The sequence below is a fragment of the Pseudomonas sp. SK genome (genome assembly GCF_012975065.1).
Classification (GTDB): Bacteria; Pseudomonadota; Gammaproteobacteria; order Pseudomonadales; family Pseudomonadaceae; genus Aquipseudomonas; species Aquipseudomonas anuradhapurensis.
This window is the reverse complement of record NZ_CP051857.1, coordinates 2000171-2113894: the sequence shown is the minus strand read 5'-3', so window position 1 is coordinate 2113894 and position 113724 is coordinate 2000171. Positions and strand designations below refer to the sequence as shown.

Below are 113724 nucleotides of genomic sequence, written 5' to 3'. Positions count from 1 at the left end.
AGCAACCGCCTGATCAGCCTGGCCTCGGGCGTCGCCCTGCTACTGATCGCTGCCGGCGGCCTGCTGTACAACCTCAGGGAACTGGCAGCCTGACCGGGCTGCAGGTGCCCGTTGCAACAGAAGGAGAACCCATGACAGCGACAGACCCGAACCGGGCGCCTTCAGCGTTGCAACAGGACTACCAGCGCTTCCTGCTGCTGGGCAGCCGGCGTGCCCCGCACATTGCGCGTATCCATGAGACCGGCTACCGCTCTGGCACCATCAACACCGATGCCGTGGGCCTGCGCTACAGCCATTGCGCCGGCAAGCGCTTTTCCGCAGCCGAGCGCGGTGGCGCGACGCGCATCAACCTGCTGGTCGGTGGCTCCACCGCCCTGGGCATCGGCGCGAGTTCCGATGAACACACGGTCGCTTCGCAGCTGTCGATGCTTACCGGCGAAGTCTGGCTGAGCCTGGCCGGTTGCGGGCTCAACGCCAGCCACGAGCTGCTGCTGTTTCTCACCCACCAGCATCGCCTTGGCCAGCTGGGGCATGTGGTGGTGCTCAGCGGCGTCAACAGCCTGGCCCACGAAGCCCTCTGCGAAGTCCTCGACAACCCGCACGATCCGCAGCACGCCAAGGCCTACCAGGACTTTCTCAACAGCTTCAGCGAAGGCGTGCAGCCTGCCGCTACGCCCCGCCGGCCGTCACTCTGGCGGCGCATCAGCCAGGCCTTGGTTGCGCCGCCTGCGGCCGAAGCGCCAGCCAGCTGGCCGCTGTCGCCCCCGGAAAAACGCATGGCCCGCGCCGCCGACCACATTGGCCGGACCCTGCTGCAATGGGACCGTCTGCTGGCGGACAGCCACTCCACGCTCACCTTCATCCTGCAGCCGTTGCTGCCCTGGTGCCGGGATAGCCTTCCCGCTGGCGAGCAGACCATGCTGGGTGCGCTGGAGCGGCAACCGGCAAATTTCGACCGGCTGCTGGACGGCGCCTTCGACAGCCAGTTGCACTCGGCCTTCTTCCGCCGTATCAAGCAACAGGCCGACCCGGTCCCCTGCTACGACATGAACTGCATGCTCAGCAGCTCACCGGTGTTCGGCGCCGACCTGTTCATCGATCGCCTGCATTTGAACGACCTGGGCAACAATGCACTGGCCAAGGTGATCACCGCCAAGCTTGGCCTGGCCCAGGAAAAACACGCGCAACGCAAGGGCGCGCCCGTCAAGCTCGTCTGACAGTTGCCGGGTGCTCTTCCGGCCAGGCCCCTTGGGTGGCTAGAATAGGCCGTCGTTCCGATCTGCGCGAGGCGCACGCTTGACCGCCATGAACATCGAAGCCGTCCATCAGTACCTGGCATCCCGTGGAGCCTGCCTGTGAGCCGCATGCTTCGCTTGCCCCCCCTGTTGATCGCCCTGATACCGCTGGCCACGCAGGCCCATGAGGTACGCATCGACCCGCACGCCGACCTGCTCTACCGCCAGGCACTGCCACTGCTGGAGCAGGCCGACAGCCGCGATGACAGTGCCAGCACGCTGCGTACGGCCATGGACGCTGACCCGGAACTCAGCCGCCAGGGCCAGGCCATGGCCCACACGCTGCCCACCGCGGTGGCCTTGCTGAAGAAGTCGGTGGAGCTGGGCCACCCGGTCGCACAGTACCGCCTGGCGCTGTACTACATGACCTACCTGCCCGCTGCGCAAATCCCGGATGCCGCCTGCCCGCTGCTTGAAGCCAGCCTCAAGCAGGGCTTTGCTGCTCCAGCACCGGCCATTGCCACCTGGTGCCCGCCCTACAACGCCAGCAGCGAATACCGTGCCGCGCTGGAAGCCATCCCCAACATGGCCACCGTGTATGCCGCCTACTACCCGCAGCCAGCCACGCGCCTGGCCTGCAACCGCAGCAGGCCACAGGGGCTGGAAATGCAGTGGGGACGCCAGCGCGACTACCAGGCCGAGGTGTACCGCCTGCTTGGCGACCTCGACCCGCAACAGCGCCAGAGCCTGCTGCAGAAGGCCGTCGAGATAAACGGCTGCGTGACGGCGCAACAGCACCTGACCAGTCATCCCTGAGCGCGCCCTTGTAGGAGCGGCCTTGTGTCGCGATGGGGCGCGCAGCGGCCCTGGCAATCTCAGCGGCGACGCCGAAATCCTGGGGCCGCTGCGCGCCCCATCGCGACACAAGGCCGCTCCTACAAGGAACCCATCGACCGGCAAACAGGAAGCCGCATCGACCAGCAAGATCGTTCAAGCCATTGCCCCGCACCTTCTGGCATGCTGGCCTACCTTGTACATGCACTGCAGCCATCATGCCCCACATTGCACGCCAAGCTTACCTCCACGGTGCCATCGCCAGCCTGCCGCTGTCGTTGGCCGTCGCCCCTTGGGGCCTGCTGGCCGGCTCCATGGCCATCGAGGCCAACCTCAGCGCCTGGCAGGGGCAAGGGCTGTCGGCCATTGTCTTCGCCGGGGCTGCGCAACTGGTCGCCATCGGCATGCTCAAGGGCGGCGCCAACCTGGCGTCGATCCTGCTGACCACGCTGCTGCTGACCTCGCAACACCTGCTGTATGGCCTGTCGATGCGCCCGCAGCTGTCGCGCCAACCGTTGCGCTGGCGGCTGGGCCTGGGCTTCCTGTTGACCGACGAGTTCTTTGCCCTGACCAGCCAGTACGACCAGCAGCAATTCAACCGCTGGTATGCCCTGGGCGTCGGCCTGACGTTCTATATCGCCTGGAACCTGTTTACCCTGGCCGGCATCCTGTTGGGCCAGAACATTCCCCATCTGGACCAGTTCGGCCTGGACTTTTCCATCGTCGCTACCTTCGTCGCCCTGATCGCGCCATTGGTGCGCAACCTGGCAACGGTGGTATGCGTGGCCGTGTCACTGTTCTGCTCGGTACTGTTCAGCCACTGGCACTGGGAAACCGCCCTGGTAGCCGCAGGCCTGTTGGGCATGAGTGCCGGTTTCATCTGCCAGAAATTCGCCGGAGCCCGAGCATGATCTGGATCCTTATTTTCGCCATGGGCGCCATCGTGTTCCTCAACCGCTATGCGTTCCTGGAGCCACGCCTGCCGTTGCGCCTGAGCTCCAACGCCCGGCAATTCCTCGGCTTTGCCGTTCCGGGCATGCTTACCGCAATCTGTGCCCCGATCATCTTCATGCCCGGGCAGCAACTCAACCTGAGCCTGCTCAACCCCTACCTGCTGGGCTCGCTGGTGGCCATCGCCCTGGTGTTGTTGACCCGCAGCGTGTTGCTGAGCATGCTGGCAAGCATGTTGATCTTCTACCTCCTGCGCAGCTGGCTGGCATGAGCACGCCCCTGCGCGAACAGACACACCTGTGGCAGGCGCCGGCACTGGGCGACGTGGAAATGCTGCACGCACGCTATTTCCAGCAACGCTTCGCCCCGCATGTGCATGAAGGCTATGTGTTTACCGTGATCGAGTCGGGCGCCCAGCGTTTCTGGCACCGTGGCAGCGAGCACCTGGCACCGGTCGGCAGCATGGTGCTGATCAACCCGGACGAGCTGCACACCGGTGCCACCGCCCACGAAGCGGGCTGGCGCTACCGCGGCTTCTACCCGGAGCACGAGCGGGTAACCGGGGTGCTCGACGAACTGGAACTGGGCCGCCACGGCATGCCCCGCTTCAAGGACAGCGTGATCCACGACCCGGCCCTGGCCAGTGCCTTCAGCCAACTGCACCAGCTGTCCGAAGCAGGCGCCAGTGCCCTGCAGCAACAGACCGCCTGGCGCCAGGCGGTACTGGCCCTGGTGCAGCGCCACGGGCAATGCGCCGAACCTGCGGCCCCCGGCCAGGAACCGCTGGCAGTGGCCCGCGCCCGCGAACTGCTGGAAAGCCAGTTGGCCGACCCGCCCTCGCTGGAAGCGCTCGCCGCGGCAGTCAACCTGTCACCGTTCCATTTCGCCCGGGTGTTCCGCCAGGCCACCGGCCTGCCACCCCATGCCTGGCTGAAGCAGCGCCGCCTGGCCCGGGCACGGGAATTGCTCAAGCGTGGCTGGGCAGCCTCGGAGGTGGCATTCGACCTGGGCTATGCCGACCAAAGCCATCTGAGCCGGCAGTTCAAGCAGGCCTATGGGGTAACCCCCGGGGCCTACCGCAGCGCCTGCCTGCCGGACTGAACTGCGACAGCCGGCCACAGGTGTTCCCGCCAGTCACTGCTACACTGACAGGGCTGAACGGAGGATCCTGCCATGTCCGAAAGAGAGCTCACCACCCTGCTGTCGCTGATGAACCAGCGCCAAGCCTGCCTGAGCAGCGCCTGCAAGGAGATTGCCGACTGGATCGACCGGCAGGGCGATGTGCCCGCCGCCGGCAAGATCCGCGCGAGCCTCAAGGCCCTGGAGGCTGACGAGGCCCAGGTACGCAAGACCTTGACCTCGTTGACACTCGACAGGCCGCTGCCCAAGTTTCGCAGCTAGAAAAGATCAGGGCCGCTGTGCGGCCCTGTTTCACATCTGTCAGTGGTTCATGTGCATGTGCTCATGCCCTGCACCCGCCTCGGCGCTGAGCGCTCGCACTTCAGCCTGCACGCCCACGGTTTCCCTGGCGCCCTTGGCATCCTCGATGGTCAAGGTCAGCGGCACCTTGTCACCTTCCTTCACCTGATCGTGCAGCCCCATCAGCATCACGTGCAGGCCATTCGGATCCAGCGTCACGGCTTTGCCGGCTGGCAACTCGACGGTTTTCACCTCACGCATGCCCATCACGTCGCCGTTCATGGTCATCTCGTGCACCTGAACGCTCTTGGCCACCTTGGACGCCACGCCCACCAACTTGCTGTCGCTGCTGGCGGTCAGGGTCATGAAGGCGCCGGTTGATTGCTGGTGCGGCACACTGGCACGCACCCAGGCATCGCTCACGGTGGTCTGGGCCAGGGCTGGCAGGGCCAGGCCCAGCAGGACCAGGGCGGCCAGGCCGCGCTTGAACGGTTGCATCGACATTCAGCAGATCTCCATCAGGGTAACCAGGTCTTCGGCGCATTCCTGGGCGGTCAGGGAATGGCCCAGGCTCAGGCGCAGCGTGCCGCGGGTATCGTAGACATAGCTGGTGGACGAGTGCGAGACGGTATAGGTATCCCCGGCCGGGACCTTCTCGTAGAACACCTTGAATTCCTTCGCTACCGCGGCGATTTCCTCGGGGGTACCGGTAAGCGCGGTGAACGACGGGTCGAACGCCTTGACGTAGGCATCGAGTACTTCCGGCGTGTCGCGCTCCGGGTCCAGGGTAATCAGCACCACCTGGAACAGGTCGCGATCGCGGCCCCTGAGCAGTTTGCGGATCTGGGCCGCGCGCGCCAGCGTGGTCGGGCAGACCGCCGGGCACTGGGTAAAGCCGAAGAAGATCATCGGCATGCTGCCGTAGAAACTCGACAGGGTGCGCACGTTGCCCTGGGTGTCCTTGAGGCTGAACTTGCGCCCAAGGATTTCGTTGCTCATGTTCTTGCCGTACTTGAACTCGAGCCCCCGGGCCGGGCTGCAGCCTGCCAGCAGGCCAAGCCCGAGAACGCCCATCCCGGCGACAACGGCGCGCCGGGTATATAGATCATTCATGAAACCGTCCTTTAAAGGGAAGGTGCCGACCCTCGGGACGGGCCGGACGAAAAGCCGGGGCATTCTGGCATGACACCCCGAGGGGTTCTACCCGGGCAAGACGATGGTCGGCTGCAGCCCTTTGAATACGGGCTGCGGCCTGTTGTCGCAGGGCTTGAAACCGTAACACTTTGTTGCTAGGAGCGCGGTTTTGTAGGAGCGGCCTTGTGTCGCGATGGGGCGCGTAGCGGCCCCTGCAATCTCAGCGGCGATGCCAAGATCCTGGGGCCGCTTCGCGCCCCATCGCGACACAAGGCCGCTCCTACAAGCAGACCAGCCAGCCTTAGTAGTAGGCGTTTTCTTTCTGGCTGTGGTCAGTCACGTCGCGTACGCCCTTCAGCTCGGGAATGCGCTCGAGCAGCGTGCGCTCGATGCCTTCCTTCAGGGTTACGTCGGCCTGGCCACAACCTTGGCAACCGCCCCCGAACTGCAGCACGGCGATGCCGTCGTCGACCACATCCACCAGGCTCACCTGGCCGCCATGGCTGGCCAGCCCAGGGTTGATCTCGGTCTGCAGGTAGTAGTTGATGCGCTCGTTGATCGGGCTGTCTTCGTTGACCATCGGCACCTTGGCGTTCGGCGCCTTGATGGTCAGCTGGCCACCCATGCGGTCAGTGGCGTAGTCGACCAGCGCGTCTTCCAGGAACGGCACGCTGACGGCATCCAGGTAAGCGGTGAAACTCTTCAGGCCCACGGCGGTGTCGTCAGGCTTTTCTTCGCCCGGCTTGCAGTAGGCGATGCAGGTTTCGGCGTACTGGGTGCCTGGCTGGGTAATGAAAATGCGAATGCCGATGCCAGGCGTATTCTGCTTGGAAAGCAGATCGGCCAGGTAGTCATGGGCGGCGTCGGTAATGGTTATAGCGCTCATGTAGGTTCCTCACAGACTTGCGGCCAAGTGTACGCCAACCCGGCCTTCGAACAAAGTCCTAGTATTTGACTCGGGAAAGCGCATATTCAGGGGCTGGCTCCCGTGGCGCCGCCAGCCAGGCCTGCAGGCGCCGGTACAGGCCGCGCTCCAGCCAGCGGTAGCTGAACCACGACATTAGTCCAATGGACGGCACGCACAGGGCGAATACCAGGTACGGGTTCAGTTGCAGGCGCTGGCTGGCGAACCAGCCGGCGTACAGCACCAGCACATGGACCAGGTACACCGAATACGAACAGTCGCCCAGGGCCTTGAGCAGCCGGTTGCCACGGAACTGCGGCTCCAGGGCGACGAAGGCCAGCACGATCATTGCGCTCGGCACGCCCCAGTTGAGCAGCCGCCGCGAAGCGTCCAGGTAATAGATGGCCAGGCTCGCCAACGCCAACAACACCAACGGCAACCAGCGGGCATGGCGGATCAGCCCGCTGCGGTGCAGCACGCCCAGGCCGATGCCGAGCAGGAATTCGTAGATGATGGGGTTGTTGTAGAAACGGCTGAGCACGCCCAGCCGGCCCAGCACTTCACTGGCCAGCAGCAGCGCGGCGGTAGCCAGCAGTTGGTGATGACGCTGGCGTACCAGGAAGGCCAGGCCGAACAGCAAGTAGAAGAACATCTCGAAGTTCAGCGTCCAGCCCACGTTCAGGGTCGGGTACAAGCCGTAGCCGCCAGGGTTTTCCGCCGGGATGAACAACAGCGACAGCCACAGGTGCTGCCAGGTGAACGCCTGGTGCGGCATCCATTGACTGAAAGCGAGCAGCAGCGTGGCCATCAGCGCCGTGTAGAACCAATAGGCCGGGACGATGCGCAACACCCGGTTGAGCAGGAACTGGCGCGGTTCGATGGTTTTGTCACGGGTCGACAGGTAGATGACCAGCCCGCTGATGACGAAGAAGATGTCGACGCCAACAGCACCACGGTCAGTGAGCAGTTGGCCAATGGGGCCGGTGGCATGGAAGTCGAAGAAGATCTGCATGAAATGGTGGCAGACCACCACCCAGGCGGCGAACGCCCGCAGTGCCTGAAGCGAATACAGCATGAAATACCCTGCGATTGCCGGTGCATTGAGGCCCTTGGGAGCGCGTTGCGCTCCAACGCCGGCAAGCCAGCGCCACCGGTACTGTGCAGCCCTCAGGCATGTGTAGCACCGGTGGCAGTTGGCTTGCCGGCGACAGGGCTGCACAGCAGGCCCCGGACCACCCAGCATTTCCGACCGCAGGGTATGCGGAAAGGTCAGCTCGCCCGATCAGAGGTTCTCGTAGCGGTTCATGTCCAGCACGCCCGCCTCGACCGGCTCGGTTTCCTTGATGAAGCTGTTCAGGTCATGGAAGTAGCGCCAGAACTCGGGGTGGCTGCGGCGCACACCCCAGCGCATGACGATACGCTCGAAGCGCGCGGCATCATCCTTGGCGTATTCCATGTCCTCGACGAACTCCGGCACATCGCCGGCCGGGATGTTGAAGATGAAGTTCGGGTAGCTGCTGAGCACGCCCGGGTACAGGGTCAGGGTATCCAGCCCTGGCTGGTAGCGGTATGCCTCTCCCAGCAGGAAAGCCACGTTGCTGTGCGCGCGGTTGCGCAGCAGGCTGTACACCTGACGCTGGCCACCCGCCCCTTCGATGCGCAGCATGGTCGCCTCGGGCAGCTGGTTGATCGCCTTCAGCCCAGCAGCCGGGCGCGACACCAGGCGGCTGAGCGACTGCTCGACATCACGGAACTCTGCGCTCATCTGCGGCCGCGAGCAGTACGCGCCCTGGCAGCGGTTGATCGGGTCGGGCGCGGCATTCAGGCTGCCGGTGCGCTGCAGCAGTTTCAGGCCGAAGTCACGCTTGGGGTCGCGCGGGTCGAGCTTGATGCCGCTTGGGGTGTCGGTGTCGATGTCCTCGTAGTCCATCCACATCTTCACCTTGCCACTGGTCTGGTACCAATCGCCGAGGATCGCCTTGCGCTGGTCGGCCGGCATCAGGCGCAGGAAGTTGACTTCGGCACCGTTACGGATCAGGTCGAAGTACAGGCGCGTCTGCAACTGGTGCGAAACATTGCCGAACACGTCGAAGTTGACCGCCAACTGGTAATAGGTACGCTCGAACAGTGGGTAGTCGAACAGCCACACGGTCAGCGGTACATCGCCGACCAGGCCCTTGGTCACCGAGGCGCTGTCGAAGTGGCGGAAGATACTCAGCAGCGCATTGTCGTTGCCGGCCCACAACGTCGCCCAGCCCGGCGCCGGCATGTCGGCATAGGCTTCGCGGCGCAGCTTCTCGTACTCGTTGCGCTTGTCGCGGTAGGCGTGCCACAGGCTCAGCACACTGCCCACGTCATCGATCTGCCCAGGCATGGCCAGTAGCGGCGTGGCCTCGCCCCGGTACTGGGCATCGGTGATGTAGCGGTCATGGGCCGGCTCCTGGAACAACGCCCAGAAGTTGTCGCGGATCACATCGGTGGCGATCTGGCCACGGCATACCGGGCCGCGGATGAAGGTCCGCACGAAATACTCGGCGTTATCCAGCATGAACTGGTAGCGCGCCACTGCCGGGATCGCCTCGAAGGTTTCGAACGGGTTGGCCCGGTGGCGCGGCCCGTAGCCTGGCAGCGCGGTGGCATGCCAGTCGCCGGCGTAGAACAGTTGCTTGACCCGCTTGAGCTTCTGCGGCCCCATCGGGTAGGTGATGTGGGTCTTGTGCACGATTACGCCCTGCACCGGGATCAGGCGGTAATAGAAGTCGGTGCCCGGCGGGTCGTTGGGGCGGCGCGTGGCGATCAGGTCGACCGGCTGCCCGCTCGGCGTGCGCGAGCGCACCCACTGGAAGAAGTGGCCCTGCTCGCCGCCGGCGAAGTAGATATGGGCCAGGAACAGGTGCTCGTAGAGCCAACGGCCGACCAGCGCCTCGGTGGAACCGGGGCGGTTGAGCAGCTCTTCCCATTCGGCGATCTGCGTGGCTTCGATCGCGCTTGGCCTAATTGGCTGGTACTCGACCGGCGCACCGGCGGCCAGCCAGCGGCGCAGGGTGTCGTACTCCTTGTCGGTCAGCCCGGTTACCGCCAGGGGCATGCCCTCCCTGGGGTGGGCGCCGGCATAGGCGTCGAACTCGTGGGGCAAGGGGCACATGTTCTCGCGGTTCAGGCCCAGGACGATGTCCTCGGGCAGCTTGGCATTGGGCGTAAGCGGGGTCTTGTGGCCCAGTTCGAGCATGCGCGCCATCAGCGCGGCCTGGCTGCCCTGGCTGTCGAGCACCGAGTAGAAACCCTTCTTGCGCCACTCGCCCTCGCTGTGGGCATCGTAGAACAGCCGCGTGGTGGGCACCGCCTTGCTGCGGTCGCCCTGGTACACCGGGACCTTGCTCGCCCCGCGCACCGCGCCTTCGGGGCTTTCCAGCTTGAGCTGGCAGGCGGCATCGTTGCAGGCGTGGCAGGCCACGCATTTCTCGGTGAAGATCGGTTGAATATCCCGGGTATAGGAGATAGCCGGGCTCGATTGGGGGGCTTGCCCGAACGCCACGCTGCTGATCAACAGCGCGCAAGCGGCGGCAAGGATACGATGCACCATGTGCGGAAAGTCCTGGGTGTAGAAAGCCATCACGTTTTGCCTGGTCGTCCTTGGATGCACCGCTTGCAGACGCCCGCCAACATGAGCAGTTTTCATGCAAATGGGCGACATGCCTAAAAACCGCGCAGCTTTGTTATGATTCGGCACCTTCTGAAATTTGCCCGACCAGGTAGTTCCTATGTCCGACCGTAGCGCTCGTCTCCAAGCACTCCAGAACGCACTCCAGCAGCGCATCCTGATCCTCGACGGCGGCATGGGTACTATGATCCAAAGCTACCGGCTCGAGGAACACGACTATCGTGGCACGCGCTTCGCCGATTGGCCAAGCGATGTCAAAGGCAACAACGACCTGCTGCTGCTCAGCCGCCCCGATGTGATTGCGGCCATCGAGAAGGCCTACCTGGATGCCGGGGCCGATATCCTCGAAACCAACACCTTCAACGCCACGCAGATTTCCCAGGCCGATTACGGCATGGAGGCGCTGGTCTACGAACTGAACGTCGAGGGCGCGCGCATCGCCCGCCAGGTGGCCGACGCCAAGACCCTGGAAACCCCGGACAAGCCGCGCTTCGTCGCCGGGGTGCTCGGCCCGACCAGCCGCACCTGCTCGATTTCCCCGGACGTCAACGACCCTGGCTACCGCAACGTCACCTTCGACGAACTGGTCGCCAACTACATCGAGGCCACCCGCGGCCTGATCGAGGGTGGCGCCGACCTGCTGCTGATCGAGACCATCTTCGACACCCTCAACGCCAAGGCAGCGATCTTCGCCGTGCAGCAGGTGTTCGAAGAAGACGGCATCGAACTGCCGATCATGATTTCCGGCACCATCACCGACGCCTCCGGCCGCACGCTGTCGGGGCAGACCACCGAGGCGTTCTGGAACTCGGTTCGCCATGCCAAGCCGATTTCCGTGGGCCTGAACTGCGCGCTCGGCGCCAAGGACCTGCGCCCGTACCTGGAAGAGCTGGCGACCAAGGCCGACACCCACGTCTCGGCCCACCCCAATGCCGGCCTGCCGAACGCCTTCGGCGAGTACGACGAGACCCCGGCAGAAATGGCCGCCGTGGTCGAGGAATTCGCCGCCAGCGGCTTCCTCAATATCATCGGCGGTTGCTGCGGCACCACCCCGGGGCACATCCAGGCCATCGCCGAGGCGGTGGCCAAGTACCCGCCGCGCAAGATTCCGCAAATCGCCAAGGCCTGCCGCCTGTCGGGCCTGGAACCGTTCACCATCGACCGCCAGTCGCTGTTCGTCAACGTCGGCGAGCGCACCAACATCACCGGCTCCGCCAAGTTTGCCCGGCTGATCCGTGAGGAGAACTACACCGAAGCCCTGGAAGTCGCCCTGCAGCAGGTCGAGGCCGGCGCCCAGGTGATCGACATCAACATGGACGAAGGGATGCTCGATTCCCAGGCCGCCATGGTCCGCTTCCTCAACCTGATCGCTGGCGAGCCGGATATCTCGCGCGTGCCGATCATGATCGACTCGTCCAAGTGGGAAGTGATCGAAGCCGGCCTGAAGTGCATCCAGGGCAAGGGCATCGTCAACTCGATTTCCATGAAGGAAGGCGTCGAGCAGTTCAAGCACCATGCCCGCCTGTGCAAGCGCTATGGCGCCGCCGTGGTGGTGATGGCGTTCGACGAGGTCGGCCAGGCCGACACCGCCGCACGCAAGAAGGAAATCTGCCAGCGCAGCTATGACATCCTGGTCAACGAAGTGGGCTTCCCGCCGGAAGACATCATCTTCGACCCGAACATCTTCGCCGTGGCCACCGGTATCGAGGAGCACAACAACTACGCCGTCGATTTCATCGAGGCCTGTGCCTACATCCGCGACCACCTGCCGTACGCACTGAGTTCGGGCGGCGTGTCCAACGTGTCGTTCTCGTTCCGTGGCAACAACCCGGTGCGCGAAGCGATCCACTCGGTGTTCCTGTACCACGCGATCCAGAACGGCCTGACCATGGGTATCGTCAACGCCGGCCAGCTGGAGATCTACGACGAGATCCCTGCCGAGCTGCGGGAAAAGGTCGAGGACGTCGTGCTCAACCGCACCGCGCATGGCACCGACGCACTGCTGGCCATCGCCGATGACTACAAGGGCGGCGGCGCCACCCGTGAAGTGGAAAACGAAGAGTGGCGCTCGCTGCCGGTGGAAAAACGCCTGGAGCACGCGCTGGTGAAGGGCATCACGGCGTTCATCGTCGAAGACACCGAAGAATGCCGCCAGCAGTGCGCGCGCCCCATCGAAGTGATCGAAGGCCCGCTGATGAGCGGCATGAACGTGGTCGGCGACCTGTTCGGTGCGGGCAAGATGTTCCTGCCGCAGGTGGTCAAGTCGGCTCGCGTGATGAAGCAGGCGGTAGCCCACCTGATTCCGTTCATCGAAGCCGAGAAAGGCGACAAGCCGGAAGCCAAGGGCAAGATCCTGATGGCCACGGTAAAAGGCGACGTGCACGACATCGGCAAGAACATCGTCGGCGTGGTGCTGGGCTGCAACGGCTACGACATCGTCGACCTGGGCGTGATGGTGCCGGCCGAGAAGATCCTGCAAACCGCCCGCGACGAGAAGTGCGACATCATCGGCCTGTCCGGCCTGATCACGCCGTCACTCGACGAGATGGTCCACGTCGCCCGCGAGATGCAGCGCCAGGGCTTCAACCTGCCGTTGATGATCGGTGGCGCCACCACCTCCAAGGCGCACACCGCCGTCAAGATCGAACCCAAGTACAGCAACGACGCCGTGGTCTATGTCACCGACGCCTCGCGTGCCGTGGGCGTGGCCACCCAGTTGCTGTCCAAGGAGCTGAAAGCGGGCTTCGTCGAGAAGACCCGCGAGGAATACGAGCAAGTGCGCGAGCGCACGGCCAACCGCAGTGCCCGCACCGAACGCCTGAGCTACGCCCAGGCCATTGCAGCCAAGCCGCAGTACGACTGGGCCAGCTACCAACCGGCAGTGCCCTCCTTCACCGGCGTCAAGGTGCTGGAGAACATCGACCTGCGCACCCTGGCCGAATACATCGACTGGACGCCGTTCTTCATTTCCTGGGACCTGGCCGGCAAGTTCCCGCGCATCCTCACCGACGAGGTGGTGGGCGAGGCTGCCACGGCGCTGTACCAGGATGCGCGCGAGATGCTCGACAAGCTGATCGACGAAAAGCTCATCAGCGCCCGCGCGGTATTCGGCTTCTGGCCGGCCAACCAGGTGGCCGATGACGATATCGAGGTGTACGGCGACAATGGCCAGGCCCTGGCCACCCTGCATCACCTGCGCCAGCAGACCATCAAGCCGGACGGCAAGCCCAACTGGTCGCTGGCCGACTTCGTCGCGCCGAAGGCCAGCGGCATCACCGATTATGTCGGTGGTTTCATCACCACCGCCGGCATCGGTGCCGAGGAAGTGGCCAAGGCCTATCAGGACAAGGGTGACGACTACAGCTCGATCATGGTCAAGGCCCTGGCTGACCGCCTGGCCGAAGCCTGCGCCGAATGGCTGCACGAGCAGGTGCGCAAGCAACACTGGGGCTATGCCCGCGACGAGCACCTCGACAACGAGGCGCTGATCAAGGAGCAGTACCGCGGCATTCGCCCGGCGCCAGGCTACCCGGCCTGCCCGGACCACACCGAGAAGGAAACCCTGTTCCGCCTGCTCGATGGCACCGCCATCGGCGAGACCGGGCCGAGCGGCGTGTTCCTTACCGATCACTTCGCGATGTTCCCGGCGGCGGCGGTCAGTGGCTGGTACTTTGCCCATCCGCAGGCGCAGTACTTTGCCGTGGGCAAGGTCGACCGGGACCAGATCGAGAACTACAGCGCGCGCAAGGGCCAGGACGTCAGCGTGAGCGAGCGCTGGTTGGCGCCCAACCTCGGCTACGACAGCTAAGGCCTTTGGGCCGCCTTGCGGCCCATCGCGCGACACAAGGCCGCGCCTACAGGAAATTTGCAATCCTTGTAGAAGCGGCCTTGTGTCGCGATGGGCTGCGCAGCAGCCCCAATAGCTACCTACACTGTCCCTGATTGCCTCTGATTTCCCCAGGAGCCACCATGGACGATTCCAGCCAGGGCAAACCCCCAACTTTCTGGCAGATGCTGCACAGCATCCTCGCCGCCGCCTTCGGCGTACAAAGCGGCAAGAACCGCGCCCGCGACTTCACCCACGGCAAGGCCAGCCATTTCATTGTGCTGGGGACGCTGTTCACCCTGGTGTTCGTCGCCGTATTGATCGGCCTGGTGCAACTGGCCCTGCACCTGGCCCGCTAGCCGCTGGCGGTCTTTCGCCGGCACGATAAAGCGCCTGCGGGATTCCCTCCCGCAGGCGCCTGGCTGCATCACGGTCTTGAAGACAAGTCTACTGGTGGCTGACCCAATACACGGCGGTGACCACCACCAGCACGATCAGGCAGAGGATCGCCCAGGCATCGACGCTACTGTCAGCTTTGCGGACCTTGGTTGAGTTTCCCATTGCATTGCCTCTTGTAGTGGTTATGGGAATGCACTTCACCCCCAGCAGTTAAGACGAGCAATGCCCTTCGCTCAAGCAGGGTCTTTCAATAATTGATCGGTGAGGTCAGAAACGGGTACTGGTAACTGGCCGGCCGCCCTTCGGCACTGTAATGCTGGAAATCGACGCCATAGTCGGCGCGTTCCAGCAGTTCCAGCCAGCGCTTGGCCTTGGCCTGGTCGATCACCTGCAACACCGGCACGCGGTGCTCGCGCAGGCCGTCGCGGTTCACCGCCAGCCCCAGGGCATCATCATGCAGCATCACCATGGCCCAGCCGCCGAGGCTGAAATGCCCGCCCAGCAGGACGCTCAGGCGCCCGTCGATACGCGCGCGCAGCGCCTCGGGCGAGCCGTTCACAGTACCGAACAGCACGTCATGCCCCGGCCGGTGCCCTGCCTCTTCGAATGCCTGCATGGCGCCGAACGCCATCTCGTCATTGGCCGACCACACCAGGCGAGTGTCCGGATAGCGTTCCAGCAGTTGCTGCGCCTGTTCGTAGGCGCGCTGACGGTTCCAGCCACCGTATACCACCTGGCGCAGGCGCACCTGAGGGTAGTCGGCCAAGGCACGGCGCATGCCCTCGACGCGCAGTTGCGAGGCCGGGGTGGTCTTGACCCCGGCAAAGGCCAGCAGGTCCACCGGCCCACTGTCGCGGGGCAGTTGCGCAACCATCTGGTGCAACATCTGGAAGCCTGCCTCCTCGTCGTTGCTGACCAAGGTGCCCAGGGGCTCGGCATACTTGTCGGGCTGGGCCTCGATGCTCAGCGCCTGGCTGGCGGTCAGGCCGTTGTTGACCAGGAACAGCTTGACCCCGGTGCCACGCGACAGGCGCATGATTTCCGGGGCCACATACTGCTCGTTGACCAGCACCAGGTAATCCGGCCGCTGCGGCCCGTTCAGGATCGCCCTGGCATGGCTCAGCGCCAGGTCGGCGCGGCGCTCGCTGTATTCCACGCGCAGGGTCATGCCCAGCTCGTCCGCCGCCGCTTCCATGAAACGGGTATAGGTGGTCCAGAACGTCTCGGTAGACAACCCTGGGTTGAGGAAGACCACCGAAGCCGGTTGCGCGCTTGCCGCCAGCGGCAGGATCAGACACAAGCTTTGGCACAACGCCTTGAGCATGGGGAATCCCTGCAAAACAAACCAGGGATTATAAACGCCGCGGCGCAGCCAGCGCACAAATGGCAGTCAGTCTCACATAGTTCGTTTGGTTCTTTTCATATGCAAAAACATCACTTTAGCGCATAAACGCAACCTGCTATCGTTCCCCGGCTCCGAACCGGAGTGCGCGGCCGTGCGCGCGAATAGCTGCATGCCTGAGACAGGACTTTTATGTACGTATACGACGAGTACGATCAGCGGATCATCGAGGACCGCGTCAAGCAGTTCCGTGATCAGACCCGCCGCTACCTGGCCGGGGAACTGAGCGAAGAAGAATTCCGCCCTCTGCGCCTGCAGAACGGCCTTTACATCCAACGTTTCGCACCGATGCTGCGTGTCGCCGTGCCGTACGGCCAGTTGAACGCCCGCCAGGTCCGCACCCTGGCCAAGATCGCCCGCGACTACGACAAGGGCTACGCCCACATCTCCACCCGCCAGAACGTGCAGTTCAACTGGCCGGCGCTGGAAGACGTCCCGGACATCCTCGCCGAGCTGGCCACCGTGCAGATGCACGCGATCCAGACCAGCGGCAACTGCCTGCGCAACACCACCACCGACCAGTTCGCCGGTGTCGCAGCAGACGAAATCATCGACCCGCGCCCGTGGTGCGAAATCGTCCGCCAGTGGACCACCTTCCACCCGGAATTCGCCTACCTGCCGCGCAAGTTCAAGATTGCCATCAACGGCTCGCAGGAAGACCGCGCCGCCATCGAAGTGCATGACATCGGCCTGGAGCCGGTGCGCAATGCCGCTGGCGAACTGGGCTTCCGCGTGCTGGTCGGCGGCGGCCTGGGCCGTACGCCGGTAGTCGGCTCGTTCATCAACGAGTTCCTGCCCTGGCAGGACCTGATCAGCTACCTCGATGCCATCCTGCGCGTGTACAACCGTTACGGCCGCCGTGACAACAAGTACAAGGCGCGGATCAAGATCCTGGTCAAGGCCCTTACCCCGGAAGTGTTCGCCGAGAAGGTCGAGGCCGAGATGGTCCACCTGCGCGGCGGCAGCAGCACCCTGACCGAAGCCGAAGTGCAGCGCGTTTCGCGCCACTTCGTCGACCCGGACTACCTGGCCCTCGACAACGTCGACTACAGCGCCCTGGACGCCGAATACCCAGGCTTTGCCCGCTGGCGTTCGCGCAATACCCGCGCCCACAAGCGTCCCGGCTACGTGGCCGTGACCCTGTCGCTGAAGCCCACCGGCGTCGCCCCGGGCGACCTGACCGACAAGCAGCTGGATGCCGTGGCCGACCTGGCCGAGCGCTACAGCTTCGGCTTCCTGCGCACCTCCCACGAGCAGAACATCATTCTCGCCGACGTCGAGCAGCGCCAGCTGCATGCGCTGTGGCTGGAGCTGCGCGAAGCCGGCTTCGCCACCCCGAACATCGGCCTGCTGACCGACATCATCTGCTGCCCGGGTGGTGACTACTGCTCGCTGGCCAACGCCAAGTCGATCCCGATCGCCGAATCCATCCAGCGCCGCTTCGACGACCTGGACTACCTGTTCGACATCGGCGAGATCGACCTGAACATTTCCGGCTGCATGAACGCCTGCGGCCACCACCACGTGGGCCACATCGGCATTCTCGGCGTGGACAAGAAGGGCGAGGAATTCTACCAGGTGTCGCTCGGCGGCAATGCCGCGCGTGGCGCGAGCCTGGGCAAGATCCTCGGCCCGTCCTTCGCCCAGGACGACATGGCCGATGTGATCGAGAAGCTGATCGCCGTGTACGTCGAGCAACGTACCGAGGAAGAGCGTTTCATCGACACCTACCAGCGTATCGGCATCGACCCCTTCAAGGAACGCGTCTATGCAGCGAATCATTAAGAACAACCAGATCGTCGACGAAACCTGGCACCTGCTGCCCAAGGAGACCTCGTTCGACGAGCTGACCAACTGCGACGACTACATCGTCCCGCTGCAGATGTGGCGCGACCATGCCCATGCCCTGAAGGCCCGCGACGGCGGCCTGGGTGTGTGGCTGGACAGCGACGAAGAAGCGGAAGAAATCGGCGACGACGTGCAACACTTCCAGGTCATCGCCCTGAACTTCCCGGCCTTCACCGACGGGCGCAACTACTCCAATGCGCGCCTGCTGCGTGACCGCTATGGCTACAAGGGCGAGCTGCGTGCCATTGGTGACGTGCTGCGCGACCAGCTGTTCTTCATGGCCCGCTGCGGCTTCGATGCGTTCGCCATCCGTGCCGACAAGGACCCGGAAGACGCGCTGCAAAGCCTGAAGGACTTCTCGGTGACCTACCAGGCCGCCACCGACGAGCCGCTGCCGCTGTTCCGCCGCCGCTGATCGCCCCCTCGCAAGACCTTGCGGCCCGCCTTCATGGCGGGCCGTTTGGTTTTCCGTGCCGGCATTCCCCTGGTCACAGTCACGGCACAACAACCTATTCTTGCCTCCTGGTCAAATGACCTTGGCCGCGCGCCACCTTAATCAATTCAGCTCAAACCCGCACACTGCTCCCCACACGAATAGCGATCGAACCGAGCGCAGCTCGGTCCGGCCCCACCCTACTCACCAGGAACAGAACATGAGCATTCCATCCTTCGGCCTCGGCACCTTCCGTCTCACCGGCCAGGCCGTCATCGATTCGGTCAAGGCAGCCCTGGAACTGGGCTACCGGGCCATCGACACGGCACAGATCTACGACAACGAAGCGGCTGTCGGCCAGGCCATCGCCGAAAGCGGTGTGCCGCGCAGCGAGCTGTTCATCACCACCAAGATCTGGGTAGCCAACTACGCCGCCGACAAGCTGATCCCCAGCCTGCGCGAAAGCCTGCAGAAACTGCGTACCGACCATGTCGACCTGCTGCTGATCCACTGGCCAGCCCCGGGTAACGGCGTTGAACTGCCCGAGTACATGGCCGCCCTGGCCGAAGCCAAGGCGCTGGGCCTGACCCGCCAGATCGGTGTGTCCAACTTCAACATCGAACTGACTCGCCAAGCCATCGAAGTGGTCGGCAAAGGCGAGATCGCCACCAACCAGATCGAGCTCAGCCCGTATCTGCAGAACCACAAGCTGGTTGCCTTCCTCAAGGACCAGGGCGTCACCGTCACCTCGTACATGACGCTGGCCTACGGCAAGGCCCTGAAAGACCCGGTACTGGCCGACATCGGTGCCAAGCACAAGGCCACGGTGGCCCAGGTTGCCCTGGCGTGGGCCCTGCAGCAGGGCTACGCGGTGATCCCGTCGTCGACCAAGCGCGAGAACCTGGCCAGCAACCTGCTCGCCCAGAGCCTGCGCCTGGACGCCGAAGACATGGCCCGGATTGCCGGGCTGGAACGCAATGGCCGCGAAGTCAGCCCCGACGGCCTGGCCCCAGCCTGGGATTGATCGCCATGACTTCTCAAGCAATGCAAAGCGGCCGGGTACTCTTCGCCCTGGCCATCGGAGCCTTCGGCATCGGCACCACCGAGTTCACCCCGATGGGCCTGCTGCCGGTGATCGCCGAGGGCGTCGATGTGAGCATTCCCAGTGCCGGCATGCTGATCACCGCCTATGCCATCGGCGTGATGGTCGGCGCCCCGGTAATGACGTTACTGTTCAGCCGTTTCGGCAAGCGCGCAGCGCTGATGGCGCTGATGGCCATCTTCACCCTGGGCAACCTGCTGTCGTCGCTGGCACCGGACTACTACACCCTGCTCGCCTCGCGGCTGGTCACCAGCCTCAACCACGGCGCGTTCTTCGGCCTTGGCGCAGTGGTAGCGGCCAGCGTGGTACCCAAGGAAAAACAGGCCAGTGCCGTGGCAACCATGTTCATGGGCCTGACCATCGCCAATATCGGCGGCGTGCCGGCGGCCACCTGGGTCGGCCAGCAGGTCGGCTGGCGCATGGCCTTTGCCGGCACCGCCGCGCTGGGCCTGCTGGCCATGGCCGCGCTGTGGTTCGCCCTGCCCAAGGGTGAGCGCGGCAGCGTGCCGCATGTGCGCAAGGAGCTGGCCGTGATCGCCCGCCCCAGCGTGTTGCTGGCGATGGCTACCACCGTGCTCGGCGCCGGCGCCATGTTCACCTTGTACACCTATGTCGCGCCGGTGCTGGCCGAACTGACCGGCGCCTCGGACAGCTTCGTCACCCTCGGCCTGGTGCTGATCGGCGTCGGCTTCACCCTGGGCAACAGCCTGGGCGGTCGCCTGGCCGACTGGTCGCTGGATGGCGCAGCGCGGATCTTCCTCGCGGCGCTGGCGGCCATCATGCTGCTGATGCCGCTGGTACTGGGCAGCCATATCGGCGCCGCCCTGGCCTTGCTGGTGTGGGGCATGTTCACCTTTGCCGTGGTGCCACCACTGCAGATGCGGGTGATGATCGCGGCCATCGAGGCGCCAGGGCTGGCCTCGTCGATCAACGTCGGTGCGTTCAACCTGGGTAACGCCCTGGGCGCTGCGCTGGGGGGTGCGGTGATCAGCCTGGACCTGGGCTATGCGGCGGTGCCGATGGCCGGTGGTGTACTCGCGGCAGCCGGGCTGCTGCTGGTTTGGCTGGGTGGGCGCAGCAAGGTCGTGGGCGAAACCGCTGCCGACGCGGGCTGATCGCGGCACTTGCAGAAGCGGCCTTGTATCGCGACGGGCCTGCGTAGCAGCCCCAGCAATTCCCGTTTTGATCAGGGAATCCGGGGGCCGCTTTGCGGCGCATCGCGACGCAAGGCCGCTCCTGCACATTGTTCCAGGCAATGCAATTATGAAGTGCCAGGCACATCCATTCTCTGGTCACGCAGCGGCGGCTAAGCTCCTCACCAGTCAATCGATCCGAGGAGTAGCCCATGTCCCGCCCACCCCTTCCACCCTTCACCCACGCAAGCGCCATCGAAAAGGTCCGCCTGGCCGAGGATGGCTGGAACAGCCGCGACGCTGCCAAGGTCGCGCTTGCCTATACCGTCGACACCGTGTGGCGCAACCGCGTCGAGTTCCCCCGCGGCCGCGCCGAGGTCGAGGCCTTCCTGACGCGCAAATGGAACCACGAACTGGAGTACCGCCTGATCAAGGAGCTGTGGGCCTTTACCGGCAACCGCATTGCCGTGCGCTATGCCTACGAGTACCACGACGACAGCGGCCAGTGGTACCGCGCCTATGGCAACGAAAACTGGGAATTTGCCGACGACGGGCTGATGCAGAACCGCCATTCGAGCATCAATGAACAGCCCATCAGCGAAGCCGAGCGCAAGTTCCACTGGCCGTTGGGCCGGCGCCCGGACGATCACCCCGGGCTCAGCGAACTGGGGCTCTGATCAACCTGCCGGCAGCGTGACCCTGACCTCCAGGCCACCACCCGGGCGGTTACCCAAGGTCACGCTGCCGCCGTGCTCCAGCACGATGGCCCGGGCTGCCGGCAGGCCCAGCCCGACGCCGCCGGTATTACGGTTGCGCGAGCCTTCGATGCGGTAGAACGGCGCGAATACCTGCTCGTGCAGCTCCGGCGCGATGCCCGGCCCGCGATCCTGCACGCTGATTTCGATCTGCCCAGTACCTATCGCCAGCGTCACTGCGGGGTCACGGCCATACTTCGCGGCATTGTCGATCAGGTTGACCAGCACCCGCCTGATACCCACCGGCCGCCCCTCGTACACGCAGCGACGTGGCCCGCTCAGCCCCACCTCCACGCCGGCATCCCTGAAATCGTCCACCACGGTCGACAGCAACTCGCCCAGGTCAAACACGGTGGCCTGCTCCAGCCGAGCATCGTCACGGAAAAACGCCAGCGCCGCTTCGACCATCGCCTGCATCTCGTCAACGTCCTTGAACAGCCTGGCCTGCAACTGGGCGTCGTCAATGAACTCGGCGCGCAACCGCATGCGCGTCAGGGGTGCGCGCAAGTCATGGGAAATGGCCGCAAGCATCTGGGTGCGGTCGTTGAGAAAGTGCTTGAGCTGCGCCTGGGTGGCGTTGAACGCGAGAATCGCCTGGCGCAGGTCATGCGGACCGACCACCGGAATCGGCGGCGCGTTGAAGTCCTTGCCAAAACGCCGTGCGCCTTCGGCAAAACGCTCCAGCGGCTTGGCCAGGTAGCGCGTGGCCAGCAAGGCAACGGCAAGGCTGGAGAGCAGCATCAGGGTCAGGACGATCAGGTTGCGTGGCAACTCATCCAGCCCCCAGCTACGGGCAGTGGCGCGGAACAGCACCCACGACTTGTCGCTCAGCTCGATCATCAGCGCATAGCCGCGCTCAGGTGCGTATTCCGGCATGTCGGACGGTTCGAAGGCTTCGATCCTGGCATCCGGGCGCTTGAGCAGCGCGCGCAGGATCGGCGTGCCCTCGCTGAACTCGGCGTCGACCAGCACCGGCACGCCCGCTTCGTCATGACGACGCAGCCAGCGCACCGAGTAGCTGCCGTCGCCCGCCGCACTGGCGATGCTCGCCCGCTCTGCCAAAGGCGCGACATCGAGGATGCGGGTAACCGTTGCGACCTTTTCAATCACTCCGCTTTCCAGCAACGGTGGCTGCGCCCACACACTTAGCAGCAGGCTGAACAGGCCTTTGAGCAGCAACAGGAAGAGCATCGCCGTCAGGGTGGTCAGCGCGATCCAGCGGGCAATGGTGATCTTTGGCCGTGGCAGGGCCTGGCGAGCCCGGGCAAGCAGGCTCATCGCCTGGCGACCGTAGGCGTGAACAGGTAACCAGCGTTGCGCAAGGTACGGATCAAGGGCTCGTGGCCATGGTCGCTTTCAAGCTTGCGGCGCAGCCGGCTCACCTGGACATCAACGCTGCGGTCATAGGCCTCGTAGGCATCGCCACGGGCCAGGTCCAGCAGCTGCTGGCGGCTGAGCACCCGGCGCGGATGTTCGGCGAACACCAGCAACAGTTCGAATTCACCGTTGGACAAGGGGATCATGACGTTGGCCGGCGAACGCAATTCGCGCCGCACCACATCCAGCCGCCAGCCAGCAAACTCGAGAATCGCGCAGGCATGGCCCGCCCCGCCAGCGGCTGCACGATCAGCCGCTTCGCCAGCACGCCGCAGCACTGCCCTGACCCGCGCCAGCAATTCACGGGCGGCGAACGGCTTGGTCAGGTAGTCATCCGCACCCAGCTCCAGCCCCACTACCCGGTCACTCAGCTCGCCCATCGCGGTGAGCATGATCACCGCCACCTTGTGCTCGGCGAGCAAGCGCTGGCACAGCACCAGGCCGCTATCGCCAGGCAACATCACGTCAAGAATCACCAGGTCTGGAACGCGCCTTTCGACGGACTGCCAGAGCGCTTTGCCGTCCCTGCCCACGTCCACCTCGTAACCGTGCTGGCGAAGGAACTTCTGCAGCAGGTCGAGTACTTCGACGTCGTCGTCGACTATCAGCAAATGGCTCACTAAAACTCACCAAAACAAGAGATCCAGCGGTACTTTACGGCCATCCCCTGCAGCCGTCATATATTTCAACCCGGTAACAAAGTGTCGACGCCGAGACATTCCGGACATCACCCGGCAAACAAAACTGCGCAGCATCGCCGCCAGTTCTTGCCAGGAAGCCATCCATGTCCCGTTCACCCTCCGCCTCCCGTTCAGCACGCTCTGCCGTGCTGGTCCTGTCGCTGCTGGCTGCGGGCGGCTGTAGCCAACGCGCTCCCGCCACAGCGGTGTGCGGCAACGTCGCCTATCAAGTCAGTGACCCGGCAGAACCCGCCAACCGCGCGGTGTTTGCCTTCAACCGCAGCGTCGATGACTACCTGCTGGCTCCCGTCGCCCGAGGCTATGAGGCGCTCCCCGGTTTCGCCCGGCAGGGCCTGCACAACTTTGCCAGCAACTTCGCCGAGCCCAAGGTGTTCATCAACGATGTGCTGCAAGGCAATGGCGAGCGGGCGATGACCAGCCTCACGCGCTTCATCTTCAACATCACCCTGGGTGTGGCGGGGCTGGTCGATGTGTCGGGGAAAATGGGGCTGAGCCAGCACCGTTCGGACTTTGGCCAGACCTTCGGTGTCTGGAACATTGCCGACGGCCCGATCGTCGAGCTGCCGCTGCTGGGCTCGCACAACCTGCGCGATGCCACCGGCACGGTACTGGGCATGGCGCTGGACCCGTTTGGCGGCAACAGTGATACCGTCGCCACCTTGGGCAACGTCGCCACGGCGGGCGGCTTCGTCGATGCGCGGGCCGAAGCCCTGCCACTGACCGACCTGCTGCGCACCTGGCCGGATTACTACGTCGCGCTGCGTGACTACACCGCGCAACGGCGCAGCAACCGGGTGGCAGAAGGCAAGGCCGGCGAGCGGGGTGCATGGCAGGTCGATTGTGCCGGGGGTGCCCGTGACAACTGATAGCCAAACCGCCGTGCTGTTGTTCAGGCGCCTGGAAGGCGCCGCCCGACAGCCGCTGGTGCTGCATGAACTGGAAGCCCGCCTGTCTGCCGATGGTCGCAGCCTGGTGCTGAGCCGCTACCGAGAACGCGTTACCGCCGACGGCAAACCCTACCGCCACGAGGCTCACCGCAGCGTACCGATTGCCGCCTTGCTGCGCTGGATGGTCCGCCAGGGGCGGTGAACCAAGAGCAGCGGATTCTGCAATGTCCGAAATGCGACAGTGGCTGCCTGTTCGGCGTGAGACAGGCAACCGCGGCGCTGGCTACCCTCCTCAGGCAATGCCTTGCTCCCTTTCGACAGAAGAATTCCGCCCATGACGATTCCCTCCGCCTCCATGGCCGCCACCACGCCTGCCGACCGACCTCAGGGCTTTCTGGTCCGTATTGTCGGCGCTGCCGCATTCGCCCATCTGCTCAACGACCTGATCCAGGCCGTGCTGCCATCGATCTACCCGATGCTCAAGAGCGATTTCGCCCTGAGCTTCGCCCAGGTCGGCTGGATCGCCCTGGTCTACCAGGTGACCGCCTCGCTGCTGCAACCCTGGGTCGGCCTGTACACCGACAAGCACCCGCAACCCTACCTGCTGCCGGCCGGCATGCTGATCACCCTGGTCGGCATCGCCCTGCTCGCCTGCGCCGGCAGCTACGCCATGCTGCTGGTGGCCGCCGCCGTGGTCGGCGTGGGCTCGGCCACCTTCCACCCGGAAGCGTCACGGGTGGCCAGGATGGCTTCCGGCGGGCGCTTCGGTACTGCGCAATCGACCTTCCAGGTGGGCGGCAACACCGGCTCGGCGCTTGGCCCGCTGCTGACCGCGGCCATCGTCATCCCGCATGGCCAGCCCGCCATCGCCTGGTTCATGCTGGCGGCTGCGCTGGCGGTGTGGGTGCTGTGGCGGGTGACCGGCTGGACCATGAGCCACGGCCAGACCCGGCTCAAGACCTTCGCCGGGCAGCAGCCGCCTGGGCTGGCCCCTGGCGCCATGTGGCGCGCCGTTGGGGTAATCGCCGTGCTGATGTTCGCCAAGTTCGTGTATATCGCTTCGTTCACCAACTACTTCACCTTCTACCTGATCGAACATTTCGGCCTGAGCGTGCAGCACAGCCAGCTGTACCTGTTCGTGTTCCTCGCGGCGGTGGCACTGGGTACCTTCGCTGGCGGCCCGGTGGGTGACCGGATCGGGCGCAAGGCGGTGATCTGGGTGTCGTTCCTTGGCGTGGCCCCCTTCGCCCTCGCCCTGCCGCATGCCAACCTGGCCTGGACGGCGGCCCTGGCGGTGCTCATCGGCCTGGTGATGTCCTCTGCCTTCGCCGCGCTGGTGGTGTATGCCCAGGAGGCGGTGCCTGGCCGGGTCGGCATGGTCTCCGGAGTGATGTTCGGCTTGATGTTCGGCATCAGCGGCATCGGTGCCGCCGGGCTCGGCGAGCTGGCCGACCGGCACGGCATCGAGTGGGTGTACCAGGCAATCGCCTTCTTGCCGCTGCTGGGGCTGGCCACTGCGCTGCTGCCGGCAACCCGCTCGCAAGCCCGCCCCGCCCGCTGCTGCTAAAGTGGCTGGGCCAGGCAGCCTGAACACGAGGTAGCAATGCTCAAACCGCAGCATGAATTGCTGGTGGAGGTCGATGAATGGGCCTGGGAAGTGGGTAGCCGCGCAACCGACTACCCGACCGACTGGTTCATCGAGCCGCACAGCCATGCCAAGCATCAACTGATCTATGCCATCAAAGGCCTGATGATCGTCGAGTCCGGGAACGAACGCTGGACCGTGCCACCCAGCCGCGGGGTGTGGATGCCCTGCGGCCAGGTGCACGCGATACGCTGCGTGGGCGAGGTGAAGATGCGCAGTGTGTTCGTGCGCACCGACACCGCCGTGCTACTGCCCGGGCAGAGCAAGGCCATCAGCATCTCGCCATTGCTCAGCGAACTGATCAAGGCCTCGGTGGGCTTCTGCGCACCGTTTGCCGATGACTCGCGCGAAGGCCGGGTGATGCGCCTGATCCTGGATGAGATCTGCGTGCTGCCAACCCAGCCGCTGAAGCTGTCGCAGCCCGGCGACAAGCGCCTGCGCACGATCTGCTCGGCGCTGTTCGAGCGGCCTTACGATAATGCCACCCTGGCCGACTGGGGCGTGCAACTGGGTGTGGACGAGAAAACCATCCAGCGCCTGTTTCGCAAGGAAACCGGCATGACCTTCGGCCAGTGGCGCCAGCAGGCGCGGCTGATGCAGGCGCTGGAACGGATCGCCCTGGGCGAGCGCATCATCGATGTCGCGGTGGCGTTGGGGTATGACAGCCCAAGCGCCTTCGCCAGCATGTTCAAGCGCCAGTTCGGCACCACGCCCAGCCAGTTCTTCAAATGAGCTGAAAAACAATCATTGCATGATCTCACCCAGCAACCCGGTCATGGCGTGTACAGTAGGCTCACAACAAAGCCCAGAAGGAGCCCGGCACATGTCCGCAACGCTGTCCCCCCTGCAGATCGACTGCGATTTCGACTCCGGCAACATTCAGGTACTGGATGCCAGCAACCCGGCCCGGGTGCACCTGGCCATCCGCCCCGACACCCACAGCGGCCACTACCAGTGGTTCCACTTCAAGGTCAGCGGGCTGACGCCAGGCCAGGTCCACCGCTTCAGCCTCGACAACGCCTCCGGCTCGTCCTACAAGAACGCCTGGAGCGGTTACAACGCCGTGGCCTCCTACGACCAGCAAAGCTGGTTCCGCGTGCCCAGCCAGTACGATGGCACGGCGCTGTCGTTCGAGGTAACCGCCGAACAGCCGCAGATCTGGTTCGCTTACTTCGAGCCCTACTCGCGCGCCCGCCACAACCAGCTGATCGAACGTGCCCGGCAACTGCCAGGGGTCGAGCTGCTGGCCAGCGGCCGCAGCGTCCAGGGCCGCGACATTCCCCTGCTGCGTGCCGGTGATGGCGCCGCAGGCAAGCGCAAGCTGTGGCTGATTGCCCAGCAGCACCCGGGCGAACACATGGCCGAGTGGTTCATGGAAGGGGTGATCGACCGCCTGCAGGCCGACGACGCGGTGATCCGCCAATTGCTGGCCAAGGCCGACCTGTACCTGATCCCCAACATGAACCCCGACGGTGCCTTCCTCGGCCACCTGCGCACCAACTTCAAGGGCAAGGACCTCAACCGCGCCTGGCAGGACGCCAGTGTCGAGTTCAGCCCCGAGGTGTTCTTCGCCCAGGCGCAGATGAAGCAGTACGGGGTGGATGCGTTCATCGACGTGCATGGCGACGAAGAGATTCCCTATGTGTTCACTGCGGCCTGCGAAGGCAACCCGGGTTATACGCCGCGGCTGGCGCAGCTGGAAACGCAGTTCCGCAACACGCTGTGCAGCCTGACCCGTGACTTCCAGACCGTGCACGGCTACACCCGCGACGAGCCGGGGCAGGCCAATACGACACTGGCCTGCAATGCCGTGGGGATGGCGCATGACTGCCTGTCGCTGACCCTGGAAATGCCCTTCAAGGACCATGACGACGCGCCCAACCCGGCCACCGGGTGGTCGGGGGCACGTTCCAAGGCACTGGCCGGGGCGGTGCTGGAGACCCTGGCGCAGATGGTTGACGATTTGCGTTGAGCCCCACGGCGTTCGAGCTGACTTCCAGGTGGCACCTGCAGCTTGATGTGCCCGGGTGCGTTCAGAACTGCACGTCCAGGATCACACTGTCGGCATAACTCCCTGCCGGCGGTGTGGCCTGGTCGGTATAGACCCTGGCGTTGTAGTTGAACACCTGGCTACCGGTACCCGTGCCTGCTCCGGGGTTCACATCGGCATCACTACTGGCCCGGCGCGCCGCCCCCACCGAGCCCCAGCGCTGCGCCCCGGCGCTCTTGAAAATGTCGTAGGCCAGGTAGCCGTTTGCCGACGATTTCATGCGCCGCCGTCCGTTGGCCACGTTCTGGCCATCGTCCAGGCCCACGGTATAGGTGCTGCCCTTGGTGCACGACACACTCAGGTTCTGGCTTACCGTACCGAACCCCGCCACCACCGGCGCACTGGCGAAGCTGATGTCGGGGGTGGTGATCTGGCAGTCATTGGTCACCGTCAGGCTCACTGTCAGCGGCTTGCTGCCACTGCCGGTATCCCGGCCGATGCAAAACCCGCCGGCCCCGATCCCCGCGCAGTAATCCCAGGTCCACTCGACGTTGAGGGTTTCCTGGTAGGCGCCCGCCGCAACGTTGCTGCCTACCTGCGTGCGCATGTACAGGGGCACGTTCTTGGGGGTACCGTTGAGCAGGCCCAGTACATCCAGGATGCCGGTGGTGCGGTATTCGAAGGAGGTACCACGGGTGATCGGATAGCTGGTTGTGGCATCGGCATACAGCGTGTAAGGGATGACATCCCCGGTCGGCCCCACCAGGCCGCTGGTGGTGGCAGTGATCTTGATCTTGAAGGAGTCGGTGCTGCTGAGCACGCTGAGCACCGAACCGCTGCATTGCAAGCCCGAATTGCTGCTGGAAGCCATCTGTACCGTGCTGCGCACTTGTGTCGAGTTGAGCGAGCCGAACGCCGCTGGCGCAGTCACCACGGAGGTGCACTGGGCCCAGGCGCTACCCACTGCCAGCAACAAGGCGCTGGCCAGCAAGCCACGCCAGCAGCCCATCACTTGCACTCCAGCGGGCCGATCAAGGGGATCGAACCTTGCGTTTCAGGCAGGTCGAACGCCACCTGGCAGTGCCCGCCGCCCGCCAGTTCCACCTGCAGGCTATTGTGCGGCGCCAGGTTTTCCAGGTACACCAGGCCGTCCCAGCCGACGACCGCCTGGCTGCCACTTTCGCTATGCGTGACGCGGCTGCCCAGCGTGAGCACCTGCCGGTTACCGTCCACCAGCTCGATACTGGCGGCCAGCACGCGCCGCAGCGGAAACTCCAGCAGATAGCCGCTGCCACGGCGCACCGCCACGCGCTGCTCCACTTCCGTCGCCAGGATGTCCGGCGGCAAGTCCATCGGGTCGATCTCGTACTTGCCGCGGTAGTAACCGCTGCTGTATGGCACCAGCAGGTGGCCGCTGGCATCGGTGCGGCCGACTTCCTGGTTTTCATAGCGCACCGGTACATCGGCGTAGCCCTGGGTGCTGACCACCACGAAGGCATCGTCGATACGGTTGGCGGCAAACAACCCCGCATCCATCCACACCAGCGAGCCGCTGGCATCGGCCCAGCGGGTCATCTCGCCGCTGCTGCCATACACCCCCGCCTGCAACTGCACCGATTGCAGGCGCCAGGTGACATCGGCCTGGCGGTAGGCGTCGCGCTCGCTACCAGCGGCATAGCCCAGGTTGTAACCGACACCGCCGCCCACAGGCACGGCGCGGCTGTAGTTCACGCGCTGCAGGCGCTCGCCGGCCTGGCTGCGCTCCAGGCTCAGGGCGAGGGTGCCACGCAGGTCGAACGGGATGACCAGTTGCGCCTGCAGCGCCCACTGGCTATCGCCCACTTCCCGGTTGGCCGACAGGTACAGGCTGCTGCCGCCCCACAGCGGCCGGCTGTAACTAAGGTTGAGCAGCCGGGTCCGCGTGCCATCGCCAGCCCGCACGTCGAAGTAGCCGGCGCCGATGTTGCCGTATTGGTCCAGGTTGAGGCTGAACGTGACCTGTTCGCTGCGCTGGCTCAGCTGCATGTCCTGGCTGTCGACACGGGTCAGGTCGGCGTAGGCGCCATGACGCTGCAGGCGCTGGTAGCTGATGCCGATGCGCTGGCTGTTGTACTGATAGCCGAGGGCCACCTGGTGGCCTTTGTCGCCCTCGAACTGGCTCTGCGCCAGGGCCGCATTGAGCACGCCGGCATTACCCAGGCGCAGGTTGCCGCCCAGGCCGCCCAGCATCAACGATGCGGCGCTTTCGGCATGGGTCTCGACGGTGAAGGCGTCACTCACCCCATAGCGCAGGCTGGCCGAAGCCACCCCAGGGCCATAGGCAAAGTCACGTACGCCGTAGTCACGGCGCAGGCTGCCGGCCGCTACCGAGTAATCCGCCAGACCTGGCTGCAGCAGGCTGCTGGTGACATAGAACGGCAGCGTGGTCGACACCTGTCGGCCAAGCGCATCGGTGGTGACCACTACCGCTTCCCCGGCACCATTGATGAACGGCACGTTGGTCAAGGTGTAGGGCCCCGGCTGCAACTCGGTGGTGCTGGACTTGTAGCCATTGATGAACAGGTCCAGCGAGGTCGGCACCGCCGCCTCCCCGGCGAACGCCGGCAATGGGTAGGTGACCAGGTCGGGGCGCGCAGCGAAATCGCGAGACAACTGCAGGCCGCCGACCCGCACCGAACTGCTCCAGGGCAAGGCGCCGGTCACCAGGTCACCGGCTTCGTAGGTCAGCAGGCGCTGCTCGTCGGTGAAGCGCCAGGTGGAGTCGTAACGCAGGAAGCCCTGACGCGTGTCGTCGGCCAGCGCAGCGTTGAACGACTGGCGCCACTGCCCGGTGCTGGAGAAAGTGCCCCAACTGTCGAACAGGCGCAGTTCATTCCAGGCTGCCAGGTAGCTTCCGGCATCATCGGTGTCGTTCAGGTACAGGTCGTAGTTGAACAAGGCGCCGAAGCTGCTGCGCGCATCGGTCGCCGGGTACAGGTTGCGCTCGCCCAGCTGCTGGTCGGGCAGCCAGGCCGGTGGCACCTGCAGCAGCAAGCGCTGGTTCTGGCTGTCGTAGTCGGCATGCAACCCTGCAATGGCCTCCAGTGCCAGTTCGCCCTGCGGGTTGCCCGGTAGCGAGACACCCGCCGCCCGCAACACCTCGCTGTCCAGGTACAACTGCCCGGCGCGCTGCTGGACCGCGACCAAATCAGCCTTGGGCATCTGGTTCACCAGCAGTTCGAGGTATAGCGTGGCGTCGGTGATGGCGGAAAGCTCCAGCGGCGGTGGCGGCAGGTCGTCGGCCAGCACCAGGCCCGAGCCGAGCATGGCCAACCCCACGCACCAGCGGGGCATCGTCGTCAGCCACTTCACACACGGTTTCCAGCCATTGCCGGGTCCCCCCTGGCCCATGAACGGCATTCAGGCGCTGGCTCATTGGCCTTGGCGGATAGCGTCCGCGCTGCCCTGGCCGTTGACCCGCCCTTTCAACACACTGCCCGCCCCCGCTGCCAGCGGCGCCGGCCAGCGCATGCTGGCTCCCGGCAGCACATAGCCCAACAGGCCTTCTGCCAATGGCTTGCTCTGGCTGCCCTGCTGCACCACCACGTCGGTCAGGCGGGCATGCACCGGGCCGGTATTGCGCAGTTCCACATAGGGCTTGCCCTGCACGGTCACCGCGCGCCAGCTGAGTTGCGGCTTGCCCAGGCCCTCGGCGCTGCGTTTGCCCTCAGGGTCGGCCCTGCCCCACAGGCCTTCGCCATAGACGAACAGGGGTACCGAGTAACGCATCTGCAGGCGAATCGCCGCGGTGGTGCCAGGCTCGGCCTTGTCGACTGGGATGGCCGGCGGGATTTCGTCGATGATGATGCGGTAGGCCTGTTCCTGCCCGACCGGAGTGGGGGCAGTACGGGTCAGGCGGATCAGCTGCCGCTGCCCGGGGCCAATGCTGGCCACCGGCGGGCTGCCGATGATCTCGCGCTGGGCCTGGAACTGTTCCTGGTAGTCCCCCTGGCGCCAGGCGAACACTCGCACCTGCAGGTTGGCCGCGGTGGTGCCACGGTTTTCCAGCCACAGTGCGCCGGCCTTCTGGTCAGCTTCCAGGACCGGATCGATCGGCCAGATCAGCACCGAGGTCGCCGCCCAGGCCGGCAGGCTCGCCAGCCCCATCACCGCGATCAGACCACGCTTCCATTTCGCGCCTGCCCCCATGATGCTCTCCTTGAATACTGGTCGTTGCTGCCGCTGTGTTCACCAGCTCACCGTCACTTGCACCACATCGGTGTAGGTCCCGGCCGGCAGTGTGCCGCTCAGCTGGACCCGCCCGTACACCGGCAGCTTGATCGCCGTCGGGTCGGTGTAGCTCACGGCGACGCTCTGGCCGATCCCCAGGTTCTGGCTGTAGGCCGCATCCCGATACAGCTGGTAGGCGAGCACTTGCGTGCCACCGGTACGCTTGAGGTTGCGTGTGCCGCCGGCACTGTTCTGGCCGCCATCCACGCTCATGTTCAGGGCCACCCCCGGGGTGCACTGGAAGGTCACCGTGGAACCGCCCAGCGCGGTGCCGAGCAGCCCGCTGGCCAGCGCCGATTGCGAGCCATAGTCAAGCGTCCCGTAGCTGCTCACGCCTCCCACCACCAGGCACCCGGCGACGATCTGTGCCGTCACCGCGAAGCTGCTGGTGGTCGCCGCATCCAGCGGCGCGCCCAGCAGCATGCCAAGGCAGGTCAGCCCGCCCGCCAGCCACCTGCGCATGGCTCAGAACGACAGCTCGACCGAAACCGTGTCGGTGTAGACCCCCGCCGGCAAGCCGGCCTTGCCTCGCGCCTGGCCGTACAGGTTGACGGTCTGGGCCACGCCGGAGCTGGTCGGCAAGGTGATGGTGCCGTCAATGGCCAGCAGCTGCGAGTGCCCGGCGTCGGTGTAGAAGTCGTACGGCACGAAATTGCCGGCGCCATCGGCCAGCGCGCGCGTGCCCCCGGTCGACTGGCCGTCGTTGACGCCTGCGCGCACGCGGATCACCGGTATCGTGCCGGCCGAACACAGCACGCTCATCGCCCCACCGCCACCGCCCATTACCTGGGCACCGGCGCTCGTGAACAGGGCGTCCTGGGTGCCGAAATCCAGGGTACCGAAGTTCATCCCCGAGGTGCCCGAGCTGCCATTGACCTGGCATGCCGCGGTCAGGGTCAGCGTCGAGTTGATGTTCCCGGTCGTGGCGGCATGGGCGTGAAAGGCCAGCGCCAGGCCGAGGCCGGCGAGGATGCAGCGTGAAAGGTTCGATCGCATCGGAGTCTCCTAAGCGTTGTTACCAGTCCAGGGTCACTCTCAGGGTGTCACGGTACAACCCGGCTGGCAGCGCGCGCGCCTGCGCCACTACCACACCGTAAATGGGAACCGGCACCTGGCGGGTGCCGCTGATGGTGAAGGCACGCGCCTGGCCAATGCCGTAGTGGCTGTTGCCGCCCGGGTCGACTGCCAGTTGATAAGGGATCAGTTCGCGGCCGTTGCTCAACCGCCGTATGCCATCGCTGCCATTCAGGCCGCCATTGATGCGCACGTTGAACGCCCGCACCTCGGGGGTGCAGCTGATCTGCAGGCTGCCCTCGCCGCCCAGGTCATCGACCTGGCTGCGCAGCGGCACGTCCCAGCCTGGGCCCCGCTCGCCGAAATCCAGCACCCCCGGGTTGCCCACCAGGGTCGCTTGCGTGCCGTTGCTGCTGACCTGGCAGGCCGAGCTGATCACCAGGCGCGCCTGGATGAAGCCGGTGCTGGTGCCATGCGCGGCACTGCTGGCCACCAGCAACGGGCCCAGGGCAAGCAGCAGGATCGGGGTTCGGCTCATGGCGTCGGGTTCCTGTGCATGGCGGCCTCCCTACCAGGTGACAGTGACTTTGAGCAGGTCGGCATACCTGCCGGCCGGGGGAACCCAGGCCAGCTTGTCGATGCGTGCGTACAACGGCAGCTCGACCGTGCCGCTGTCCGGCACCCACGCCGACTGCGCCACATTCACCGCTAACGGTTCGCGCCAGGCGGCATCGCGGTACAGCCGGTAAGGGATGGGCCGGGCCTGCCCATCGTCGCTGGCGAGAAAACGCAGCTCGCCGATACCGCCATGCTGGCCACCGTCGACGCGCACCTGATACGGGGTCTGTGGATTGCACTCCAGACGTGGCGGGCGCTGGCTCAGCAGCGCACCGCTGAGCGGCGCGCCGGGGCCGTCGAGGCGTGCTGCGGCGCCCAGGTCGACAAGCCCCAGCGCCTGGCCGCCAGCGTCGCGCGGTTGGCCGACCAGCATGCAGCCGCGCTGCACCAGCACGCGTACCTCCACCAGGAAGTCCGTCGCCGTGGCGCTGGTGCTCAGCATCAGGCCCAACAGCACGGGCAGGAAGCGCTCCGTCACCTTGATTATCCTTGTCGATGTGTGCAGAGCTGAGCGTAGCAGCGAGTTGACATCACCGTGGTGGCATACAGCCATTTTTTTGTGTTAGCAACAAAGCGATATGCCCGCGATGAAAACAGCCGGCGTGACGTAGAACCCACCGCCACTTCAGGCCTCCAATGCTCAAGGCCGGCACTGCTGCGGATAATCTGTTAGGGTGAACCACTCTCATCCTGCACCAGGCATACCGTACGCATGGACAGACATGACAGGAGCGTTTCATCGATGACTGCAGATAGCACGCTCACCCAGGCCCTTGAACGCTGTGCCCAGGAGCCGATCCAGCTACCTGGCAGCATCCAGCCTCAAGGGTTTCTGCTGGTGCTGGACGAAGCCGATCTGCGCGTGCTTCAGGCCAGTGAAAATGTCGAGCAATGGCTGGGCATACCCGCCAGGGAAATGACTGGCTGCAGCTTCGCCGAGCTGGTCAGTGGTGAATTCGACCTGCGCCTGCACTTGGCCCGCCTGCCCGAGGACGAGGTGTTTCCGTTCCATATCGGTGACGTGCAGCTGCGCCAGGGTGCGCCGTACAGCGACAAGCTGCACCTGCTGGCACACCGTCATGACCAGGTGCTGATTGCCGAATTCGAGCCCCCGCGGCTGCCGGCGGACCTTGCCGGGCAGGGCGATTACTACCCGCTGGTGCGCAGCTTCGTCGGCCGCCTGCACCAGGCCAGCAGCCTTGAAGAGCTGCTGCAGCAAACCGTGCTGCAACTCAAGCGCATCACTGGCTTTGGCCGGGTCAAGGCCTACCGTTTCGACGCTGAAGGCAACGGCCAGGTGCTGGCCGAAGTCGCCGACCCGGGCTACCCCAGCTATCTGGGGCTGTGTTTCCCGGCCGCCGATATCCCACGCCAGGCGCGCGAGCTGTACCGGGTCAACCGCATCCGCGTGATCGAGGACGCCAACTACCAGCCCTCGCCGCTGCTGCCTGCTGCCAACCCGCGTACCGGCAAGCCACTGGACCTGAGCTTTGCCGCGCTGCGCAGCGTATCGCCGGTGCACCTGCAATACATGCGCAACATGGGCACCCTGGCCTCGATGTCGCTGTCGATCGTGGTCGATGGGCAATTGTGGGGGCTGATTTCCTGCCACCACCAGCAACCGCGCCCGGTGGACCTGCGCACCCGCACGGCCTGCGAGCTGCTGGCCAGCGTGCTGTCGTTGCAGATCGAATCGCGCGAGTCCCACGCCAAAACGCGCCAGCTGCTGGAGCTACGCCAGCACATCGTGCGCATGATTTCGTCGATGGCCGACCACGACAGCGTCAGCGACGGGCTACACGATTTGCCCGACGTGTTGCTGGCGTTCGCGGGGGCCCAGGGGGCTGCGGTCATCTCGGCCGAACGTTGCGACCTGATCGGCAAGACCCCACCTGCCGCGCAAGTCACCGCACTGGTGCACTGGCTGACGCAACGAGGCGAAGAGACCGTCTTCCACAGCGACAACCTGCGACGCGACATCGACGAACTGCCCGAACTCGCGGCTCATGCCGGTGGCGTGCTGGCAGTGGCGATTTCCCAGATCCACTCGCATTACCTGCTGTGGTTCCGCCCCGAGCAGGTGCGCACGGTGAACTGGGCCGGGCAACCGAGCAAGCAGGTCGGGCCACAGGGCAACCTCGACCCGCGCCACAGTTTCGAGCGCTGGCAGGAACAGCTGCTCGGCTACTGCGAGCCCTGGCCACCGCTGCTTCTCGAAGGCGTGCTGGAGCTGCGCACCGCCGTGCTCGGCATCGTCCTGCGCAAGGCCGAGGAACTGGCGCAACTGGCCAGCGAGCTGCGCCGTTCGAACAAGGAGCTCGAAGCCTTCTCCTACAGCGTGTCGCACGACCTGCGGGCGCCCTTGCGGCATATTGCCGGCTACACCGAACTGCTCGGCGAAATCGAAGAGCAGAGCCTGAGCGAGCGTGGCAAGCGCTTCCTGCAACACATTGGCGAGGCCGCACACTTTGCCGGCAGCCTGGTCGACAACCTGCTCAACTTCTCGCAGATGGGCCGCTCCGCCCTGCGCCTGTCGGACGTCGACCTCAACGCCTTGGTCGAAGCCGTTCGCAGCGAGCTGGCGCCCGACTACGAAGGCCGCGACATCGTCTGGGACATCGCCCGGCTGCCCAAGGTGATCGGTGACCCGGCCTTCATCAACCTGGCCTTGCACAACCTGCTGGCCAACGCCATCAAGTACACCCGCGGCCGCACCCCGGCACGCATCGGCATCAGCGCCGTGCAGCACCCGGACGAAACCGAGATCTGCATTCGCGACAACGGTGTGGGCTTCGACATGGCCTACGCCAACAAGCTGTTCGGCGTGTTCCAGCGCCTGCACCGCATGGAAGATTTCGAAGGTACCGGAATCGGCCTGGCGAGCGTGCGGCGCATTATCGAACGTCACGACGGCCGGGTCTGGGCGCATGGCAAGATCGACCAGGGCGCCACCTTCCACTTCACCCTCCCGCGCCACCCCGCGACTACCTGAGGCACCGCTACCATCATGCTCAAACCCATCCTGCTGGTCGAAGACAATCCACGCGACCTGGAGCTGACCCTCCTGGCGCTGGAGCGCAGCCAGTTGGCCAACGAAGTCATCGTGCTGCGTGACGGCGCCGAGGCGCTGGACTACCTGCTGCGCCGCAATGCCCACGCCGAACGGGACGATGGCAACCCCGCCGTGCTGCTGCTGGACCTGAAACTGCCGAAGGTCGACGGCCTGGAAGTACTCAAGGAAGTGCGCGCCACCCCCGAACTGCGCAGCATCCCGACGGTGATGCTGACCTCCTCGCGTGAAGAGCCCGACTTGTTGCGCGCCTACGAGCTGGGAGTGAACGCCTACGTGGTCAAGCCGGTGGAGTTCAAGGAATTCGTCGCCGCCATTTCCGACCTCGGGATATTCTGGGCAGTCCTCAACGAACCACCCCCCGGCTCGCTGCGCCTGCCCCGGCGCGGCAGCAACTGAGGCCGCCGCGACGATGCAGCCAATGCCGCTGAAACTGTTGATGGTCGAGGACAGCTCGATGGATGCCGAGCTGACCCTGATGCGCCTGGAGCGCAGCGGGCTGCATGTGCAGGCGCAACTGGTATTCGACCATGTTGGCGTAGAGCACGCCCTGCGCGAGGCCCGCTACGACCTGATCCTGTGCGACTGTGTGTTGCCGGGCTCATCCGGCACTGAAGTGCTGGCGATTGCCCAGCGCCTGGCACCGGACATCCCGTTCATTTTCCTGTCCGGCATCTACGGCGAAGAGCATGCGGTGGAAATGATCCGCCTGGGTGCCACCGATTATGTGCTGAAGAAGAACCTGCCCCTGCTGCCCAAGGCGGTGCGCCGGGCCCTGACCGAGGTGCAGGAGCGCCAGCGCCGGCGTCGCGCCGAAGAAGCCCTGGCCGACGTCGAGGCACGTGCGCGCTTTGCCATCGACGCAGCCGGCATGGGCACCTGGGACATGCGCCCGCAAGAAGACCTGTTGCTCTGGGATGACCGCTGCAAGACCCTGTTCGGCCTGCCCACCAGCACCGAGATGACCCTGGACGTGTTCTATGCCGGCATCTACCCCGACGACCTGCCGCTGGTGCGCGAAGCGGTAGACCGCGCCATGCGCCCGGAAAGCGGTGGCCAGTACCGAGTGGAATTTCGCATCGCCCAGCCCGATGGCCGGGAGCCGCGCTGGTTGCTCAGCAGCGGCCAGAGCCAGTTCGTCAACGACCAGTGCGTGCGCTTTTCCGGCGTGCTGCAGGACATCCATACCCAGCGCCTGGCCACCCAGGCGCTGCGTCAGCTCAACGAGATGCTCGGTGAACGGGTCGAGCGCCGTACCCGCGAACGCGACCGCGCCTGGGAGCTGTCGCAGGACCTGCTGGCAGTGCTCAACAAGGACCTGACCCCGGTGGCATTGAACCCCGCCTGGGAGGCCAGCCTGGGCTTTTCCCGCGAGCGCCTGAGCCAGTCGTCGCTGCTGCACCTGCTGCCCGAGCCCGATCAGGAACTGCTGCTCACCGAACTGGCCGCCCTCGCCCATGGCCGCACCAGTGTCCGCTTCGTCGGCCGCGTGCTGCATGCCAGCGGCCAGCAGCGCTGGCTGTCGTGGGTGGTGGTGCCGGAAGACACCCTGCTGTATGTGGTGGCACGCGACATCACCAGTGAGCGCGAGGCTGCCATGGGCCTGGCCGAAGCCAACGCGCGCCTGCGCGAGCAGATCGACGAACGCGAACGCATCGAGGCTGCACTGCAGCAGATGCAACGCCTGGAAGCAGTCGGCCAGCTGACCGCTGGCGTGGCCCACGACTTCAACAACCTGCTGACAGTGATCCTCACCGGTGCCAGCTTCCTCGAACGCGACCTGGCCAAGGGCGATGTGGACAAGGCCCGCTCCCGCCTCACGCACATCCGCGAAGCCGGCGAACGCGGTGCCAAGCTGACCTCGCAGTTGCTGGCATTCTCCCGCCGCCAGCGCCTGGAGCCGGTGCCGCTGAACCTCAACCGCACCCTGGCCGGCCTGGAGGAGCTGTTGCGCCGCACACTGGGCGGCAATGTCTCGGTGCGCCTGGACCTGGAGCCCTGCCTGTGGCAGGCACTGACCGACCCGACCCAGACCGAGATGATCATCCTCAACCTGGCGATCAATGCCCGCGACGCCATGCCTGACGGTGGCCAACTGACCCTGTCGACCCGTAACACCCATGTTGAAGCCCGCCCGCAACGCCCCGAAGACCCGGACCCGGGCGAGTATGTGCTGCTGAGCATCCGCGACACCGGCTGCGGCATGAGCGAAGAGGTGCTGGCCAAGGTATTCGAGCCATTCTTCACCACCAAGGACATCGGCAAGGGCTCCGGCCTGGGCCTGGCCCAGGTGTTCGGCTTCGCCAAGCAGTCCGGAGGTGGCGTGCACATCGACACCGTGCCGGGGCGTGGCACGCAGGTGGCGGTGTACCTGCCGGCGGTCAAGGATCAAGTGGTGAATGAACCGCTGCCGCCGCGGCTCAGCCACTCGATCAGCGCAAGCGGCGGTAACCGGACGATACTGCTGGTGGATGACGACCACCTGGTGCGTGACATGCTTGGCGACGTGCTACGCCAGTATGGCTACCAGGTGCGCCAGGCACACAGCGGCGAACAGGCCTTGGCCTTGCTGGATGAGCAGATCGACTTGCTGCTGAGCGATTTCGCCATGCCCGAGTTCAACGGTGCACAACTGGCCTTGGCCGCACGCGAACGGTATCCGCACCTGCCGGTGGTACTGCTTACCGGTTACGCGGAATTGCAGGGGCTGGAGTTGCCGAACAGCCTGGTGGTTCAGAAGCCGGTACAAGCCGATGAACTGGCCCGGGTGCTGAACGAGATGCTGGTGACCAAGACCGTGTAGGAGCGGCCTTGTGTCGCGATGGGCTGCGCCAGCAGCCCCTTGGCAATTTGCGCTACATCTGAATCCTGGGGCTGCTGCGCAGCCCATCGCGACACAAGGCCGCGCCTACACGGACGTGCAAAAAGCAGAAACGGCGAAGCCCGGCGCTGATCATTCAAGCACCGGACCGAAATATGTTTGAAGCAAGAAAATGGCAGGGGCGGCTGGATTCGAACCAACGCATGGCAGGATCAAAACCTGCTGCCTTACCGCTTGGCGACGCCCCTGTATCGGATGCAGCGTTTGCTGCTCTGACAATTCCAACTGAGTGACAACTGGGTTGTTGTCTTGGAATGCGCGGCACTTTAACAACAAACTTTCGGTCTGTGAACCCCCTGACGAAAAAAAATTGCCAGAAAACAGCGAGTTAGTCATTTTCGCGTTGCCCACGGCGACCATCCGTCGCTTTCCCCCCGCCTCGCTTCAACACAATCGCATTCCTCCCTTCCAATCAGATGAGGCAACTGCATTGACCATGGAGGACTCCCATGCCTGTTTCACACGATCTTTACCAGGACCTGCACTACCCGCGCGAAATCGTCCAGCAACGCCGCCAGCAGGACAAGGCGCTGGACCGGCTGCTCGACGAATACATGGACATCGACAACCAGGTGCTGGCCGCCGAGTCGATCTCGGCCGGCAACTTCGAGGACGAAGACCTGCGCCACCTGAAGGAGCGCCGGCTGGCCGTGAAATACATGATCGAGCGCCAACTGGAGCGCAAGCCCTGAACTAACCCGCCAAGGCGGACACCGTCAGGGGGTCTGGCTCGCCGTCATAGAACTGCACCAGTGCCTGCTGGAACAACGGGTTGTCGGGCGCCGCCCGGGCGAACAGGGTCAGGCACGAACGCAGCTTGAGGTCATCCGGGCTGCCGAGCATGGCCCTGGCACTCTTGTCGCCATGTTGCAGCAGCGCGGTAACGCAAGCTTGCAGCCGCGGCCCCAGCAAGGGGTGGGCCAGGTAGGCTCGGGCTGCGTCGATCCCGGCCAACGCATACCGCTCGGCCATGGCGCTGCGGCCCAGGCCATCGAGCTGTGGAAACACATACCACATCCAGTGGCTGCGCTTGTGCCCGGCCTGCAGCTCCTGCATCACCTGGCCATACACCCGGTTCTGCGCCTCGACGAAGCGCTCCAGGTCATAGTCGCTTTGCATGCTCGCCCCTCCTCGCATCGTGCTTTCCTACCCTCTTCACTGTACGCCTGCAGCGCCGACCTATCTCGCCAGGCGATGATTGCCGCGCACTTTCTGTATTGGTCAAACTGGCCGCGCTCGGGCAAGCTGCATGCTCCCCGTCATCGCCGAAGGAGCTTCGCTTTGCCTGCCTGGATTCCTGCCCCGTTACGCCAGCTCGGCCGGCGCTTGCGTGACACCGCCCCCCAGAGCGAGCTGCTCGGCTGGTTCGAAGAGCAGGCACGCAGCCGCGGTTATCAGCTCAGCGACGGCCAGCGCCGGGTAATCCAATGCATGGCCGGGCAACTGGCACAGCTCGAACAAGGCCAAGCGCGCAGCCTGTACCTGTACGGCCCGGTGGGGCGCGGCAAGAGCTGGTTGCTCGATGGTTTCTTCCAGGCCGTGCCGGTAGCGGCCAAGCAACGCCTGCATTTCCATGACTTCTTTGCCCGCCTGCACCAGGGCATGCACCGCCACCGCGCGCTGGATGATGCACTGGGCGCGACCCTCGACGAACTGCTGGGCGGCTGCCGGGTGCTGTGCTTCGACGAGTTCCATGTGCATGACATTGGCGATGCGATGTTGCTCACGCGCTTGTTCAACGCCCTGTTCAGCCGTGGGGTGTGGTTGCTGGTAACGTCCAATTATGCCCCCGAAGGGTTGCTGCCCAACCCGTTGTACCATGAGCGCTTCCTGCCGGTGATCCGCCTGATCAACAGCTCGATGACAGTGCTCGAGGTCAGCGGTGACACCGACTTCCGCAGCCTGCCGGCCAACCGCGAACATCAGCGCTTCACCCGTGGTTGCTATGCCTGGCCAGGCACGGCGGCACAACGCCAGGCGCTCGGGGTTCCGCAACAACAGCCGCTGATGCTGGAGGTGAACAAGCGCCCGTTGCGCGCGCTGGCCAGCGATGGCCGGCGGGTGGTGTTTGCCTTTGCAGACCTGTGCGAGCACGCCACGGCGGTTATCGACTACCTGGTACTGGCCGAGCGATACGACGAATGGGTCATCGATGGGCTGGACGATCTTTCGCAATGCTCGCTGGCGGCGCAGCAGCGTTTGGTCAACCTGGTGGATGTGCTGTATGACCAGGACCGGCAAGTGATAGTGATCGCTAAACGGCCGCTGGAAGAGAGCCTGGATGGGCCACTTGCCGACCTGATGCGCACCCGCAGCCGGCTGGGGCAGTTGCATCGACTCGCGCCAGGCGAGCCTCATCCAGTGAGTTTTTCCGAGCTGTCAACTGCCAGTTCTACCAGCTGACCGATCTTCTGCAGCCGCTTCTAATGCACTTCCATACCTACGGAGGTGCCTCCCATGTCAAGCAACCAAGCCCAGTGGACCCGCATTGACCTTCAGCTGCCGGAAGATGCCTCGAGCGAACTGATCAACCGCCCGCCCTATCTGGTGGGTGGTTTCTACTTCAGCTCCAAAGCCTCTAAAGATGACTCAGGTGCACCCACCATGGTACTGACCAAGCTCACCCCAGATGGCGCGGTCGTCGAGGCATTTGGTGAAAATGGCAGCGTGCGGATCAGGATGCCGTCAGAACCTGGCTCATGGCTATGCTTCGTTGAAAACGGCGATTACCTGGTGTGTAGCGTCGCGCTTCGAGCCAATGAGCAGTTCGGCATTTTCCGCCTCGACAAGAACTCAGGGGCGCAGGATCCGGCGTTCGGATTCAAGCTGGTTCCTTGGCCAAAGGAACCGGGCAACTCCTCCCATCAAAAATCTAGCCAGGAAGATACTGACGGATACGCCGGCAGCGTTCCCCAGTTCCCCGATGGCAAGCTTCGCCAAGCGGTAAACTCCGGGCTTGCGCAATTTGATCTGCAAGGGAATCTGGACACATCGTTCAATCACGTCGGGATGCGCAGGTATTTCACCTGGGAGGGCCGCGATCTATACACCCTCGCAGTAGTTGCCCGGTATGAAGGGGCGGTGCACGCTGGCTTCTATTACTGCGGTATGCATCGAGTAGGCGGTGATGATGTGCAGGCTTGGGTAGGCGCTTGCGACAAGCATGGCGCAGTCATCTCCGGCTTTGCGCAGCAGGGTGTGTGGATTGTCAAACGCTTGCCAGGCCACCCGGACATCGCTCATCTGGCCGTTCATTCTGCGGTGCAAGCACATGAGCGCATTTATCTGGTGGGTGATGCAGGAGGCAGCACCGGGCAAAGTGGGTTTGTGCTGCGCCTGAAACTGGACGGCAGTGTCGACCCCAATTTCAACGGCGGCCAAGCCGTCATTTTCAGTCGCCCTGAGTTCGACCGGACGAAGGCATTCGCGGTCACTGCGCATGGCAGCGGTACCCTGATCGGCTGCGGCCATGGCTTGCAGCTCGGTAATCAATTGCCAACGGCAATCGTTCGCCTGGACGCAAACGGCAAGCTAGACACCTCATTCGGTGATAACGGCTGGTTACTCACGCCAGCTTACCCAGAAAGCAAGACCCTGCTGACCCTGACCCACGACGGCCAGCAAGCCATCGAGTTGCGGGGCGAGAAGTTCGTGGCCCGCTATCCCCTGTAGCACTCGAGCGCGTCAGCCGCTGATGGGCCCGCTCCTGGAGCGGGCCCATCAGTGCCTAACGCAACGCGGGCGCTGCTCAGCCAGCCCTCGGCAAGTCCGCCAGCACCGCTTCGATCTCCCCGAGCACCGCTGGGTCATCCAGGGTCGAAGGCGGCAGGTAGTCCTGCCCGTCGGCAATCTTGCGCAGCACGGCCCGCAGGATCTTCCCCGAGCGGGTCTTGGGCAGCCGCTTCACCAGCCGCACCCGGTTGAAGCAGGCCAATGCACCGATCTCCTCGCGCACGCTGCCCACCAGTTCGACCAGCAACTGAGCCTCGGCGATGCCCTCGCCATCCTTGAGCACCACCAGGGCCAATGGCACCTGCCCCTTGATTTCGTCATGCACGCCGATTACGGCGCACTCGGCCACCGCCGGATGACGCGCCACCAGGTCCTCCATCTCACCGGTGGACAGGCGATGCCCGGACACGTTGATCACGTCATCCGTGCGGCCCATGATGTAGACGAAGCCGTCGTCGTCCAGATAGCCGCCATCGCCAGTGTGGTAGTAGCCCGGGTAGGTGCGCAGGTAGGCCTGCAGGTAGCGCTCGTGGTCGCCCCATAGCGTCTGGCTGCAGCCGGGTGGCAGCGGCAGGGCAATGACAATCGAGCCCTGGTGGTTCGGCCCCAGCAAATGCCCCTCGTCATCCAGCACCTGCACGTGGTAGCCCGGCACCGCCCGGTTGCTGGACCCCGGCTTCGCCGCGCTGCCCTCCAGCCCGACGCAGGGCGCGGTGACCGGCCAGCCGGTCTCGGTCTGCCACCAGTGGTCGTGCACCGGCTTGCCAGTGACCCGTTCCAACCATTCGTGGGTGCTGGAATCGAGCTTCTCGCCCGCCAGGAACAACTGGCGCAGCGAGCTCAGGTCGTGCTTGCGGATCAGCTCGCCATCCGGGTCTTCCTTGCGGATGGCGCGCATGGCGGTGGGCGCACAGAACAGGGCATTGACCTTGTACTGCTCCACCACCCGCCAGTAGGCCGAAGCGTCCGGGGTGCGGATCGGCTTGCCTTCGTAGAACACCGTGGTGCAGCCACTCATCAGCGGCCCATAGACGATCAGCGAATGGCCAACTACCCAGCCGACATCGGAAATCCCCCACCACACGTCGCCCGCCTGCATGCCGTAGATATGGCGCATGGCATAGCACAGCGCCACGGCGTTGCCGCCGTTTTCCCGCACGATGCCTTTGGGTTTGCCGGTGGTGCCCGAGGTATACATGATGTACAGCGGGTCGCCCGCATCCAGCTCCACCGGTGGCACCGGCTCGGCCTGCGCCAATGCCGCCTGCCAGTCCAGGTCACGGCCCGCCTGCAGCTCGGCGCAGGCTTGCGGCCGTTGCAACACCAGCACCTTGCGCGGCTGGTGGCGGGCCAACTGCAGGGCGCGGTCGACCAGCGGCTTGTAGGCGATCACCCGGTCGAACTCCAGCCCGCAGGAGGCCGTCAGCAGCAAGGTTGGCCGGGCATCGTCGATGCGCAAGGCCAGTTCGTTGGCGGCAAAGCCACCGAACACCACCGAATGCACCGCTCCGATCCGCGCACAGGCCAACATGGCCATGGCCGCCTGCGGCACCATGGGCATGTAGATGATCACCCCATCGCCCTTGTTCACCCCCAGCTGGCGCAGCAAACCGGCCAGGCGTGCCACCTCGTCACGCAACTGATGGTAGGTGTAGGCCTGCTGCACGCCGGTCACTGGCGAATCGTAGATCAGTGCCAACTGCTCGCCCCGGCCTTGCTCGATCTGGTGATCGAGGGCCAGGTAGCAGCTGTTCAGGCGGCCATCGGCGAACCAGCGGTGGGTACCGTCGGCGTTGTCCTGCAAGGTCAGGGCTGGCTTGCGGTGCCAGGCCAGGTGCGCGGCCTGTTCCGCCCAGAATGCGGCAGGGTCGGAAATGGAATGGGCGTAGCTGTGCTGGTAGCTCATATCGAGGAATACCCGGTACTTGTTGTTATTGAAGGGCGAAACCTGAGTATGGACCGCTGCAGCGGCACCGCCATGGGACTAAAGTCACAACCGACCTGCAAATTTGCAGATAGCGCAAAAGCGCCCCATAACAGTGCAAAGCCTCTAGAATAGGCCACCCCTTCAACCCACGAGCAGTGCATGGACATCGATCAGGCCCGAACCTTTCTGGAAATCGTGCGTTGCGGCAGCCTGGTTGCCGCCGCCGAACGCCTGTTCGTGTCACAGACGGCAATTACCGCCCGTGTCCAGCGCCTGGAGCAGCAACTGGGTTGCCAGCTGTTCGTGCGCAGCCGCAACGGCGCCAGCCTGACCAGCGACGGCGAGGCTTTTGTCAGTTACGCCAACCAGCTGGTGCAAACCTGGGAAGCGGCGCGCCGCGACCTGCCGCTGCCGCAAGGCTGCCAGCAGGTGCTGCATGTAGGTGGTGAAGTGAGCCTGGGCAACCCGATGATGCTCGACTGGGTCAGTGCCCTGCACCAAGAGCTCCCCAGCCATGCCATCCGCAGCGAGGTGAGCGACGGCGAGTCGCTGCTGCGCAAGGTTGAAATGGGCCTGCTGGATGCCGCGCTGGTCTACCAGCCGACCTATGGCCCGGGGCTGCAGGTAGAGCAGTTGATGGAAGAAAAGCTGATCCGCGTGCGCCGGGTCGACCGCCCCGAGCCGTACATCTACATCGACTGGGGCGAAGCCTTCCGCCGCCAGCACGATGCCGCCCTGCCCGATTGCGCACGCCCGGCGCTGAGTTTCAACCTGGGGCCGCTGGCGTTGCAGTTCATTCTCGACCAGGGCGGCAGTGGCTACTTCCGCACCCGGGTCGTGCAAGCCTACCTGGACAGCGGGGTGTTCGAGCGGGTACCGCAGGCGCCGGAATTCACCTACCCGACCTATCTGGTGTACCCGCGCAAACGGGACAGCGAGGCCCTGCAACAAGCCTTCGCCATTCTGCGCCGGCTGGTAGCCGCCGGCGCCAGCGACTGGTCACAACGCTGGGACCCGCTGATTTGAAGCTTCGGTTCGGCTGAGCAACTGGCGCTTGAGGCCGGCGATCAGGTCGGTCTGGGTGATCACCCCCACCAGCTGGTCGGCTTCCAGCACCGGCAGGCAGTGCAGGCCCTGCTCGCACAGCAACGGCAGCAACCGCTCCAGCGGGTGCTGGCTGCTGACGCTGATGACCCGGCGGCTCATTATCTGCTCCATGCGCACCGCCTTGCGGCCGAACCAGCCGCGCCAACTGAAGCGGCCCCGCTGCATGGCCGGGCCGACCAGGTCGCTGAGGCTGACGATGCCCACCAGCTTGCCGTGCTGCAGCACCGGCAGGGTTTTCAGGTGATGGCTGGCCAGCATCTGCCAGGCCTGCTCCAGGGTGGTATCGGGCGAGGCGAACTGAACATCGCGGGACATGACCGAAGCGGCGGTGATGCCGCCGAGGCTGCGCTGCAGGGCGTGCTGTTCGGTGGCCAGGATGATGCGTTCCAGTTCGTCACGGGTGACGTCGACGAACTCGCCCAGTTCTTCCAGTGCCTGGTCCAGGTCTTCGCCACGGATGCCGACCCGCTCGCTGGGCAGCGGGTCATGGGTATGGTGCGGGTCCTTGCGCGGCGCGGCGCCTTTCGGGTAACGCACGCCGGTCAGGCGGTTGTAGAGGATCGCCACTGTGATCAGGATCAGCGCATTGAGCAGCACCGGCTCCAGCAGCCGATCGCCCATCGCGGTCAGCCCCGAGTCGGCCAGCACCGCGCTCAGCGCCACGCCGCCACCCGGTGGGTGCAAGCAGCGCAGCAGGCACATCACCAGGATCGAGATACCCAGGGCAGCGGCGGCCACCCACAACTCCGCGCCGAAGCCCTGGCGCATGGCCAGGCCGACCGCACCGGCCACGGCGTAGCTGCCCAGCACCGGCCAGGGCTGGGCCAACGGGCCGGAATGCACGGCGAACACCAGCACCGCCGAAGCCGCCAGCGGGCCGAGCAGGTGCAAGGCGATGCCCGGGCCAAAGGCCATGCTGGTCAGCCAACCGGCGAGGAACAGGCCGAGCAATGCACCGATAGCGGCACGTAACCATTCTCTGGGGGGAATATTCAGCGGCGCAGGCAACAGCCGCTGCAGACGACTTTCGGAACGCGAGGCAGACATTTAGATAATCAGGATCTTTGGTTTTTCTGGTAGGAAAGAAAGCCCGGTACTGACGGCCGGTTTCGTGCAGGGGATTTTGCCGGGCAGGTTGAGGTTGGGCTAATTCAAAAAAATGCGGCTGTACTGCAATTTTTTTGCATTGGTGATATCACAGCCCATCGATTCGCCCCGTAGGAGCGGATTTTATCCGCGATGCAGGCGACGCGGTGGATGGCACCAGCTTTGCCGGTGATCGCGGCTGAAGCCGCTCCTACACGTTTCGCATCGATTCAAGGTCAGCGCTCTACCTGTGGGCCGGCAAGCCGCGCCGGCATTATCGAGCCTTGCGCGGCAGGTCGATGCTGACCCGCAGCCCACCCAACGGGCTCTCCAGCAGCGCCAGGCGCCCGCCCCAGGCTTCGATGATATCGCGCACGATGCCCAACCCCAGGCCATGCCCGTCAACCTGCTCGTCCAGCCGCGACCCGCGCTCCAGCACCTGTTGCCGCTGGCTGTCGGGGATGCCCGGGCCATCGTCATCGACCCATAACCGGTAGCCCTCGGCATCCACCGCGATGCCCAGGCGCACCTCGCTGTCGGCCCACTTGCAGGCATTGTCCAGCAGGTTGCCGAGCAATTCGAGGAAGTCCTCGCGGTCCCATGGCAGCAACAGCCCGGACGGTACATCGCTGGCCAGCAACAAGCCCTCACCATGAATCAGCCCCAGCGTCGCCAGCAGCCCCGGCAATTCGGCGTCACAGTCGAACTGCGCACCCGGCAGCGCGTCACCCGCCAACCTTGCCCGGTTCAGCTCGCGCGCCAGGCGTTGCTGGATCTGCTCCAGTTGCTCACGCATCTGCGCGCGAACCTCGGGCAATGCGTTCAACCGCTCGCTGGCGGCCAGGCTCAGCAGCACCGCCAGCGGCGTCTTCAGCGCATGGCCAAGGTTGCCCAATGCATTGCGCGAGCGGCGCAGGCTGTCTTCGGTATGCTGCAACAAATGGTTGATCTGCCCCACCAGTGGCGCCAGTTCGCTGGGCACCTCGGCATCCAGCTGCGAGCGCTGGCCCTGCTGCAACTGGGCGATCTGCTGACGCGCGCGCTCCAGCGGCCGCAGCGAGCGGGTCACGGTGATGCGTTGCAACACCAGCACCAGAACCAGTGCCACCAGGCCCATGCCCAGGCCGATCTGCTGCATGCGCCGGAAACCGTCGCGGACCGGCGAATAGTCCTGTGCCACGCTGATCGAGATGTCCTGCCCCAGGCGCCGGTAATCGGCGCGCAAGGCCAGCAATTGCTGACCTTCCGGCCCCAGTTGGTGGCTGTCGGAAAGACCCGGCGCAGCAGGTTTGGGCATGTCCAGGTCCCACAGCGAGCGAGAACGCCAGGTACCTTTATCGAAATCGATGCGGAAGTAGTAGCCGGAAAACGGCCGTTGGTAAGCCGCCGAGATACGCCGCTCATCCAGCTGCAGGCCGGAAGGCCCGCGCACCAGGGCGACCAGCAGGTTCTCGCTTTCCTTGCGCAGGCCGTTCTCCAGATAACGCTGCAGGCCAGCCTCGAACAGCCACAGGGTCAGTTGCGCCAGCACCAAGCCAACCACCACCAGCACCGCCACCAGGCCCAGGCTAAGGCGCGCCTGGATCGACTTCACGCGTTGCTCCCGGCGTAGATATAGCCTTGCCCGCGGCGAGTCTCGATGACGCTGCGGCCCAGCTTGCGCCGCAAGTGGTTGACGTGCACTTCCAGCACGTTGGAATCGCGCTCGGTCTCGCCGTCGTAGAGATGCTCGGCCAGGTGGCTCTTGGACAGGATCTGCTGCGGATGCAGCATGAAATAGCGCAGCAGGCGGAACTCGGCGGCGGTCAGCTGGATATCCACGCCGTCGCGGCTGACGCATTGGCGACTTTCGTCCAGGTGCAGGCCAGCCGCCTCCAGCGTCGGTTGGTTGGCCAGGCCACGGGCACGGCGCAGCAACGCCTGGATGCGCAATTGCAGCTCTTCGGGGTGAAACGGTTTGCTCAGGTAGTCATCGGCCCCGGCCTTCAGCCCTTCGATACGCTCGGCCCAGGAGCCGCGCGCGGTAAGGATCAACACCGGTGTGGCCAGGCCGGCAGCGCGCCACTGCGCCAGCACCTCAAGGCCCGGCAAGCCCGGCAAGCCCAGGTCGAGGATGATCAGGTCGTACGGTTCGCTCTGCCCCTGGTACACGGCATCGCGCCCATCGGCCAGCCAGTCGACAGCGTAGCCCTGGCGTTGCAGTGCGCTGGTCAGTTCATCGGCCAGCGGCACGTTATCTTCGACTAGCAACAGGCGCATTCAGTCGTCTTCCTCGTCCTTGAGCAGGGTACCGGTGCTGGCATCGAGCTTGACCTCGCGCACCACGCCTTCAACCGTCAGCAGCTCGACTTCATATTCATAGCGATCGTTATCTTCCTCCAGTTCGGCCTCCAGCAGGCGTGCCCCAGGGTGACGCCCCAGGGCAGTTTCCAGCAGATGCTCGAGTGGCAGGATGACCCCCTTCTGGCGCAATTCCAGGGCTTCGTCCTGGTCAAGGTCGCGGGCCATGGCCAGCGAACAAGCGGCCAGCAGCACCAGCGCGAGGTAGCGTGCCGACCGCGGTAGGTGAATCATCAGTTGTCCCGCTCGTCCTTGAGGACTTCACCGGTCTTGGCATCCAGATCGACATCCCACTCGACATTCTGGCTGTCGCGCAGCTCGACCTTGTAGATGTAGCGACCGTATTCGTCTTCCAGCTCGGAGTCGGTGACCGTGGCGCCCGGGTGCTTGGCCACGGCAGCGGCCTTGAGTTCGTCCAGAGACTTGATGGTCTTGGCGTTGACCAGTTTGACCACTTCGTCGGGCTGCACGTCCTTGGCGAAGGCGGCGTTGGCGCCGAACGCGAGGGCGGCGGCGGTGAACAGGGCAGTCAAGGTTTTCATCGTTCTTCTCTCCTGAGAACTGTACAAGTTGTCTACGGGGTTAAGATTACCCAGCGGTCCTTAATTCAACCTGAAAACAACTGCCGGCATGATAGCGCAGGTCAATGGGCCAGCGGCTTGCTGACCTGCACAGATACCTCGCAGCGTCCCTATAATGCCCAGTCACCGCCCAAGAGACCCGTCATGAGCGCCATCCACGTCAAGTACCCCGCCCTCACCTTCAAGGCCGGCCAGCGTGCCCTGCGGCAGATCCGCGAGCGCGGCTTGCAGGCGGCCGATGTCGGTGTGCTGCCGGGCGCGGCGGGTGGACCGAAGCCGCTGGGCATCCAGGGCCTGGACCTGGCACTGTTCGGTGAATGGCTGCCGTCGGCGCCCCGGCAGCGTGCCCTTATCGGCGCTTCGATCGGTGCCTGGCGCTTCGCCAGTGCCTGCCTTGACGACCCGGTCGCAGGCATCCGCCGCCTGGGCGAACTGTATACCGAGCAGGATTTTGCCAAGGGCGTCACGCCCTCCGAGATCAGCCGCAGCTGCCAACGCATGCTCGATGACCTGTTGCAAGGCCGCGACGGCGAGCTGCTGGCCAACCCGCACTATCGCCTGAACATCCTGGTGGTCAAGAGCCATGGGCATCTTGCCCACGACCATCGCGCGCGCCTGGGCCTTGGCCTGGGTTCGGTGGTCGCCAGCAACCTGCTTGGCCGTGCGCGCCTGGCCCGTCACTTCGAACGCATCATCCTCCACGATGGCCGCGCCACGCCGCCGCTCGACGCGCTCACCGATTTCCCCTCGCGCTGCCTGCCGCTGGACCTGGCCAACCTGCGCCATGCCCTGCTCGCCTCGGGCTCCATCCCCATGGTCATGGAGGGTGTGAAAGACATCCCCGGCGCCGGTGCCGGCACCTACCGCGACGGCGGCCTGCTCGATTACCACCTCGACCTGCCCTACCGCGGCGACGATCTGGTGCTGTACCCGCACTTCACCGACAAGGTCGTGCCTGGCTGGTTCGACAAGGCCCTGCCCTGGCGCAGGGGCGATGCCACGCGCCTGCAGAACGTGCTGCTGATGACGCCCTCGGCGCAATACCTGGCCGCCCTGCCCTACGGCAAGCTGCCCGACCGTAACGACTTCAAGCGCTTCATGGGTGATGCGCCAAGCCGTAAACGCTACTGGTACAAGGCCATTGCCGAAAGTCAGCGGCTGGGCGACGAGTTGCTGGAGTTGCTCGCCACCGGGCGGTTGCATGATCAGCTGCAAGCCTTGTAGCGGCCATGCTGGTAGACTGCGCGCATTATCGATTCACACAGAGTTATGACAGCGTGGAAATCTTCAAGGAATTCACATTCGAATCGGCGCACCGCCTGCCCAACGTACCTGCCGGGCACAAATGCGGCCGCCTGCACGGCCACTCGTTCAAGGTCGGCCTGCACCTGACCGGCCCGCTCGACCCGCACACCGGCTGGATCCGCGACTTTGCCGAGGTGAAGGCGATCTTCAAGCCGATCTACGATCAGCTGGATCACAACTACCTGAACGACATCCCGGGGCTTGAGAACCCTACCAGCGAAGTCATCGCCAAATGGATCTGGGACCAGGTAAAGCCGCTGATGCCTGAACTGTCCAAGGTGCGCATTCATGAAACCTGCACCAGCGGCTGTGAATATACCGGCGACTGAAGCGTCGTGAATGCCGGCCCTGCGCGCTCATCGCAGGGGCCGGCGGCCACGCTCAGATCTCACCGTACTGGTGGGGAATGCTCAGGATTTCCATCGCGACGCGCCCGGCGTCACCTTTGTTGGTATTGAAAAACAGCGCGCCTTCACTTGCGTAACGCCGTAGCTTTCCACCATTTGGCGTCGACAGCAGCACGTTGAAGCGGCGCTCACCTTCCTGCATTTCCGGCGCCAGGCCATCGATCGTCCATAACCGGGCGGAAGCGGGCTTGCGCAGGGCGCCTTGCGCTTCATCGGTTTCCCAGATCCCCACATAGCCCGACCAAGCGTTCGAATCCAGTGCCCAGCGGGCAATGTTCCATTTCCGGTCAGCAGGCCGGATCTCGTAATACAGGCGCTTGCCCGGCCCCGCACTGCCCTTGGTATAGGCACCGAACCAGAACAGTTCGAAGTAGCGCTGGCTCGGTGAAAGGTAATCGATCGGGTCAAGGCGTTTTTCCAGCACGCCGTTTCCCTCGCTCTGCAGATAGTGATCCCAGTGGCCTCGATTGCCCCGGCTCCCGGTTTCTACCCACATCGCGGATAGCCGGTGTTTCTGATCGGCCCATGCCTGCGGCTCGATGCGCTGCGCCGAAGCTTGCCACCAGCAGCGGGCCAGGAACGTTTCCCGGGAGTTAAATAGGTATTCGCTCATGCTGACGCTCCCCGTCAGTTCAAAGAGCCTCTACGCTATGAACCCGGGCCTTCGCAAGGCAGAGGGAAGCTACTCACCCAAGGCCTTGTGCAGGAAGGCCGGCGCGATGTAACGCTGGTAATGCGCTTCGGACAAGAGGAAAAATTCGCGATCGATGGCATCACGCAGCTGCGGCAGCTCCCAGTCGCGGAACTCCGGCAGCAGCACCATGCCGTAAGCCTCCAGGTCGCGAATCATCCGGGCCCCGCGGGCAATCAGCTGGTACGCCCAGCAATACTCGGACTGCTGCTCGACAAAGCGGATGGAGCGCTGCTCCAGTTGCTGGCGCAGCAGGGCTTTGTCGAATACTTCCAGCTTGGCCATCATCACCTGCACCAGCAGTTGCTCCAGGCGCAGCCACACCGCACGCTTTTGCGCATCGTCGTAGCCGTTCCAGTGGATCACTTCATGGTGAAACCGCTTGCAGCCACGGCATACCGTGTCGCCATACACCGTTGAGCAAAGGCCGACACAAGGGGTCTTGATGGACTTGTTGGACATGAAAAACAACAGCTTGGCGGTGGAACACAGGCCCATGTTAGCCCTTTGTCTAACCAGGGTCACTCGTTAAAGTCGTCTTCGCCGCCTTACCTTCGGGCTTTTTTTGCCGTAGAATCATCCGGCCTTTTCAAAGGCAACAATGTCCGTTGGAAGCTGTTTTCAAAGCGTCACGAGCACAGTTCATCCGGTAGAACGGCGTTGGCCCGGGCCATGCATCCCTCGCATGCCCGTGCCAGCCCTCATCAGCTTTCCGTTCTGCAGGCGTAAAACTTTGAAAGCAGCTTCTGTAAGGATTCCTTGCGACTCTGGCTGGGCGGCCCACAAAGCCGTGGCAGCGCATGGGTGCATTGAATGCTGGATGAGCGTCCCGGACCCCCTTTAGGGACCACTGATGAGGGAAATAACTGTGCTTGAAGCCTACCGCAAACACATCGAAGAGCGTGCCGCCCTGGGTATCGTGCCCCAGCCGCTGAACGCCGAACAAACTGCAGGCCTGGTCGAGCTGCTGAAAAACCCGCCGGCCGGCGAAGAAGCCTTCCTCGTAGACCTGATCACCCACCGCGTACCACCAGGGGTCGACGAAGCCGCCTATGTCAAGGCTGCCTTCCTGTCCGCCATCGCCAAGGGCGAAGCCAAGTCGCCACTGATCGACCGCAAGCACGCCACCGAACTGCTGGGCACCATGCAGGGCGGCTACAACATCGAAACGCTGGTTGCGCTGCTGGATGACGCCGAACTGGGCGCCGTCGCGGGCGAACAGCTCAAGCACACCCTGCTGATGTTCGACGCCTTCCACGACGTGGCCGAAAAGGCCAAGGCCGGCAACGTTCACGCCAAGGCCGTGCTGGAATCCTGGGCTGCCGGCGAGTGGTTCACCTCGCGTCCGGCGATCGCCGACAAGTACACCCTGACCGTGTTCAAGGTGCCTGGCGAAACCAACACCGACGACCTGTCGCCTGCCCCGGACGCCTGGTCGCGCCCTGACATCCCGCTGCACGCCCTGGCCATGCTGAAAATGGCCCGTGACGGCATCGAGCCGCAGCAGCCTGGCTCGGTCGGCCCGCTGGCGCAGATCGAAGCGGTCAAGGCCAAGGGCTTCCCGGTTGCCTACGTCGGTGACGTGGTCGGTACCGGCTCCTCGCGTAAATCGGCTACCAACTCGGTGCTGTGGTTCTTCGGCGACGACATCCCGTACGTACCGAACAAGCGTGCCGGTGGCTTCTGCTTCGGCACCAAGATCGCCCCGATCTTCTACAACACCATGGAAGACGCCGGCGCCCTGCCGATCGAATTCGACTGCACCAACCTGGCCATGGGCGACGTCATCGACGTTTACCCGTTCAAGGGCGAAGTGCGCCGTCACGGCAGCGACGAACTGGTCACCACCTTCCAGCTGAAGACCGAAGTGCTGCTGGATGAAGTCCGCGCTGGTGGCCGTATCCCGCTGATCGTCGGCCGTGGCCTGACCGAAAAGGCTCGCGCCGAACTGGGCCTGGGCGCTTCCGACCTGTTCAAGAAGCCGGAGCAGCCTGCCGATTCGGGCAAAGGCTACACCCTGGCGCAGAAGATGGTCGGTCGTGCCTGCGGCCTGCCGGAAGGCAAGGGCGTGCGCCCTGGTACCTACTGCGAGCCGAAGATGACCACCGTCGGTTCCCAGGACACCACTGGCCCGATGACCCGCGACGAGCTGAAAGACCTGGCGTGCCTGGGCTTCTCCGCTGACCTGGTGATGCAGTCGTTCTGCCACACCGCGGCCTATCCGAAGCCGATCGACGTCACCACCCACCACACCCTGCCAGACTTCATCCGCACCCGTGGCGGCGTGTCGCTGCGCCCGGGTGACGGCATCATCCACAGCTGGCTGAACCGCATGCTGATGCCTGACACCGTGGGTACCGGTGGCGACTCGCACACCCGCTTCCCGATCGGCATCTCGTTCCCGGCCGGTTCCGGCCTGGTGGCCTTCGCCGCCGCCACCGGCGTCATGCCGCTGGACATGCCGGAATCCGTCCTGGTGCGCTTCAAGGGCAAACTGCAGCCAGGCATCACCCTGCGTGACCTGGTGCATGCCATCCCTTACTACGCCATCCAGAAGGGCCTGCTGACCGTCGAGAAGAAAGGCAAGAAGAACATCTTCTCCGGCCGCATCCTCGAGATCGAAGGCCTGAACGAGCTGACCGTCGAGCAAGCCTTCGAGCTGTCCGACGCCTCGGCCGAGCGTTCCGCTGCCGGTTGCACCATCAAGCTGCCGGAAAAGGCCATTGCCGAGTACCTGCAGTCCAACATCACCCTGCTGCGCTGGATGATCGGCGAAGGCTACGGCGATGCCCGCACCCTGGAGCGCCGTGCCCAGGCCATGGAAGCCTGGCTGGCCAAGCCTGAGCTGCTGTCGGCCGACGCCGATGCCGAATACGCTGAAATCATCGAAATCGACCTGGCCGACGTCAAGGAGCCTGTGCTCTGCGCGCCGAACGACCCGGACGATGCCCGCCTGCTGTCCTCGGTACAGGGCGAGAAGATCGACGAAGTGTTCATCGGTTCGTGCATGACCAACATCGGTCACTTCCGCGCCGCCGGCAAGCTGCTGGACAAGGTCAAGGGCGGTATCCCGACCCGCCTGTGGCTGGCTCCGCCAACCAAGATGGACGCTCACCAGCTGACCGAAGAAGGCTACTACGGCATCTACGGCAAGGCCGGTGCACGCATGGAAATGCCAGGCTGCTCGCTGTGCATGGGTAACCAGGCACGCGTACAGACTGGTTCGACCGTGGTGTCCACCTCGACCCGTAACTTCCCGAACCGCCTGGGCGACGCTACCAACGTGTACCTGGCATCGGCCGAACTGGCTGCTGTCGCTTCGATCATCGGCAAGCTGCCGACCGTCGAAGAGTACATGCAGTACGCGAAAGACATCGACAGCATGGCTGCCGACGTCTACCGCTACCTGAGCTTCGACCAGATCGCCGAGTTCCGCGAAGCGGCAGCCAACGCCAAGATCCCGGTGGTTCAGGCGTAAGCTGAGTTACACGTTGTAAACAGAGCCCCGGCAGCGATGCCGGGGCTTTTTTGTTTCGCCCGTGGCGACCTCGTCGCGGCGCAGCCCGCCCCACAGGCCCTTCAAAGGCGTGAACGCCAAGGGCTTCGTGCAGGAGCGGCGTTAGCCGCGAAGAGGCCAGCACCGGCCAGCTCAAGCCACGAACAAATCCACGAACCGGTGCACCGTCATTTCTTCCAGCGCCTGCTGGTTCTTGCACACCGCCAGAATCTCCTCACAGCGCTGCCGTGCGAAGCGCGTCGCCAGGTTGGCCCTGAATTTGGCCTCCAGCAACGGTATGCCCTCCGCCCGCCGGCGCCGGTGACCGATCGGGTACTCCACCACCACCTGCTCGGTACTGCTGCCATCCTTGAAGAACACCTGTAGCGCGTTGGCAATCGAGCGCTTGTCCGGTTCCAGGTATTCGCGGCTGAAACGAGGGTCTTCCACCACCTCCATTTTCTCGCGCAGGCGGTCGATGCTCGGGTGGTTGGCGTGGAAGGCGTCTTCATAATGCTCGGCCACCAGGTGCCCGAAAATCAAAGGCACCGCCACCATGTATTGCAGGCAATGGTCACGATCGGCGGCATTGGCCAGCGGGCCGCTCTTGGAGATGATACGGATTGCCGATTCCTGGGTGGTGATGACGATGCGATCGACCTCATGCAGGCGATTACGAACCAGCGGATGCAAGGTGACTGCTGCCTCGCAAGCGGTCTGGGCATGGAACTCGGCGGGGAAACTGACCTTGAACAGCACGTTTTCCATCACATAGCTACCCAGGGCCTGCGGCAGGTGCAACGCCTGCTGTTCGGCAGGCTTGAGCGCCAGGTCCTTGTTGGTGTGGCTGAACAGTACGTCGTAGAAACCCCACTGGGGCGCAGTGAGCACGCCCGGCACGCCCATCTCGCCACGCAGGGCGATATCGGCCAGGCGCACGCCACGGCTGGACGCATCACCGGCAGCCCAGGATTTGCGCGAACCGGCGTTGGGCGCATGGCGGTAGGTACGCAGCGCCTGGCCGTCGACGAAGGCGTGCGACAAGGCACTGAGCATCTGCTCACGGTTGGCTCCCATCAACCTTGCACACACTGCAGTGGAGGCCACCTTGACCAGGATCACGTGGTCGAGGCCAACGCGATTGAAAGCGTTTTCCAGTGCCAGCACCCCCTGGATCTCGTGGGCCATGACCATGGCCTCCAGCACGTCACGCATCAGCAGCGGTGCTTCACCGGCAGCCACGCGCTTTTGCGACAGGTGGTCGGCAACCGCCAGGATGCCACCGAGATTGTCCGAGGGATGGGCCCATTCGGCCGCCAGCCAGGTGTCGTTATAGTCCAGCCAGCGCACGCTACAGCCAATGTCCCAGGCGGCCTTGACCGGGTCGAGGCGGTAGGCGGTGCCGGGAACTCGGGCGCCATGGGGCACCACGGTGCCCTCCACCAGCGGGCCGAGCAGCTTGGTGCATTCGGGGAAGCGCAGGGCCAGCAAGCCGCAGCCGAGGGTATCCATCAGGCAGTTGCGCGCGGTATCCAGGGCTTCGGCGGATGCCACCCGGTAGCCGAGGGCGTAGTCGGCGAGGGTTTGCAGTACCTGGTCGTAATCCGGGCGGTCATTGAGGTCTACGTTGGCGCTCATATGCAGCTCCCTTCAAAAGTGCCGGAGCTGCTGTGCAGCCCATCACCGGCAAGCCAGCTGCCACAGGTAGTGCACCAGCCTCAACAGCGGTGCGATCCCTGTGGCAGCCGGCTTGCCGGCGATGAGCCGCGCAGCGGCCCCGCTTGAAGCCGAGCGCCAGTTGGTGCGTTAGAAGCTATCGCCAGGCACGCGAACCCAGCCCTCCATCAGCACCCGAGCACTGCGGCTCATGATTGCCTTGGTCACTGTCCACTCACCATTCACCTGGCGCGCCTCGGCCCCCACCCGCAGGGTGCCCGAGGGGTGGCCGAAACGCACGGCGCTACGCTCGCCCCCGCCTGCGGCGAGGTTCACCAGCGTCCCCGGAATGGCCGCCGCAGTGCCGATGGCCACTGCGGCCGTACCCATCATGGCATGGTGCAGCTTGCCCATGGACAGGGCCCGTACCAGCAGATCGATATCACCTGCCTGCACAGCCTTGCCACTGGACGCAGTGTAGGTGCTCGGTGGCGCGACGAAAGCCACTTTCGGCGTGTGCTGACGCCCGGCAGCCTGGTCGACGTTGTCGATCAGGCCCATGCGCACGGCGCCATGGGCGCGGATCGTCTCGAAACGCAGCAGCGCCTGGGGGTCAGCGTTGATGGCATCCTGCAGTTCGGTGCCGGTGTAGCCGATGTCTGCCGCATTGACGAAGATGGTCGGGATACCGGCATTGATCAGGGTCGCCTTGAAGGTACCCACGCCCGGTACCACCAGGTCATCGACCAGGTTACCGGTGGGGAACATCGCGCCACCGTCGCCGTCTTCGTCGGCCGCCGGGTCGAGGAACTCCAGCTGCACCTCGGCGGCCGGGAAGGTCACCCCGTCCAGCTCGAAGTCGCCGGTTTCCTGCACCTGACCTTCGCTGATCGGCACGTGGGCGATGATGGTCTTGCCGATATTGGCCTGCCAGATGCGAACGGTAGCGATGCCATTGGGTGGGATGCGTGCAGGGTCGACCAGGCCGCTGCTGATGGCGAACGAACCGACTGCAGCAGAGAGGTTGCCACAGTTACCGCTCCAGTCGACGAAGGCCTTGTCGATGCTGACCTGGCCGAACAGATAGTCGACATCGTGATCGGGCTTGATGCTCTGCGACAGGATCACGGTCTTGCTGGTGCTCGAGGTAGCGCCGCCCATGCCGTCGATCTGCTTGCCATAGGGGTCCGGGCTGCCGATCACCCGCAGCAGCAGGGCATCGCGCGCCGGGCCAGGGATCTGCGCCTGCTCGGGCAGGTCTTGCAGGCGGAAGAACACGCCTTTGCTGGTGCCGCCACGGATGTAGGTGGCGGGGATTTTGATCTGGGGTGCATGTGCCATGGGATGTACTGTCCTGTTTGAGATGCATATGACCTCTGGGGCTGCCTTGCAGCCCATCGCGACCCAAGGCCGCTCCTACAGGGACCGCGTGACGCTTGTAGGAGCGGCCTTTGGTCGCGATGGGCCGCAAAGCGGCCCCCTGCAATTACACGGTGGCTTCGAGGAAGTCCTGGGCAAAGCGCTGCAGCACCCCGCCGGCCTCGTAGATCGACACTTCCTCGGCGGTGTCCAGGCGGCAGGTCACCGGCACCTCCAGGCGCTCGCCGTTGGCCCGGGTGACCACCAGGGTCAGGGTCGCCCGTGGCGTACGCGCACCCAGCACGTCGTAGGTCTCGCTGCCATCCAGGCCCAGGGTCTTGCGGTCGGTGCCCGGCTTGAACTCCAGCGGCAGGACGCCCATGCCCACCAGGTTGGTGCGGTGGATGCGCTCGAAGCCTTCGGCGACGATCGCCTCTACCCCGGCCAGACGCACACCCTTGGCCGCCCAGTCACGCGACGAGCCCTGGCCGTAGTCGGCGCCGGCAACGATGATCAGCGGCTGCTTGCGCTGCATGTAGGTCTCGATCGCCTCCCACATGCGGGTCACCTTGCCTTCCGGCTCGATCCGCGCCAGCGAACCCTGCTTCACGCTGCCGTCTTCGTTACGCACCATTTCGTTGAACAGCTTGGGGTTGGCGAAGGTGGCACGCTGGGCGGTGAGGTGGTCGCCACGGTGGGTGGCGTAGGAGTTGAAGTCCTCTTCCGGCAGGCCCATCCTGGCCAGGTACTCACCGGCGGCACTGTCGAGCATGATGGCGTTGGACGGCGACAGGTGGTCGGTGGTGATGTTGTCCGGCAGCAGCGCCAGCGGGCGCATGCCGCGCAGGGTACGTTCGCCGGCCAGCGCCCCTTCCCAGTAGGGCGGGCGGCGGATGTAGGTGCTCATCGGGCGCCAGTCGTACAGCGGCGCTACCTTCGGCCCACGGTCTTCCTCGATGGCGAACATCGGGATGTACACCTTGCGGAACTGCTCCGGCTTGACCGCTGCACGGACAACGGCGTCGATCTCCTCGTCGCTGGGCCAGATATCCTTGAGACGGATTTCCTTGCCATCGACCACGCCCAGCACATCCTTCTCGATGTCGAAGCGGATGGTACCGGCGATGGCGTAGGCCACCACCAGCGGTGGCGAGGCAAGGAACGCCTGCTTGGCATAGGGGTGGATACGCCCGTCGAAGTTGCGGTTGCCCGACAGCACGGCGGTGGCGTACAGGTCACGGTCGATGATTTCCTGCTGGATCGCCGGGTCCAGCGCACCGGACATGCCGTTGCAGGTGGTGCAGGCGAAGGCGACGATACCAAAGCCGAGCTGCTCCAGTTCCTTTTCCAGCCCCGCCTCCTCCAGGTACAGCTGCACAGCCTTGGAACCCGGCGCCAGCGACGACTTGACCCATGGCTTGCGGGCCAGGCCCAGCTTGTTGGCGTTGCGCGCCAGCAGGCCTGCGGCAATCACGTTGCGCGGGTTGCTGGTGTTGGTGCAACTGGTAATGGCCGCGATGATCACTGCGCCGTCAGGCATCTGCCCAGGCACTTCTTCCCACTTGCCGGCGATACCCTTGGCCGCCAGGTCGCTGGTGGCGACCCGGGCATGCGGGTTGGACGGGCCAGCCATGTTACGCACCACGCTGGCCAGGTCGAAGCTCAGGGTGCGCTCGTACACCGCGCCGCCCAGGCTGTCGGCCCACAGGCCGGTGGCCTTGGCATAGGTTTCCACCAGCTTGACCTGCTGCTCTTCGCGGCCGGTCAGGCGCAGGTAGTCGATGGTTTGCTGGTCGATGGCAAACATCGCTGCAGTGGCGCCGTACTCCGGGGCCATGTTGGAAATGGTGGCACGGTCGCCCAGGGTCAAGGCGCGAGCGCCCTCGCCGTGGAACTCCAGGTAGGCCCCGACGACCTTCTGCTTGCGCAGGAATTCGGTGAGGGCCAGCACCAGGTCGGTGGCGGTGATGTTCGGCGCCAACTTGCCGGTCAGCTCGACGCCGATGATTTCCGGCAGGCGCATCCACGAGGCGCGGCCAAGCATCACGTTTTCCGCCTCCAGGCCACCCACGCCGATGGCGATCACGCCCAGGGCGTCGACATGCGGGGTATGGCTGTCGGTGCCGACGCAGGTATCCGGGTAGGCCACGCCACGGTCGTTGTGGATGACCGGCGACATCTTCTCCAGGTTGATCTGGTGCATGATGCCGTTGCCCGGCTGGATCACGTCGACGTTCTTGAAGGCCTTCTTGGTCCAGTTGATGAAGTGGAAGCGGTCCTCGTTACGGCGGTCTTCGATGGCCCGGTTCTTTTCGAACGCCTGCGGGTCGAAGCCACCGCATTCGACGGCCAGCGAGTGGTCGACGATCAGCTGCACCGGCACCACCGGGTTGACCTGGGCCGGGTCGCCGCCCTTGTCGGCAATGGCGTCACGCAGGCCGGCGAGGTCGACCAGCGCGGTCTGGCCGAGGATATCGTGGCACACCACCCGCGCCGGGAACCATGGGAAGTCGAGATCGCGCTTGCGCTCGATCAGCTGGCCCAGCGAGGCGTCGAGGGTGGCCGGGTCGCAGCGGCGCACCAGGTTTTCGGCGAGCACGCGAGAAGTGTAAGGCAGCCCATCGTAGGCGCCGGGCTTGATCGCCTCGACCGCCGCGCGGGCATCGAAATAGTCCAGGTCGGTGCCTGGCAGGTGCTTGCGGAATGCAGTATTCATCATGGAATCAGGCTCGGTCACAGGATTCGGAAGGTTTCACCGCCCCCGTGGGAGCGGGCGTGCCCGCGAATGCGTCAGCAGGTGCAATGCGGTTGCCAGTACGGACGCATTCGCGGGCAAGCCCGCGCCCACAAGGGGAACGGGTTGCCTCTCTCTATCTAATCAGCGCTGGTCGATCGGCACGAACTGGCGCTGCTCGACACCGACATACTCGGCGCTCGGGCGGATGATGCGGTTGTTGGCGCGCTGCTCGAAGACGTGCGCTGCCCAGCCGGTCAGGCGCGAGCAGACGAAGATCGGGGTGAACAGCTTGGTCGGAATACCCATGAAGTGATACGCCGAGGCATGGTAGAAGTCGGCATTGGGGAACAGGCGCTTCTGCTCCCACATGGTCTTGTCGATGGCTTCGGAAACCGGGTACAGGACCTTGTCGCCCACTTCGTCGGCCAGCTGTTTCGACCAGCCCTTGATCACCTCGTTGCGCGGGTCGGACTCTTTGTAGATGGCATGGCCAAAGCCCATGATCTTGTCCTTGCGCTCAAGCATGCGCAGCAGCTCGGCAGTAGCTTCCTGCGGGCTCTGGAAACGCTCGATCAGCTCCATCGCCGCCTCGTTGGCGCCACCGTGCAGCGGGCCGCGCAGCGAGCCGATGGCAGCGGTGATGCAGGAATACAGGTCGGACAAGGTCGAGGCACAGACGCGGGCGGTGAAGGTGGAAGCGTTGAATTCGTGCTCGGCGTAAAGGATCAGCGAAACGTTCATCACCTTGACGTGCAGGTCGCTGGGTTTCTTGCCGTGCAGCAGGTGCAGGAAATGCCCGCCGAGGGTGTCTTCGTCGCTGGTGCAGTCGATGCGCACGCCGTGGTGGGTGAAGCGGTACCAGTAGCACATCACCGCCGGGAACAGCGCCAGCAGGCGGTCGGTCTTCTCGCGCTGGGCTTCGAAGGTCAGCTCCGGTTCCAGGGTACCGAGCACCGAGCAACCGGTGCGCATCACGTCCATCGGGTGGGCGTCGCGCGGGATGCGCTCGAGCACTTCCTTCAGCGCCTGCGGCAGGTCACGCAGGCCCTTGAGCTTGCGCTTGTAGTCGGCCAGTTCGGCCTTGCTCGGCAGCTCGCCGTACAGCAGCAGGTAGGCGACTTCTTCGAATTCGGCACCGGCGGCCAGGTCACGCACGTCGTAACCTCGGTAGGTCAGCCCGGCACCGGCCTGGCCCACGGTGGACAATGCGGTCTGGCCGGCCACCTGGCCGCGCAGGCCTGCGCCACTGAGTACTTTTGCTTCGGCCATGGTGTTTCTCCTTTCTTGAACTTGTTTTGGAAATCTAACTGGCTAATCAGTGCTGTCTGTGCCGGCCTCTTCGCGGGCGCGCCCGCTCCTACAGGGACTGCGTGGCACTCCATGCCTGTGGGGTCCCTGTGGGAGCGGGCGCGCCCGCGAAGAGGCCAGCCGCTCCAACCGAAGCCTTCAGCCCTTCTTCTGGGCAAACAACGCATCCAGGCTCTGCTCGAAGGCGTGGTAGCCAATGGCCTCGTAGAGCTCCATGCGGGTCTGCATGGTGTCGATCACGTTCTTCTGCGTGCCGTCACGGCGCAGCGCGGTATAGACATTCTCGGCGGCTTTGTTCATGGCGCGGAAGGCCGACAGCGGGTACAGCACCAGCGACACGTCGACCGAGGCCAGCTCTTCGGTGGTGTACAGCGGCGTGGCGCCGAACTCGGTGATGTTGGCCAGGATCGGTGCCTTCACCCGGTCGGCGAAGGTCTTGTACATCTGCAGCTCGGTAATGGCTTCCGGGAAGATCATGTCGGCGCCGGCCTCGACGCAGGCGGCGGCGCGGTCCAGCGCAGCGTTCAGGCCCTCGACGGCCAGGGCATCGGTACGCGCCATGATCACGAAGCTGTCATCGCTACGGGCATCGACCGCGGCCTTGATGCGGTCGACCATTTCCTGCTGGCTGACGATCTCCTTGTTGGGGCGGTGGCCGCAACGCTTGGCGCCTACCTGGTCTTCGATATGAATGGCAGCCGCGCCGAACTTGCTCATCGAACGCACGGTACGGGCGACGTTGAAGGCCGAGGCACCGAAGCCGGTGTCGACATCCACCAGCAGCGGCAGGTCGCACACATCGGTGATGCGGCGCACGTCGGTGAGCACGTCGTCGAGGTTGCTGATGCCCAGGTCCGGCAGGCCCAGCGAGCCGGCGGCCACGCCACCACCAGAGAGGTAGATGGCCTTGAAGCCGGCGCGCTTGGCCAGCAGCGCATGGTTGGCGTTGATGGTGCCTACCACCTGCAACGGATGTTCAGCGGCAACGGCGTCGCGGAAACGCTGACCGGGGGTGCTCTTCACAGTCATTTCTCACCTCGTGGGCTGTTGTTCTGGGCGTCCAGATAGTGACGCTCGATATTGCGCTTGGACGCGCCGATGTGGCGGCGCATCAGGAGTTCGGCCAGCTCGCCGTCACGGTCGGCGATGGCGTCGAGAATACGGTGGTGTTCGGCAAAGGCCTGGCGTGGCCGGTTCGGCGTGGCCGAAAACTGGATGCGGTACATGCGCACCAGCTGGTACAGCTCGCCACACAGCATCTTGACCAGCGTCTGGTTGCCACTGCCCTGGATGATCCGGTAGTGGAAATCGTAGTCGCCTTCCTGCTGGTAGTAGCCCAGCCCAGCCTGGAACGCGGCATCGCGCTCGTGGGTATCGAGGACCCGGCGCAGCTCGTCGATGTCGGCCTGGCTCATGCGTTCGGCGGCCAGGCGGCAGGCCATGCCTTCCAGCGACTCGCGAATTTCATACAGTTCGATCAGTTCGGCGTGGTTGAGCGACACCACCCGCGCCCCCACATGCGGCACGCGCACCAGCAGGCGCTGCCCTTCGAGGCGGTGAATGGCCTCGCGCAGCGGCCCGCGGCTGATGCCATAGGTGCGCGCCAGTTCCGGCTCGGAAATCTTGCTGCCGGGGGCGATATCACCCTTGACGATGGCCGCCTGGATGCGCCGGAAGACGTTTTCGGACAAGGTTTCCGTTTCGTCTGTCAGCACCGGGCTGGGGGTGGAGAAGTCGTGCATATTGTCGACACCTTGCAAATCTCTTGGCCAGAAACTAGCGAATCCCAGTGCAACAGTCAAAGACAAAATGAATATTGTCGACAATCGTCTAAGAACGAACTAACACCGCCGCACCGCTGTCAGATCGCGCACCGCTGGCGTCAAGACGTCGGCGTGATAGAATGCCGCGCCTCCGTTGGAGTATGGATAACCCGTCTGTCGTCCGTTTCATGTTGTTGACAGATGAACGAGGAAGCTTGCGCAGTCGTTGCCAGTCGCCTTGCTCTGAACACGGCTTGAAGATTGCTCTGAAGATCGCGCTCGACAGAGCTCCGAAGAAAGCCCCGAACCTTGCACTGCACCGCGCCAGGAATATGAGACCTACACCCGTTCTATTGCTGCTCTGCCTTACCCTGCTGCCGGCCCTTGGCCAGGCCGCAGGCAAGACCGTCTACGGTCTCAACGAATATGCACGCCTGGGCGACCTGGACCTGGAAGTGGCAGCCAAGCTCGACACCGGCGCCAAGACCGCCTCGCTCAGTGCCCGCGACATCAAGCGCTTCAAGCGCAACGGCGAAAGCTGGGTGCGCTTCTACCTGGCCATCGACGCCGCGCATTCGCATCCCATCGAACGCCCGCTGGCGCGCGTAAGCAAGATCAAGCGCCGGGCCGGTGACTATGATGCCGAATCGGGCAAGGCCTACACGGCCCGCCCGGTCATCGAACTTGAAATCTGCATGGGCCAGGCCGTGCGCACCATCGAAGTCAACCTCACCGACCGCAGCGCCTTCCAGTTCCCGCTGCTGATCGGCTCCGAGGCGCTCAAGCACTTCGACGCGCTGGTCGACCCAAGCCTTAAATACGCGGCCGGCAAACCTGCCTGTGCCACCGACGCTCCCAAAGCAGAGTAATCCCGATGCGCTCTCTTACCCTCCATCTGAAAGTCCTGATCACCGTGCTGGTGCTGTTGGGCGTGGCGGTCACCGCTTATCAGATCTTCGTACTCGGCATCCCGGTCACCGAGGATGAAACCGACGACCTGTGGAACATCGACGCCAAGGTCGAGTTCGTGGCCAGCACCAAGGACCCGGTCAAGGTGCAGATGTTCGTGCCACCGCTGAACCGCGACTACGTCAGCCTCAACGAGAGCTTCATCTCCAATAACTACGGGGTGAGCGTCAACCGTGCCGACGGCAACCGCAAGGTCACCTGGTCGGCACGCCGCGCCAGCGGCAACCAGACCCTCTACTACCGCCTGGTGCTGACCAAGCGCTACAGCAAGGAAAAGGCCACGGTCAAAGGCCCGACCTTCCGTGACAGCCTGGCCGTGGAGGGCCCCGAGAAGATCGCCGCCGAGGCCCTGATGGCGCCGATCCGCCAGCACTCGGCCGATGTCGAGACCTTCGTCAGCGAGACCATCAAGCGGGTCAACAACCTCAACGACGACAACGTCAAGCTGCTGCTGGCCGGCGACACCACGGCCATGAAGAAGGCCCAGGTGATCGACCTGCTGCTGTCGATCGCCCACGTCCCGATGGAGAAGGTGCATACCATCCGCCTGGTGGCCGACACGCCGCAAACCCCGGAACTGTGGCTGCGCAGCTTCAACGGTACCGACTGGCTGTACTTCAACCCGGACACCGGCGAGCAGGGCCTGCCCAGCGACCGCCTGCTGTGGTGGACCGGTGACGACAACCTGATCACCGTCGATGGCGGCAAGAAGGCCAACGTCACCTTCAGCATGAACAACAGCGAGATGAACGCCATCCGTCTGGCCAAGCTGACCGACGAAAATACCGACGCCGACTTCCTCGAGTACTCGCTGTACGGCCTGCCGCTGCAAACCCAGCAAACCTTCATGATCATGGTGATGATCCCGATCGGCGTGCTGGTGATCCTGGTGCTGCGCAACCTGGTCGGTCTGCAGACCCTGGGTACCTTCACCCCGGTACTGATTGCCCTGGCCTTCCGCGAAACCCAGCTGGGCTTCGGTATCGTGCTGTTCACGGTGATCACCGCCCTGGGCCTGTCGCTGCGCTCGTACCTGGAGCACCTCAAGCTGCAGATGCTGCCACGCCTGTCGGTGGTGCTGACCTTCGTCGTGGTGCTGATTGCCGCCATCAGCCTGTTCAGCCACAAGCTGGGCCTGGAGCGCGGGTTGTCGGTGGCGCTGTTCCCGATGGTGATCCTGACCATGACCATCGAACGCCTGTCCATCACCTGGGAAGAGCGTGGCGGCGGCCATGCCATGAAAGTGGCTATCGGCACCCTGTTCGCCGCGTCCCTGGCACACCTGCTGATGATGGTGCCGGAGCTGGTGTACTTCGTGTTCACCTTCCCGGCGGTGCTGCTGATCCTGGTAGGCTTCATGCTGGCGATGGGCCGCTACCGCGGCTACCGCCTGACCGAGCTCGTGCGCTTCAAGGCATTCCTGAAGAAGGCTGACGCCTGATGTTTGGCCTGATCAAGACATGGAAAGCCCTGGAGGCCCGGGGCATCATGGGTATCAACCGGCGCAACGCGGACTACGTGTTGAAGTACAACAAGCGCCACCTGTACCCGATCGTCGACGACAAGATCATCACCAAGGAGCGTGCCCTGGCGGCCGGCATCCATGTGCCGGAGATGTACGGCATCATCGAAACCGAAAAGGAAATCGACAAGCTCGACCAGATCATTGGCGGGCGCAGCGATTTCGTCATCAAGCCGGCGCAGGGCGCCGGCGGTGACGGCATCCTGGTGATCGCCGATCGCTTCGAGGACCGCTACCGCACGGTGTCGGGCAAGATCATCAGCCATGAGGAAATCGAGCACCAGATTTCCAGCATCCTCACCGGCCTGTACTCACTGGGTGGCCACCGTGACCGCGCGCTGATCGAATACCGGGTAACCCCCGACCAGATCTTCAAGAGCATCAGCTACGAAGGTGTACCGGACATCCGCATCATCGTGCTGATGGGCTACCCGGTAATGGCCATGCTGCGCCTGCCGACCCGCCAGTCCGGCGGCAAGGCCAACCTGCACCAGGGCGCCATCGGCGTGGGCGTCGACCTGGCCACTGGGGTGACCCTGCGCGGCACCTGGCTGAACAACATCATCAGCAAGCACCCGGACACCACCAACGCGGTCGACGGCGTGCAGCTGCCGAACTGGGACGGCTTCATGAAGCTGGCCGCCGGCTGCTACGAGCTGTGTGGCCTGGGCTACATCGGTGTCGACATGGTCCTGGACCAGGACAAGGGGCCGCTGATCCTGGAACTCAACGCCCGCCCGGGCCTGAACATCCAGATTGCCAACGACTGCGGGCTGACCCAGCGCACCCACGCCATCGAGGCCCACCTGGAGGCGCTGGCCAAGGATGGCATCACCGAGGATGCCGAACAGCGGGTGCGGGTATCGCAAGGGCTGTTTGGCCACGTGCATCCGCGCTGAAATCGTCGGGGCTGCTGCGCAGCCCATCGCGACACAAGGCCGCTCCTGCAGGAGATATCGCCCCATGCAGCTGGCGCACTCCCTTGTAGGAGCGGCCTTGTGTCGCGATAGGGCCGCAAAGCGGCCCCAAGGGCGAAACCTGGTGTTTGAATGTCGCCACAAAGCTAGGCGCATTTCCTACACAGGACTACAATCGCCCTCCTCGCTTTTACATCGCCGTCCACACTGATGCCGACCTGCACGCTCCATCCCCTGCCCTACCAGCCTGATCCTGCCGCCTATTTCGCCCGCCTGCGCCAGGCGCCCGGTGCGATCCTGCTCGACAGCGCCCGCCCCGGCGCCGAGCGCGGCCGCTTCGACCTGCTCAGCGCCTGGCCGGTGCAACAGCTGCAGGCGCAACCTGGCGAAGATGGCCGCGCCTTCCTCCAGCGCTTGCGCGCGGGCCTGGCGCAACTGGGCCACGCCCAACTGCCCGACGGTAGCGAGCTGCCGTTCGCTGGCGGCCTGATCGGTTACCTCAGCTATGACTTTGGTCGGCGCCTGGAACAGCTGCCCAGCCTGGCCGTTGACGACCTCGGCCTGCCAGATGCGCAACTGGGCCTGTATGCCTGGGCGCTGGTCAGCGACCACCAGTGCGCGACCAGCCAGCTGGTCTTTCATCCGAGCCTGGCCAGCCAGGAACGCGAACGCCTGATCAGCCTGTTCGAAGGCACCGACAACAGTGCAAACGGCCGCTTCGAGCTGCTGGCACCGATGGCCGGCGACCTTCAGCCCGCACAGTACAAGGCGGCTTTCGACCAGGTGCAGCGCTACATCCAGGCGGGCGACTGCTACCAGATCAACCTCACCCAGCGCTTCCGCGCGCCCTGCCAGGGCGACCCGTGGCACGCCTACCAGGCCTTGCGCAAAGCCTGCCCAACGCCGTTCTCCGGCTACCAGCAGCTGGCCGACGGCAGCGCCTTGCTGAGTTTTTCGCCCGAGCGCTTCATCCGCGTCAGCCAGCGCCAGGTGGAAACCCGACCGATCAAGGGCACTCGCCCGCGCGCCAGCAACCCCGTCGAAGATGCGCACAATGCCGAGCAGCTGCGGCACAGCGCCAAGGACCGCTCGGAAAACCTGATGATCGTCGACCTGCTGCGCAACGACCTGGGGCGCACCTGCGAAATCGGCTCGGTGAAAGTGCCGGAACTGTTCAGCCTGGAGAGCTACCCCAACGTGCATCATCTGGTCAGCAGCATCACCGGTCGGCTGGCCAGCAACAAGGACGCCCTGGACCTGATCGGCGACAGCTTCCCCGGTGGCTCGATCACCGGCGCCCCGAAGATCCGCGCCATGCAGATCATCGACGAGCTGGAGCCGACGCGCCGCACGCTGTACTGCGGGTCACTGCTTTACCTGGACGTGCGTGGCGAGATGGACAGCTCGATCGCCATTCGCAGCCTGCTGGTCAAGCGTGGGCAGGTCTGCTGCTGGGGCGGCGGCGCCGTGGTGGCCGATTCCGAGTGGCAGGCAGAATATGAGGAATCGATTGCCAAGGTGCGGGTGTTGATGGAGACGCTGCAAGGCTTGTGACCGGCGTCTACTCCGCCATTTTTTGTTACCATCAGCCTACTACGAGCGCACAGCGCCACAGCCAAGATGGAAACCGCCTGATGAGCCAACCCTTCGACGTCGCCGCCCTGGCCGCGACCTACGCCAACAAGTCCCCGCAGGACATCCTCAAGCTCGCCTTCGAGCACTTCGGCGATGACCTGTGGATTTCCTTCAGCGGCGCCGAGGACGTGGTGCTGGTCGACATGGCCTGGAAGTTGAACAAGCAGGTCAAGGTATTCAGCCTCGACACCGGCCGCCTGCACCCGGAGACCTACCGGTTCATCGACCAGGTGCGCGAGCAGTACAACCTGCCGATCGAAATTCTCAGCCCCGACCGCGCCAAGCTCGACCCGTTCGTCAAGGAAAAGGGCCTGTTCAGCTTCTACAAGGACGGCCATGGCGAGTGCTGTGGCATCCGCAAGATCGAGCCGCTGCGGCGCAAGCTGGCGACCGTGAGCGCCTGGGCCACCGGCCAGCGGCGCGACCAGAGCCCGGGCACCCGCAGCCAGGTAGCGGCACTGGAAATCGACAGCGCCTTCTCCACCCCCGAGCGCACCTTATACAAGTTCAACCCGCTGGCGCAGATGACCAGCGAAGAGGTGTGGGGTTATATCCGCATGCTTGAACTGCCTTACAACAGCCTGCATGAGCGCGGCTTCATCAGCATCGGCTGCGAACCCTGCACCCGGCCGGTATTGCCAAACCAGCATGAGCGCGAGGGGCGCTGGTGGTGGGAGGAGTCGACCCAGAAGGAATGCGGGTTGCACGCAGGCAACCTGATTACCAAGGCATGAAATAACCGGGGCCGCTTCGCGCCCCATCACCACACAAGGCCGCCCTACAGGTTATCGCTTGCCCCTGTAGGAGCGGCCTCGTGTCGCGATGGGGCGCGAAGCGGCCCCGACAGCCTCGAATCAGTGCACCGGCAGTTCGACACCTTCGAACAGCTCTTCCAGCTCCTGCTTGTTATGGCACTGGATAGCCTTGGCCATCACTTCCCGCGTCAGGTGCGGGGCGAACTTCTCGATGAAGTCGCACATGAAGCCACGCAGGAAGGTGCCACGACGGAAGCCGATCTTGGTGACGCTGGCTTCGAACAGCTCGCTGGCATCGAGGGCCACCAGGTCACTGTCCAGCTTGGCGTCCACCGCCATGCCGGCGACGATACCCACGCCCAGCCCCAGGCGCACATAAGTCTTGATCACGTCGGCGTCCGCCGCAGTGAACACCACTTTCGGCGTCAGGCCACGGTGGTTGAAGGCTTCGTCCAGCTTCGAACGCCCGGTGAAACCGAACACATAGGTGACGATCGGGTATTCGGCGACCGCTTCCAGGGTGAGCTTGGGCAGCTTCGCCAGCGGGTGACCTTGCGGCACCACCACGCAACGGTTCCACTTGTAGCACGGCATCATGATCAGGTCGCCGAACAGCTCCAGCGCCTCGGTGGCGATGGCGAAGTCAACCGTGCCGTCGGCAGCCATCTCGGCAATCTGCATGGGCGAACCCTGGTGCATGTGCAGGGACACTTCCGGGTACTGCTTGATGAAGCTGCTGATCACCGGCGGCAAGGCATAACGCGCCTGGGTATGGGTGGTGGCGATGGACAGCGTGCCCTTCTTCTCGTTGGAGAATTCCTGGGCTATCTGCTTGATGCTTTCGACCTTGCGCAGGATCTCGCCGGCGGTATTGATGATGCGCTCACCGGCCGGGGTGACACGGGTCAGGTGCTTGCCGCTGCGGGCAAAGACTTCAACACCCAGCTCATCCTCGAGCAGGCGGATCTGCTTGCTGATACCCGGCTGGGAGGTATACAGGCTCTGTGCCGTCGCGGAGACGTTGAGGTCATGGTGCGCCACTTCCCAGATGTAGCGCAATTGTTGAAGCTTCATAGGTTCCCCTCGGTTCAGCAATGAGTCCGCGGCAGCAGGCAGCGTCGATATATAACTATATTAGTGGTTCTGGAAATAAATCTAGAACTATTTTGTTACATACCCCGGGAAATGGCCTACGGCCACCTTCATGCTTTCCTACGCCCCAAATGCTGCGCCAATGGCACCATGTACACCGGCACCGGCGACAGTTGCAGCAGCCGCACCGCCGTACGCCCCAAGGGCACGTCCACGCCCGCACCGGCACTGTGGCTACCGAAAATCAGCAGGTCGACACTCAGCCGCTGCGCCTGGTCGAGGATCACCTGCGCCGGGTCGCCCTGGCGTACCCGCACCGCCTTGATCAGCGCCAGGTCGGCCTCTTCGCCCAGTTCGTCGCGAAAATTCTCCAGCACACGCTGCTCGATGTTGGCCATTACCGTGTTCACCCCCTGGCTGTGCAGCTGGTCGAGCGTCTGCTCATCGAGGTAGCTTTGCAGCAGCGATTCGGCGAACTGCCCCATCGGTTCCACCGCATGGATCACATACAACTCGGCACCGAAGGTACGCGCCAGCGCCAGTGCGTGCTGCATGACAAAAGGGGCGTAGACACCGAGGTCAGTGGCGTACAGCATGGCGCGGATCATTCGACCTCCTCGACTGCCGCTACGGCAGAGCAAGCTTCAGCTTAGCAGCGCCCTGCAGGCATGCCTTGCCGTCCGGCGCACTGCCAGCCCGGCCCGCAGCGCCTTAGCCGGGCTGCCCGCTGCGGTCGATGAAGGCCAGCGCCTGGTGCAGCATTTCCATGCGCGGCAAGCGGCAGCCTGCGGCACGGGCCTGGGCCAATGGCTCGGCATAGATGGCCTGCAACTCCAGCCGGCGCTTGTGCACGTGGTCGTGGTACATGCTGGGCCAGTAATCGGGCATACGCTCGGTCACCTGGAACAGGTGCTCGGCATAGCCTGCGGGCAACACATGGCCACACGCCGCAGCACCCTGCACCACCTCGCCCATCAACGCCTGGATCAGGGCACGGCTGTGGCTGTCGCTCATCAGCGCCGTGGTGCTGGCAGCAAGCAACACCGACAGGCCGTTATACGGCACGTTCCAGACCAGCTTCTGCCAGCGCGCCTGGGCCAGGTCGGGCATGGCCTGCGAATCGATGCCCGCAGCGCGGAACAGCGCCGCGCCTTCCTCGACCAGCGCGGCACCGCCATCACTGGCCGGGCCACTGTGATAGCCAAGGTTGACCGCGCCAAGCGCCTGGTGACGGATCACCCCGGGCGCCTGGCGGTTGACGCAGATGAAACACAGGCCACCCAGCAGGTGCATGTCAGCGCGCAAGGCCGGACGCAGCTGCGCCTCCACGCCGAGCCCGTTCTGCAGCAGCACCACCTTGGCGCCGGGGGCTGCCGCCTGCACGATCAGCGGCGCCAGCTGGTCATTGCTGGTGGCCTTGGCCGCTACCAGCAACCAGTCGCAAGGTGGCATGTCGGCGGCACTGGCATAGGCCTGCACGTTCGCCTGCAGGGTGCCGTGCACGTCACTGTCCACGGTCAACCCGTGCTCACGCACAACCTCGTACTCGCTGCGCAACAGAAAATGCACATCGCAGCCGGCCCGGGCCAGCATCAACCCATAGAAGCCACCGATGGCGCCACTGCCGATAATGCCGATACGTGGGGTATACGAATGCATGCCGATCTCCCGATAAAAGTCAGGCTTCTTTTTACACAGGTTGCGCAGCGCTGGGCAGCCTGTTTGCGGCAAACACCCGCCATCTCGGAAAAACCCCACACGGACGGGGCCCAGCCCATTGTCGCGCCACCTGTAACGCGCTAAGGTTCGGCTCCCCGCTGCGATTATTCTTGCTGCTGGGCCGCACGGGGATAGTTGGCGGCCGGCACCGTGACCTGACGAGTAACACGATGGCTGATTTACCGATCGATGACTTGAACGTTGCCTCCAACGAGACGCTGATCACCCCCGATCAGCTGAAGAAGGAAATCCCCCTCAGCGCCAAGGCCCTGCAGACCGTGACTGCCGGCCGTGAAGTGGTGCGCAATATTCTCGACGGCAAGGACCATCGCCTGTTCGTCGTGGTCGGCCCTTGCTCCATCCACGACATCAAGGCGGCCCACGAGTACGCCGAACGCCTCAAGGTACTGGCCGAGGAAGTGTCCGACACGCTGTACCTGGTCATGCGCGTGTACTTCGAAAAACCGCGCACCACCGTCGGCTGGAAAGGCCTGATCAACGACCCGTACCTGGATGACTCGTTCAAGATCCAGGATGGCCTGCACATCGGCCGCAAGCTGCTGCTGGACCTGGCCGAAATGGGCCTGCCGACCGCCACCGAAGCGCTCGACCCGATTTCCCCGCAGTACCTGCAGGACCTGATCAGCTGGTCGGCGATCGGTGCCCGCACCACCGAATCGCAGACCCACCGCGAGATGGCCTCGGGCCTGTCTTCGGCGGTCGGCTTCAAGAACGGCACCGATGGCGGCCTGACCGTTGCCATCAATGCCTTGCAGTCGGTGTCCAAGCCGCACCGCTTCCTTGGCATCAACCAGGAAGGCGGCGTGTCGATCGTCACCACCAAGGGCAACCCGTACGGTCACGTGGTGCTGCGCGGCGGCAACGGCAAGCCGAACTACGACTCGGTCAGCGTGGCCCTGTGTGAGCAGGACCTGGCCAAGGCCAAGATCAAGGCCAACATCATGGTCGACTGCAGCCACGCCAACTCCAACAAGGACCCGGCCCTGCAACCGCTGGTGATGGAAAACGTTGCCAACCAGATCCTCGAAGGCAACCAGTCGATCATCGGCCTGATGGTCGAGAGCCACCTGAACTGGGGTTGCCAGTCGATTCCGAAGAACCTGGACGATCTGCAGTATGGTGTATCGATCACCGATGCCTGCATCGACTGGTCGGCGACCGAGAAGACCCTGCGCAGCATGCGCGCCAAGCTGAAGGATGTGCTGCCGCAGCGTAAGCGCGGCTGATACACAAAGGCGGGGCCGCTTCGCCCCCCATTGCCGGCAAGGTGGCCCCCACAGCTTGAAATGTGGGAGCCGGCTTGCCGGCAATGGGGCGTGAAGCGGCCCCGCCTTTTTTACCGGTTCAGACCTTGCTGGAATGCCGCTGCTGGCGCTCCATGTAGCGCTCCACATACGAGCAGGACGGAATCACCGTGTAGCCCATCTGCTCGGCATATTCCAGGGCCCGTTCGGTGAGCGCGGCTGCAATGCCACGACCGCGCAGGGCGTTGGGCACGAAGGTGCGATAGATGTCCAGCGTCTGCTTGCCCAGATCCATGTACGTCAGATAGGCACGATGACCGTCCACGTTGGTCTCGAACTGATGACCGGCCTGGTCATGGTGGATGGTCAGCGCTTCGCTCATCACTACTCCTCGCAGGTCTTCTCGGCAGACCCATACCTTAACCGATGGTGGTTTATCCGGCACAGAATGCTCTACGCCACCTGTTGCCCCTTCGACCACTGGACGATTGCAATCGTTCGGATCCTCTGGCACTCACAAGATAGTAGGCGCCGCGAGCGGGATTGCTCAAGGTGGTGGCGGTTAAAAATGGCGAAATTTCAGCCACAGCGACTCTTGGCCGCATGCCGGCAAGCCACCGGATGTACTAGGGCTTAAGACGCTGAAGGACAGTTAAAGTCACCGTTAGTTCAGCAAAAAAGTTACCGTAGTACAAACGCTTGCGCGCCCTGCGCGTTTTTTACTCAGTACCTGCCGCGAATCTTGTCAGGACGGCGTCAAGCAACATTTTTTTTGCAGTTCTTGCGCTTAGTCAGTTTACTTACTACAAGTAATGGGTACTATGTACGCCGGCCAGTTTCTCTTTTCCGAGAGATGGCTATTTAATAGAAAGTCCTTGAAGGGGAACACGATGAACAACGTTCTGAAATTCTCTGCTCTGGCTCTGGCCGCAGTTCTGGCTACCGGTTGCAGCAGCGTATCCAAAGAAACCGAAGCTCGTCTGACTGCGACTGAAGACGCAGCAGCTCGCGCTCAAGCTCGTGCTGACGAAGCCTACCGTAAGGCTGACGACGCACTGGCAGCCGCTCAGAAGGCTCAGCAGACCGCTGACGAAGCCAACGAGCGCGCTCTGCGTATGCTGGACAAAGCCAGCCGCAAGTAATAATCCTCACGGATTGTTATGGAGCCGACCCACTTGTGGGTCGGCTTTTTTATTGCCTGCGCACCAGGCAAACGTGCCAGGCGGAAACGAAAAGGCCTGCACTAAGGCAGGCCCGGGTGTGTCGCAATTTACCCTATTGCAGTTCGGCGGGAATGCTCGAGACCATCGGCGCGCCAGCCTGGCCCTGGGTGGGCACGGCAATTTCCACCGGCATGCCATCTTCGGCAGCCACCACATCGCGCACCATATCCCAGTTCATGCGCAGGTTGTTGGCCAAGTCTTCACGCTTGAGCAAGGCATTGATCACCGCGGTGTGTTTATCGACCACCGACGGATTACCCTGGTCGTCCAGCGGCGTGTGCGCCTCCAGATAGACCTTGCCGCCACTGATACCGAACTTGTATGGCTCATTGATGATGCGTACCGGTGTACCCACCGGCACCATCTTCGACAGTTCCAGCACATTGTTGTTGAGCATGCGGAAGCAACCATGGCTGGTACGCATGCCGATGCCGAACTTCTTGTTCGAACCATGAATCAGGTAACCCGGCACGCCCAGGGTGAACTTGAACGGCCCCAGCGGGTTGTCCGGGCCAGCCGGTACCACGCTCGGCAGGATGTCGCCGTCAGCGGCGTGCTCGGCGCGGATCGACGCTGGTGGTGTCCAGGTCGGGTTCGGCGTCTTGGCGGTGATCTTGGTGTTGGCGATCGGCGAACCCCAGCCCTCGCGACCGATGCCCAGCGGGAAGGTATGCACCACGTTCTGCCCTTTCGGGAAGTAGTACATGCGGTACTCGGCGAGGTTGATGACGATGCCCTCGCGCGGGCCAGGCGGCAGGATGTAGCGGGTCGGCAGGATGATTTCGGTGCCGGCGCCCGGCAACCACGGGTCCACGCCCGGGTTGGCAGCGATCATTTCCAGGTAGCCGAGGTCGTTGGCGGTGCCTATGTCGGCGAAGGTGTCCTCGTACTTCGCCTTGATCACATGCACCTGGCCGACGATGTCTTCACCGGGCGGTGGCAGTGGCAGCTCCAGCGCAGCAGCGGGGCCCGCTACCAGCAGGGCGGCCAGGGACAGGCTACGGGTGACGGCAGGAAAGCGCGGCAACATCCGGTAAATCCTTCGAAAGATGGGTCAAGAGAATCGATTGTACACCTGTGCTGATGCAAGCGGGAGGCGTTGGCAGCAAGCAAGCGTTTCAGATGATGAAAGGCGCCACGCTCAGCTGCTCTGCAGCTCCGGCCACACCGGGCGCATGCCGCGCCGCTGGGCATCCAGGATGGCGCGGCACAGGTCGCACAGGCGGCCGTCGCGGTAGATCGAGCGCGGCACCCCCGACCAGCGCGGTTGCGCCGGCAGCAGGCCACCGCACAGGGTACGGTCGACCGGCACGCCCAGTTCCAGCTGGCGGGCCACCAGATGGACGCGGATTTCCTGGCAGGCGAACAGGTCGAGCTGCTCATCAGGCTCGATCAGTTGGTAGGCATACAAGGACCAGGCAGGGCGCGGCATCGGGGGCACTCGAAACGGGGGGCGCAACATTAGCCGAAAGCCGGCGCCGTTTAAAGCATCACAGCAAGGGTTTTATCGCCGGCCAGGCATTTTCCAGCAGGCGCTGCTGGGCGGCCTGGGCCGGGTGGATACCATCGGCCTGCATCAAGCCCGGCACGCCGCCTACCCCTTCGAGGAAAAACGGCACCAACGGGACCTGTTTTTCCGCCGCCAGCTGTTCATACACCTGGGCGAAGGCCGTGGTATAGCGCACGCCGTAATTGGGTGGCAGGCGCATGCCCAGCAACACCACCTTGGCCCCGGCCTGGCGTGCGCTTTCGATCATCGAGGCAAGATTTTGTTGCAATTGCGCGGTCGGCTGCCCGCGCAGGCCATCATTGCCGCCAAGTTCCAGCACCACCAGGCTCGGCTTGTGCGCTGCAAGCAGCGCCGGCAGCCGCGCCTGGCCACCTGCACTGGTGTCGCCACTGATCGAGGCGTTGACCACCTGGTCGTCGAAACCTTCGTCCCTGAGGCGGGTCTGCAACAAGGAGACCCAGCCCTGGCGGGTATCCAGGCCGAAACCGGCGCTGATACTATCGCCGACAACCAGCAACGTTCCCGCCGCCGCGCTCTGGGCCAGGCAATACAGGGCCAGACCGGCACTCAACCACCACACTCGCATCGGATTCTCCATGGGCCCCAGCATTCTCGTTGCGCAGAACCTTAGCAAAGTGGTCCCCAGCGCGGAAGGTGACCTGACCATCCTGCAGGCGCTGTCCCTCGACCTGGCCCAGGGCGACAGCCTGGCCATCGTCGGCGCCTCGGGTTCGGGCAAGTCGACCCTGCTCGGCCTGCTCGCCGGGCTCGACCAGCCCAGCGCCGGCAAGGTCATCCTCGCCGGCCACGACCTGGGGCCGCTGGATGAAGACCAGCGCGCGCGAGTGCGCGCCGAACATGTGGGTTTCGTGTTCCAGTCGTTCCAGCTGCTCGACAGCCTCAACGCCCTGGAAAACGTCATGCTGCCGCTGGAGCTGGACGGCCGCCGCGATGCCCGGGAACAGGCCCGCACGCTGCTCGAACGGGTCGGCCTGGGCAAGCGCCTCAGCCACACCCCGCGCCAGCTGTCGGGCGGCGAACAACAGCGGGTGGCCATTGCCCGTGCCTTTGCCGCACACCCGGCGGTGCTGTTCGCCGACGAGCCCACCGGCAACCTCGACAGCCATACCGGCGAGCGTATCAGCGACCTGCTGTTCGAGCTGAACAAGGAACGCGGTACCACCTTGGTGCTGGTCACCCATGACGAACGCCTGGCCCGGCGCTGCCGCCGCCAGATCCGCCTGGACGCGGGCCGCCTGGTGGCGCCGGTGGAGGCCTGATGACCCACATGCCGCTGTCCCGCCTGTGCGGCCTGGCCCTGCGCCAGTTGCTGCGCGACATTCGTGCCAGTGAAGTGCGCGTGCTGTTCTTCGCCCTGCTGGTCGCCGTCGCGGCCAGCACCGCCATCGGCTATTTCGGCGCACGCCTCAACGGCGCCATGCAACTGCGCGCCAGTGAATTCCTCGGCGCCGACCTGGTGCTGCAGGGCAGTTCCCCGGCCCGCGAACAACAGCTCGCTGCCGGCCAGGCGCTTGGCTTGCAGCATGCCCAGGTGGTCGAGTTCACCAGCGTGGTGGGTGGCGACAACGGCATTCAGTTGTCCAGCGTCAAGGCGGCCGACGCTGCCTACCCGCTGCGCGGGCAAGTGCGCAGCGCCGCACAACCCTATGCGACGGAAACCCCTGGCGGCGGGCCGGCGCCGGGCGAGGCATGGGTCGAACCGCGCCTGCTGGCGGCGTTGGGGCTGCCGGTAGGTGCCAGCATCGATGTCGGCATGAAAACCCTGCGCATCAGCCGTGTGCTGACCTACGAGCCGGACCGCGCCAACAACTTCTACAGCCTGACCCCGCGGGTGATGATGAACCTCGCCGACCTGCAAGCCACCGGGGTGATTCAGCCGGGCAGCCGGGTGACCTACCGTGACCTGTGGCGCGGCGCACCTGACGCACTGGGACGTTACCGCCAGGCCGTGGAAAAAGACCTGGCCGCCAACCAGCGCTTGCGCGATACCCGCGATGGCAACCAGCAGATCGGCGGTGCCCTGGGCAAAGCCGAGCGTTACCTGAACATGGCCAGCCTGGTGGCGGTGCTGCTGGCCGGCGTGGCCGTCGCCCTGTCGGCCAGCCGCTACGCAGCACGCCGCCTGGACGCCAGCGCCCTGCTACGCTGCCTGGGCCTCTCGCAACGCCAGGCACTGGGCCTGTATTGCCTGCAGCTGGCCATGCTCGGCCTGGTCGCCGCCGTGGTCGGCGCCCTGTTCGGCTGGCTGGCCCAACTCGGCCTGTTCCGTCTGCTGCATGGCTTGCTGCCAAGCGTGGTCCCCCCTGGCGGCATCGTCCCGGCGTTGGCCGGCATCGCTACCGGGCTGGTGGCCCTGGCTGGCTTCGCCCTGCCCCCCATCGCTGCACTGGGCAAGGTACCGCCGCTGCGCGTGCTGCGCCGCGACCTGCTGCCAATACCGACCAGCAGTTGGCTGGTGTATGGCACCGCCCTGCTCGCCCTCGGCCTGATCATGTGGCGCCTGAGCCTCGACCTGCTGCTCACTTTCGCTCTGCTCGGTGGTGGCCTGGTCGCCGCGCTGCTGCTTGGCAGCCTGCTGTTGCTCGGCCTGCGCAGCCTGCGTCAATTACTGGCCGGGGCACCACTGACCTGGCGCCTGGGGTTGGGCCAACTGTTGCGCCACCCCATGGCCGCCGCCGGCCAGGCCCTGGCCTTCGGCCTGATCCTGTTGGCCATGGCCCTGGTCGCCCTGCTACGCGCCGAACTGCTCGACACCTGGCAAGCGCAATTGCCCAAGGATGCGCCCAACCATTTTGCCCTGAACATCCTGCCAGATGACCGCGAACCTTTCGCCCGCCAGCTGCATCAGGTCAACGCGACCTCGGCGCCACTGTACCCGGTGACGCCGGGTCGCCTGGTGCAGATCAATGCGCAGCCGGTGCAGCAGGTGGTGAGCAAGGATTCGGCCGGCGAGCGCGCCGTGCAACGTGACCTCAGCCTGACCTGGGCCGCCGACCTGCCGGAAGGTAATGAACTGACTGCAGGCAGCTGGTGGCAGGCCCTACCCGCTGCCGAGGAAGTCCCCGGTGTATCGGTGGAAGCGGAACTGGCCAGCAGCCTGAAGCTGCAGTTGGGCGACCTGCTGACCTTCGACATCGGCGGCCAGCAGCACCAGGCCAGGGTCAGCAGCCTGCGCAGCGTGCATTGGGACAGCTTCCAGCCGAACTTCTACATGATCTTCCAGCCCGGCACGCTGCAAGGGCTGCCCACCACCTACCTGACCAGCTTCTACCTGGCACCGGGCCATGATCTTGACGTCGTGGCGTTGTCACGGGCGTTTCCGGCAGTGACCATCCTGCAGGTCGACGCCCTGCTCAATCAGCTGCGCAGCATCCTCGCCCAGGTCACCCTGGCGGTGGAGTACGTGTTGCTGTTCGTCCTGGCGGCGGGGCTGGCGGTGTTGTTCGCTGGCTTGCAGGCGACCCTGGACGAACGCATCCGCCAGGGCGCCTTGCTGCGCGCACTGGGCGCGGCACGGCCATTGCTGGTCAGGGCACGGCGGATCGAGTTCGGCTTGCTGGGTGCCGCCAGCGGGCTGTTGGCGGCGATAGGCTGCGAACTGATAACGCTGGTGCTGTACCGCTATGCGTTCGACCTGCACTGGAGCCCGCATCCGTGGCTGCTGGCGCTGCCAATGGCGGGCGCGCTACTGGTCGGCGGTGCCGGGGTACTGGGGACGCGGCGGGCGTTGAATGCCAGCCCGCTGGCGGTCCTGCGAGAAAGTTGAGGGTTGCCTGGCCGGCCCCTGGCAGGTAGACCCGCTCCCACAAAGGGTGCACATTGCTCAATGACCAGGCTGTACCCGTGGGCGGGTTTTCCCTTCAGGAGGCCAGCCCAGGCAACACAGATCACTGGCCGTAGCTGATGCTGTTGACATACCAGGTGGCTTCACCAGCAGGGGTCTGCACCACCACCTCGTCGCCCTCCTGCTTCTTCAGCAAGGCACGAGCCATGGGTGAGTCGATCGAGATGTAGTCGTTGCGCCCGTAGATTTCGTCGTAGCCGACAATGCGAAACTTCATGGCCTCGCCATCGTCGTTCTCGATCTCCACCCAGGCACCGAAAAACACCTTGCCCTCCTGCTGCGGCGAGTAAGCCACCACTTTCACATCTTCAAGGCGCTTGCGCAGGTAACGCACCCGACGGTCGATCTCGCGCAGCAGCTTCTTGTTGTACTGGTAGTCGGCGTTCTCGCTGCGGTCGCCAAGCGATGCGGCCCAGGCAACCTTCTGGGTAATCTCCGGGCGATATACCCGCCACAGGTGGTCCAGCTCTTTCTTCAGCGCCTCATGGCCTTCCGTGGTAATGATGTTGGTGCTCAACAGCGCACTCCTCAGCGGCGGGTAATCAGGCCTTGGCGCGCGATGCGGGTGAGATGGCCGATGACTTCGGCGGCTTCGTCCGGCACCGGGGCCTGGATGACGGCCAGGTCGAAACGGTCATCGCCGTACTGCGCGAGGTGGCAACCGGTGTCGGCGAACTGGATCAGGAAGGCGCGCGCTTGCCCCTTGCGCCGGGACAGGCCTTCGAGGTGACGTAAAAGGGTGGGCTGATGCTGGCCGCCGAGCAGGATGCGCGGTGTGCGAGACGCCTGGCTGGCTGGCAAAGGGCTCAAACAGACACTGGTACGTGGGCAACTCATGGAGCTTCTCTCCGCCTCGCAAATCCCGCTGGGCAGCGGTGGGAGGCGTCACCGAACCAGCGCTTTAGCGGTATTTCGGATGACCCGGAGGGGCTGTCCCGCGCCCCGCAAGTAGCTGTTTAAATCGGCGCAGGCGGTATGCTAGAGCGACGAGCCGCAAGTTGCAAGCCGCAAGCAACAGCAGGCCGATCCCCGGCCTGTTGTTGCTTGCGGCTTGCGCTGCTGCTGCGGTTACCGGGCGATCAGGCGGTCCAGCGAGAAGCGGCCAGCGCCTTCGATCAGCACCGCGACGGTGCCGGCCAGCAATGCCAGGGCAAACTCATAGCCGTTGTTGGACATGAACAGGCCATTACCGATGTGTACCGAGAAGATCGCCACCACCAGGGTCACGCTCAGCGCCAGCGCTGCCGGGCGGGCCAGCAGGCCAATCACCAGGGCCAGGCCGCCGAAGAACTCGGCACTACCGGAGAGCAGGGCCATCAGGTAACCCGGGGCCAGGCCAATGCTTTCCATCCACTGGCCGGTGCCCTCCAGGCCATAGCCACCGAACAGGCCAAACAGTTTCTGCGCACCATGCGCCATGAAGATGATGCCGACCAGGATGCGGATGATGCTGAGGCCAGCACCGGCACGGGTGGAGAACAGAGCGTTGAGGGTGGTGGTGTTCATGTCGAAGCGTCCTTGAAAGGGAAGTTGTGTTGGGATGGGCGCCATCATAATCAGTTCTACAGATATGAAAACCGCAAAAAACCCAACATAACAATCGACAAAATCGATTTGTCAGCGCTTCGCCACACGCTCCAGGCCGGCACGCTCCCGATTGAAGGCCACAAAGTACTTATTGACGCTGTTGACGAAATTGACTGGCCCCATGCCCACCTGCTCCATGGCAATACGTTCAGTCTGGAAGAACCACTGGTTGCCGTTCAGCCCGCGCCGCCGCGCTTCGGCGCGCATGGCCTGGACCCGTTCCGGGCCGAGGTTGTAGGCCGCCAGCACGAACGCCATGCGCTCACGCTCGTTGATCCTGGTGCTGGCAAAGAACTTGCGCCGGATCAGCGCCAGGTAACGGGCGCTGGCCTGGACATTGCCATCCACCGTGGCGGTGTTGCTCACCCCCACGCGCTGCGCTGCCGAAGGCGTGATCTGCATCAAGCCATGGGCGCCGCCAGTGCCGCGCGCCGTCGGGTTGAGCGTCGACTCCTTGAAAGCCAGCGCGGCCAGGTTGAGCCAGTCGATCTGCTGCGCCTCAGCGTGTTTCTGCAGCACCGGCCGCAACGCGTTGAGGCGCTGGCGGTCCTTGCTGGCCAACGGGTTGTGCACCCGGTACTGGCGCCGGTAGATGCGCTCGAACGCGGCGTCCTGGTTGTCCGGCGCGCGGTAGCCTTGCAAAAAGCGGTCGACCGTGGCCAGCAGCTGTGGCGCATCACGCCCGACATACCAGCGCATGGCTTGCGGCGGGCCCAGCTGTACCCGGCTGTCCAGGCGCAGGCGCGGCATCACCCGGGCCCACCGCCGGGCAATGGGTTGCTCGATCACGGTAAGGTGATAGATGCCAGCCTGGACCATCTCCAGCACGTCCTCCACCGCCAGGGTCGCATCGACCCATTCCACCTTGATCGGCGCACGTTTGCGCAGTGCCAGCTGCTGGTTCAACTGCTGGATCAGCGGGCCGGCGGCACTGGCGCTGGTCAACGCCACCGTACGCCCGGACAGTTGCTCGACATGGCTGAAGCTGCGTTCGCCCTTGCGCCCCACCAGCACCAATGGCACCTGGTCGAGCACCGGCGCGCTGCTGCTGACCCCGCGAACCGCGCTGGGGTCAAGCAGTTCGCCCGGTACCGCCAGGTCGCCCTCGCCACGCGCCAGGGCGCCCAGCAGTTGCTCCTTGGCCCGGGGGATCAACTTCAGCTGGATCTCCTGGCCGTCGGCGGCACGGGCATTGAGATAATGCTCCAGGGCCCGCAGGCGATAGTATTCGATGCCGACCGGTTCGCCCTTGACCTCACCGGAACTGTTGCGGCTCTGGTTGACCAGCACCCGCAGCACCTGGCTGCTGCGGATCTGTTGCAAGTCACGGACCTTGGCCGGCGGGGTGGTCTGCTGCGGCCCCGGCAGGCGCGCGTGGGCTGGCCCCGTCAGGGCCAGGCCAAACGTCACCAGTAGAATGAGCCAGCTTCGCGGCATGCAACACGTCCGTGGTCGGTGGGCGGCACCCATGGACTGCACCGCCAAGAGAGAGAAATGACGGCAAAAGACCATGGCAACAGCATGAAGTTCTTGGTTTTTTCGCAAAAACACGGTTTTTGCTATGCTGGCCGCCCCGCGGCACGAGGTAGCACCATGCAACTGATCGATATCGGCGTCAACCTGACCAACAGCAGTTTTCACGACCAGCAGGCAGCCATCGTCGAGCGCGCCATTGAAGCCGGCGTCACGCAGATGGTGCTGACAGGTACCAGCCTGACGGTCAGCGAGCAGGCGCTGGAGCTCTGCCAGCAGCTGGACTCGAGCGGTGCCCACCTGTTCGCCACGGCGGGTGTCCACCCGCATGATGCCAAGGCCTGGGATGCCGGCAGCGAGCAGCGCTTGCGGCAACTGCTGGCTGAACCGCGCGTACGCGCGGTGGGTGAATGTGGCCTGGATTTCAACCGCGACTTCTCCCCTCGCCCGCTGCAGGAAAAAGCCCTGGAAGCGCAACTGGCCCTGGCCGCCGAGCTGCGCCTGCCGGTGTTTCTGCATGAGCGCGATGCCAGCGAACGGCTGCTGGCAATTCTCAAGGACTACCGTGACCACCTGCCTGGCGCGGTAGTGCACTGTTTCACTGGCGAACGCGAGGCGCTGTTCGCCTACCTCGACATGGACCTGCACATCGGCATCACCGGCTGGATCTGCGACGAGCGCCGCGGAACCCACCTGCACCCGCTGGTGGGCAACATTGCCGAGGGGCGCTTGATGCTCGAGAGCGACGCGCCTTACCTGTTGCCGCGCAGCCTGCGGCCCAAGCCGAAGCATGGGCGCAACGAGCCCGCGTTCCTGCCAGAGGTGCTACGCGAGGTCGCCTTGCATCGTGGGGAAGCAGCCGAACATACGGCAACACATACCACGGCGACGGCGCGGGCATTTTTCCAGATTCACAGCTGACGCAACCCGGGCGCCTGAAGTTTTTTGATACACATCAACAATGGGCCTGACGGATGCGGGCACAATGATGGCACCTTGCCAATATTGTTTCCGCTCAACTCAGAGAAGACCTGCCCATGGGTGCCTGGCTTAGCAATGTTTCCTTGAAATACAAGTTCTGGGCCGTCAATGCGGTGGCCTTTGTCACGACCCTGCTGCTGGTGCTCTATGCCGTGCACCTCGAGCAGCGTGCCCGCGCCGAAGCAGCGCAGGCCCAGGCCGCTGCCCAGGCGCAACTGCTGACCAGCTGGCCAGCGGGGCAGCCGTTGCCGCGCCCGGCCAACGTCATCAGCTGGTCGGCGGGGCAAACGCCCAGCTTCGCCGGCGAGCCCCTCGATGGCCTGCGCAACGCCCAGGGCTGGGTCGAACTGCCAAGCGCCTGGCTTCTTGGCGACAACCCGTTGCGCGGCGCGCAGGTGTTGCGTCGTGGCGATCAACAAGTGGCGGTTCTGGCCCAGTCGCCAAGCCTGCGCCAGGTATTCTTCGACCGCTTCAGCAATTACGCGGTGTGCGTGCTGATCCTGATGCTGGCCATGCTGGGCGCTTCGCAACTGCTGATTCGCTTCCTGCTCAGCCAGCTCAACACCCTCAAGGACGTCATGCTGCACGTGGAGAAAACCGGCGACCTGGCGGCCCGCGTACCCTTGGCCTGTGGCGACGAGGTCGGCCAGATGGCCGGGGCGTTCAATGCCATGCAGGCAACCTACCACCGGGTGGTCAGCACCGTCGCCCATACCGCCGCCCAGCTGGACTCCGGCGCCGCGCGCCTGGCAGCGAGCATGAGCGATGTGCGCCACGGCATGCTCGGCCAGCAGAGCGAGACCGACCAGGCGGCTACCGCCATCAACGAAATGTCGGCGACGGTGCACCATATTGCCCAGCATGCCGGCGCCACCCGCGACCTGTCACAAACAGCCGACACCCTTGCCGGCAGCGGCCAGGAGGTGGTCAGCCGGGTGCAGGATTCGATTTCCGGGCTGTCCAGCGGCGTGCAGCAGACAGCCGAGATGATCCGTCAGCTCGCCGAGGACAGCCAGAAGATCAACGGTGTGGTCAATGTGATCCACAGCATCGCCGAGCAAACCAACCTGCTGGCACTCAACGCTGCTATCGAAGCGGCGCGCGCCGGCGACCTCGGGCGTGGTTTTGCCGTGGTGGCCGATGAAGTGCGCAACCTGGCCAAGCGCGTGCAGACCTCGACCGACGAGATCACCACCATGGTCGCGGCCCTGCAGTCAGGCACCCGCGATGCGGTGGAGTTCATGCAGGAAAGCTCGTACAAGGCCGATGACTGTGTCAAGCAGGCCCGTGAGGCCGGTGAAGCACTGGCCGAAATCACCGGTGCCGTGGCACAGATGCGTGAAAGCAACACCCAGATTGCCGTGGCCGCCGAGCAGCAAAGCCAGGTGGCAGAAGAAATGAACCGTGCGGTGGTGAGCATCCGCGATGTCACCGAGCAGACCGTGCAGCAGACCGTCGGTTCGGCGACCACCAGCAGCGAACTGGCGACACTGGCCGGCGAACTGAACAAGGCCATTGGCCAGCTCAAGCTATAGTCACCATAGCCAGCCTCGATTGGCCCCCGTCCGGGGGCCGCACTAAGCTTTGGGCATAGCCAGAGGAAATGCCCATGAGCAAACGCCTGCCCAACCTGCCCGCCTGGCAATGGCGCGGCTACCACCACAACCACCGCCACCCGACCAACCTGGTGCTGCACCTGATCGCCGTGCCGTTGTTCATTCTTGGCGCGCTGCTGATCCTGTCCGGGCTGTTCAGCCTGGACCTGGGGCAGATCGCCGTTGGTATCATCGCCTTGATCGCCGGCCTCGGCCTGCAGCGCCAGGGCCATCGCCTGGAGGCAGAACAGCCGGAGCCGTTCGCCAACCGCAAGGACGCCGTGCAACGCCTGCTCACCGAGCAGTTCATCACCTTTCCGCGCTTCGTGCTGAGCGGCGCCTGGTGGAAGGCCTGGCGGCAACGCCACAAGCACCGCCAGTGATCGGTTGCGCTCCTGCGGGCATGAGCCGGCGGTAGCAGCCTAGGCGAATACCGTCACAGTCTGCCGGCTCAAGGCCAGCAACTCGCCCTGTGCCGTCCACAAGGCAGCGGCGGCATGCCCGTAGCCATCACGCGCATATTCGGTTTCCACGCAATAGCGGCACCAGTCGAGGGTCGACAACTGCGGCGTGGGCTGGACGAATTCAATGGTCCAGGTCAGGGTACTGCCCGCCGCGGGCTGCTTGAGGAACGGCATCAGGCTTGGCGGCCAGGCATCGACCAACGCCAGCAGGTGCGCCTCGCTGACCGGCTCTTCAGCCACCCCACGCAAACGCACCCAGCCACCCATATGGCGCGACGGGTTGCCACTGAACGGAAGGCCACCGATCGCCCAGCGCAAGGCCACGTGCTGCATGAAGTCCGGGGTGACGCCCTTGATATGCGGCAACTCGGGGGCCGCCTGCTCGAGCGCCTTCATGTCCATGGCCGGCAACGCCGGCACATTCACCACAGACGGCCGCCCTGCACCGAAGTTGCCCTGCACCAAGGTCACCACCTGGCCGTCCTGAACGGCACGGCCCAGCAAGGTGCTGACCGCCTTGCCTTCGCGCAGCACCTCGACCTCGAAGCGAATGGGCACATCCGCCGCCGCCGGTGCAACGAAACTGATAGCCAATGAACGCACCGGGCGGCCATCGGTGATCTTCTGGCGCATGGTTTCGTACACCAGCGCTGCCATCAGCCCGCCAAAGACAGCGCGGCCCTGCGCCCAACTGGGCGGGATACTCAGCGCATCGGGGCTGGCCCGCACGGCGTCGAGCAATTGCTTGAAATTCATTGGCTGGCTCCTGCAGGCCGGGAAAGGTTGTGCTCATCCTAGCCAGCAACCCCTTGGCGTTCAGCCCGCAAATCGGTCATTGTTCGGGCTTTCGCCGCGCCAGCGCCTTTTGCAGGGCTTCCAGGGTGCTATCCGACTGGCGCTCGGCCTCGTGCAACTCCTGTTCCCAGGCGGCCTTGCACGGGGCCAGATCGGCTTGGTCGCGTGCCTGCAGCAGCCATTGCAGGCGATCGTGCCAGTCGCCCAGGTCGCCCTGGGCCTGCTTCAACAGGCGCTGCAGTTTCTTGCCCGCATGGTCGAGCTGGGGATAGGCCTCGTCGCCGTAGCGCGCCCGCTTGATCAGCAAGCGCAGGCGGTGGCGGTCGTGTGCCGGGTCCTGCAGGGCCTGGCGCAACTTGCGCCACTGTTTGACCAGGCGTTTGTCGATACGCTTGTCCAAGGTCTTGACCAAGCCTTCGCGAGCGGCCGCTCGCAAGAACAGTGGAAACGCATCGACAATCGCCAGCACCCGCGTCAGCTGCGGGCTGTCAGCGACACTGGCGAAAGTCCGCTCACGGCCCTCGATGCGGCGCTGCCCTTCCTCGGCAAAGCCACGCCCGATCAGTTCGGCCGCCAGTACCTCGCGGTCACGCAGCGGTGTCGTCAGGGCACCCAGCGCCCTGGCGGCGTCCTCCAGCTGCTCCACCCCCGGCAAACCACGCAGTGGCCGCAGCAGGCTGCGCAGGCGCCGCAGGGTGGTGCGCAAGTCGTGCAAGGCCTCGCTGTCGGTGTTGGCAGCCAGGCGTTCGCGACAGGCCAGCAGACGCACCTGCAAGGCCAGTATCTGGGCAACTACATGATCGAGCATGGCAGACATTCAATGACGCTCCCTGATCAGCGCCCGGCGCGGGACTCACGGATGTAGAAGCGCGCCTTCTCGGCTTTGCGGGTACAGCTTTCATAGCCTTCGAATTGCTGCTGGGTCTTGGCCCCGGTCAACAGCGACAAGGCCTTGGAATAGCTCACGGCACCAGCAAAGCCTTCGGCCTTGGCCAGGTCCAGCTCTTTCCAGGCAGCATCCAGCTGGGTTGCACAACTCTCACGGTAGGCCGTCTTGCCCGCACAGCCGGCAAGGGCCAAGGCAATCAGTGGAAGGCAGATCCAGGCTTTCATCAGTAATGACCTCAATGGGAAAAAAACAGTGGCCGTTCGACGCTCCGGCTGCTCAAAAGTGCCGCTCCCGGACAGCTTTGTCTTGCCAGTTTTATTACAGTAGCTCAGCGCGGTCTACATTGATGCACAGGCAGCGATGGGTGCATTGTAGAACCAGGGTTGCACTGGCCGGGGAACATTCATGAGCAAACGCGTGGCGCTGGTACTGGGATCGGGCGGAGCCCGGGGGTATGCACACATCGGTGTGATCGAGGAAATCGAGCGCCGCGGCTACGACATTGCCTGTATTGCCGGCTGCTCCATGGGCGCCGTGATCGGGGGGATCTACGCTGCCGGCAAGCTGGAAGAGTACCGCAACTGGATCGAGAGCCTCGACTACCTGGATGTGCTGCGCCTGGTCGACGTCAGCTTTCGCCTCGGCGCAATTCGCGGCGACAAGGTGTTCGGGCAGATTCGCAAGATTGTCGGCGAGATCAACATCGAGCAATTGCGCATCCCTTACACGGCGGTTGCAGCCGACCTCACCAACCAGCAGGAGATCTGGTTCCAGGAAGGCTGCCTGCACCAGGCCATGCGCGCCTCGGCGGCCATCCCCAGCCTGTTCACGCCGGTGATGCAAGGCAACCGCATGCTGGTCGACGGCGGCATCCTCAACCCGTTGCCGATCGTTCCGGTGGTGTCCAGCCACTGCGACCTGATCATCGCCGTCAACCTCAACGCCACCAACCAGAAGCAGTACCAGTTGCCGGTGATCGAACGCCCCGCCGCATTCAAGATGCGTTTCGATGCGTTGCTCAGCTCGCTGGGGTCGCGCCTGCCGTTCCGGCGCAAGCCGGCAGAAGAGTTGATCCGCATCGAACAGGAAATCGTCGCCGAAGGGCTTGCACCGCCAAACCCGTGGCTGGCCGATGCCGCCGACCCGGAGGCCCAGCAACCGGCAGCGGCACCGGAGCGCGAGGGTGCGCCGAAGTCGGCGACCGGCTCGTTCATCATCGACAACGTGGGGCCCGCTTCGCTGCTGGACTTGATCAACCAGAGCTTCGAGGTAATGCAGACGTCGTTGGCACAGTACAAGATCGCCGGCTATCCACCGGATGTGCTGATCAACGTGCCCAAGCGGGTGTGCCGGTTTTTCGAGTTCTACAAGGCGCCCGAGCTGATCGCCCTGGGGCGGGAGATTGCGCGGGATACGCTGGACAATCATGAAGGCGTCAAGCGCTAGGCCTCCCAGTGCCTGTTCCGGCCTGATCGCCGGGACACGTGGCAGAAATAGAACAGGCCGCACCAGGCGGCCTGTTCGTTCATGCTTCCATCACCTTAGTAGCGGGTGATGTCTGCCTTGGCTTCCAGCTGCTTGCGGTAGGCCGCGAAGTCCTGCTGGCCGGCACGCGAGGCGAGGTAGCGGCGGATCTGCTGCTTCTCTTCGTCGGTGGCGGTAGCACCTTCGTTGACACCCTTGAGCTGCAGTACCACCAGGCTGCCGTCACGCAGCACCACGCTGCCATACACCGGCTTGTCCTTGGACTCTGGCTTGGCCAGGCGGAACAGTGCCTGCAGCTCGGCCGGGTCGATACCGTCCTCGCCGCGGGTGACCGCCTCGTAAGCCTTCCAGCCCTGCCCTTCGTGCACGCTGCCGGCAGTGACGGAACCGTCACGCAGGCCGGCAATCAGCTTGTCGGCCTTGGCCTTGAGCTCGGCAGTGGCCTTCTCCTTGGCCAGGTGTTCGCGAATGTTCTTGGCCACGGCCTCCAGTGGCAGTTGCTCCGGCTTGCGGTGCTCCTTGACGCGCAGCACCACAGTGGTTTCCGGGTCGAGTTCGATGGCCGTGCTGTTGGCACCTTCATCCAGTACTTCCTCGGAGAACGCTGCCTGCACCACCGCACGGTTGGCGGTGATACCTTCGCCACCCTCACGGCCGAAGGCTGCCGAGGTGTGCACCTTCAGGTTCAGGTCCTGGGCCGGCTGAGCCAGGTCGGAAGCCTCGTAGGCAGCATCCTGCAACTGCTTGCTGGCGTCGACGTAACGCTGCTCGACCAGCGGGATCTTCAGGTCGCGGGTCAGCTTGTCCTTCAGGCTGGCGAAGCTCGGTACTTCCGGTGCCTGCACGCCCAGCAGCTTGATCAGGTGGTAGCCGAACTCGCTACGCACCGGTGCCGAGACCTGGCCGACCTGCAGCTTGTACAGGGCATCCTCGAACGCCGGGTCGTAGACGCCCGGGCCAGCGAAGCCAAGGTCACCACCGCTGTTGGCCGAACCCGGGTCCTGCGAGAACTCCTTGGCCAGTGCGGCAAAATCCTCACCCTTGGCCAGGCGCTGCGCGACTTCTTCGGCGCGAGCCTTGGCCTGGGCGTCAGTAACCTTGTCGTTGACCTCGATCAGGATGTGCGCTGCGTGACGCTGCTCGGCGAGGTTGGCGATTTCCTTCTCGTACTGGGCCTTGAGCTCTTCGTCGGTCACCTTGACCTGGTCGAAGAACGCCGACTTCTTCAGCTCGACGTAGTCGATCACCACCTGGTCAGGCGACATGAACTCCTTGGCGTGCTGGTCGTAGTGCGCCTTGACTTCTTCGTCGCTGACCTTGACTGCGGCCGGGTCGGCCTTGAAGGTCAGCGAGGCGAAATCGCGGGTCTGCTTCTCGAGGCGGGCAAAGGCGTCGACCTGCTGGTCGGTGACGAAGCTGCTGCCAGCCAGGCCGGTACGCAGCTGGCCGATGAGCATTTCCTCGGCGAGCATGTCGCGGAACTGCATGCGACCATAGCCCATCTGGCGGATGACCTGGTCAAAGCGGTCGGCGCTGAACTTGCCGTCCACCTGGAATTCCGGCGTCTGCAGGATGACCTGGTCCAGCGCGGCCTCGGAGAAGGCAAACTTGGCGTCTTCGGCGCCTTGCAACAGCAGCTTGCGACTGATCAGGCCCTTGAGTGCCTCTTCACGCAGCAACTTGTCATCCAGCAGCGCCGGGTCGAAATCCTTGCCCAACTGTTGCATCAGCTGGCGGCGTTGCATGTCGGCCGCCTGGCTCAACTCGTTCTGGCTGATGGTCTGGCCATTCACCTTGGCGGCGTCCTGGCTATGAGTGGCGGCCTGGAAAATGGCTTCGAAGCCGGTCAACGCCATCAACACGACGATAAGGCCGATGATGGTCTTGGCAATCCAACCTTGTGAATTGTCCCTGATATTTTGCAGCATGCGTCCCCCAGAAACGGCTGTACCACTGCGTCGACAACCGCGGAGCGTGGGTAGAAACCTGATAAAAGAAAGGCGCATCCGAGGATGCGCCTTTTCTTAGCAAACGTGTCAGGCGGGAACGTTTGCGCCCCCGCCATCAGCGTGCTCGGACCTGGCCAGGCCGGGTCCGGCTGAAAGAGACGACTTAGTTGACGGCGTCTTTCAGGCCTTTGCCAGCCTTGAAACCTGGAACCTTGGCGGCTTCGATCTTGATTGCCTTACCGGTTTGCGGGTTGCGGCCGGTGCGCTCTGCACGCTCCTTGACCGAGAAGGTACCGAAGCCAACCAGTACCACATCGTCACCTTGCTTCAGGGCGCCGGTGACGGATTCGATGACTGCGTCCAGCGCACGGCCGGCTACAGCTTTCGGGATGTCAGCAGATGCGGCGATAGCGTCAATCAGTTCCGACTTGTTCACTCTAAGTCCCCTTATTTCTCTATTGAGTTTGTTTCTAAGTATGTAATGAAAAGCTTATGAAACGTTCGCTGGGTGGCCTGATGACACTAGCGTGCCGCTTTATAGCAAGGCCCCGAAAAAACTGTCAAGGAACGCCCCCCAGCCAGAAACTACTAGTGCGTGCTGATTCTTTCCTTAGCATCGCCGTCGCGCTTTTCATCTTTCGCGACAATCTCCGGAGCCACATCTGGCAAGGGCTCCGGGGCGTATTGCAGCGCAATTTGCAGGACTTCGTCAATCCATTTGACCGGTTTGATCTGCAGATCCTGTTTGATATTTTCCGGAATCTCCTTCAGATCGCGAACATTCTCCTCGGGAATGATCACCGTCTTGATACCACCACGGTGTGCCGCCAGCAGTTTTTCCTTCAGCCCGCCAATCGCCAGCACCTGGCCACGCAGGGTAATTTCACCGGTCATGGCGACATCGGCACGCACCGGAATCTGCGTCAGTGCCGAGACCAGTGCGGTGCACATGCCGATACCAGCGCTCGGGCCGTCCTTCGGCGTGGCGCCTTCAGGCATGTGGATGTGCACGTCGTGCTTCTCGTGGAAGTCGGCTGCAATCCCCAGGCTGCGGGCGCGGCTGCGCACCACGGTCTGGGCGGCGGTGATCGATTCGACCATGACATCGCCGAGCGAACCGGTCTTGATCAACTGGCCCTTGCCGGGGATGACCACGGCTTCGATGGTCAGCAGTTCGCCACCCACCTGGGTCCAGGCCAGGCCGGTGACCTGGCCGATCTGGTCCTGCTGCTCGGCCAGGCCATAGCGGAACTTGCGCACGCCCAGCAGGTGCTCCAGCTGTTCGCTGGACACCTTGACCTTGACCTGCTTCTGCCCGGTATGTTCCTTGACCACCTTGCGGCAGACCTTGGCAATTTGCCGCTCCAGCCCACGCACACCCGCTTCGCGGGTGTAGTAGCGGATGATGTCGCGAATCGCCGAAACGTCGACCTCCAGCTCTTCCTTCTTCAGGCCGTTGGCCTTGACCTGCTTGGGCACCAGGTACTTGACCGCGATGTTGATCTTCTCGTCCTCGGTGTAGCCCGGCAGGCGGATGACTTCCATGCGGTCGAGCAGCGCCGGCGGGATGTTCATCGAGTTCGAGGTGCACAGGAACATCACGTCCGAAAGGTCGTAGTCGACTTCCAGGTAATGGTCGTTGAAATTGTGGTTCTGCTCGGGATCGAGCACTTCGAGCAGAGCCGAGGCCGGATCGCCACGCATGTCACTGCCCATCTTGTCGATTTCGTCCAGCAGGAACAGCGGGTTGCGTACCCCCACCTTGGTCATCTTCTGGATCAGGCGCCCAGGCATGGAACCGATGTAGGTACGGCGGTGGCCACGGATCTCGGCCTCGTCACGCACCCCACCCAGGGCCATGCGCACGAACTTGCGATTGGTGGCAGCGGCGATCGATTCGGCCAGCGAGGTCTTGCCGACGCCAGGCGGGCCGACCAGGCACAGTACCGGGCCACGGATCTTCTTGACGCGCTTCTGCACGGCAAGGTACTCGAGAATGCGTTCCTTGACCTCTTCCAGGCCATAATGGTCGGCGTCGAGGATTTCCTCGGCCTTGGCCAGGTCCAGGCGCACCTTGCTCTGGGCCTTCCACGGCACCTGGACGAGCCAGTCGAGGTAGGAGCGGACCACGGTGGCCTCGGCCGACATCGGCGACATCTGCTTGAGCTTGTTCAGCTCGGCCTGGGCCTTGGCCAGGGCGTCCTTGGGCAGGCCAGCGGCTTCGATGCGCTTTTTCAGCTCTTCGACTTCATTGTGGCCTTCGTCGCCATCGCCGAGCTCTTTCTGAATGGCCTTCATCTGCTCATTCAGGTAGTACTCGCGCTGGCTGCGCTCCATCTGCTTCTTGACCCGACCGCGAATGCGCTTTTCGACCTGCAGCAGGTCGATTTCGGCATCCAGCAGCGCCAGCACGTGCTCGACGCGGGTCGGCAGGTCGACGATTTCGAGAATTTCCTGCTTCTGCTCGATCTTCAGCGCCATGTGCGCGGCCATAGTGTCGACCAGGCGCCCCGGCTCTTCGATGCTGTTCAGCGACGACAGCACCTCGGCGGGTACTTTCTTGCCCAGCTGCACGTACTGTTCGAACTGCGACAGCAGCGTGCGCACGAAGACTTCCGACTCGCGCTCGGCGGCGTCGACTTCGTCGATCAGGGAAACCTCGGCACGAATGTGCCCTTCCACTTCGCTGAAGCGCTCGACGGCGCCACGCTGCTCGCCCTCGACCAGCACCTTGACGGTGCCATCGGGCAGTTTCAGCAGCTGCAGCACGGTGGCAACCGTACCGACGCGATACAGCGCGTCTTCGCCCGGGTCATCGTCGGCCGGGTTTTTCTGGGCCAGCAGGAGGATCTGCTTTTCGCCCGTCATCGCCGCCTCAAGGGCCTCGATGGACTTTTCGCGCCCCACGAACAGCGGGATGACCATGTGCGGGTAAACAACGACATCGCGCAATGGCAAAAGAGGCAAGTCGAGGGTGGTCTTCATGATTTCGCCTCTACAGCGGCCTTATGGCCGGAAAACAGTGGAAATGATGCTTGGACCTAATGTGGGGGCATGCCTGGGAAATTACAAGCGCTAGCGCAGGAAAAGCAGAAAGGGGCCCGTAGGCCCCCTTCTTGCTTGCAACCATCAGTGGCCAGCGCCTGGATCAGGCATCCGGCGCAGCCTTGGCTTGCGGCTCGCTGTTTTCGTAGATCATCAGCGGCTGCGACGTACCCTCGATGACGCTCTCGTCGATCACCACCTTGCTGACATCCTTCTTCGAAGGAATCTCGTACATGGTGTCGAGCAGCACGCCTTCGAGGATCGAACGCAGGCCACGGGCGCCAGTCTTGCGCTCCAGGGCCTTGCGCGCAACGGCCTTGAGCGCATCGCTGCGGAACTCGAGGTCGACGCTTTCCATCTCGAACAGCTTGGCATACTGCTTGGTCAGGGCGTTCTTCGGCTCGGTGAGGATCTGCATCAGTGCAGCCTCGTCCAGCTCGTCGAGGGTTGCCAGCACCGGCAGACGGCCGACGAATTCCGGGATCAGGCCAAACTTGACCAGATCGTCCGGTTCGACCTCACGCAGCGACTCGCCAACCTTCTTGCCTTCTTCCTTGCTGCGCACTTCAGCGCCAAAACCGATGCCACCCTTGGTGGAGCGGTTCTGGATGACCTTTTCCAGGCCCGAGAAGGCGCCACCGCAGATGAACAGGATGTTGCGGGTATCAACCTGCAGGAATTCCTGTTGCGGGTGCTTGCGGCCGCCCTGCGGCGGTACCGAGGCCACGGTGCCTTCGATCAGCTTCAGCAGTGCCTGCTGCACGCCCTCGCCCGAAACGTCACGGGTGATGGACGGGTTGTCCGACTTGCGCGAAATCTTGTCGATCTCGTCGATATAGACAATGCCCATCTGGGCCTTTTCCACGTCGTAGTCGCACTTCTGCAACAGCTTCTGGATGATGTTCTCGACGTCCTCACCCACGTAACCGGCTTCGGTCAGGGTGGTGGCGTCAGCAATGGTGAACGGTACGTTCAACAGGCGTGCAAGGGTTTCGGCGAGCAGGGTCTTGCCCGAGCCGGTCGGCCCGATGAGCAGGATGTTGCTCTTGCCGAGTTCGACTTCGTCACCCTTCTTGTCACGCTGGTTCAGGCGCTTGTAGTGGTTGTACACCGCTACGGCCAGCACCTTTTTCGCGCGCTCCTGACCAATCACATACTGGTCCAGGATGCCGCTGATTTCTTTCGGCGAAGGTAATTTGTGCGCGCTGCTCTCGGCCTGGGCTTCCTGCACCTCCTCACGGATGATGTCATTGCACAGGTCGACGCACTCGTCGCAGATAAATACCGAGGGCCCGGCAATCAATTTGCGCACTTCGTGCTGGCTTTTGCCGCAGAAGGAGCAATAGAGCAATTTGCCGCTGTCCTCGCCGTTACGGGTGTCAGTCATTCGATCGATCCAATCCGGTAGGCTTGCAACACAAGATGAAGGCAATTGCGGGCTTTTTCAAGTCCGCAGGTAGGCGCTTTCCGCGCCTACCTGCTCTGGCACCCCGGTTCAGGAGGCCAGTTGCCGCTTGTCGTAGACCGAGTCGATCAGGCCGTACTCGGCCGCGCGCGAGGCGCTCATGAAGTTGTCACGCTCGGTGTCACGCTTGATGGTCTCGAGGTCCTGGCCGGTGTGATAGGCCAGCAGCTCGTTCAGACGGGCCTTGATATTGAGGATTTCCTGGGCGTGGATCTCGATATCGGTGGCCTGACCCTGGAAGCCGCCCAGCGGCTGGTGGATCATCACGCGCGAGTTCGGCAGGCAGTGACGCTTGCCCTTGGCACCGGCAGCCAGCAGGAAGGCGCCCATGCTGCAGGCCTGGCCGATGCAGATGGTCGAGACGTCCGGCTTGATGAACTGCATGGTGTCGTAGATCGACATGCCGGCGGTCACGGAACCGCCCGGCGAGTTGATGTACAGATGGATATCCTTGTCCGGGTTTTCTGCTTCCAGGAACAGCAGTTGCGCCACGACGAGGTTGGCCATGTAGTCCTCTACCGGGCCAACCAGGAAGATCACACGCTCCTTCAACAGGCGCGAGTAGATGTCGTAAGCGCGTTCGCCACGGGCGGACTGCTCGATAACCATCGGGACCAGGCCGCCTGCGGCCTGGATGTCAGAGCTCTGCTGAATATAAGAATTGCGGGACATGTCCTGCGCTCACTCCCAAATAGTCATGGCTTGAATACGCACAAGCCAGCTCGAAGGCTGGCTTGTGGGGGTTTCCTACGAGAGAAGCCGGTTATTCAGCGGCGGCAGGAGCCTGTGCTGGTTTAACGGCGTCTTCGTACGAGACCGACTTGTCGGTCACAGTCGCTTTCTGCAGGACAGTATCTACAACTTGTTCTTCCAGCACAACCGAACGGACTTCGTTCAGTTGCTGGTCGTTCTTGTAGTACCAGGCGATGACCTGCTCAGGCTCCTGGTAGGCCGAAGCCATTTCCTCGATCATTTCGCGAACCTTGCCTTCGTCCGGCTTCAGTTCGAACTGCTTGACCACTTCGGCGACGATCAGGCCCAGCACCACGCGGCGCTTGGCTTGCTCTTCGAACAGCTCGGCCGGCAGTTGCTCAGGCTTGATGTTGCCACCGAACTGCTGAACAGCCTGCACGCGCAGACGGTTGACTTCGTTTTCCAGCAGCGCTTTCGGCACTTCGATCGGGTTGGCGGCCAGCAGACCGTCCATGACCTGGTTCTTCACCTTGGCCTTGATGGCCTGGCGCAGTTCACGCTCCATGTTCTTGCGAACTTCGGCGCGGAAGCCTTCCAGGGTGGTTTCCTTGATGCCGAACTGGGCGAAGAACTCTTCGTTCAGCTCTGGCAGCACCGGGGCAGCAACGCTGTTGACGGTAATGGTGAACTCGGCGGCCTTGCCAGCCAGGTCCAGGTTCTGGTAGTCCTCGGGGAAGGTCACGTTGACAACGCGCTCTTCACCTGCCTTGGCGCCAACCAGGCCGTCTTCGAAGCCCGGGATCATGCGGCCGGAGCCCAGTACCAGCTGGGTGCCCTTGGCCGAACCGCCAGCGAACACTTCACCGTCGACCTTGCCGACGAAGTCGATGTTGACCTGGTCGTCTTTCTGCGCAGCGCGCTCGACGGCTTCGAAGCGGGTGTTCTGCTTGCGCAGCACTTCCAGCATGTTGTCCAGGTCGGCGTCAGCCACTTCGGCGCTCAGGCGCTCGACGCTGATCGACTCGAGGCCGGCAACGGTGAACTCGGGGAACACTTCGAAGATGGCGACGAATTCCAGGTCCTTGCCCTTCTCGAAGGACTTCGGCTCTACCGCAGGGGCGCCAGCCGGGTTCAGCTTCTGCTCGACGATGGCTTCGTAGAAGGAAGCCTGAACCAGGTCACCGAACGCCTCTTGACGGGCATCGGCCTCGAAGCGCTGACGGATCACGCTCATCGGCACCTTGCCTGGGCGGAAGCCTGCAACCTTGGCGCGCTTGGCAGTCTGTTGCAGACGCTTGTTGACTTCGTTCTCGACGCGCTCGGCCGGAACGGCGATGGTCATGCGGCGCTCGAGAGCGGAAGTGTTTTCAACAGAAACTTGCATGGATATTCCTCGTTGCACAGACGTTAGCCGGCGTTAGCCCGACTCCAGAATCAAGGGCAAGCATTCTAGTGAGTCGCGCAGCAGAAGTCACCCCACCCGGGACGACGGGAAGCCACGCCGGTCGATTAACTTTCAAGGCCCGTACGGCGTGCCGCAGGGCCTGATTCAAAAAGGGCTGCGCGGCGCCTTGGGCGCCCAACAGCCGAAATACCTTGTCAAACAACTGCCGCGACGAATTCGCTTCCTTTATTCAGGGTCGATCTCGTTGAACTGGCAGTACTCTTCCCATTCCATTCCCAGCGCTTCGGCCACCTCGCGGTGCGTCTCCAGGCGCATGGCCTGCAGCTGCTCCGGGGTTTCGGCGATCAGTTGCAAGGCCAGCTCCCAGGGCTGGATGCCCTGCTCCTCGGCTGCATCTTCGAAGGCCCATTCGATCTGCTGGGCCTGCTCACGTGCATCCAGCTCGCGGATCTCTTCGAGCAGTTGCGGGTTGGCCTCGGCAAAACGCTGCAGCGCCAGTGCCTGACGGGCTTCTTTTGCGATCATCGGGTTGTTCCTCTGCCGGCCAGCTGGGCCGGTGTTTCAACCGGCTGAAATCTAACAGCTTTTATTGGGGTGCCACCAGAGGATTGCAAGGGGGATCGAGTTATGGCTGCGAAGTTCATGGCTTGCGCCTTGTGGCGCCTGCGAGATCGAGCGCCGCCCGCGCGGCGCATCGCGGATGAATCCGCTCCTACATTGGTTGCAACGTGCCGAACCTGTTACGCCATGGTTGCCTGCCTTGGTGCATGTCTCAAGGCATGTGAGGCGGCATCAATGCCCACCCAAAAATCCCGTCATGCCAACAAGGCTGGCAACTGTGGCCTCACAGGCATGGCCACGTTGCAACAAATGTAGGAGCGGATTTATCCGCGATGCGCCGCGCGGGCGGCGCTCGATCTCGCAGGCGCCACAACCACCAAGGCAAACACCCCAAAAACAACAAAGGCGCCCAGTCTCACGACCAAGGCGCCTTCGAAAAAATATGGGGTGGACGATGGGAATCGAACCCACGACAACTGGAATCACAATCCAGCGCTCTACCAACTGAGCTACGCCCACCATATTACGGTCTTGCGATGTTGCGATACAACCTTACAGAAACATGGTGCGGACGAAGAGACTCGAACTCTTACAGCTTGCGCCGCTGGAACCTAAATCCAGTGTGTCTACCAATTTCACCACGTCCGCGTAACGCTTAAAACAAAGGCGCCAGATGCTATCGCGGCGCCTTTGAAGAATATGGGGTGGACGATGGGAATCGAACCCACGACAACTGGAATCACAATCCAGCGCTCTACCAACTGAGCTACGCCCACCATATCGCATTACCACTTACTTGCTTGCCAAAGCTGCCTAATGGCGCACCCGGCAGGACTCGAACCTGCGACCATCCGCTTAGAAGGCGGATGCTCTATCCAGCTGAGCTACGGGCGCTTAAGCTTGAAGCCTAACCGAACGAGACCTTAACAGATAGCTGCTAAACCACTCATTCTGCCCGACTTCGCCAACCAGTGCTAGGCTGTGCCCGACAAGTGCGGCGAATCTTATAGGCGAGCCTGAATGTCGTCAACACCTTTCTCAAAAAAATTTAAATTATTTAAGGGCTTAGGGGATTTGCCCAACCACCCGCCTTTGCCCTTGGCCCGTGTCGTGCGAGAATGCGCCCTCTTTAATTGTTTCCTTCTCGATGGTTAATCACGCGTCTATGACTGCACACCTAATCGATGGCAAGGCGATCGCCGCCAGCCTGCGCCAGCAGATCGCTCAACGTGTCGTGGAGCGTCGCCAGCAAGGCCTGCGTACACCCGGCCTGGCAGTGATCCTGGTCGGCACCGACCCCGCCTCCCAAGTCTATGTCTCGCACAAGCGCAAGGACTGCGAAGAGGTCGGCTTCATTTCCCAGGCGTTCGACCTGCCCAGCGACACCACGCAGCAGGCCCTGACCGAGCTGATCGATCGCCTCAATGACGACCCGGCCGTCGACGGCATCCTGCTGCAACTGCCGCTGCCGGCGCACCTGGATGCCTCGCTGCTGCTCGAGCGCATTCGCCCGGACAAGGACGTGGATGGTTTCCACCCGTACAACATCGGCCGCCTGGCCCAGCGCATCCCGCTGCTGCGCCCGTGCACGCCGAAGGGCATCATGACCCTGCTGGAAAGCACCGGCCAGGACCTGTACGGCATGAACGCGGTCATCGTCGGCGCGTCCAACATCGTCGGCCGCCCGATGGCCATGGAACTGCTGCTGGCCGGCTGCACCGTGACCGTCTGCCACCGCTTCACCAAGGACCTGGCCGGCCATGTCGGGCGTGCCGACCTGGTGGTCGTGGCTGCCGGCAAGCCGGGCCTGGTCAAGGGCGAATGGATCAAGGAAGGTGCCATCGTCATCGACGTCGGCATCAACCGCCAGGAAGACGGCAAGCTGGTCGGCGACGTGGTCTACGAGACCGCCCTGCCGCGCGCGGGCTGGATCACCCCGGTGCCGGGTGGCGTCGGGCCGATGACCCGGGCGTGCCTGCTGGAGAACACGCTGTATGCGGCGGAAGAGCTGCACAAGTAACATTGCGTGATATGAAAACGGCACCTCTGGCAGGTGCCGTTTTTTTTTGCCTGGCGTGGGAGGTTTAGCGCCTATGAGATCGAGCGCCGCCCGCGCGGCGCATCGCGGATAAATCCGCTCCCACATTTGTTGCAACGTGGCCATGCCTGTGAGGCCATGGTTGCCAGCCGGTTTGCAAGACTCAAGACATGCACCAAGGCAGGCGACCATGGCGTAACAGGTTCGGCACGTTGCAACAAATGTGGGAGCGGATTTATCCGCGATGCGCCGCGCGGGCGGCGCTCGATTCACGCATCAACCCAAATCCTCAGCCGATCACTTCCTGGCCGCCTCCCACGACTTCAGCAGCTCGCTGTAGCTGACGGTCTCGCCCTTGGGCTTCTCGTTGGCCAGTTTCGGCTTCGGTGCACCTGGCTGGTCGAACCAGTACTGGGCATCCCGTTCCGGGTTCAGCTTCGGCGCGCAGGTGGCCTGGGCATTGGACCGCTGCAAGCGCTCCATCATCCGGTCCTGGTCGCGGGCCAGCCCATCCAGGGCTTCCTGCGGGGTTTTCTCGCCGCTGGCCACCTCGGCAATGTGGCTCCACCACAACTGCGCGAGGCGTGGATAGTCCGGCACGTTGGTGCCGGTCGGGGTCCACTGCACCCGCGCCGGGCTGCGATAGAACTCCACCAGCCCGCCCAGCTTGGGCGCCAGATCGGTCATGGCCTGGGAGTTGATGTCCGATTCCCGAATCGGCGTGAGGCCGACAATGGTCTTTTTCAACGATACCGTCTTGGACGTGACGAACTGCGCGTACAGCCATGCCGCCAGCCGTTGCTTCTCGGGGGTGGACTTGAAGAAAGTCCACGACCCGGTGTCCTGGTAGCCCAGCTTCATCCCCTCCTCCCAGTACGGCCCCTTCGGCGATGGCGCCATGCGCCACTTCGGCGTGCCATCGGCATTCACCACTGGCAAGCCGGGCTTGGTCATGTCGGCGGTGAACGCGGTGTACCAGAAGATCTGCTGGGCAATGTTGCCCTGGGCGGGTACCGGGCCGGCCTCGGAGAAGGTCATGCCCTGGGCCTCCTTGGGCGCATAGGCACGCATCCAGTCCACGTACTTCTGCGTGGCGTAGACCGCCGCCGGGCCGTTGGTGTCGCCGCCGCGGGTCACGCTGGAGCCCACCGGGTGGCAGTCCTCCACGCGAATGCCCCATTCGTCCACCGGCAGGCCGTTGGGCAGGCCCTTGTCGCCGCCACCGGCCATGGAGAACCAGGCGTCGGTGAAGCGCCAGCCCAGCGACGGGTCTTTCTTGCCATAGTCCATGTGGCCATAGACGCGCTTGCCATCGATTTCCTTGACGTCTTCGGTGAAGAACCGGGCAATGTCCTCGTAGGCCGACCAGTTCACCGGCACGCCCAGCTCGTAACCGTACTTTTGCTTGAACCTGGCCTTCAGCTCGGGCCGTTCGAACCAGTCGGCACGGAACCAGTACAGGTTGGCGAACTGCTGGTCGGGCAACTGGTAGACCTTGCCATCGGGCGCGGTGGTGAAGGAAATGCCGATGAAGTCCTTCAGGTCGAGGGTCGGCGAGGTGTAGTCCTTGCCCTCGTTGGCCATCAGGTCGGTGATCGATTCCACCTTGCCATAGCGAAAGTGCGTACCGATCAGGTCGGAATCGTTGACCCAGCCATCATAGATGTTCTTGTCCGACTGCATCTGTGTCTGCAGCTTTTCCACCACGTCGCCTTCCTGCAGCAGGTCGTGGGTCAGCTGGATACCGGTGATTTCACTGAAGGCCTTGGCCAGCACCTTGGACTCGTACTCATGGGTAGTAATGGTTTCGGACACCACATTGATCTTCATCCCACGGAACGGCTCGGCTGCCTTGATGAACCACTTGAGTTCAGCCAGCTGCTGTTCCGGGGTAAGGGTCGACGGCTTGAACTCGCTGCCGATCCATTTCTTCGCCGCGTCCTCGTACTGGTCGGCCCAGGCTGTGCCTTGCGCGCTGGCCAGCACCAGCAACGCGGCCAGGGTCAAATGTCGCCTGTTGTACTTGTTGTCGAACATTGTGATCTCCCGTTTCAGTTATCCCACAGGGCCGCTCGCTCAGCCCCAGCGCAGCACCACCAACAGCCACGCCAGAGACAGCAGCGAGGCTACCCACAATGGCCACTCGCTGACGCCAACCACCAACAGATGCAGGTAGGCGCTGGCCAGCAGGCCGATGAACAAGCGGTCGCCACGGCTGGTGACCAGCGGTAGAAAGCCGCGTCGCTCCACGCAAGGTCGGCGCAGCTCGAGCAAGGTCATGCCCAGCAGCAGTACACCCACGGCGGCGAAGAACAGCGCCGTCGGCAAGGTCCAGGCCATCCACTCCATGCCGTACCCTCCTCAGACCCGGCCCAGGGCAAAGCCCTTGGCCACATGGTTGCGCACGAACCAGATCACCAGCATGCCGGGCAGGATGGTCAGAACACCCGCTGCTGCCAGCACCCCCCAATCGATGCCCGATGCCGACACGGTACGGGTCATTACCGCGGCGATCGGCTTGGCATTCACCGAGGTCAGCGTGCGCGCCAGCAGCAGTTCGACCCAGGAAAACATGAAGCAGAAAAACGCTGTGACGCCGATGCCGGAGCCGATCAACGGAATGAAAATCTTCACAAAGAAGCGCGTGAAGCTGTACCCGTCGATGTAGGCCGTTTCGTCGATTTCCTTCGGCACACCCGACATGAAGCCTTCCAGGATCCACACTGCCAGCGGCACGTTGAACAGGCAGTGGGCCAGGGCCACGGCGATGTGGGTGTCGAACAGGCCGATCGACGAATACAACTGGAAGAACGGCAGGAGGAACACCGCCGGCGGCGCCATGCGGTTGGTCAGCAGCCAGAAGAACAGGTGCCGGTCGCCGAGGAAGCGGTAGCGCGAGAAGGCATACGCGGCTGGCAACGCTACCAGCAGTGAAATCAGCGTGTTCAGGCATACGTAGTACAGCGAGTTGATATAGCCGCTGTACCAGCTGGCATCGGTGAAGATCACCCGGTAGTTGTCGAGGGTGAATGCCTGCGGCCACAGGGTCAGGCTACCGAGGATCTCGGTATTGCTCTTGAACGACATGTTCAGCAGCCAGTAGATCGGCACCAGCAGGAAGAAGAAGTACAGCAGCAGGGCCAGCGATTTGCGTGTGCTCATGGCCTAGTCCTTGTCGGCATGGGTCATGGCTGTGTAGAACAGCCACGACACCAGCAGGATGATCAGGAAGTACACCAGCGAAAACGCCGCCGCCGGGCCCAGGTCGAACTGGCCCACGGCCATGCGCGTGAGGGTCTGGCTGAGGAAGGTGGTCGCATTGCCGGGCCCGCCGCCGGTCAGCACGAAGGGCTCGGTGTAGATCATGAAGCTGTCCATGAAGCGCAGCATCACCGCGATCAGCAACACGTTCTTCAGCTTCGGCAACTGGATATGGCGGAACACCGCCCAGCCCGAGGCACGGTCGATGCGCGCGGCCTGGTAATACACGTCGGGGATGGCGCGCAGGCCTGAATAGCACAACAGCGCGACCAGCGAGGTCCAGTGCCAGACGTCCATCACCAGCACGGTAAGCCAGGCGTCGAACGGGTTGCCGGCGTAGTTGTAGCTCACCCCCAGCCGGGCCAGGGTGGCGCCGAGCAGGCCGATGTCGGCACGGCCGAAGATCTGCCAGATGGTGCCGACCACGTTCCACGGGATCAGCAGCGGGATGGCCATGATGATCAGGCACACCGACGCCATGCGCCCCTTGGTCGGCATGGTCAGGGCGATGGCGATGCCCAGCGGGATCTCGATCAGCAGCACGCAGGCGGAATAGATGAACTGGCGCAGCAGCGCGTCATGCAGCGCCGGGTCGCGCAGCACCTGGCGGTACCAGTCGGCACCGACGAAGTAGCGGTTGGACTGGTCGAAAATGTCCTGCACCGAGTAGTTGACCACGGTCATCATCGGCACCACGGCACTGAACGCCACCAGCAGGAACACCGGCAGCACCAGCCACCAGGCCTTGTTGTTGGGCACCTTGTTCATGGCGCGACCTCCAGCAGCACATCGTCGAGGTACAGCATCAGCCACTGCGCCGGCAGGCTGACCCAGGCCTGGGTTACAGGCACTGGGCGGTCCTCGCCCTGGCGTGCCTTGAGCGCGACGCCACCCAGCTCGAGGGTGACGATGCGGTAGGTGCCCAGGTCCTCGACGTCCAGTACCCGTGCCGGGTAGGCATCCTCGAACGGGCTGTCCCACAGCTGCACGAACTCGGGGCGGATGCCGACCTGCAAGCGCCCGCCTGCTGTCGCCGCCAGGCGCTCGCGCAAGCCATCTGGCAGGGGCAGGTGGATATCACCGAAGCTCACCCCGTCCGCCTCGGCGCGCACCTCGATCAGGTTCATTCCCGGGCTGCCGATGAAATAGCCGACGAAGGTGTGCCGTGGCCGCTCGAACAGCTCGCGCGGGGTGCCGAACTGGACGATGCGCCCGCCGTGCATCACCGCGATCTTGTCGGCGAAGGTCGAGGCTTCCAGCTGGTCGTGGGTGACGTAGATCATGGTGATGTTGAACTGCTCGTGGATCTGCTTGAGCTTGCGCCGCAGCTTCCACTTCAGGTGCGGGTCGATCACCGTCAGTGGCTCGTCGAACAGGATTGCCGATACGTCGTCACGCACCAGGCCACGGCCCATGGAGACTTTCTGCTTTTCGTCGGCGCTGAGGTTGCGGGCCTTCTTGCGCAACGCCGCGGTCAGGTCGAGCACCTCGGCAATCTCCTCCACCCGGGCGCGCACGCGGGCTTCGTCGAGCCCCTGGTTGCGCAGGGGAAACGCCAGGTTGTCGTACACCGACAGGGTGTCGTACACCACCGGAAACTGAAACACCTGGGCGATGTTGCGCGCCTGCGGCGGCAACTGGTTGACCGGCTTGCCATCGAACAGCACCTCGCCATGGGACGGCGTCAGCAGCCCGGAAATGATATTGAGCAAGGTCGACTTGCCACAGCCCGACGGCCCCAGCAAGGCATAGGCACCGCCCTGCTCCCACACATGTTCCAGTGCGTGCAGGGCATAGTCCGCCTCGCTGGCGGGCTGGCGGCTGTAGCTGTGCGCCAGTTGGCGCAGACGGATTTCGGCCATCACCCTCTCCTTGCCTGGCGTAGCCCGGGGGCCTGCACCAACGCCCCGGCACTGTCGAACACGAACAGCTTGTGGGTGGGAATGAACACGCGGATCGGCGTGTCCACCTGGTATTCGTGCACCCCGGGCAAATGCAGGGTCATGCGCCAGTGGTCATTGCGCACATGCAGGAAAGTCTCCGAGCCACTGATTTCGGCAAGCTCGACCAGCACGGCCAGCTCCAGGTCATCGTCGTGGGCCGGCACCAGGCTGATGTGGCTGGGCCGTACGCCAAAGCGGTAGTCGCCTTCGGCCAGCGGCTGCAGGTCGGCATTGCGGGCAAAGTGCACGGCCTGGGCCAGGCTCACCTCGTTACCGCTGATACGGCCAGGCACCAGGTTGATCGGCGGCTCGGAAAACAGCTCGGCGGCCAGCACGCTGCCGGGGCGCTGGTAGACCTCGGCGGTAGGCCCACTCTGGACGATCCGGCCTTCGTGCACCAGCGTCGTGGTGCCGCCCAGCGCCAACGCCTCGTTGGGTTCGGTGGTGGCATACACGGCAATGCAGTGGCGCGCCGCGAACAGCTCGCGCAGTTCCTGGCGCAGGCCCTCGCGCAGCTTGTAATCGAGGTTGACCAGCGGCTCGTCGAACAGGATCAGCGAGGCATCCTTGACCAGCGCCCGGGCCATCGCCGTGCGTTGTTGCTGGCCACCGGACAGCTCCAGCGGCAGGCGGTGCAGGTAGGCTTCGATGCGCAGCATCTCGGCGGTTTCCTGTACCCGTCGACGAATCTCCGGCTCAGCCATGCGTGCCTGGCGCAGCGGCGAGGCGATGTTCTCGTACACGCTGAGGGTGGGGTAGTTGATGAACTGCTGATACACCATCGACACGTTGCGCAGGCGCACCGGCACGCCGGTCACGTCCTGGCCATCCATCAGCACGCGCCCACGGTCCGGGCGGTCGAGCCCGGCCATCAGACGCATCAGGCTGGTCTTGCCGGCCAGGGTACGGCCCAGCAATACATTGAACGAGCCGGGTTCGAAGCGCAGCGAGGCATCGACGATCCAGGCCTGGTTGTCGACGCTGCGACTGACCTGTTCCAGCACCAGGGACATGGCGTGGCCTTCTTGTGATTGTTGTCTGCCGGGTACAGCCAGTTTCGTGCCAGTTACGCCGCGCCCGTCTGGCACGCGCCCTGCCCGGCAGCCCAGCCAAGACACGGGTTCACAAATGAACACAAGCGCTGAACAACTGAACACTCGCAGGTTTGACATTGAACAACTGTGAACAACACTGAACAGCGGTCGGTTCCATACAACAATCACACAGGACAGGCCCATGGCCGCTTCCGCTTCGACCCATGCCCAACTGATCCAGGCCTCCTGGACCCGCTGCCGCGACCACGGCCTGCAACCCCAGCACGCCCCGGACTTCGACTGCCTGACCCGCGCCGAACTGAGCGCCCTGCTGGAGCGGCGCCAGGCCCTGCTGCGCCTGACCCGCGAGGCGGTTCTGCCGCATTACGCGCACCTGCTGGGCAATGCCAGCTACCTGGTGATGCTGGCCGATGCCAGCGGCTGCGTGCTCGACAGCTGGGGCTCGCGGCGCTTCATCGAACCGCGCCAGCAGCACGGTTTCAGCGCTGGCGCCCATTGGCACGAGCGCGGCGTCGGCACCAATGCCCTGGGCACCGCGCTGGTCTGCGCCGAGGCGATTCACGTCGGCCAGGACGAGCACTTCCTGCGGCAGAACCGCTACATGTCCAGCGCCGCCGCGCCACTGTTCGACGCGGCGCGGCAACTGGTCGGGGTGCTCGACGTGGCCAGCGATGGCTACCTGCCAGCCAGCCAGACGCTGGGCCTGGTGCGCATGATGAGCCAGAGCCTGGAAAACCGCCTGATCCTTGCCGAACATGGCGAGCGGCATGCCCAGCTGATGTTCAACAGCGCTTCCGACAACCTGGACAGCCCCTGGGCCGGCCTGCTGGTGTTCGATGAACAGGGCCAGGTGCTGGCGGCCAATCACCGGGCCGACAGCCTGCTCGGCGGCAACCCGCTGCGGCAGAACATCGAGCAGCTGTTCCAGTTGCCGCTGCAGCAGCTGTTCAGCCACCCCCGGCAACAGCCCTTCGCCTTGCAGGCCACCGGGCGCAATCGCTTCCATTGCCAATGGCAGCCGGCGCGCGAGGCCACTTGCCGCACAGCCAGCAGCAGCAGCAGCAGCACCGACCCGCGCCTGGACAAGGCCCTGGCGCAGGCCAGCCTGCTGCTGGAGAAGGACATCCCGGTGCTGGTGCAGGGGGAAACCGGCGTCGGCAAGGAAGTGTTCGTCGACACCTTGCACCGCGCCAGCAGCCGCGCCGGCCAGCCGCTGGTCGCGGTCAACTGCGCGGCAATCCCCGCCGAGCTGGTGGAGTCGGAGCTGTTCGGCTACGACAAAGGCGCGTTCACCGGTGCCCACCACAAGGGCAACCCGGGGCTGATCCGCAAGGCCGACCACGGCATCCTGTTCCTCGATGAAATCGGCGACATGCCGCTGCCGACCCAGGCCCGCCTGCTGCGCGTCCTGCAGTCACGCAGCATCCAGCCGCTGGGCAGCGGCGAGCCGGTAGCGGTGGATATACGGGTGGTGTCGGCGAGCAATCGTGACCTGGCCGAAGAGGTGCGTGCCGGGCGCTTTCGCCAGGACCTGTACTACCGCATCGCCGGGCTGGCAGTGCAGTTGCCGCCGCTGCGCGAACGCAGCGACCGGCGCCAGCTGATCGAGCAGGTGCATGCCCGCTACCGCGAACCGGGGCAGCCTGCACGGCTGCCGGCAGCGATTGTCGAGCTGTTCGATCAGCACCCTTGGCCAGGCAATATGCGTGAACTGGTGAGTGTGCTGCAGGTGGCGCTGGCCTTGGCCGGCAATGGCCCGGTCGGCCTGGAACACCTGCCTGCGGGCTTTCTCGCCGAGGCGCAGGTGCCTGTGCCGCAGGCGCCCGAAGCGGCAGACCTGGCAACGCTGATGCAGCAAACCAACGGCAACCTGTCCGCGGTGGCCCGCGCACTGGGGATCAGCCGTACCACGCTGTACAAGCGGTTGCGCCAGAACTAGCCGCCGCGAACGCTGGCTTCGCCGCCGCCATCCAGCGCCCCGCCCGGTGCCGAGCGGGCCCAGGCCTGGCCCATGGCCGGCTGGCCTATCAAGGGTCGCGCCACTGCTTCGGCTGCCGGTAGGCCTGGGCCCAGCGCTGTACCTCACTGGCCGGCATCGGCCGGGCAATGCAGTAACCCTGGGCCAGTTCACAGCCCAGGCCCATCAGCACCCGGCCGTGCTCGACGCTCTCCAGCCCTTCGGCAATCACCTCGCGGCCAAATGCCCGCGCCAGGCCGATCACCGCCCGGGTCAGTGCGAGGTCGTCCTGGTCATGCAGGATGTCGCGCACGAACGACTGGTCGATCTTGATCGTCTGGGTCGGCAAACGCTTCAGGTAACTCAGCGACGAGTAGCCCGTGCCGAAGTCATCCAGGGAAAAGCGCACGCCCAGCGCGCGGCAAGCGTCGAGGCAGCGGCTGACGTGTTGCAGGTTGTCGATGGCCACCGATTCGACGATTTCCAGGTCCAACCGTGCCGGGTCCACCTGCGGGTATTCGGTCAGCAACTGGCGCAGGCGCTCGGCGAAGTCACTGCGCTGCAAATGCCGCGCCGCGATATTCACGCTCAACGACCAGGGCCGCCCTTCGCGCTGCCAGGCCTGCAATTGGCTCAGTGCCCTGTCGAGCACCCATTCGCCGATCTCGACGATCAGGTCGGTCTGTTCGACCCAGGGCAGGAAGTCGCCAGGCGGGACCAACCCCCGGCCCGGCCGCTGCCAGCGCAGCAACCCTTCGAAGCCCAGCACCTGGCCGCTGCGCAGGTTGACCTTGGGTTGGTAATACAGGCACAGCTCGTCGTTGTGCAGGGCCCGGCGCACCCGCGCCACGGTCTGGTGGGTGGCCTTGAGTTCCTGCTCCTGGGTCACGTCGAACAGGTGGTAGCGGTTGCGCCCACGCTGCTTGGCCACGTACATGGCCTGGTCGGCATGGCGCACCAGGGTGTCGGCATCCTCGTCGTCCTGCGGGTACAGGGTGACGCCGATACTGGCGCTGAGCGACAGGCGCTGATCGCGTACCACATACGGCGCCGCCAATGCCTGCAGCACGCGGCGCAGCGCGGCATGCAACTGGCGACCTTCGTCGACATCCCGCAGGATCAGCACGAACTCGTCGCCCGACAGCCGGGCCACGGCATCACCCTCGCGCAGGATGTGCTTCAGGCGCTGCGCCACTTCAACCAGCAACAGGTCACCCATGGCATGGCCGTAGCCGTCGTTGACCGCCTTGAAGCCATCCAGGTCGAGCATGCACACCGCCAGCGCAATGCCTTCACGGCGCGAACAGGCCAAGGCCTGGTTCAGCAGGTCGGACAGGTAGGCGCGGTTGGGCAAGCCGGTGAGCACATCGTGGCCGACCCGCCATTGCAGGGTATGCAGCAACTGGCGCTTCTCGGTGACATCGAAGCGGATCGACACGTACTTGCGCACTTGCCCGCTGAGCGGGTCGACCAGCGGCACCATGGTGCTGTCGACCCAGTACAACGCGCCATCCTTGGCGCGGTTGCAGATCTCGCCTTTCCATACCCGGCCGGCGGCCAGGGCCCGCCACATGCCGACGAAGAACGCCGGCTCGTGCAGACCGGAATTGAGGATGCGGTGGTTGGCACCGAGCAGTTCCTCGCGGCTGTAACCCGAGATGGTGCAGAACTGCTGGTTGACGTAGGTGATGTTCCCGCGCAGGTCGGTTTCGGAAAAGATCGCGGCCGCGTCTACGGCCGCGCGATAGTTGTCATCCATAAAGCATCCTGCCTTAACGGTTGAAACGCTCCACAAGGGCACGCAATCCGGCGCACACCTCTTCCAGTTCGGCGCCGCGCGAGGCAGCGGCGTTGGCGCTGTGGGCGCTGTGCTGGGCGATGCCGGCCACGCCATTGATCTGCCTCGAGACATCTGCGGCCACAGCCGACTGCTGCTGCGAGGCCGTGGCCATCTGCTGGCTCATGGCGCTGATGCGCTGCACCGCTTCCCGGATGCCATGCAGCGCCTGGCGGGCTTCCTGCACCTGGGCGACGCCCTGCTCGGCACCGTCGATGCCCTGGCTGGCGATCGCCACGGCCTGCTCGGCACCACTGCGTAAAGCATCGATAATAGCCTGGATGTGCAGGGTCGACTGCCGGGTCTTGTCGGCCAGCGCCCGCACTTCATCGGCGACCACGGCAAAGCCGCGGCCCTGCTCGCCGGCACGGGCCGCCTCGATGGCGGCATTGAGCGCCAGCAGGTTGGTCTGCTCGGCGATGCCACGGATCATGCCGGTGGCCTCGGCGATGGCACCGGTCTGGCCAGCCAGCTGGGTGACCGCCTGGTTGATCTGCGTCACGGTACCCGCCAGGGTGCGAATCGCCGCACCGCTGGCATCGGCCACCTGGCTGCCCTGCTCGGCCAGCAGGTGTGCGGTATGGGCTTCGGCAGCCGTCAGTTGCACATGGTTGGCCACCTCACCGATGGAAACGGCCATCTGGTTCATGGCAGTGGCGCTCTGGTCGGTTTCCGCACGCTGCTCCAGCAACGCCGCTTCGGTGCTGCGTGACAACGCCCCGGCGTCATGGGCAGCCACGGCCATCTGTGCCGCCAGGTCACTCAGCCGGGTCAGCGCGGTCTTCAGCCGCGCCTCCTCGCTGATCAGCATCAGTTGCAGTTGGCCGGCAGCACCGGGCAGGTCGCTGTAGGTCAAGGCGGCGATCGGGTCGGCGAAGGTGCCGTCGGCGCCCTCTACCACGCGCTGCATCTGCCGCCCCACGGCATTGCGTGCCAACAGGCCATAGGCCAGGAACAGCCCCAGGGTCAGCCCCTGCGCCACCAGGCCTGGCCATAGCTGGTTGGCCCCCAGTGCCAGCCCCCCGGCCGCCAGCGGTATGCCCAGGTCGCGCGCCAGCATGCTCGCGCGGCGTGACCAGGGCAGCACCGCCTGGCCGTTGCGCATGCGTGCATACAGGGCCTCGGCACGGGCCACCTGCTCACGCGTGGGGCACACCCGTACCGACTCATAGCCCACCACCCGCCCGGCTTCGAGGATCGGCGTGACGTAGGCGTTGACCCAGTAGTAATCGCCGTTGCGGCAGCGGTTCTTGACGATGCCCATCCAGCTCTTGCCAGCCTTCAGGTAGCGCCACATCAGCTCGTACACCGCCGGCGGCATGTCCGGGTGGCGCACCAGGTTGTGCGGGCTGCCGATCAGTTGGGCCTCGCTGTAGCCGCTGATGGCGGCGAATTCAGGGTTGCAGTAGGTGATCAGGCTGGCCGTGTCGGTTGCGGAAATCAGCCGCTGATCAGAAGGGAAACGTTGCTCGACCGGGGTAACCGGGAGATTGAGACGCACTATGAGACTCCATTCATTTTAAACGCCAGACGCCTGCTCGCGGACGATTGTCGGGATAACACCCCCACAATCGGCCTATTAGTGACTGCCCGGTCGCGCGCGGATTCTACGAGGTCAGCCGCATAAAGCAAATAAACCTTATGAATCATGGCGTTATCGAAAAAACTGAGGTCGGGCTGATGCTTGGCAAGCGGATTGCTACCTGTATCGGGTACCCGCTGAAGCTGTGCCTGATTCGCATAATTGCCCTGTACGGCATGCACCGAACTAGAGCCCGGCGAGCTGAAACG

103 protein-coding genes, 5 tRNA genes and 1 pseudogene (1 of these 109 running past the window's edge) are annotated in these 113724 nt (G+C 64.1%); 44 read left to right on the top strand and 65 right to left on the bottom strand.

The window, feature by feature from the left end:
- The 7 genes from HG549_RS09695 to HG549_RS09665 all read left to right on the top strand — a co-directional run.
- Window positions 1-93: the 3' portion of a LysE family translocator gene (locus tag HG549_RS09695; RefSeq protein WP_170029279.1), read on the top strand. The gene continues 534 nt to the left of window position 1, outside the view; 93 of the gene's 627 nt are visible here — the last part of the coding sequence; its start codon lies beyond the left edge, outside the window; the stop codon is at window positions 91-93.
- A gap of 38 nt (window positions 94-131) precedes the next feature.
- Window positions 132-1217 carry a hypothetical protein gene (locus tag HG549_RS09690; protein WP_170029278.1) on the top strand — a complete coding sequence of 362 codons (1086 nt, stop codon included), beginning with the start codon at window positions 132-134 and terminating at the stop codon, window positions 1215-1217.
- A gap of 138 nt (window positions 1218-1355) precedes the next feature.
- Complete coding sequence (locus tag HG549_RS09685; RefSeq protein ID WP_170029277.1) at window positions 1356-2051, top strand: sel1 repeat family protein; 696 nt, start codon at window positions 1356-1358, stop codon at window positions 2049-2051.
- A gap of 236 nt (window positions 2052-2287) precedes the next feature.
- Window positions 2288-2980 carry an AzlC family ABC transporter permease gene (locus HG549_RS09680; protein WP_170029276.1) on the top strand — a complete coding sequence of 231 codons (693 nt, stop codon included), beginning with the start codon at window positions 2288-2290 and terminating at the stop codon, window positions 2978-2980.
- A complete protein-coding gene (locus tag HG549_RS09675; RefSeq protein WP_170029275.1) occupies window positions 2977-3291 on the top strand; it encodes an AzlD domain-containing protein in 315 nt (104 codons plus the stop codon). Before HG549_RS09680 ends, HG549_RS09675 begins: the two co-directional genes overlap by 4 nt.
- Window positions 3288-4121 (top strand): AraC family transcriptional regulator, encoded by an 834-nt coding sequence (locus HG549_RS09670; protein WP_170029274.1) that lies wholly within the window; start codon window positions 3288-3290, stop codon window positions 4119-4121. Before HG549_RS09675 ends, HG549_RS09670 begins: the two co-directional genes overlap by 4 nt.
- 72 nt (window positions 4122-4193) lie before the next feature.
- The gene (locus HG549_RS09665; protein WP_003260451.1) at window positions 4194-4421 is read left to right on the top strand and encodes a hypothetical protein; all 228 of its coding nucleotides are present in this window, start codon (window positions 4194-4196) and stop codon (window positions 4419-4421) included.
- A gap of 39 nt (window positions 4422-4460) precedes the next feature.
- Here the strand turns inward: HG549_RS09665 and HG549_RS09660 are convergent, their stop codons facing one another.
- The 5 genes from HG549_RS09660 to HG549_RS09640 form a co-directional block, all read right to left on the bottom strand.
- Complete coding sequence (locus HG549_RS09660; protein ID WP_170029273.1) at window positions 4461-4943, bottom strand: copper chaperone PCu(A)C; 483 nt, start codon at window positions 4941-4943, stop codon at window positions 4461-4463.
- A complete protein-coding gene (locus HG549_RS09655) occupies window positions 4944-5552 on the bottom strand; it encodes an SCO family protein (protein WP_024086651.1) in 609 nt (202 codons plus the stop codon).
- Window positions 5553-5874: 322 nt separating this feature from the next.
- Window positions 5875-6459 carry a Fe-S biogenesis protein NfuA gene (gene nfuA, locus HG549_RS09650; protein ID WP_003250416.1) on the bottom strand — a complete coding sequence of 195 codons (585 nt, stop codon included), beginning with the start codon at window positions 6457-6459 and terminating at the stop codon, window positions 5875-5877.
- A 58-nt stretch (window positions 6460-6517) separates the two neighbouring features.
- Complete coding sequence (locus tag HG549_RS09645) at window positions 6518-7552, bottom strand: acyltransferase (protein ID WP_170029272.1); 1035 nt, start codon at window positions 7550-7552, stop codon at window positions 6518-6520.
- Window positions 7553-7759: 207 nt separating this feature from the next.
- Window positions 7760-10060 (bottom strand): fatty acid cis/trans isomerase, encoded by a 2301-nt coding sequence (locus HG549_RS09640; RefSeq protein WP_170034120.1) that lies wholly within the window; start codon window positions 10058-10060, stop codon window positions 7760-7762.
- A 178-nt stretch (window positions 10061-10238) separates the two neighbouring features.
- On the opposite strand from HG549_RS09640, the gene metH reads away from it, so the two are divergent.
- Window positions 10239-13946 carry a methionine synthase gene (gene metH / locus HG549_RS09635; RefSeq protein WP_170029271.1) on the top strand — a complete coding sequence of 1236 codons (3708 nt, stop codon included), beginning with the start codon at window positions 10239-10241 and terminating at the stop codon, window positions 13944-13946.
- Between the two features lie 161 nt (window positions 13947-14107).
- Window positions 14108-14323, top strand: coding sequence for a DUF2970 domain-containing protein (locus tag HG549_RS09630; protein WP_170029270.1), 216 nt, complete (start codon window positions 14108-14110; stop codon window positions 14321-14323).
- Window positions 14324-14610: 287 nt separating this feature from the next.
- Here the strand turns inward: HG549_RS09630 and HG549_RS09625 are convergent, their stop codons facing one another.
- Window positions 14611-15687: an ABC transporter substrate-binding protein gene (locus HG549_RS09625; protein WP_170029269.1), complete on the bottom strand. Its 1077-nt coding sequence runs from the start codon at window positions 15685-15687 to the stop codon at window positions 14611-14613.
- Window positions 15688-15897: 210 nt separating this feature from the next.
- Here HG549_RS09625 and HG549_RS09620 point away from each other — a divergent pair, with 210 nt between their 5' ends.
- From HG549_RS09620 to HG549_RS09600, 5 genes are all read left to right on the top strand, one after another.
- Window positions 15898-17550, top strand: a complete 1653-nt coding sequence (locus HG549_RS09620; RefSeq protein WP_170029268.1) for a nitrite/sulfite reductase — start codon at window positions 15898-15900, stop codon at window positions 17548-17550.
- Window positions 17534-18028 (top strand): DUF934 domain-containing protein, encoded by a 495-nt coding sequence (locus HG549_RS09615; RefSeq protein WP_170029267.1) that lies wholly within the window; start codon window positions 17534-17536, stop codon window positions 18026-18028. Before HG549_RS09620 ends, HG549_RS09615 begins: the two co-directional genes overlap by 17 nt.
- Before the next feature lie 238 nt (window positions 18029-18266).
- A complete protein-coding gene (gene dkgB, locus HG549_RS09610) occupies window positions 18267-19070 on the top strand; it encodes a 2,5-didehydrogluconate reductase DkgB (RefSeq protein WP_170029266.1) in 804 nt (267 codons plus the stop codon).
- 5 nt (window positions 19071-19075) lie between these two features.
- Window positions 19076-20263 (top strand): MFS transporter, encoded by a 1188-nt coding sequence (locus tag HG549_RS09605; RefSeq protein WP_256666099.1) that lies wholly within the window; start codon window positions 19076-19078, stop codon window positions 20261-20263.
- A gap of 230 nt (window positions 20264-20493) precedes the next feature.
- Window positions 20494-20958 carry a DUF1348 family protein gene (locus tag HG549_RS09600; RefSeq protein ID WP_170029265.1) on the top strand — a complete coding sequence of 155 codons (465 nt, stop codon included), beginning with the start codon at window positions 20494-20496 and terminating at the stop codon, window positions 20956-20958.
- Here the strand turns inward: HG549_RS09600 and HG549_RS09595 are convergent, their stop codons facing one another.
- Both HG549_RS09595 and HG549_RS09590 read right to left on the bottom strand, forming a co-directional pair.
- Entirely contained in the window at window positions 20959-22314 is a 1356-nt protein-coding gene (locus HG549_RS09595; protein ID WP_170029264.1) for an ATP-binding protein, read from the bottom strand.
- Window positions 22311-23033, bottom strand: a complete 723-nt coding sequence (locus HG549_RS09590) for a response regulator (RefSeq protein WP_170029263.1) — start codon at window positions 23031-23033, stop codon at window positions 22311-22313. The genes HG549_RS09595 and HG549_RS09590 overlap by 4 nt, the downstream gene beginning before the upstream one ends.
- Window positions 23034-23197: 164 nt before the next feature.
- On the opposite strand from HG549_RS09590, the gene HG549_RS09585 reads away from it, so the two are divergent.
- The 5 genes from HG549_RS09585 to HG549_RS09565 all read left to right on the top strand — a co-directional run bounded on the left by HG549_RS09585 (window position 23198) and on the right by HG549_RS09565 (window position 27618).
- Entirely contained in the window at window positions 23198-23980 is a 783-nt protein-coding gene (locus HG549_RS09585; protein WP_170029262.1) for a VacJ family lipoprotein, read from the top strand.
- The gene (locus HG549_RS09580; protein WP_170029261.1) at window positions 23970-24203 is read left to right on the top strand and encodes a hypothetical protein; all 234 of its coding nucleotides are present in this window, start codon (window positions 23970-23972) and stop codon (window positions 24201-24203) included. The genes HG549_RS09585 and HG549_RS09580 overlap by 11 nt, the downstream gene beginning before the upstream one ends.
- Before the next feature lie 132 nt (window positions 24204-24335).
- Complete coding sequence (locus tag HG549_RS09575) at window positions 24336-25568, top strand: MFS transporter (RefSeq protein WP_170029260.1); 1233 nt, start codon at window positions 24336-24338, stop codon at window positions 25566-25568.
- 36 nt (window positions 25569-25604) lie between these two features.
- Window positions 25605-26378, top strand: coding sequence for a helix-turn-helix domain-containing protein (locus tag HG549_RS09570; RefSeq protein WP_170029259.1), 774 nt, complete (start codon window positions 25605-25607; stop codon window positions 26376-26378).
- Between the two features lie 91 nt (window positions 26379-26469).
- Window positions 26470-27618, top strand: coding sequence for a carboxypeptidase family protein (locus HG549_RS09565; RefSeq protein ID WP_170029258.1), 1149 nt, complete (start codon window positions 26470-26472; stop codon window positions 27616-27618).
- Between the two features lie 61 nt (window positions 27619-27679).
- Here HG549_RS09565 and HG549_RS09560 read toward each other — a convergent pair whose 3' ends face one another.
- From HG549_RS09560 to HG549_RS09530, 7 genes are all read right to left on the bottom strand, one after another.
- Entirely contained in the window at window positions 27680-28645 is a 966-nt protein-coding gene (locus HG549_RS09560) for a spore coat U domain-containing protein (protein ID WP_170029257.1), read from the bottom strand.
- Window positions 28645-30942 (bottom strand): fimbria/pilus outer membrane usher protein, encoded by a 2298-nt coding sequence (locus HG549_RS09555; RefSeq protein WP_170034116.1) that lies wholly within the window; start codon window positions 30940-30942, stop codon window positions 28645-28647. The genes HG549_RS09560 and HG549_RS09555 overlap by 1 nt, the downstream gene beginning before the upstream one ends.
- Window positions 30943-31047: 105 nt before the next feature.
- Entirely contained in the window at window positions 31048-31824 is a 777-nt protein-coding gene (locus HG549_RS09550) for a molecular chaperone (protein ID WP_170029256.1), read from the bottom strand.
- A 39-nt stretch (window positions 31825-31863) separates the two neighbouring features.
- Window positions 31864-32367, bottom strand: coding sequence for a spore coat U domain-containing protein (locus tag HG549_RS09545; protein ID WP_170029255.1), 504 nt, complete (start codon window positions 32365-32367; stop codon window positions 31864-31866).
- A 3-nt stretch (window positions 32368-32370) separates the two neighbouring features.
- Window positions 32371-32901, bottom strand: a complete 531-nt coding sequence (locus HG549_RS09540) for a spore coat U domain-containing protein (RefSeq protein ID WP_170029254.1) — start codon at window positions 32899-32901, stop codon at window positions 32371-32373.
- 19 nt (window positions 32902-32920) lie between these two features.
- Entirely contained in the window at window positions 32921-33457 is a 537-nt protein-coding gene (locus HG549_RS09535; protein ID WP_170029253.1) for a spore coat U domain-containing protein, read from the bottom strand.
- 30 nt (window positions 33458-33487) lie between these two features.
- Window positions 33488-34015 carry a spore coat U domain-containing protein gene (locus tag HG549_RS09530; RefSeq protein WP_170029252.1) on the bottom strand — a complete coding sequence of 176 codons (528 nt, stop codon included), beginning with the start codon at window positions 34013-34015 and terminating at the stop codon, window positions 33488-33490.
- A 264-nt stretch (window positions 34016-34279) separates the two neighbouring features.
- On the opposite strand from HG549_RS09530, the gene HG549_RS09525 reads away from it, so the two are divergent.
- Genes HG549_RS09525 through HG549_RS09515 form a run of 3 tightly spaced genes read left to right on the top strand, consistent with a single transcriptional unit; the run spans window position 34280 to window position 39410 of the window.
- Window positions 34280-36529 (top strand): ATP-binding protein, encoded by a 2250-nt coding sequence (locus HG549_RS09525; protein ID WP_170029251.1) that lies wholly within the window; start codon window positions 34280-34282, stop codon window positions 36527-36529.
- 15 nt (window positions 36530-36544) lie between these two features.
- Window positions 36545-37006, top strand: a complete 462-nt coding sequence (locus tag HG549_RS09520) for a response regulator (protein ID WP_170029250.1) — start codon at window positions 36545-36547, stop codon at window positions 37004-37006.
- Window positions 37007-37019: 13 nt separating this feature from the next.
- Window positions 37020-39410, top strand: coding sequence for a response regulator (locus HG549_RS09515; protein ID WP_170029249.1), 2391 nt, complete (start codon window positions 37020-37022; stop codon window positions 39408-39410).
- 191 nt (window positions 39411-39601) lie between these two features.
- On the opposite strand, the gene HG549_RS09510 is transcribed toward HG549_RS09515, so the two are convergent.
- Window positions 39602-39676, bottom strand: a tRNA-Gln gene (locus HG549_RS09510).
- 261 nt (window positions 39677-39937) lie between these two features.
- Here HG549_RS09510 and HG549_RS09505 point away from each other — a divergent pair.
- The gene (locus HG549_RS09505; RefSeq protein ID WP_170029248.1) at window positions 39938-40180 is read left to right on the top strand and encodes a hypothetical protein; all 243 of its coding nucleotides are present in this window, start codon (window positions 39938-39940) and stop codon (window positions 40178-40180) included.
- 1 nt (window position 40181) lies between these two features.
- On the opposite strand, the gene HG549_RS09500 is transcribed toward HG549_RS09505, so the two are convergent.
- Window positions 40182-40607, bottom strand: coding sequence for a DUF1810 domain-containing protein (locus tag HG549_RS09500; RefSeq protein ID WP_170029247.1), 426 nt, complete (start codon window positions 40605-40607; stop codon window positions 40182-40184).
- Window positions 40608-40769: 162 nt separating this feature from the next.
- Here HG549_RS09500 and zapE point away from each other — a divergent pair, with 162 nt between their 5' ends.
- Together zapE and HG549_RS09490 are read left to right on the top strand one after the other, a co-directional pair.
- The gene (zapE, locus tag HG549_RS09495; RefSeq protein WP_170029246.1) at window positions 40770-41891 is read left to right on the top strand and encodes a cell division protein ZapE; all 1122 of its coding nucleotides are present in this window, start codon (window positions 40770-40772) and stop codon (window positions 41889-41891) included.
- A 54-nt stretch (window positions 41892-41945) separates the two neighbouring features.
- Window positions 41946-43160: a hypothetical protein gene (locus HG549_RS09490; protein WP_170029245.1), complete on the top strand. Its 1215-nt coding sequence runs from the start codon at window positions 41946-41948 to the stop codon at window positions 43158-43160.
- 76 nt (window positions 43161-43236) lie between these two features.
- Here HG549_RS09490 and HG549_RS09485 read toward each other — a convergent pair whose 3' ends face one another.
- Window positions 43237-45126: a propionyl-CoA synthetase gene (locus HG549_RS09485; RefSeq protein ID WP_170029244.1), complete on the bottom strand. Its 1890-nt coding sequence runs from the start codon at window positions 45124-45126 to the stop codon at window positions 43237-43239.
- 180 nt (window positions 45127-45306) lie between these two features.
- On the opposite strand from HG549_RS09485, the gene HG549_RS09480 reads away from it, so the two are divergent.
- Window positions 45307-46173 (top strand): LysR family transcriptional regulator, encoded by an 867-nt coding sequence (locus tag HG549_RS09480; RefSeq protein WP_170029243.1) that lies wholly within the window; start codon window positions 45307-45309, stop codon window positions 46171-46173.
- On the opposite strand, the gene HG549_RS09475 is transcribed toward HG549_RS09480, so the two are convergent.
- The 5 genes from HG549_RS09475 to HG549_RS09455 form a co-directional block, all read right to left on the bottom strand.
- On the bottom strand, window positions 46147-47301 hold the full coding sequence (locus HG549_RS09475; protein WP_170029242.1) for an HPP family protein: 1155 nt from the start codon (window positions 47299-47301) through the stop codon (window positions 46147-46149). The genes HG549_RS09480 and HG549_RS09475 overlap by 27 nt on opposite strands.
- A gap of 313 nt (window positions 47302-47614) precedes the next feature.
- Window positions 47615-48934: a sensor histidine kinase gene (locus HG549_RS09470; RefSeq protein WP_170029241.1), complete on the bottom strand. Its 1320-nt coding sequence runs from the start codon at window positions 48932-48934 to the stop codon at window positions 47615-47617.
- Window positions 48931-49599, bottom strand: a complete 669-nt coding sequence (locus HG549_RS09465; RefSeq protein ID WP_170029240.1) for a response regulator transcription factor — start codon at window positions 49597-49599, stop codon at window positions 48931-48933. The genes HG549_RS09470 and HG549_RS09465 overlap by 4 nt, the downstream gene beginning before the upstream one ends.
- Window positions 49600-49914, bottom strand: coding sequence for a PepSY domain-containing protein (locus tag HG549_RS09460; protein ID WP_170029239.1), 315 nt, complete (start codon window positions 49912-49914; stop codon window positions 49600-49602). It lies immediately after the preceding gene.
- A complete protein-coding gene (locus HG549_RS09455) occupies window positions 49914-50222 on the bottom strand; it encodes a PepSY domain-containing protein (protein WP_170029238.1) in 309 nt (102 codons plus the stop codon). Before HG549_RS09455 ends, HG549_RS09460 begins: the two co-directional genes overlap by 1 nt.
- Window positions 50223-50405: 183 nt before the next feature.
- Here HG549_RS09455 and HG549_RS09450 point away from each other — a divergent pair, with 183 nt between their 5' ends.
- Entirely contained in the window at window positions 50406-51485 is a 1080-nt protein-coding gene (locus HG549_RS09450; protein ID WP_170029237.1) for a patatin-like phospholipase family protein, read from the top strand.
- A 53-nt stretch (window positions 51486-51538) separates the two neighbouring features.
- A complete protein-coding gene (gene queD, locus HG549_RS09445; RefSeq protein ID WP_170029236.1) occupies window positions 51539-51895 on the top strand; it encodes a 6-carboxytetrahydropterin synthase QueD in 357 nt (118 codons plus the stop codon).
- Window positions 51896-51947: 52 nt separating this feature from the next.
- Here queD and HG549_RS09440 read toward each other — a convergent pair whose 3' ends face one another.
- Both HG549_RS09440 and HG549_RS09435 read right to left on the bottom strand, forming a co-directional pair.
- Window positions 51948-52586: a hypothetical protein gene (locus HG549_RS09440; RefSeq protein WP_170029235.1), complete on the bottom strand. Its 639-nt coding sequence runs from the start codon at window positions 52584-52586 to the stop codon at window positions 51948-51950.
- A gap of 69 nt (window positions 52587-52655) precedes the next feature.
- Window positions 52656-53126, bottom strand: coding sequence for a DUF1289 domain-containing protein (locus HG549_RS09435; RefSeq protein ID WP_170029234.1), 471 nt, complete (start codon window positions 53124-53126; stop codon window positions 52656-52658).
- A 406-nt stretch (window positions 53127-53532) separates the two neighbouring features.
- On the opposite strand from HG549_RS09435, the gene acnB reads away from it, so the two are divergent.
- The gene (gene acnB, locus HG549_RS09430) at window positions 53533-56142 is read left to right on the top strand and encodes a bifunctional aconitate hydratase 2/2-methylisocitrate dehydratase (protein WP_170034114.1); all 2610 of its coding nucleotides are present in this window, start codon (window positions 53533-53535) and stop codon (window positions 56140-56142) included.
- A 171-nt stretch (window positions 56143-56313) separates the two neighbouring features.
- Here the strand turns inward: acnB and prpD are convergent, their stop codons facing one another.
- From prpD to HG549_RS09400, 6 genes are all read right to left on the bottom strand, one after another.
- Window positions 56314-57798 (bottom strand): 2-methylcitrate dehydratase, encoded by a 1485-nt coding sequence (gene prpD / locus HG549_RS09425; protein WP_170029233.1) that lies wholly within the window; start codon window positions 57796-57798, stop codon window positions 56314-56316.
- A 168-nt stretch (window positions 57799-57966) separates the two neighbouring features.
- Window positions 57967-59157: a 2-methylaconitate cis-trans isomerase PrpF gene (prpF, locus tag HG549_RS09420; protein ID WP_170029232.1), complete on the bottom strand. Its 1191-nt coding sequence runs from the start codon at window positions 59155-59157 to the stop codon at window positions 57967-57969.
- Window positions 59158-59302: 145 nt separating this feature from the next.
- The gene (acnD, locus tag HG549_RS09415; RefSeq protein WP_170034112.1) at window positions 59303-61891 is read right to left on the bottom strand and encodes a Fe/S-dependent 2-methylisocitrate dehydratase AcnD; all 2589 of its coding nucleotides are present in this window, start codon (window positions 61889-61891) and stop codon (window positions 59303-59305) included.
- 162 nt (window positions 61892-62053) lie between these two features.
- Window positions 62054-63181 carry a 2-methylcitrate synthase gene (gene prpC, locus HG549_RS09410; RefSeq protein WP_085624671.1) on the bottom strand — a complete coding sequence of 376 codons (1128 nt, stop codon included), beginning with the start codon at window positions 63179-63181 and terminating at the stop codon, window positions 62054-62056.
- 177 nt (window positions 63182-63358) lie between these two features.
- On the bottom strand, window positions 63359-64249 hold the full coding sequence (gene prpB, locus HG549_RS09405) for a methylisocitrate lyase (RefSeq protein WP_170029231.1): 891 nt from the start codon (window positions 64247-64249) through the stop codon (window positions 63359-63361).
- The gene (locus HG549_RS09400) at window positions 64246-64962 is read right to left on the bottom strand and encodes a GntR family transcriptional regulator (RefSeq protein WP_170029230.1); all 717 of its coding nucleotides are present in this window, start codon (window positions 64960-64962) and stop codon (window positions 64246-64248) included. The genes prpB and HG549_RS09400 overlap by 4 nt, the downstream gene beginning before the upstream one ends.
- Before the next feature lie 353 nt (window positions 64963-65315).
- On the opposite strand from HG549_RS09400, the gene HG549_RS09395 reads away from it, so the two are divergent.
- The 5 genes from HG549_RS09395 to HG549_RS09375 all read left to right on the top strand — a co-directional run bounded on the left by HG549_RS09395 (window position 65316) and on the right by HG549_RS09375 (window position 70760).
- Window positions 65316-65852: an ATP-dependent zinc protease gene (locus tag HG549_RS09395; RefSeq protein WP_170029229.1), complete on the top strand. Its 537-nt coding sequence runs from the start codon at window positions 65316-65318 to the stop codon at window positions 65850-65852.
- Window positions 65853-65857: 5 nt separating this feature from the next.
- Complete coding sequence (locus HG549_RS09390; protein ID WP_170029228.1) at window positions 65858-67393, top strand: inactive transglutaminase family protein; 1536 nt, start codon at window positions 65858-65860, stop codon at window positions 67391-67393.
- Window positions 67393-68373, top strand: a complete 981-nt coding sequence (locus tag HG549_RS09385) for an alpha-L-glutamate ligase-like protein (RefSeq protein WP_170029227.1) — start codon at window positions 67393-67395, stop codon at window positions 68371-68373. Before HG549_RS09390 ends, HG549_RS09385 begins: the two co-directional genes overlap by 1 nt.
- A 228-nt stretch (window positions 68374-68601) precedes the next feature.
- Window positions 68602-69945, top strand: coding sequence for an aminodeoxychorismate synthase component I (gene pabB, locus HG549_RS09380; protein ID WP_170029226.1), 1344 nt, complete (start codon window positions 68602-68604; stop codon window positions 69943-69945).
- Between the two features lie 80 nt (window positions 69946-70025).
- Complete coding sequence (locus tag HG549_RS09375) at window positions 70026-70760, top strand: phosphoadenylyl-sulfate reductase (RefSeq protein ID WP_189665487.1); 735 nt, start codon at window positions 70026-70028, stop codon at window positions 70758-70760.
- A 120-nt stretch (window positions 70761-70880) separates the two neighbouring features.
- On the opposite strand, the gene cysB is transcribed toward HG549_RS09375, so the two are convergent.
- From cysB to HG549_RS09360, 3 genes are all read right to left on the bottom strand, one after another.
- The gene (gene cysB / locus HG549_RS09370) at window positions 70881-71855 is read right to left on the bottom strand and encodes an HTH-type transcriptional regulator CysB (RefSeq protein ID WP_170029225.1); all 975 of its coding nucleotides are present in this window, start codon (window positions 71853-71855) and stop codon (window positions 70881-70883) included.
- A 128-nt stretch (window positions 71856-71983) separates the two neighbouring features.
- Window positions 71984-72481, bottom strand: a complete 498-nt coding sequence (locus tag HG549_RS09365; RefSeq protein WP_170029224.1) for a universal stress protein — start codon at window positions 72479-72481, stop codon at window positions 71984-71986.
- A gap of 103 nt (window positions 72482-72584) precedes the next feature.
- Complete coding sequence (locus tag HG549_RS09360) at window positions 72585-73532, bottom strand: putative 2-dehydropantoate 2-reductase (protein WP_170029223.1); 948 nt, start codon at window positions 73530-73532, stop codon at window positions 72585-72587.
- Between the two features lie 230 nt (window positions 73533-73762).
- Between HG549_RS09360 and HG549_RS09355 the strand changes: the two genes are divergently transcribed.
- Window positions 73763-74839, top strand: coding sequence for a 3-deoxy-7-phosphoheptulonate synthase (locus HG549_RS09355; RefSeq protein ID WP_170029222.1), 1077 nt, complete (start codon window positions 73763-73765; stop codon window positions 74837-74839).
- A gap of 118 nt (window positions 74840-74957) precedes the next feature.
- Here the strand turns inward: HG549_RS09355 and HG549_RS09350 are convergent, their stop codons facing one another.
- The gene (locus tag HG549_RS09350; protein ID WP_025338432.1) at window positions 74958-75239 is read right to left on the bottom strand and encodes a GNAT family N-acetyltransferase; all 282 of its coding nucleotides are present in this window, start codon (window positions 75237-75239) and stop codon (window positions 74958-74960) included.
- Window positions 75240-75747: 508 nt separating this feature from the next.
- Between HG549_RS09350 and oprI the strand changes: the two genes are divergently transcribed.
- Complete coding sequence (oprI, locus tag HG549_RS09345; RefSeq protein ID WP_003259780.1) at window positions 75748-75999, top strand: outer membrane lipoprotei OprI; 252 nt, start codon at window positions 75748-75750, stop codon at window positions 75997-75999.
- 133 nt (window positions 76000-76132) lie between these two features.
- On the opposite strand, the gene HG549_RS09340 is transcribed toward oprI, so the two are convergent.
- From HG549_RS09340 to HG549_RS09330, 3 genes are all read right to left on the bottom strand, one after another.
- Window positions 76133-77110 (bottom strand): L,D-transpeptidase family protein, encoded by a 978-nt coding sequence (locus HG549_RS09340; protein WP_170029221.1) that lies wholly within the window; start codon window positions 77108-77110, stop codon window positions 76133-76135.
- Window positions 77111-77221: 111 nt separating this feature from the next.
- On the bottom strand, window positions 77222-77512 hold the full coding sequence (locus HG549_RS09335) for a hypothetical protein (RefSeq protein ID WP_170029220.1): 291 nt from the start codon (window positions 77510-77512) through the stop codon (window positions 77222-77224).
- A 58-nt stretch (window positions 77513-77570) separates the two neighbouring features.
- Window positions 77571-78176 carry an arylesterase gene (locus HG549_RS09330; protein ID WP_170029219.1) on the bottom strand — a complete coding sequence of 202 codons (606 nt, stop codon included), beginning with the start codon at window positions 78174-78176 and terminating at the stop codon, window positions 77571-77573.
- Window positions 78177-78186: 10 nt separating this feature from the next.
- Between HG549_RS09330 and HG549_RS09325 the strand changes: the two genes are divergently transcribed.
- Complete coding sequence (locus tag HG549_RS09325) at window positions 78187-78870, top strand: ABC transporter ATP-binding protein (RefSeq protein WP_170029218.1); 684 nt, start codon at window positions 78187-78189, stop codon at window positions 78868-78870.
- The gene (locus tag HG549_RS09320; RefSeq protein WP_170029217.1) at window positions 78870-81377 is read left to right on the top strand and encodes an ABC transporter permease; all 2508 of its coding nucleotides are present in this window, start codon (window positions 78870-78872) and stop codon (window positions 81375-81377) included. Before HG549_RS09325 ends, HG549_RS09320 begins: the two co-directional genes overlap by 1 nt.
- A gap of 121 nt (window positions 81378-81498) precedes the next feature.
- Here HG549_RS09320 and greB read toward each other — a convergent pair whose 3' ends face one another.
- The 4 genes from greB to HG549_RS09300 all read right to left on the bottom strand — a co-directional run bounded on the left by greB (window position 81499) and on the right by HG549_RS09300 (window position 84479).
- Entirely contained in the window at window positions 81499-81972 is a 474-nt protein-coding gene (greB, locus tag HG549_RS09315) for a transcription elongation factor GreB (RefSeq protein WP_170029216.1), read from the bottom strand.
- An 11-nt stretch (window positions 81973-81983) separates the two neighbouring features.
- Window positions 81984-82292 carry a hypothetical protein gene (locus tag HG549_RS09310; RefSeq protein ID WP_170029215.1) on the bottom strand — a complete coding sequence of 103 codons (309 nt, stop codon included), beginning with the start codon at window positions 82290-82292 and terminating at the stop codon, window positions 81984-81986.
- Between the two features lie 231 nt (window positions 82293-82523).
- The gene (locus HG549_RS09305) at window positions 82524-82961 is read right to left on the bottom strand and encodes a DoxX family protein (protein ID WP_170029214.1); all 438 of its coding nucleotides are present in this window, start codon (window positions 82959-82961) and stop codon (window positions 82524-82526) included.
- 111 nt (window positions 82962-83072) lie between these two features.
- The gene (locus tag HG549_RS09300) at window positions 83073-84479 is read right to left on the bottom strand and encodes a transglycosylase SLT domain-containing protein (RefSeq protein WP_170029213.1); all 1407 of its coding nucleotides are present in this window, start codon (window positions 84477-84479) and stop codon (window positions 83073-83075) included.
- Between the two features lie 156 nt (window positions 84480-84635).
- Here HG549_RS09300 and HG549_RS09295 point away from each other — a divergent pair, with 156 nt between their 5' ends.
- The 3 genes from HG549_RS09295 to HG549_RS09285 all read left to right on the top strand — a co-directional run bounded on the left by HG549_RS09295 (window position 84636) and on the right by HG549_RS09285 (window position 87474).
- Complete coding sequence (locus HG549_RS09295; RefSeq protein ID WP_170029212.1) at window positions 84636-85436, top strand: TatD family hydrolase; 801 nt, start codon at window positions 84636-84638, stop codon at window positions 85434-85436.
- Window positions 85437-85552: 116 nt separating this feature from the next.
- Window positions 85553-87031, top strand: coding sequence for a methyl-accepting chemotaxis protein (locus HG549_RS09290; RefSeq protein ID WP_170029211.1), 1479 nt, complete (start codon window positions 85553-85555; stop codon window positions 87029-87031).
- 74 nt (window positions 87032-87105) lie between these two features.
- The gene (locus HG549_RS09285) at window positions 87106-87474 is read left to right on the top strand and encodes an Mpo1-like protein (protein ID WP_170029210.1); all 369 of its coding nucleotides are present in this window, start codon (window positions 87106-87108) and stop codon (window positions 87472-87474) included.
- Between the two features lie 39 nt (window positions 87475-87513).
- Here HG549_RS09285 and HG549_RS09280 read toward each other — a convergent pair whose 3' ends face one another.
- The 3 genes from HG549_RS09280 to HG549_RS09270 form a co-directional block, all read right to left on the bottom strand.
- Complete coding sequence (locus tag HG549_RS09280) at window positions 87514-88311, bottom strand: acyl-CoA thioesterase II (RefSeq protein ID WP_170029209.1); 798 nt, start codon at window positions 88309-88311, stop codon at window positions 87514-87516.
- 76 nt (window positions 88312-88387) lie between these two features.
- Window positions 88388-89167, bottom strand: a complete 780-nt coding sequence (locus HG549_RS09275) for a CHAD domain-containing protein (RefSeq protein WP_170029208.1) — start codon at window positions 89165-89167, stop codon at window positions 88388-88390.
- A gap of 17 nt (window positions 89168-89184) precedes the next feature.
- The gene (locus HG549_RS09270; protein ID WP_003259403.1) at window positions 89185-89463 is read right to left on the bottom strand and encodes a hypothetical protein; all 279 of its coding nucleotides are present in this window, start codon (window positions 89461-89463) and stop codon (window positions 89185-89187) included.
- A gap of 181 nt (window positions 89464-89644) precedes the next feature.
- On the opposite strand from HG549_RS09270, the gene HG549_RS09265 reads away from it, so the two are divergent.
- Window positions 89645-90685 carry a patatin-like phospholipase family protein gene (locus tag HG549_RS09265; protein WP_170029207.1) on the top strand — a complete coding sequence of 347 codons (1041 nt, stop codon included), beginning with the start codon at window positions 89645-89647 and terminating at the stop codon, window positions 90683-90685.
- A gap of 95 nt (window positions 90686-90780) precedes the next feature.
- Here the strand turns inward: HG549_RS09265 and HG549_RS09260 are convergent, their stop codons facing one another.
- From HG549_RS09260 to HG549_RS09210, 11 genes are all read right to left on the bottom strand, one after another.
- Window positions 90781-92652: a SurA N-terminal domain-containing protein gene (locus HG549_RS09260; RefSeq protein WP_170029206.1), complete on the bottom strand. Its 1872-nt coding sequence runs from the start codon at window positions 92650-92652 to the stop codon at window positions 90781-90783.
- Between the two features lie 184 nt (window positions 92653-92836).
- Window positions 92837-93109 (bottom strand): nucleoid-associated protein HU-beta, encoded by a 273-nt coding sequence (gene hupB, locus HG549_RS09255; protein ID WP_003250246.1) that lies wholly within the window; start codon window positions 93107-93109, stop codon window positions 92837-92839.
- 152 nt (window positions 93110-93261) lie between these two features.
- The gene (gene lon, locus HG549_RS09250; protein WP_170029205.1) at window positions 93262-95658 is read right to left on the bottom strand and encodes an endopeptidase La; all 2397 of its coding nucleotides are present in this window, start codon (window positions 95656-95658) and stop codon (window positions 93262-93264) included.
- A gap of 163 nt (window positions 95659-95821) precedes the next feature.
- Window positions 95822-97105, bottom strand: coding sequence for an ATP-dependent Clp protease ATP-binding subunit ClpX (gene clpX / locus HG549_RS09245; protein WP_003250242.1), 1284 nt, complete (start codon window positions 97103-97105; stop codon window positions 95822-95824).
- 108 nt (window positions 97106-97213) lie between these two features.
- The gene (gene clpP / locus HG549_RS09240) at window positions 97214-97855 is read right to left on the bottom strand and encodes an ATP-dependent Clp endopeptidase proteolytic subunit ClpP (protein WP_003259400.1); all 642 of its coding nucleotides are present in this window, start codon (window positions 97853-97855) and stop codon (window positions 97214-97216) included.
- A gap of 91 nt (window positions 97856-97946) precedes the next feature.
- Complete coding sequence (gene tig, locus HG549_RS09235; RefSeq protein WP_170029204.1) at window positions 97947-99260, bottom strand: trigger factor; 1314 nt, start codon at window positions 99258-99260, stop codon at window positions 97947-97949.
- 246 nt (window positions 99261-99506) lie between these two features.
- Window positions 99507-99806, bottom strand: a complete 300-nt coding sequence (locus tag HG549_RS09230) for a DUF6388 family protein (protein WP_025338418.1) — start codon at window positions 99804-99806, stop codon at window positions 99507-99509.
- 479 nt (window positions 99807-100285) lie between these two features.
- A tRNA-His gene (locus HG549_RS09225) sits at window positions 100286-100361 on the bottom strand.
- Between the two features lie 44 nt (window positions 100362-100405).
- Window positions 100406-100490 (bottom strand) — tRNA-Leu (locus HG549_RS09220).
- A 52-nt stretch (window positions 100491-100542) separates the two neighbouring features.
- Window positions 100543-100618 (bottom strand) — tRNA-His (locus tag HG549_RS09215).
- Between the two features lie 41 nt (window positions 100619-100659).
- Window positions 100660-100736, bottom strand: a tRNA-Arg gene (locus HG549_RS09210).
- Window positions 100737-101007: 271 nt separating this feature from the next.
- On the opposite strand from HG549_RS09210, the gene folD reads away from it, so the two are divergent.
- Window positions 101008-101862, top strand: a complete 855-nt coding sequence (folD, locus tag HG549_RS09205) for a bifunctional methylenetetrahydrofolate dehydrogenase/methenyltetrahydrofolate cyclohydrolase FolD (protein ID WP_170029203.1) — start codon at window positions 101008-101010, stop codon at window positions 101860-101862.
- A 315-nt stretch (window positions 101863-102177) separates the two neighbouring features.
- Here folD and HG549_RS09200 read toward each other — a convergent pair whose 3' ends face one another.
- From HG549_RS09200 to HG549_RS09175, 6 genes are read right to left on the bottom strand one after another with little or no spacing between them, the layout of a single operon-like run.
- On the bottom strand, window positions 102178-103917 hold the full coding sequence (locus HG549_RS09200) for an ABC transporter substrate-binding protein (RefSeq protein ID WP_170029202.1): 1740 nt from the start codon (window positions 103915-103917) through the stop codon (window positions 102178-102180).
- Window positions 103918-103956: 39 nt separating this feature from the next.
- The gene (locus HG549_RS09195; protein ID WP_170029201.1) at window positions 103957-104229 is read right to left on the bottom strand and encodes a DUF2160 domain-containing protein; all 273 of its coding nucleotides are present in this window, start codon (window positions 104227-104229) and stop codon (window positions 103957-103959) included.
- A 12-nt stretch (window positions 104230-104241) separates the two neighbouring features.
- Window positions 104242-105042, bottom strand: coding sequence for a carbohydrate ABC transporter permease (locus HG549_RS09190; protein ID WP_170029200.1), 801 nt, complete (start codon window positions 105040-105042; stop codon window positions 104242-104244).
- Between the two features lie 3 nt (window positions 105043-105045).
- Complete coding sequence (locus tag HG549_RS09185) at window positions 105046-105909, bottom strand: carbohydrate ABC transporter permease (RefSeq protein WP_170029199.1); 864 nt, start codon at window positions 105907-105909, stop codon at window positions 105046-105048.
- Window positions 105906-107003 carry an ABC transporter ATP-binding protein gene (locus tag HG549_RS09180; protein ID WP_170029198.1) on the bottom strand — a complete coding sequence of 366 codons (1098 nt, stop codon included), beginning with the start codon at window positions 107001-107003 and terminating at the stop codon, window positions 105906-105908. The genes HG549_RS09185 and HG549_RS09180 overlap by 4 nt, the downstream gene beginning before the upstream one ends.
- The gene (locus HG549_RS09175; protein WP_170029197.1) at window positions 107003-108097 is read right to left on the bottom strand and encodes an ABC transporter ATP-binding protein; all 1095 of its coding nucleotides are present in this window, start codon (window positions 108095-108097) and stop codon (window positions 107003-107005) included. Before HG549_RS09175 ends, HG549_RS09180 begins: the two co-directional genes overlap by 1 nt.
- A gap of 223 nt (window positions 108098-108320) precedes the next feature.
- Between HG549_RS09175 and HG549_RS09170 the strand changes: the two genes are divergently transcribed.
- Window positions 108321-110078 carry a sigma-54-dependent Fis family transcriptional regulator gene (locus HG549_RS09170; RefSeq protein WP_170029196.1) on the top strand — a complete coding sequence of 586 codons (1758 nt, stop codon included), beginning with the start codon at window positions 108321-108323 and terminating at the stop codon, window positions 110076-110078.
- 88 nt (window positions 110079-110166) lie between these two features.
- Here the strand turns inward: HG549_RS09170 and HG549_RS09165 are convergent, their stop codons facing one another.
- The 3 genes and pseudogenes from HG549_RS09165 to HG549_RS26265 form a co-directional block, all read right to left on the bottom strand.
- Window positions 110167-111855 (bottom strand): bifunctional diguanylate cyclase/phosphodiesterase, encoded by a 1689-nt coding sequence (locus tag HG549_RS09165; RefSeq protein ID WP_170029195.1) that lies wholly within the window; start codon window positions 111853-111855, stop codon window positions 110167-110169.
- Between the two features lie 13 nt (window positions 111856-111868).
- Window positions 111869-112993, bottom strand: a complete 1125-nt coding sequence (locus HG549_RS09160) for a methyl-accepting chemotaxis protein (RefSeq protein ID WP_372241570.1) — start codon at window positions 112991-112993, stop codon at window positions 111869-111871.
- A 159-nt stretch (window positions 112994-113152) separates the two neighbouring features.
- Window positions 113153-113434: pseudogene (locus HG549_RS26265) on the bottom strand (PAS domain-containing protein); the annotation flags it as partial.
- Window positions 113435-113724: the final 290 nt, after the last annotated feature.

Bases quoted from the DNA above. Each gene is read 5' to 3' on its own strand.
- HG549_RS09690 (WP_170029278.1), top strand. From the start codon at position 132: ATGACAGCGACAGACCCGAACCGGGCGCCTTCAGCGTTGCAACAGGAC.
- HG549_RS09680 (WP_170029276.1), top strand. From the start codon at position 2,288: ATGCCCCACATTGCACGCCAAGCTTACCTCCACGGTGCCATCGCCAGC.
- HG549_RS09675 (WP_170029275.1), top strand. From the start codon at position 2,977: ATGATCTGGATCCTTATTTTCGCCATGGGCGCCATCGTGTTCCTCAAC.
- HG549_RS09670 (WP_170029274.1), top strand. From the start codon at position 3,288: ATGAGCACGCCCCTGCGCGAACAGACACACCTGTGGCAGGCGCCGGCA.
- HG549_RS09665 (WP_003260451.1), top strand. From the start codon at position 4,194: ATGTCCGAAAGAGAGCTCACCACCCTGCTGTCGCTGATGAACCAGCGC.
- HG549_RS09660 (WP_170029273.1), bottom strand. From the start codon at position 4,943: ATGTCGATGCAACCGTTCAAGCGCGGCCTGGCCGCCCTGGTCCTGCTG.
- HG549_RS09655 (WP_024086651.1), bottom strand. From the start codon at position 5,552: ATGAATGATCTATATACCCGGCGCGCCGTTGTCGCCGGGATGGGCGTT.
- nfuA (WP_003250416.1), bottom strand. From the start codon at position 6,459: ATGAGCGCTATAACCATTACCGACGCCGCCCATGACTACCTGGCCGAT.
- HG549_RS09645 (WP_170029272.1), bottom strand. From the start codon at position 7,552: ATGCTGTATTCGCTTCAGGCACTGCGGGCGTTCGCCGCCTGGGTGGTG.
- HG549_RS09640 (WP_170034120.1), bottom strand. From the start codon at position 10,060: ATGGTGCATCGTATCCTTGCCGCCGCTTGCGCGCTGTTGATCAGCAGC.
- metH (WP_170029271.1), top strand. From the start codon at position 10,239: ATGTCCGACCGTAGCGCTCGTCTCCAAGCACTCCAGAACGCACTCCAG.
- HG549_RS09630 (WP_170029270.1), top strand. From the start codon at position 14,108: ATGGACGATTCCAGCCAGGGCAAACCCCCAACTTTCTGGCAGATGCTG.
- HG549_RS09625 (WP_170029269.1), bottom strand. From the start codon at position 15,687: ATGCTCAAGGCGTTGTGCCAAAGCTTGTGTCTGATCCTGCCGCTGGCG.
- HG549_RS09620 (WP_170029268.1), top strand. From the start codon at position 15,898: ATGTACGTATACGACGAGTACGATCAGCGGATCATCGAGGACCGCGTC.
- HG549_RS09615 (WP_170029267.1), top strand. From the start codon at position 17,534: ATGCAGCGAATCATTAAGAACAACCAGATCGTCGACGAAACCTGGCAC.
- dkgB (WP_170029266.1), top strand. From the start codon at position 18,267: ATGAGCATTCCATCCTTCGGCCTCGGCACCTTCCGTCTCACCGGCCAG.
- HG549_RS09605 (WP_256666099.1), top strand. From the start codon at position 19,076: ATGACTTCTCAAGCAATGCAAAGCGGCCGGGTACTCTTCGCCCTGGCC.
- HG549_RS09600 (WP_170029265.1), top strand. From the start codon at position 20,494: ATGTCCCGCCCACCCCTTCCACCCTTCACCCACGCAAGCGCCATCGAA.
- HG549_RS09595 (WP_170029264.1), bottom strand. From the start codon at position 22,314: ATGAGCCTGCTTGCCCGGGCTCGCCAGGCCCTGCCACGGCCAAAGATC.
- HG549_RS09585 (WP_170029262.1), top strand. From the start codon at position 23,198: ATGTCCCGTTCACCCTCCGCCTCCCGTTCAGCACGCTCTGCCGTGCTG.
- HG549_RS09575 (WP_170029260.1), top strand. From the start codon at position 24,336: ATGACGATTCCCTCCGCCTCCATGGCCGCCACCACGCCTGCCGACCGA.
- HG549_RS09570 (WP_170029259.1), top strand. From the start codon at position 25,605: ATGCTCAAACCGCAGCATGAATTGCTGGTGGAGGTCGATGAATGGGCC.
- HG549_RS09565 (WP_170029258.1), top strand. From the start codon at position 26,470: ATGTCCGCAACGCTGTCCCCCCTGCAGATCGACTGCGATTTCGACTCC.
- HG549_RS09560 (WP_170029257.1), bottom strand. From the start codon at position 28,645: ATGGGCTGCTGGCGTGGCTTGCTGGCCAGCGCCTTGTTGCTGGCAGTG.
- HG549_RS09555 (WP_170034116.1), bottom strand. From the start codon at position 30,942: ATGCTCGGCTCGGGCCTGGTGCTGGCCGACGACCTGCCGCCACCGCCG.
- HG549_RS09550 (WP_170029256.1), bottom strand. From the start codon at position 31,824: ATGGGGGCAGGCGCGAAATGGAAGCGTGGTCTGATCGCGGTGATGGGG.
- HG549_RS09545 (WP_170029255.1), bottom strand. From the start codon at position 32,367: ATGCGCAGGTGGCTGGCGGGCGGGCTGACCTGCCTTGGCATGCTGCTG.
- HG549_RS09540 (WP_170029254.1), bottom strand. From the start codon at position 32,901: ATGCGATCGAACCTTTCACGCTGCATCCTCGCCGGCCTCGGCCTGGCG.
- HG549_RS09535 (WP_170029253.1), bottom strand. From the start codon at position 33,457: ATGAGCCGAACCCCGATCCTGCTGCTTGCCCTGGGCCCGTTGCTGGTG.
- HG549_RS09525 (WP_170029251.1), top strand. From the start codon at position 34,280: ATGACTGCAGATAGCACGCTCACCCAGGCCCTTGAACGCTGTGCCCAG.
- HG549_RS09520 (WP_170029250.1), top strand. From the start codon at position 36,545: ATGCTCAAACCCATCCTGCTGGTCGAAGACAATCCACGCGACCTGGAG.
- HG549_RS09515 (WP_170029249.1), top strand. From the start codon at position 37,020: ATGCAGCCAATGCCGCTGAAACTGTTGATGGTCGAGGACAGCTCGATG.
- HG549_RS09505 (WP_170029248.1), top strand. From the start codon at position 39,938: ATGCCTGTTTCACACGATCTTTACCAGGACCTGCACTACCCGCGCGAA.
- HG549_RS09500 (WP_170029247.1), bottom strand. From the start codon at position 40,607: ATGCAAAGCGACTATGACCTGGAGCGCTTCGTCGAGGCGCAGAACCGG.
- HG549_RS09490 (WP_170029245.1), top strand. From the start codon at position 41,946: ATGTCAAGCAACCAAGCCCAGTGGACCCGCATTGACCTTCAGCTGCCG.
- HG549_RS09485 (WP_170029244.1), bottom strand. From the start codon at position 45,126: ATGAGCTACCAGCACAGCTACGCCCATTCCATTTCCGACCCTGCCGCA.
- HG549_RS09480 (WP_170029243.1), top strand. From the start codon at position 45,307: ATGGACATCGATCAGGCCCGAACCTTTCTGGAAATCGTGCGTTGCGGC.
- HG549_RS09475 (WP_170029242.1), bottom strand. From the start codon at position 47,301: ATGTCTGCCTCGCGTTCCGAAAGTCGTCTGCAGCGGCTGTTGCCTGCG.
- HG549_RS09465 (WP_170029240.1), bottom strand. From the start codon at position 49,599: ATGCGCCTGTTGCTAGTCGAAGATAACGTGCCGCTGGCCGATGAACTG.
- HG549_RS09460 (WP_170029239.1), bottom strand. From the start codon at position 49,914: ATGATTCACCTACCGCGGTCGGCACGCTACCTCGCGCTGGTGCTGCTG.
- HG549_RS09455 (WP_170029238.1), bottom strand. From the start codon at position 50,222: ATGAAAACCTTGACTGCCCTGTTCACCGCCGCCGCCCTCGCGTTCGGC.
- HG549_RS09450 (WP_170029237.1), top strand. From the start codon at position 50,406: ATGAGCGCCATCCACGTCAAGTACCCCGCCCTCACCTTCAAGGCCGGC.
- HG549_RS09440 (WP_170029235.1), bottom strand. From the start codon at position 52,586: ATGAGCGAATACCTATTTAACTCCCGGGAAACGTTCCTGGCCCGCTGC.
- HG549_RS09435 (WP_170029234.1), bottom strand. From the start codon at position 53,126: ATGTCCAACAAGTCCATCAAGACCCCTTGTGTCGGCCTTTGCTCAACG.
- prpD (WP_170029233.1), bottom strand. From the start codon at position 57,798: ATGAGCGCCAACGTAGACCTCAATGACCGCCCGGATTACGACCAGGTA.
- prpF (WP_170029232.1), bottom strand. From the start codon at position 59,157: ATGGCACATGCACCCCAGATCAAAATCCCCGCCACCTACATCCGTGGC.
- acnD (WP_170034112.1), bottom strand. From the start codon at position 61,891: ATGAATACTGCATTCCGCAAGCACCTGCCAGGCACCGACCTGGACTAT.
- prpC (WP_085624671.1), bottom strand. From the start codon at position 63,181: ATGGCCGAAGCAAAAGTACTCAGTGGCGCAGGCCTGCGCGGCCAGGTG.
- prpB (WP_170029231.1), bottom strand. From the start codon at position 64,249: ATGACTGTGAAGAGCACCCCCGGTCAGCGTTTCCGCGACGCCGTTGCC.
- HG549_RS09400 (WP_170029230.1), bottom strand. From the start codon at position 64,962: ATGCACGACTTCTCCACCCCCAGCCCGGTGCTGACAGACGAAACGGAA.
- HG549_RS09395 (WP_170029229.1), top strand. From the start codon at position 65,316: ATGAGACCTACACCCGTTCTATTGCTGCTCTGCCTTACCCTGCTGCCG.
- HG549_RS09390 (WP_170029228.1), top strand. From the start codon at position 65,858: ATGCGCTCTCTTACCCTCCATCTGAAAGTCCTGATCACCGTGCTGGTG.
- HG549_RS09385 (WP_170029227.1), top strand. From the start codon at position 67,393: ATGTTTGGCCTGATCAAGACATGGAAAGCCCTGGAGGCCCGGGGCATC.
- pabB (WP_170029226.1), top strand. From the start codon at position 68,602: ATGCCGACCTGCACGCTCCATCCCCTGCCCTACCAGCCTGATCCTGCC.
- HG549_RS09375 (WP_189665487.1), top strand. From the start codon at position 70,026: ATGAGCCAACCCTTCGACGTCGCCGCCCTGGCCGCGACCTACGCCAAC.
- cysB (WP_170029225.1), bottom strand. From the start codon at position 71,855: ATGAAGCTTCAACAATTGCGCTACATCTGGGAAGTGGCGCACCATGAC.
- HG549_RS09365 (WP_170029224.1), bottom strand. From the start codon at position 72,481: ATGATCCGCGCCATGCTGTACGCCACTGACCTCGGTGTCTACGCCCCT.
- HG549_RS09360 (WP_170029223.1), bottom strand. From the start codon at position 73,532: ATGCATTCGTATACCCCACGTATCGGCATTATCGGCAGTGGCGCCATC.
- HG549_RS09355 (WP_170029222.1), top strand. From the start codon at position 73,763: ATGGCTGATTTACCGATCGATGACTTGAACGTTGCCTCCAACGAGACG.
- HG549_RS09350 (WP_025338432.1), bottom strand. From the start codon at position 75,239: ATGAGCGAAGCGCTGACCATCCACCATGACCAGGCCGGTCATCAGTTC.
- oprI (WP_003259780.1), top strand. From the start codon at position 75,748: ATGAACAACGTTCTGAAATTCTCTGCTCTGGCTCTGGCCGCAGTTCTG.
- HG549_RS09340 (WP_170029221.1), bottom strand. From the start codon at position 77,110: ATGTTGCCGCGCTTTCCTGCCGTCACCCGTAGCCTGTCCCTGGCCGCC.
- HG549_RS09335 (WP_170029220.1), bottom strand. From the start codon at position 77,512: ATGCCGCGCCCTGCCTGGTCCTTGTATGCCTACCAACTGATCGAGCCT.
- HG549_RS09330 (WP_170029219.1), bottom strand. From the start codon at position 78,176: ATGCGAGTGTGGTGGTTGAGTGCCGGTCTGGCCCTGTATTGCCTGGCC.
- HG549_RS09325 (WP_170029218.1), top strand. From the start codon at position 78,187: ATGGGCCCCAGCATTCTCGTTGCGCAGAACCTTAGCAAAGTGGTCCCC.
- HG549_RS09320 (WP_170029217.1), top strand. From the start codon at position 78,870: ATGACCCACATGCCGCTGTCCCGCCTGTGCGGCCTGGCCCTGCGCCAG.
- HG549_RS09310 (WP_170029215.1), bottom strand. From the start codon at position 82,292: ATGAGTTGCCCACGTACCAGTGTCTGTTTGAGCCCTTTGCCAGCCAGC.
- HG549_RS09305 (WP_170029214.1), bottom strand. From the start codon at position 82,961: ATGAACACCACCACCCTCAACGCTCTGTTCTCCACCCGTGCCGGTGCT.
- HG549_RS09300 (WP_170029213.1), bottom strand. From the start codon at position 84,479: ATGCCGCGAAGCTGGCTCATTCTACTGGTGACGTTTGGCCTGGCCCTG.
- HG549_RS09295 (WP_170029212.1), top strand. From the start codon at position 84,636: ATGCAACTGATCGATATCGGCGTCAACCTGACCAACAGCAGTTTTCAC.
- HG549_RS09290 (WP_170029211.1), top strand. From the start codon at position 85,553: ATGGGTGCCTGGCTTAGCAATGTTTCCTTGAAATACAAGTTCTGGGCC.
- HG549_RS09285 (WP_170029210.1), top strand. From the start codon at position 87,106: ATGAGCAAACGCCTGCCCAACCTGCCCGCCTGGCAATGGCGCGGCTAC.
- HG549_RS09280 (WP_170029209.1), bottom strand. From the start codon at position 88,311: ATGAATTTCAAGCAATTGCTCGACGCCGTGCGGGCCAGCCCCGATGCG.
- HG549_RS09275 (WP_170029208.1), bottom strand. From the start codon at position 89,167: ATGTCTGCCATGCTCGATCATGTAGTTGCCCAGATACTGGCCTTGCAG.
- HG549_RS09270 (WP_003259403.1), bottom strand. From the start codon at position 89,463: ATGAAAGCCTGGATCTGCCTTCCACTGATTGCCTTGGCCCTTGCCGGC.
- HG549_RS09265 (WP_170029207.1), top strand. From the start codon at position 89,645: ATGAGCAAACGCGTGGCGCTGGTACTGGGATCGGGCGGAGCCCGGGGG.
- HG549_RS09260 (WP_170029206.1), bottom strand. From the start codon at position 92,652: ATGCTGCAAAATATCAGGGACAATTCACAAGGTTGGATTGCCAAGACC.
- lon (WP_170029205.1), bottom strand. From the start codon at position 95,658: ATGAAGACCACCCTCGACTTGCCTCTTTTGCCATTGCGCGATGTCGTT.
- clpX (WP_003250242.1), bottom strand. From the start codon at position 97,105: ATGACTGACACCCGTAACGGCGAGGACAGCGGCAAATTGCTCTATTGC.
- clpP (WP_003259400.1), bottom strand. From the start codon at position 97,855: ATGTCCCGCAATTCTTATATTCAGCAGAGCTCTGACATCCAGGCCGCA.
- tig (WP_170029204.1), bottom strand. From the start codon at position 99,260: ATGCAAGTTTCTGTTGAAAACACTTCCGCTCTCGAGCGCCGCATGACC.
- HG549_RS09230 (WP_025338418.1), bottom strand. From the start codon at position 99,806: ATGATCGCAAAAGAAGCCCGTCAGGCACTGGCGCTGCAGCGTTTTGCC.
- folD (WP_170029203.1), top strand. From the start codon at position 101,008: ATGACTGCACACCTAATCGATGGCAAGGCGATCGCCGCCAGCCTGCGC.
- HG549_RS09200 (WP_170029202.1), bottom strand. From the start codon at position 103,917: ATGTTCGACAACAAGTACAACAGGCGACATTTGACCCTGGCCGCGTTG.
- HG549_RS09195 (WP_170029201.1), bottom strand. From the start codon at position 104,229: ATGGAGTGGATGGCCTGGACCTTGCCGACGGCGCTGTTCTTCGCCGCC.
- HG549_RS09190 (WP_170029200.1), bottom strand. From the start codon at position 105,042: ATGAGCACACGCAAATCGCTGGCCCTGCTGCTGTACTTCTTCTTCCTG.
- HG549_RS09185 (WP_170029199.1), bottom strand. From the start codon at position 105,909: ATGAACAAGGTGCCCAACAACAAGGCCTGGTGGCTGGTGCTGCCGGTG.
- HG549_RS09180 (WP_170029198.1), bottom strand. From the start codon at position 107,003: ATGGCCGAAATCCGTCTGCGCCAACTGGCGCACAGCTACAGCCGCCAG.
- HG549_RS09175 (WP_170029197.1), bottom strand. From the start codon at position 108,097: ATGTCCCTGGTGCTGGAACAGGTCAGTCGCAGCGTCGACAACCAGGCC.
- HG549_RS09170 (WP_170029196.1), top strand. From the start codon at position 108,321: ATGGCCGCTTCCGCTTCGACCCATGCCCAACTGATCCAGGCCTCCTGG.
- HG549_RS09165 (WP_170029195.1), bottom strand. From the start codon at position 111,855: ATGGATGACAACTATCGCGCGGCCGTAGACGCGGCCGCGATCTTTTCC.
- HG549_RS09160 (WP_372241570.1), bottom strand. From the start codon at position 112,993: ATGCTGGCGCGCGACCTGGGCATACCGCTGGCGGCCGGGGGGCTGGCA.